Below are 114,775 nucleotides of genomic sequence, written 5' to 3'. Positions count from 1 at the left end.
ATCGGCGTCGGCGACGTGGTCGGCTTGCTCGCGCCCAACAGCTCCGCGTTCGCCGTCGCCTTCCACGGCATCCTCCGGGCCGGCGCGACGGCGACGACGGTCAACGCGCTCTTCACGGCCAAGGACATCGCCAAGCAGCTGACCGACTCGAAAGCGACGATGCTCATCACGGTCACCGCGCTGCTCGCGCAGGCCAAGGAAGGCGCGGCGGCGGCCGGCCTGTCCGACGAGAACCTGGTCGTGCTCGACGGGGCCGGCCGTGACGGCACCGGCGATGGCGCGGGCCACCCCAACGCAGCGGATCTGCTGGCCGCGGGAACCCCTGCGCCACAAGCCGATTTCGCGCCCTCGTCGCACCTCGCGGTGCTGCCCTACAGCTCCGGGACAACCGGAAACCCCAAGGGCGTGATGCTCACGCATCGCAACCTGGTGGCCAACGTCGCTCAGATCCGGCCGCTGCACGGCATGGTCCGTGACGACGTCGTGCTTGCGGTGCTGCCGTTCTTCCACATCTACGGGATGACCGTGCTGCTGAATGCGGCGCTGCACGCACGCGCCCGGCTCGTCATCATGCCGAGCTTCGACCTCGGCGAGTTTCTCGGCAACATCGCCGAGCACAAGTGCACCATCGCGTTCATCGCACCGCCGGTGGCGGTCGCGCTCGCCAAGCATCCGCTCGTCGACGATCACGATCTGTCCTCGTTGCAGGTCGTCATGTCCGGCGCCGCCCCGCTGGACGCCGACCTCGGCCACGCCGTGGCGAAACGGCTCGGCTGCAAGGTGGTGCAGGGCTACGGAATGAGCGAGCTCAGCCCGGTCAGCCACATCACCCCGTTCGACGGCGGCCGGGTGAACATGCACGACGATGCACCGTTGAGCTCCGTCGGCTGGACGGTGTCCAACGCCGCCTCCAAATTGGTGGACCCGGAGACCGGAGAGGAAATCTCCGTTCCCACAGAGGGTTTGAGCAAGACCGGCGAGTTGTGGTTCAAGGGCCCCAATGTCATGGCCGGCTACCTCAACAACGACGACGCCACCCGCGAGACCATCGACGACGACGGCTGGCTGCACACCGGCGACCTCGCACAGGTCGACGCCAGAGGCCTGGTGTACATCGTCGATCGGCTCAAGGAGCTGATCAAGTACAAGGGCTACCAGGTGCCACCCGCCGAACTCGAGGCGGTGCTGCTGTCGCATCCCGAGATCGCCGATGCCGCGGTGATCGGGGTGCGCGACGACGAGGGCGAAGAGGTGCCCAAGGCGTTCGTGGTGAAGCAGGGCGACTCGGGTCTGACCGACACCGACGTCATCGACTTCGTCGCCGGCCAGGTGGCCCCGTACAAAAAGGTCCGCCAGGTCGAGTTCATCGACGCGATACCCAAATCCGCGTCGGGCAAGATCCTGCGCAAGGATCTGCGCACTCACACCTGAGCCGCCCAGCGGGGCACGGTCAGAGCCGCGCCAGCTGGTTCCGTCCGCGATTCTTGGCCAGATAGACCGCCTTGTCGGCGCGGATCACGGTGTCCTCCAACGCATCCCCGGACAGATGCGTGGTGTGGCCGATGGAGCACGTCTGCCCGAACGGCACGCAGTTACGAATCCGGCCGAGGATCTTCTCGGCATGCTCGGGTGCGGTGTCGGGTAGCGCGACGATGAACTCTTCGCCTCCCCAACGCGCGAGCACGTCCCCGGCGCGGACCGAGGCGGCAGCGGCGGTGGCGAAGTTCTGCAGCAAAGCGTCACCGGCGGGGTGTCCGAACCTGTCGTTGTAGCTCTTGAAGTTGTCCAGGTCGATGACGGCGATCGTCATCGGGGTACCGCGCGCCATGTCGGAGATCACCATCGACACCTGCGCATCCCACGCGCGCCGGTTGAGCAGGCCCGTCAACGGATCCGTCGAGGCGGAATGCTTCAGCGCCGCATGGGCCGCTGCCAGCGCAGAGACATCCCGGACTTCCAACTGCACACTCAGCTCGCCGGAATGGTCCACCGTCGTCGCATTGAACTCCACCGCGATCTCGGCGCCGTCCAGGCGCCGCAGGACGCCACGCTGGGCCCGCACCATGCGTGTTCCCGACAGGGTCACGTCCAGCATCGCCTGCGACTCCCGCCGGAGCCGGTCCGGGACGAAGTTCAGCGCCGGCGCCAGGGTGAGCTGGTCGAAGGTCGTCGCTCCGAGCAGCGCGATCCCCTCCGGGTTGGCGTACGCGAGCTTGCCGGCGGCGTCGACCACCAGCACCGCTGCCGGTGACTGCTCGACCAGTGCCCGCCATCGCGCCTCGGCCGCCGCGTGCGCCGCCCGTGCTTCGGTGAGTTCGGTGACGTCGGTGGACACCCCGCCGACGCCGATCACCTCGCCGCCGTCGTCGACCAAGGGGAACTTCGTCGACCGGTAGGTGTGCACCGACCCGTCGGGGTGAATCACGTCCTCGCTGAACACCTGCCATTCCCGCGTCGCCATGATGTGCCTGTCGTTGCGGCCGTAGGCATCGGCGATCTCGGGCTCGAAGAAGTCGTAGTCCGTCCCGCCGATCAGCCCTCGCTCGGTCTGGGTGACGTGCTCGAGCGCGCGATTGGCCATGACGAAACGGCCGTTGACGTCCTTGGCGAACACCAGAACGTCGGTGTGCTCGAGGACGCCCGTGAGCATCCGCTGCTGCTGGCGCACCGCGAGGTCGGCGGCGCGCCGCGATGCGTTCTCGGTGGCGAACTCGTGGGCCCGGCGCCGCAACAGCAGGAGGTGACGCGCCTGCCCGGCGAGCCTGTGCAGGTGGCTGCGTTGCGCCGCGGTCAGGATCCGCGGTTCGCGGTCCATGACACAGAGAGTGCCGACCGTCTGTCCCTCGTCCACGACAAGGGGGACGCCGGCATAGAAACGCAGATGCGGGTCGCCGGTCACCATCGGGTGTGTCGCAAAGCTCGGGTCTCGGTGGGTGTCCGCGATCTCGATTTGCTCCGACCCGGCCACCACGTGCACACAGAACGAACGATTGTGTGGCAGCTCCGAGATATCAAGTCCGTGAGTGGATTTCAGCCACACCCGGTCGGCGTCGACGAAGGTCACCGCAGCCATCGCAACGCCGCAGACATCCGCGGCGAGCGCCACAAGGTCATCGAACATCTCTTCGGGCGGCGAGTCCAGGATGGCCAGGGAGTCGAGTGCGAGGAGGCGGGTGATCTCACTCGCGTGACGTCTGGAACCTCGCCCCCGCACCGGCATCATCCCCGACACACGCATCGCTTCCCGTGACAGATCGCGCTCACCCCACCGCCGGCCAGGCCGGCTCCCGCACATGAGACTAGACGAGGAAGCGACGCGGATCGAGCATCAAATCTCCTCCGGGTCTTCGGCGAGCCGGTCGGCGGCCTGCTGCGCCAACTCGATCGCCGCCCGCGCCCAGGCCGGCGTCGCCCCGGCGAGTCCGCACGCCGGGGTGACCCCGACCCGGTCCCGCAGCACTCCCCTGGCGAACCCGAGCCGGTCGGTCACGTCCGCCACCGTGGCGGCGATCTCCGTGGCGGATGGTCCCGGTCCCGAGACCGCGGTGGGCACCACACCGAGGAGTACGGTCCGGCCCGAGTCCACGAACTCGCCGATGCCGTCCAGATCAGCCGGGGTGAGCGTGTTGACGTCAAGGGCGATGGCGCTGATAAGGCTGCGCTGCAACAGTTTCCACGGAAGATCGGCAGCACAGCTGTGTAGCGACACCTCCCCGCCCACCACCTCGACGCACTCGTCGAGGAGGGTGGTGACCAACGACTCATCCACGGGATGAACGGGATTCAGGCTCGTCACACCGGTGAGCCGGCCGGCCAGCGCGGCCGGCAACAACGGTTCGTCGAACTGCACCACCACCGGGCTGCCCAGCCGCAGCGCGAGCCGCGCCCGATGCTGGGCCACCCCCTCTGCCAGCGACGCCGCCAGGTCGCGCACCGCGCCGTAGTCGGTCAGCGCACGGTGCCCACCGCCGAGCTCCAGTTGCGCGGCCAGGGTCACCGGGCCGGGTGCCTGAACCTTGACCACGCGCTCACTGCCCCGCAGTCCGGCCTTCTCCCAGGCCTCTTCCAGCGCATCGAGATCCTCGTCGAGCAGGCTGACCGCGCGGCGGGTGACAGCCCTGCGCCCCGGTGCGATGCGATAGCCGCGCGGCACGGTGTCGATCGAGATGTCGACAAGAAGCGCGCCGGCGCGGCCGATCAGATCGGCGCCCACTCCGCGGCCGGGCAGCTCGACGAGATGCGGCATGTGGTGCAGCTCCCCGACGACCACCTCGGCAGCCTCTCTGGCCGATGTACCCGGCCAGGATCCGACGCCCGTGGCAGTCGCGTAAACACTCACTCGCCCGACGATATTCGACGGACTACCGTCGGGGTATGACGGGCCGCGTCTTCGCGTCGCTGGTAGGTGCCGCGGCGATCCTGGCCGCGGGGTGCAGCCAGACGGTCACCGGCGCGGCCGTCCGGCCGGTCCCGGCCGTCGACGAGGACTCGCGCTCCCCCGTGGACGTCGACGCCGTGCTGCTGGACCGCGCCCAGATGCAGGCGGTCACCGGTGCGGGCGAGGACCTGACCGCCATTCCGGGGACCGAGAGCAAGGTGCCGGTGGACCTGGGCGATGTGCCTGGGTTGGCACCGGTTGCCCTTCCCCCGCAATGTGAATGGGTTTATGCCGAGACCCAGGTCTTCGGGTCGGAGGTCGAGGAGTTCCGCAAGTCGACCTATCAGAACCCGCCGGCAGGCGGCCTCATCTCGCAGGCAGCCGCGGGATACCGGGACACCGCCACCTCCCGCCGCGCACTCGAGGCCATCAGCGAACGGATCCGGGGGTGCGCGGCCACCAGCTCCGGCCGGGCCATGGTGGGTGAGGTGGCGACGACGCCGGATTCGGTGCAGACCCGTCCCGGCAACTGCGGCCGCGACTACCGGGTGAAGTCCGTGGTGCTGGTCGAGGTCACGTTCTGCGCATTCCCCGACTCGGTGCCAGGCATCGTGATGACCAACATCCTGGCCAAGGTGCCGGGCTGACGGTTACTGAGCCGCGCGGATGGTCGCGCTGGCCAGCACCTCGTCGCCGTCGGGATCCGGCCGGTACAGCACCAGGGTCTGACCGGGGGCCACGCCACGCAGTGGGCTGCGCAGGTCGACCGCCAGGTCGCCGTCACGCACTTCGGCGACGGCGTCAGCGATGCCCCCGTGGGCGCGGACCTGGACCACGCATTCCACCGGACCACCGGGTGCGACGCCGGAGGTGAACACCGGCGCTTCGCCGAGCAGGCTGGTGACCTCGAGATCGGCGCGATCGCCGACGTGCACGGTGCCCGTCTCGGCATCGATGCCCGTCACGTACCGGGGCCGGCCGTCGGGACCCGGACCGGGGATGCCCAGCCCCTTGCGCTGACCGATCGTGAAACCGTGCACCCCGTCGTGCTCGGCGAGCACCGTGCCGGCGGCGTCGACCACAGAGCCCCGGCGCACGCCGATGCGCGCACCCAGGAAGGCCCGGGTGTCTCCGGACGGGATGAAGCAGATGTCATGGCTGTCGGCCTTGTCGGCCACCGACAACCCGCGACGGGCCGCCTCCTCGCGGATCTGCGACTTCGGGGTGTCCCCGATGGGGAACACCGCGTGCCGCAGTTGCTCGGCGGTCAGCACGGCCAGCACATAGGACTGGTCCTTGTCGTGGTCGACGGCGCGCCGCAGCCGGCCGTCCGAGAGCCGCGCGTAGTGGCCGGTGGCCAGCGCGTCGAAGCCCAGCGCCAGCGCACGGGAGGCCAGGGCCGAGAACTTGATGCGCTCGTTGCACCGCACGCAGGGGTTGGGTGTCTCACCCCGCGCATAGGATTCCACGAAGTCGTCGATCACGTCCTCTTTGAACCGATCGGCGAAATCCCAGACGTAGAACGGGATCTCGAGCACATCGGCGACACGGCGGGCGTCACCGGCGTCTTCCTTGGAGCAGCACCCGCGCGATCCGGTGCGCAGCGTTCCCGGCGCGGAGGACAACGCCAGGTGTACCCCGACGACGTCGTGTCCCGCGTCGACCATCCTGGCCGCAGCCACCGAGGAATCCACGCCACCGCTCATGGCGACCAACACACGCATGCTAATTCCGTCCCGAACTGGCCAGGGCCGCCTGACGCGCCCGCTCCACGGCGGCGGGCAGCACCGCGAGCACGGCGTCGATGTCGGCGTCGGTGCTGGTGTGCCCCAGCGACAACCGCAGCGACCCCCGTGCCCTCGCCGGGTCGGCGCCCATCGCGGTCAACACATGTGACGGCTGGGCCACCCCCGCGGTGCAGGCGGACCCGGTGGAGCATTCAATTCCCTTGGCATCCAACAGCATCAGCAGTGAATCGCCTTCGCAGCCGCGGAACGTGAAGTGCGCGTTGCCGGGCAACCGACCGTCCCCGGGCGCACCGTTGACGTCGACGTCCTCGATCGCGGCGACCACGCCGTCGATCAGGCGGTCACGCAGCTCCCGGACCCGGGCGGTGGCGGACTCCATGGTGTCCACGGCGAGGTGAGCTGCCGCTGCCATCGCCACCGCTCCCGCGACATCCTGTGTGCCAGAACGGACGTCGCGTTCCTGGCCACCGCCGTGCAACTGAGGGACGCAGGCGGTGTCCCGGCGCAGGAGCAGCGCCCCCACACCGGTCGGGCCGCCGAACTTGTGCGCGGCGACGCTCATGGCCGACAGGCCGCTGGCGGCGAAGTCCACCGGGATCTGCCCGATCGCCTGGATTGCATCGCTGTGCATGGGGATGTCGAACTCGGCGGCGGTGGCGGCGAGTTCCGTGATCGGCATGATGGTGCCGACCTCGTTGTTCGCCCACATCACCGTGACGAGCGCGACGTCGGAGGGATCGCACAGCGCGGCGCGAAGATCGGCGGCGCTGACCGCACCGTGTTCATCCACGGGCAGCCACGTCACCTCGGCGTCCTCGTGATCGACCAGCCACTGCACGGCGTCGAGGACGGCGTGGTGCTCGACGGGGCTGGTGACAATCCGACGACGTTCCGGTGCCGCATCGCGGCGTGCCCAGAAGATGCCCTTGACGGCCAGGTTGTCACTCTCGGTGCCGCCCGCGGTGAAGATCACTTCGGACGGCCGGGCGCCGAGTAGCTTGGCCAGCGTCTCGCGCGACTCCTCGAGCCTGCGGCGGGCCAGACGGCCGGATCCGTGCAGCGAGGCGGCGTTGCCGACGGTGGCCAGCGCGGCTGTCATCGCCTCGAGCGCGGCGGGGCGCATCGGGGTGGTGGCAGCGTGGTCGAGGTAGACCGGCTGGGGGGAGGGCACCGGCGCAGACATAGCCGTTCCAGAATAGCTGTCGCGAGCGGGACCTCTGTACCGCGCTCAGGCGACGAGCGCGTGACCCTGGCCGCACCCGGGAGTCGTCGATGCTGTCGACGACGCCGCGGCGCCGCGTACCGCAGCCTCGCAGCGGGCCGCCAGCTCACGCCGGTCCTCCCCCGGCAACTGCAGGGACTCGACGGCGATGTGGCACACGGTGCGGCGGGCGGTGATGACCCGCCGGATGGAGGTCAGCAGCGAGTCGTCGCCCACGAACGCAGGCACCGTGGAGGGGCGCCCATCCCGGTGGCGATAGCTCAACCGCAGCGGTTGTACCGGCCGGCCTGCGTCGATCGCCGCCTGGAACATCGCCGGGCGGAACCGTCCGTACCCGAGGCCGCACCACGTCGTGCCCTCCGGGAATGCGACGACGGTGTGCCCGTCGCGCAACCGGTCGGCGACGGCAGCCACCACCGACGGGAGCCTGCGAAGCCGGGCGCGGTCGATGGGGATGACCCTCATGATCCGCACGATCGGGCCGAGCGCCGGCCAGTCGACCAGGTCCGCGCGCGCCACGAACGACCCCGGCAGCACCGTGCCGATCGTGAAGATGTCCAGCCACGACACATGTCCGCTGACCACCAGCACGCCGCGCAGGTTGCGGATCGGCCCGCCCGACACCGACATCCGTACGCCGAGGCTGCGCAGCATCAGCCGGCAGTACCCGCGCTGAAGGTGCGACCGACCCGGCATCGGAACGGCCAGGATCCACACTCCGCAGAAGAGCGCCGCGGCCGCGATCACGCGCGCCGCGGTGCGGACGGCGACCAGCCAGCGCCGCCCCGACACGTCGGCACCGGCGTGCACGCAACCGGCGTCACAGGTGGCTCGCTGCAACCAGGCATGTTCTGCTGCGATGGTCATGAGGCATCCCCGTTCGCGATCGCCGTCGCCGCCCCGGCCGACCGGAGTCGCTTCAGGTACCGGGTGTCCGCGCGGCGCTTGTCCAGCAGTGCCGGGAAGTCGCCCACCCCGAAGTCGGGGTCGTGGGCGGGTTCGCCGCACACCTGCGCGCCCAGACGGAGGTAGCCGCGCATCAGGGCGGGCACGCTGACCCGGGCGGGCGGCTCGATGTCGTCGAGTCGACGACCGCCGACGACCACCGGCCGGTACGGGTGGACGGTGTGTTCGGCCGGCGCGGCATGCCGGCGCAGGACGAAGTCGCGGACCCCGCGCAGCTGGCTGCCGGCCGGGTGCTGCCCGTGCGGGTCCGTGACGGGCACCGACACGCAGCCCGTCACATAGTCGTAGCCGCTGCGGTCGAGGTAGGCGAGGATCCCGCCCCACATCAAGAGCACCACGGCGCCGTTGCGGTGGTCTTCCCGCACGACGGCCCGGCCCATCTCCACCAGAGACGGCCGCAGCGCGTCGAGCGCGGCAATGTCGAACTCGGTTGCCGTGTACAGGCCGCCTGCGGCGATCGCACCGGGCGGCGGCAGCATGCGGTAACAGCCGACGAGTTCGCCGGTGTCGTCGTCACGCACCAGCAGGTGGTCGCAGTATTCGTCGAAGCGGTCCGCGTCCAGACCGCCCGAGCGGCCGTCCCTGCCGTCGTCAGTGAGGGTGAATCCCGGCTCAGAGGTGAACACGTCGTGGCGCAGACGTTGCGCCGCCTCGATCGAGTCGGCGTCGGTGCACAGCAGCATCGAGTACCGGGGTACTCCCGACGCGCGGGTGCCTGGGTTGTCGCTAGGGATGAGTACGGAAACAGCGCTCATGCCTGCACGGTCGCGGAGCCGTCGGGCGCGTCGGCAATCGAGACGTGACGTGTTCATGAGCGCTAGGTGACGGTTGGGAGTGGCTTGGAGTGGCCCGGAGCGGGCCGCCCCACGCAAAAGCCCCCACCTCGGGTGAGGTGGGGGCCTTCGGGTGGTGCGTGAGCTGCGGATCTAACCCTTGCGGGCCTTCACAGCCTCGGTCAGCTGCGGGGTGACCTTGAACAGGTCGCCGACGATGCCGAGATCGGCGATCTCGAAGATCGGCGCCTCTTCGTCCTTGTTGACCGCGATGATCGTCTTCGACGTCTGCATACCGGCGCGGTGCTGGATGGCACCCGAAATGCCCAGGGCGATGTACAGCTGCGGGGACACGGTCTTACCGGTCTGGCCGACCTGGAACTGGCCCGGGTAGTAGCCGGAGTCGACCGCGGCACGCGAGGCTCCGACGGCGCCGCCGAGGGAATCCGCCAGCTCTTCGACGACGGTGAAGTTGTCGGCGCTGCCGACACCGCGGCCGCCGGACACGACGACGGTCGCCTCGGTGAGCTCCGGACGGTCGCCCGCCACGGCAGGTTCCCGCGAGGTGATCTTGGTGGCGTTCTCGGCGGGTGCGGGCACCTCGACGGACACGACCTCACCGGCGCCATCGGCCGGTTCCGCCTCGATCGAACCGGGACGCAGCGTGATCACCGGGGTGTCGCCGACAGCCTCGGCCTCGACGGTGTAGGCGCCACCGAAGATCGAGTGGATGGCCTTGCCACCCTCCTTGACCTCGACGACGTCGGTCAGCACACCCGAGCCGATGCGTGCGGCGAGCCGCCCTGCGATCTCCTTGCCGTCGGCGCTGGCCGCCAGCAACACCCCGGCCGGGGAGGCGGATTCGGCGAGCGCGGCGAGCACGTCGACGTAGGGGGTGATCAGGTAGTTCTCCGCGTCGTCGGACTCGGCGACGTAGATCTTGGCGGCGCCTGCAGCCTTGAGTCCTTCGGTGAGGGGCTCGGCGGTGCCGGGCTTGCCCACCACGACCGCGACGGGCTCACCCAGGACACGGGCGGCGGTGATCAGTTCGGCGGTGACTTTCTTCAGCGCACCTTCGGCGTGCTCGACGAGCACGAGTACTTCAGCCATGGGTTTCGTTTGCCTCTATGTCTGTCAGTGATTGTCAGGGGTTGTCTTAGATGACTTTTTGCGCGACCAGGTACTCGGCGACCTTCTTGCCGCCTTCACCTTCGTCGGTGACCTTCTCGCCCGCGGTCTTGGGCGGCTTCGGCGTCGACGAGAGCACCTTGGAGCCGGCGTTGGCAACGCCCACCTCGTCGGCCTCGACACCGATCTCCGCCAGCGTGAGCGTGGTCACTTCCTTCTTCTTGGCGGCCATGATGCCCTTGAAGGACGGGAAGCGGGGCTCGTTGATCTTCTCGTTGACACTGACAACCGCGGGCAGGCTCGCCTCGAGCGTGAACAGGCCGTCGTCGGTCTCGCGCTCGGCGGTGACCTTGCCGCCCTCGACGGTCAGCTTGCGCACGTGGGTCAGCTGGGGCAGGCCCAGGTACTCGGCGATGATGGCCGGGACCGCGCCGCCGGTGCCGTCGGTGGCCTCGTTACCTGCGATGACCAGCTCGGTTCCCTCGATGGTGCCCAGCGCGCGGGCCAGGGCCCAGCCCGTCTGCACCATGTCGGAACCGTGCATGCCCTCGTCGACCAGGTGGACGGCTTTGTCGGCGCCCATCGACAGCGCCTTGCGGATCGCCTCGGTGGCGCGCTCGGGGCCGGCGGTGAGCACGGTGACGGTGCTGTCGCCGCCGTCCCGCTCCTTGATCAGGAGCGCTTCTTCGACGGCGCGCTCGTTGATCTCGTCGAGCACGGCGTCGGCGGCCTCCCGGTCCAGGGTCCAATCACCCTCGGACAGCTTGCGCTCAGACCATGTGTCTGGGACCTGTTTGATCAGGACCACGATGTTCGTCATGACTCTGGTTCGTCCTCCTCGCAGGGGCCGGTAGCCGACCCGCCATACCACGTTTGATGCAGGTACCCCCATGTTACCCGCAAGTAACTTAGAGTGCTCCGCAGAAACACCATAGCTGGTCGAAGTTTGCGATCCACCAGCCCCGCGATCAGGTCAAGATCAGGAAGTGTTCGTCGCCGGTCGGTTAGGGGTTAGCCTGCCTTGCAATGAGCGCACATGTTGCCGGGTCGGCGGGCGATCCGGGCCTGCCCCTCACCGGCGAGCGGACGATCCCCGGCCTGGCGGAGGAGAACTACTGGTTTCGCCGCCACGAGGTGGTGTACCGCCGGCTGCTCGAGCGCTGCCGTGACCGCGACGTCCTCGAGGCGGGCGCAGGCGAGGGATACGGCGCCGACCTCATCGCCGATGTGGCCCGCCGGGTCATCGGTCTCGATTACGACGAGTCCGCGGTCACCCACATCCGCAGGCGGTATCCCCGCGTCGACATGCGCCACGGGAATCTTGCCGAGCTGCCGCTCCCGGACGGTGCCGTCGACGTGGTGGTGAACTTCCAGGTGATCGAACACCTGTGGGATCAGGGCCAGTTCGTCGCCGAGTGCGCCCGGGTCCTGCGTCCCGGCGGGGTGCTGCTGATGTCGACCCCCAACCGGATCACCTTCTCCCCCGGGCTCGACACCCCCGTCAACCCGTTCCACACCCGTGAACTCAACGCGGCCGAACTCACCGAACTCCTCGAGTCGGCGGGCTTCGCCCTGGAGTCCATGCTCGGGGTCTTTCACGGCCCGCAGCTCGCCGAGATCGACGCCCGTCACGGCGGCTCGATCATCGACGCGCAGATCGCACGTGCGCTGGCCGATGCCCCATGGCCGGCCGCGCTGCTCGCCGATGTCGAATCCGTCACCGTCGACGACTTCGAGCTGCGCACCGCCGAGCGGGACATCGACGACAGCCTCGATCTGGTGGCGATCGCGGTGCGTCCGTGAGCGGAGCGAACAAGTCGCCGGAGTGCGGAGCGAACAAGTCGCCGGAGTGCGGAGCGAACACATCGCCGGAGCCGGTCCCCGGGCTCTTCACGCTGGTCCTGCACACCCACCTGCCGTGGCTCGCCCATCACGGACGGTGGCCGGTCGGCGAGGAATGGCTGTACCAGTCCTGGTCGGCCGCATATCTGCCGCTGGTACGCGTGCTGCGCACGCTGGCTGCCGAGAACCGCAGGCATCTGGTGACTCTCGGCATCACGCCGGTGGTGGCCGCCCAGCTGGACGACCCCTACTGCCTGCAGGGCATGAACCACTGGCTGGCCAACTGGCAACTGCGCGCCCTGGAAGCCGCATCCGTGCGCACCTCCTCGGGAGGATCACCGGCCTCTGAGCCGAAAGCATTGCGGCAGTTCGGTTCCCGCGAACACGCCGAGGCCGAGCGCGAGCTCGGTGAGTTCGACACGCTGTGGCGTCACGGCGCCGGCCCCGTGGTGCGGGAACTGCTCGACGGCGAGGTTATCGAGTTGCTCGGCGGGCCGCTGGCGCACCCGTTCCAGCCGTTGCTGAATCCGCGCCTGCGGGAGTTTGCGCTGCGCGAGGGGCGGGCCGACGCCGGCGCGCGATTCGGCCACGCCCCGTCGGGAATCTGGGCGCCCGAATGTGCCTACGCACCAGGCATGGAAGCCGGCTACGCCGCGGCAGGGGTCAGCCATTTCATGGTCGACGGGCCGTCGCTGCGCGGCGACACCGCGCTGGGCCGACCTGTCGACGGCTCCGGCGTCGTCGCGTTCGGCCGCGATCTGCAGGTCAGCTACCGCGTCTGGTCGCCGAGGTCCGGCTACCCCGGCCACGGGGCCTACCGTGACTTCCACACCTACGATCACACCACCGGGCTCAAGCCCGCCAGGGTGACCGGCCGCAACGTCGCGTCGGAGGACAAGGCACCGTATGACCCCGCCCGCGCGGACGCCGCGGTGGACGTTCACGTGGCCGACTTCGTCGAGACGGTGCGGCAGCGGCTCACCGCCGAGAGTGAGCGCATCGGCAGGCCCGCGCACGTCGTCGCCGCATTCGACACCGAATTGTTCGGCCACTGGTGGTACGAGGGCCCGGTCTGGCTGGAGCGGGTGTTGCGCGCCCTGCCGGCCGCCGGTGTCCGCGTCGGCACCCTCTCGGACGCGATCGCCGACGGCTACGTGGGTGCGCCGGTCGAATTGCCGCCCAGCTCATGGGGTTCGGGCAAGGACTGGCAGGTGTGGAACGGCGAGAAAGTTGCCGACCTGGTCCAGCTCAACAGCGAGGTCGTCGACACGGCGCTGAATACGGTCGACAAGGCGCTGGCCCACGCCGTGTCATCGGGATCGCCCGCGCCGCGCCATTTCGTCGCCGATCAGATCCTGCGCGAGACGTTGTTGACGGTGTCGAGTGACTGGCCGTTCATGGTCAGCAAGGACTCCGCCGCCGACTATGCCCGCTACCGGGCGCACCTCCACGCGCACGCCGCCCGGGAGATCGCCGCGGCGCTGGCGGCGGGCCGCGACGACCACGCGCAACGGCTGGCCTCGGGCTGGAATCGCGCCGACGGCCTGTTCGGCGCGCTCGATGCGAGAAGGCTCCCCGGCGCATGAGGCTGAAGATCCTGCTGGTCTCGTGGGAGTACCCGCCCGTGGTGATCGGCGGCCTCGGCCGCCATGTGCACCATCTGGCCACCGAACTGGCGCGTGCGGGCCACGACGTCGTCGTACTCAGTCGCCGGCCCACCGGCACCGATCCGCAGACGCATCCGACCACCGACGAGGTGCACGAGGGCGTCCGGGTGATCGCGGCCGCGGAGGACCCGCACGAGTTCACCTTCGCGACCGACATGATGGCCTGGATCCTTGCCATGGGCCACGCCATGGTCCGCGCCGGACTCGTCCTTGCCGACTGGCGGCCCGATATCGTGCACGCCCACGACTGGCTGGTCGCCAACCCCGCCGTCGCGCTGGCGCAATTCTTCGACGTGCCTTTGGTTTCCACGATCCACGCCACCGAGGCGGGGAGACACTCCGGGTGGGTTTCGGGCGCGGTGAGCCGGCAGGTGCACTCGCTGGAGTCGTGGCTGGTGCACGACTCGGATTCGTTGATCGCCTGCTCGGCGTCGATGCGTGACGAGATCACCGCGCTGTTCGGACCGGACCTCGCAGACATCGCGGTCATTCCCAACGGAATCGACACCGACGGTTGGCCGTTCGCCGCTCGTCTCCCGCACCCGGGTCCGGCGGAGCTGCTCTATTTCGGCCGCCTGGAGTACGAGAAGGGCGTGCACGACGCCATCGCCGCGCTGCCCAGGATCCGGCGCACCCACCCGGGCACCACCCTCACGATCGCAGGCGACGGAACCCAGCTGGACTTCCTGACGGAGCAGGCCCGCAAGCACAAAGTGCTCAAGGCGACGAAATTCGTTGGTCGCGTCGATCATTCACAGCTACTGGCGCTCCTGCACCGCGCGGATGCGGCCGTTCTGCCCTCCCACTACGAGCCGTTCGGCATCGTCGCACTGGAAGCCGCCGCGGCGGGCACGCCGCTGGTGACCTCCACCGCGGGCGGGCTCGGCGAAGCCGTCATCGACGGTGTGACCGGGCTGTCCTACCCACCGGGCGACGTGGCGGCACTCGCCGACGCCGTGCGCGCGCTGCTCGACTCGCCCGCGGCGGCGCAGCAGCGGGCCACGGCCGCGCGGGAGCGGCTCACGTCCGACTTCGCGTGGCACACGGTGACCGCCGAGACCTGCCAGGTGTACCTGGCCGCCAAACGGGGCGAGCGCCGGGCTCAGCCGCGCCGGCCGATCGTGGAACGCCCGCTGCCGGGGCGGTGACGCCAGACCTCAGCGGGCCTTCTTCTCGCGCCACGCCCGCTCGAACGGCAGCCGCCACGCGTTGGGCGCGATCAACTGGTGGATGGAGTTGGGGCCCCACGTCCCGGGCTGATACTGCTTCACCGGCGGCGGGTCCTCGATCAGTTCCACCGAACGCTCCCACAGGGATTCGATGCCCTCGGCGGTGGTGAACAGCGTGTGGTCGCCGCGCATGGCGTCGAGGATCAGGCGCTCGTAGGCCTCCAGGACGTCGCCGACCTGTTCGGTCTCCTGGGTGGAGAACTGCATCGACAGCTTCTCCAGCTTCATGCCTGGTCCAGGCTTCTTCCCGTAGAACGACAGCGAGACCTTCGACGCGTCGGCCAGGTCGAACGTCAGATGGTCGGGCCCCTGGGAGCCCACCCCCGATCCGGCCGGGAACATCGTGCGCGGGGCTTCCTTGAAGGCGATCGAGATGATGCGCATCCCTTCGGCCAACTGCTTGCCCGTACGCAGGTACACCGGCACACCCGCCCACCGCCAGTTGTCGATGCCAACCTTGAGCGCGATGAACGTCTCGGTATCGGAATCCCTTGCCACACCGTCAAGTTCGCGATAACCGGCGAACTGGCCGCGAACCACGTCGGCACACTTGATCGGGAGCATGGACCGGAAGACCTTGTTCTTCTCCTCGCTGATCGCGCGGGGCTCCAGCGCGGTGGGCGGCTCCATCACCACGAACGCCATCACCTGGAACAGGTGGGTGACGACCATGTCCTTGTAGGCACCGGTGCTCTCGTAGAAATTGGCCCGCTCGTCGAGGCCGAGGGTTTCGGGGATGTCGATCTGGATGTGATCGATGAAGTTGCGGTTCCAGATGGGCTCGAACAAGCCGTTGGCGAACCGGAACGCCAGGATGTTCTGCGCCGCCTCCTTGCCGAGGAAGTGGTCGATGCGGAAGATCTGCCGTTCCTTGAAGGTCTCGTGCACGAAGTGGTTCAGCGCGACCGCGCTGGCCAGATCCGTGCCGAACGGCTTCTCCATCACCACCCGCGATCGCTCGACGAGGTTCGCCTCCCGGAGCATCGTGATGACCGCCCGCGCAGCCTTCGGCGGCACCGAAAGATAGTGCAGGCGCTGCACGTTGCCATTTCCGCCGAGCTGCTTCTCGGCCTCCGCGACGGCGGTGGCCAGGGCCTGCGGACCGGCCCCCTGCGGCACGTAGGTGAGGATCTTGGCGAAGTTGTCCCACTGCTCGTCGGTGAGCTTGTGGGTGCCGTACTTCTCGACGGCCTCCTTGGCCACCGCACGGAACTCGTCGTCGGTGAGGTCCTCCAGCGAGGTCCCGATGACCTGGATGTGCGGCGCAAGCTCGGACTGGTCCAGGTAGGCCATGCCGGGTATCAGCTTGCGCTTGGCCAGGTCGCCGGTTGCGCCGAACAACACGATGACGAACGGATCCAGCGGTGCCTCGTCCCGCCGATAGGGGTGCGCGTCCGGCGCGGGGTAGGCGATGGTCTGCGGTGTCCCTGTGGTCACCAGGGAAATGCTGTCACCTACCCGGCACGCGTGCAGAGCTTGTGGGGATCAGCGGGCAGCTTTCTTGCGTTCGATGTCGGCCAGCGCGGCTGCGAGCTCGGCACGCTGTGCCGCCGACGTCTCCCAGGACAGCTTGCGGTTCTTCACGACCTTGGCGGGCGCTCCCACGGCGATCGAGAAATCCGGGATCTCACCGCGGACGACGGCGTGCGATCCCAGCACGCAGCCCCGGCCGACGACGGTGTTGCGCAGTACCGAGACCTTCACACCCACCCAGGTGTCGGGCCCGATCCGCACCGGGCCTTTGACGATGCCCTGGTCCTTGATCGGCAGCTCGATGCTGTCCATTCTGTGGTCGAAGTCGCAGATGTAGCACCAGTCGGCCATCAGGACCGAGTCGCCCAGCTCGATGTCCAGATAGGTGTTGATCACGTTGTCGCGCCCGAGCACCACCTTGTCGCCGATCCGCAGGGATCCCTCGTGGCATCGGATGGTGTTCTTGTCGCCGATGTGGACCCACCGTCCGATCTCCATCTGGGACAACTCCGGCGTCGCCTGGATCTCGACTCCCTTGCCGAGGAACACCATGCCGCGGGTGATGATGTGCGGGTTGGCGAGCTTGAACTTCAGCAGACGCCAGTAACGCACGAGGTACCACGGTGTGTAGGCGCGATGGGTGATGACCCACCGCAACGAGGCCAGGGTGAGGAAGTTGGCTTGACGCGGATCCCGCAAGCGCGAGCCTCGCCAGCGTTTGTGCAGCGGCGCGCCCCACATCGTCGTCATGGCCGGAAAGCCTAACGGTTACCCTCACGTGGGTTCGAAAGAAGTCGGCCCCAGGACGCTGACGAGAAATCGGAAGGGACCGCGTGCTCCGGCGAATCATCGCGTTGGCCACAACGGCCCTGGTCGCTGGTGCGCTGGCCGGCTGCAGCGACACCGACGCCTGGGTCGACGCGCACCCGGCGACGGGCTGGGCCGCCCAGTACGCCGATGCGGCGAACAGCAGCCACTCACCGGTGAGCGGGTCGCAGACGCTTCGGCTGGAGTGGGGACGGTCGGTCAAGGGCCGTCTCGCGGCCCAGGTGGCGCTCGGGTCCGGGAACTACCTCGCCGTCAACGCCCAGACCGACGGGGGCTGCTCGCTCATGGTCTGGGAGAGCGACAACCGCGGACGGCAGCGCTGGTGCACCAGGCTGTTCCCGGGCGGCGGTTTCGCGAGCCCGCTGTTCGACGGCTTCGACAACCTCTACATCGGTCAGCCCGGCCTGGTGATGTCGTATCCGTCCACCCAGTGGGTCCGGTGGCGCCGGCCGGTGATCGGTATGCCGATGACGGCACGGCTGCTGGCTCCCGGTCACCTGCTCGTCGTCACCCACCTCGGTCAGGTTCTCGTGTTCGACGCCCACCGCGGGACGGTGACCGGCACGTCGCTGGACCTGGTCGCGGGACTCGACCCGACCGACTCCGAGCGCGGGCTCGGCGACTGTCAGCGCGGCGGCCCGGAGTGCCCGGTGGCCGCGGCGCCGGCCTACTCCGGCGCGACCGGCATGGTGGTCCTCACGCTGTGGGAACCGGGCGCGGACAAACCGGTGCTGGTCGGTCTTCGCTACCGGCAGGGCCAGACCCCGCAGTTCACTCGGGAATGGACCAGCGACGCCGTCGGCGGCGGGCCGCTGGCCAGCCCGGTGCTGTCGGCCGACGGATCGACGGTGTACGTCAGCGGTCGTGACGAGAACCTGTGGGCGATCAACAGCGACGACGGCACCGCGCGGTGGTCGGTTCCGCTGAACTACCTGGCCCAGACCCCGCCGTCGGTCACCCCCGACGGACTGGTCATCGCAGGCGGCGGGCCGGGAGCGCGGCTGACCGCGGTGCGCGACACCGCCGAGGAGGGCGACATCGTCTGGACGCGGGACGACACCTCGCCGCTGACCACGTCCAGCCTGGCCCGCCTCGGCTACACGGTCATCCGCGACGGCGCCGAGGACTCGCCCGGCATGGCGCTGGCGGTGTTCACCCTCGGGGACGGCAACGTCGTCGGCACCTATCCTCTGCCGAACGCCTCCGGATGGCCGGTCGGGGTCTCGATCGGCCATGACGGACGCGTCGTCACCGCAACCAGCGAGGGTCAGGTCTACGGATTCGCACCCGATTAACAGGCCGCTACCAGCGGCTCAGCAGCAGGCTTACAGCGGGTTCACAGGAGTGCAACACATTCCTTTCCTGATGCTGGAAGTATCCCTGCGGAACGGTATCGACCTGCCCGCCCAGTGAGGGGACGCGATCTTGTCGGAATTCCTGAGCACCGTCAACGGCTACATCTGGAGCAATGCGCTGGTCTACCTGTGCCTGGCCGCAGGGGTCTACTTCTCCATCCGGTCCCGTTTCGTCCAGGTGCGGCAAGTGCCCGAGATGATCCGGCTGATGCTCAAGGGCGAGACCTCGCCGTCGGGCATCTCGAGTTTCCAGGCGCTCACCATGTCGCTCGCCGGCCGGGTCGGGACGGGCAACATCGCCGGTGTCGCCACCGCCATCGCGTTCGGCGGACCCGGCGCACTGTTCTGGATGTGGATGGTCGCCTTCCTCGGTGCGTCCACCTCGTTCGTCGAGTGCACGCTCGGCCAGATCTACAAGACCAAGGATCCACTCACCGGTGAGTACCGCGGCGGGCCGGCCTACTACCTCAGCAGGGCCTTCGCGAACACCGCCGCGGCGCCCGCGATGAAGGTGTACGGCTACGTCTTCGCGGCGGTCACCATCCTGGCGATGGGCCTGCTGCTACCCAGCGTGCAGTCCAACTCGATGGCCTCGGCGATGAACTCCGCCTGGGGGTGGTCCAAGTGGTGGGTGGCCGTCGGCATCGTGATCGTGTTGGCCTTCGTGATCATCGGCGGGGTCAAGCGCATCGCGACGTTCGCCTCGATCGTCGTGCCGTTCATGGCCGTCGTCTACATCGTGCTCGCACTCATCATCGTGCTGATGAACGCCGGGGAGATCCCCGGCGTGCTCTCGCTGATCTTCTCCAGCGCGTTCGGCCTGGACTCGGCCTTCGGCGCGATCCTCGGGTCGGCGGTCATGTGGGGCGTCAAACGCGGCATCTATTCCAACGAGGCGGGCCAGGGCACCGGTCCGCACGCCGCGGCCGCCGCAGAGGTGTCGCATCCGGCCAAGCAGGGCCTGGTGCAGGCGTTCGCCGTCTACGTCGACACGCTGTTCATCTGCTCGGCGACCGGCTTCCTGATCCTGTCCACCGGGGCGTACCGGGTGTTCGAGGGTGAGAGCGCCGACGGCGCGATCATCTCCGAAGGCGGCTCGATCCTGCCGGCCGGCGCCGAGGTCGGTCCGACGTTCGCCCAGGCCGGTTTCGACACCCTGTGGAGCGGGGCCGGCTCCAGCTTCATCGCGATCTCGCTCGCATTCTTCTGCATCACCACGATCATCGCCTACTACTACATGGCGGAGACCAATCTGCGCTTCCTACTCGGCAAGGCCAACACCGTGGACGTCCCCGTCATCAGGGGCACCGTCGGGTCGAACACGACGATGCTGCTGCAGGCGCTGATCCTGGTGTCGGTCACCATGGGTGCCGTGTCGACCGCATCCGATGCGTGGACGCTGGGCGACATCGGCGTCGGTCTGATGGCCTGGCTCAACATCATCGGCATCATCATCCTGCAGCAGCCCGCGTACAAAGCCCTGTGGGACTACGAGAAGCAGAAGAAAGACGGACTGGACCCGACGTTCGACCCGTTGGCTCTCGGCATCAAGAACGCCACGTTCTGGGAGAATTACGACCCGGCCACCGGCAAGCAGCGACAGCCCAGCACCACGGCGTGAATGCCGTCGGCTGACTCAGGCGAGCATCGAAGCGATCGCCGCGCGCGGGACGGTGGCCTGCAGCGCTCCGCCGGCTTCGGCCATGATCTGACTCTGGCCGAAGAAGAAGATCACCGAATCGTCGGTGATCGCGAACTCCTGGTAGTTGGCCGGGTTCACGCCGTCGTCAAACGAGATCGGTGCCTCCACGCCGAGCTGGCGCGAGACCGCGGCCTGCACGATCGGAAAAATGACGTCGAGTGGTTTGGTGTCCTTCTTGAACAAGGTGTCGAACGTGATCGGAGCCTTCTTCGCGACGTCCCAGTTGAACCCTTTGAACCAGGTCAGAGGGTGCGCGCCACCGACGTTCTGGTACACCTCGAACACCACGCTCCGCGTACCGCCGTCATCGGGTCCGGACCGGTAGCCGGTACCGCGCGCATCCAGGATGTAGGGCAGATTCCACGAACCGGGCATGCCTGCGACGTTGACGAAGCCGTCACGGGTCTCGGTCAGGTAGGCGGTCAGCGCCGGCTGGTCCGGGTAGTCGGCCGGGAACGTGAAATCCAGTCGGTACGTGGGGTTCTCCGCGTGGACGAGACAGATCTGATCGGCATCGACCGTGCCGCCGAGTTCGGCACAGGCCGACGGGGCGGTGGCCGTCACCGGCTGTGCGGGGGCGGTAGGCGCCGCCATCAGGCCTGCCGCGACACCGGCAGCCGTTACAGCAGCGGCGAGAATGCGCATCGTCGGTGTCCTCAATGATCGGGGGCTCTTACAGAGATGTCGGCGCCGGTGTCGGCGCCGTTACGCCAAGACTACGTGAGCGTTCAGCGTGACGGCCGGCACAAGAAAGCCGTCGCCCGACCGGCCGTCCCGGTCCCAAGCCGGGCGATGACCACCGTCACGTGCGCCGGCCCACGCAGGCGCAACCGCGTGCGCAGGGCGTCGGGATCGACGTCGACGCCGCGAACCAAGATCTCCGCGGCGCCGACCGCGAGGGCCGAAAGCGCTTGGCGCAGGTGGCGTTCGCTGAACGGCAGCTGTTCGAACACCTCGAAACCGCGCACCCCGTCGGGCAGGCGGTCACCGGACAGATACGCGATGTCGGGGTCGAGCTGCCACAGACCGTGACGGACCGCATAGTGGCGCACCAGCCCGGACCGCACCACTGCGCCGTCGGGGTCCACGATCCACCTGCCCACCGGTGCCACCCCACAGTCGTCGGGCGCCGAGTCGGTCACCTCCTCGCCGGTGTCGAGCAACGTCGCCCGGCGCCGCACTCCGTCGCCGGACAGCCTCCGCGACCACAGGCACGCTTCACGAACGCTGCCCGCCAGCGACGTCACCTCGATCTCGCCGTCGAAACCCAGCTGCTCGAGAACTGCGAAATCGATTCCGGGAGAACACTTCACAACGTAGGAGCGGGGACGCAGCACATCGAGCAGCTCGTCGAGCGGCGGCACGTAGGCCCGCGGGTCGAACCGGCGCCTCGAGCCACTGCGGCGGGCCGGGTCGACGAGGACGACGGCATCGGTGGTGATGGACCGCAGCGCATCCGCCCGGCATAGCGCGACCGGTGGCCCGCTCAGCCCGAGATTGTGCTGCGCCATCGAAAGACGCACCGGGTCGATGTCGCTGCCCAACGTGAAGCCCGCCCAATAGCGAAGTGCAGCAAGCTCGGTACCGATCGAGCAGGTCGCGTCGTGCACGATGGCACCCGCCAGCCGGCGGGCCCGATGCTCGGCGACCGGCGCCGCCGTCGCCTGCTGCAGCGCCTCGTCGGTGAACAGCCAGTCGGCGGCGTCGGCGAACTTGCCCGCCGCTTTGCGGCGCAGCTTCACCGTCTCCACGAGCAGAGCCGAGCGATCGCCGAAATCCCTACGCACCGAGGCGATGTCCGCAATCAGCGTGGACTCGGTCAGCCGGTACCGGTCGACCTCGGCCAGCGCCTGCCGTCCCGCGTCGCCGCGCAGATAGCTCACATCGTCGAGACCGAACTCTAGGACGGCTTGACCCCGGTGATCATGACGTTGTAGAACCAGCCCTTCGGCACGACGTGGCGCCAGAGGTTCTCGTCCACCCAGCTCAGCGTCGTCCAGCCACCGAAGGCGAACTTCGCCCAGCCCCAGCCGAGTTTGCCCGGCGGCACCGTGGACTCGAACGTCCGGACCGGCCAGCCCAGCATCGCCGCGGTGAACTCGTCGGTGGCGGTCTCCACCTCGACCGCGCCAGCGTTGCGCGCCATCGTCTCCAGGTCGGCCGGATCGAACGTGTGCAGGTCGACGATCCACTCCAGTGCGGCGGCCCGGGAGTTCTCGTCGAGCTCGGCCTGTGGGCGGCGCCAGCTGCTCAGTCCGGGCAGCTTCATCGCCGCGACGGTCGTCTTCCAGGTGAGATCGGCGAGCCGACGTGCGTAGGCGTTGCCGACCGTGGTCGGTTCACCGGCGAAGACGAACCGCCCTCCGGGCTTGAGGACGCGCACCACTTCGCTCAGCGACAACTCGACGTCGGGGATGTGATGCAGCACGGCGTGCCCGACCACCAGGTCGAAGCTGTTGTCCTCGTAGGGGATGCCCTCGGCGTCGGCCACGCGGCCGTCGATGTCCAGCCCGAGCGACTGGCCGTTTCGGGTGGCCACCTTCACCATCCCCGGCGACAGATCGGTCACCGATCCACGCCGCGCAACGCCGGACTGGATGAGATTCAGGAGGAAGAACCCCGTACCGCAGCCCAGCTCCAGAGCCCTGTCGTAGGGCAGTTCGCGCTGCACCTGGTCGGGAACGATCGCGTCGAAGCGGCTGCGGGCGTACTCGACGCAGCGCTGGTCGTAGGAGATCGACCACTTGTCGTCGTAGCTCTCGGCTTCCCAGTCGTGGTAGAGGACCTGCGCCAGCTTGGTGTCGTGCCTGGCCGCCTCGACCTGTTCCTCGGTGGCGTGGGGCGTCGGAGCCGGGACGGCGACATCAGGGTAAGCGCCGGGTTCCTTCGTTTCCGTCATGCAGGGCAGCCTAACGTGCGCTCCGGCTATCCGAACGACGCCTTCGCCGCGCTCAACGCCTCCGGCGGGTACTCCAGAAACCGGCTGGCCCAGGTGAGCGCCGCGTCGTACACCCCGTCGGGAGCCACCATCTGGTCGATCAGCCCGAGCTCCAGGGCTTCGCGGGCGTCGACGAAACGCCCGCTGAACACCATGTCCCTGGCCTTGCTCTCGCCGACGGCGGCGGCCAGCCGGGTCGCGCCCCCGCCGGCCGGTGGCAGTCCCGCCAGGATCTCGGTCGCGCCGAACTTCGCGTTGTCGCCGCTGACGCGCCAGTCGGCGGCGAGGGCGAGGGTCAGGCCGGCACCCAGTGCGTACCCGGTGATCGCCGCGACGGTCGGCTTCGGCAGCGCGGCCAGTGCCGCGACGGCGTCGGCGCACACCCGGGCGGCGGTGGCGGCCTCGTCGGCGCTGAGGGTCTGCAACTCGGGCATGTCCTCGCCGGCAGAGAAGATCTCGTGGCCGCCGTACACGATCACGGCGACGACGTCGTCGCGCGTGCCGAGTTCCGCGGCGGCTTCGGTGATCTCCCGGCACGCCTGCCGGGTCAGCGTGTTCGTCGGCGGCCGCGACAGCAGCAGCGTCGCGACGCTGCGCCCGTTCTCGGGAAGGACGGCGGCGTCGGGAGTGAGGACGGCGACGAACTCCCTCACGCGAGAGGCGCCCCGTCGGTGTAGCCCTGGGGCGCGCGCCGGTTGCGTGCTTCGTTGTAACGGTCGCTGTTGAAGAATTCGATCTCCCAGTTTCCGCCCCGCTTCGCCTCGAGCGACGGTTCGATCGCCACGATCTTGCGCTCCACGGCGAGGACTTCGGCCACCGTCCGCCCGTTGAGGGCATCGAGCTGCGTCCAGGTCGGCGGCAGCAGAAAGCTCCGGCCGTCGGCGAAGTCGTCGAGGGCCGACTGCGGGGTGACCCAGCCGGCCTTGTCGGTTTCGGTGTTGTCGCCGTCGGCGCGCTGCCCCTGCGGCAGCGCGCCCACGAAGAAGAACGTGTCGTAGCGGCGGGTGCGCTCCTCCTTCGGGGTCACCCAGTTCGCCCACGGCCGCAACAGGTCGGCCCGCAGCACCAGCTTCTCCGAACGCAGGAACTCCCCGAACGACAGTGACTTGTCCTCCAGCGCGGCCCGCTGGTCGCGGTACACCGAGGCGTCGTCGACGAGGAGGTCGGGATCGTCGGCCGAACCGGCGAACAGCACCCCGCACTCTTCGAAGGTCTCCCGCGCCGCTGCGCACACCAAGGCCTCGGCCAGCTCGGCGTCCACGCCGAAGCGGCCGGCCCACCAGTTCCGGTCGGGACCGTGCCAGGCGACGTCGGCGTTGCGGTCCCGGTTGTCGACTCCCCCACCCGGAAAGACCATGACGCCGGCCACGAAGTCCATCGCCGAGTGCCTGCGCATCAGGAAGATCTCGATGCCCGCGCCCGCGCCGTCCCGGACCAGCATCACCGTCGCGGCCGGCCGGGGCACCAACGGGTCGGTCACCGTGGGTGATTCGCTCACTGTCGCCTCCTGTGTGCGGCGCGGCTGCGGCTGCGGCGCGCGAAGTACCGTCCGTCGATCACATCCAGCGCGATCGACTGCCCGAACGCCGCAGAGAGATTCTCGGCGGTCAACACGTCGGTCAGCAGGCCGGAATCGACCACCGTGCCCTCGGACAGGATCAGGCAGTGGGAGAACCCGGGCGGGATCTCCTCGACGTGGTGGGTCACCAGCACCAGCGCCGGGGCGTCCGGATCGGCGGCCAGATCGCTCATCCGGGCGACGAGTTCTTCGCGGCCGCCGAGATCGAGCCCGGCCGCCGGCTCGTCCAGCAGCAACAGTTCCGGGTCGGTCATCAGTGCACGGGCGATCAGCACGCGCTTGCGCTCGCCTTCGGACAGCGTGCCGAAGGTGCGGTCGGCGAGGTGTTCGGCACCGATGCTCTCCAGCATGTCGACTGCCTGGTGGTAGTCGACGTCGTCGTACTTCTCGCGCCACCGCCCCATGACGGCGTAGCCGGCGGACACCACGACGTCGCGGACCACCTCGTCGTCGGGCACGCGCTGCGACAGCGCGGCGCTGCTGAGGCCGATCCGGGAACGCAGTTCGGACATATCGACCCTGCCGAGCCGCTCCCCGAGCACGTAGGCCGTGCCCGAGGACGGATGCTCCATGGCGGCGGCCATCCGCAGCAGCGAGGTCTTGCCCGCGCCGTTGGGGCCGATGATCACCCAGCGCTCATCGAGTTCCACCGACCAGGTCACCGGACCCACCAGCAGCCGCCCGTTGCGGCGCAGACTGACTTTGGCGAAGTCGATCAGCAGGTCGGGGTCGGCCTCTTCTACTTCCTCGACTGGCACCCGCTCATCGTAGTGGGGCCGAATTCGTCCAGCCGCGCACCGTTGACCGCGACGCGATCCGTGGCCGCCCAACCGCTCACCGCGAGTACCCGGTCGGGCGTCAGCCGGATGAACAGCGCAACCAGCGGTCCGATGCCCAGGGCGTACACGACTGTGCCCACGCCGACAGTCCCGCCGAGCAGCCAACCGACCGTGAGCACCGAGACCTCGATGGAGGTGCGCACCAGCCGCACCGACCGGCCGGTCCGCCGCACCAGGCCGGTCATCAACCCGTCGCGCGGGCCGGGCCCGAGTCCAGCGCCGATGTAGGCCACCGTGCTGACCGCGTTGAGGACTACCGCGGCGATCATCAGTGCGGTCCGCACCGGCAGCGACGTCGGTGCCGGCAGGACCCACAGCGCCAGGTCGACGGTGATCGCGATGACGATGACGTTCGCGACGGTGCCGATACCGGGTCGATTGCGCAGGGGGATCCAGGCCAGCAGTACCGCGACGCCGACCACCGCCGAGGCGAGCCCGATGGTCATGCCGGCGCGCTCGGCGAGACCCTGGTGGAACACGTCCCAGGGATCGAGTCCCAGTCCGGCCCGCACCATCATGGCCATCGAGAGGCCATAGCCGCACAGCCCGAGGAGCAGCGCCGCACCGCGTCGTGGCGCCCCGGCGAGTCGGGCCATCAGGAATGGTCCGGGAAGTGCATCCGGATCGCGTCGAGTTCGCTGCGCATACGGCGGGCGTCGGCATCACGTTCGTCGATCGCGCTGCCCACGGACGGCATGTAGTAGAGGTCGGCCAGCCGCTGGCCCAGTCGAGATATCCAGTGAGTCATATGGCCATGATCTTGCTCAACTGGCTTGCCCTTCAATAGCCAGTTGGGCAATACTGGCCCCAATGACTGAGGCACTGGCTACCCGATCGCTCAATGTGGACCTTTTGGCCCGCGAACTCGGCAACTGGCGGACGTCCAGTCAGAGTGGACCGGCCTACCATGGCCTGGCCGACGCCGTCCGGCTGCTGATCGTCGACGGCCGCGTTCCGGTGGGTGCGCGCCTGCCCAGCGAGCGCGCGCTGGCCGAGGCACTGCGGGTGTCGCGCACGACCGTCACCGCCGCGTACACCCAGCTGCGCGACGACGGCTACCTCAATGCCCGCCGCGGCGCCCGCAGCACCACCGCTCTGCCGGTCACCCATCCCGCGCCCATCCGCAGCACCGCTGCCGCGGCCAACCTGGCGGCGGCCACGCTCGCCGCACCCGCGTCCGCGGCGGCCAGGGCGTTCGCCGACGCCGCCGAACAGGTCACGCCCTATCTCGCCGACATCGGCATCGAGTTGACCGGCGTCCCGCCGCTGCGCACCGCCATCGCGGAAAGATATTGCGCGCGTGGACTTCCCACCGAACCCGACGAGATCATGGTGACGACAGGCGCGCTGCACGCGATCGGCCTGATCCTGGCCACCTACACGCAGCCCGACGACCGGGTGCTCGTCGAACAACCGACATATCACGGGGCGCTGGCCGCGATGGCCAGCCGCGGTGTCCGGCCCGTCCCCGTGGGGATGACGCCTGACGGCTGGGAACTCGATGCGATCGAGGCGACCATTCGTCAACTGGCACCCAATCTGGCGTACCTGATCCCGGACAACCAGAATCCGACCGGTATGACGCTGCCGGCGGGCGACCGAAAACGTTTGGCGCAGATCATCAGTGACACCCGCACCCGCACCATCGTCGACGAGACGATCACCGACATGTGGCTCGACGAGCAGTGCCCACCGCCGTTCGCGGCGGCCATGACGGCGCGCCGGGATCTTGTCTTGACCGTCGGATCGATGTCGAAGTCGTTCTGGGGTGGCCTGCGGATCGGCTGGATACGCGCCGACCGCAGCTCGCTGGCCACCATCGGCGCCATGCGCCCGGCCATCGACATGGGAACGCCGATCGTCGAACAGCTTGCTGCGGCAAGTCTTCTGGCCGCCGAGTCCGAGGTGTTGCCGGAGCGACGCGACATCTTGAGATCGCGGCGCGCGCTGCTGCTCGCGCTGCTGGCCACCCACCTTCCCGACTGGCGGCCGGCGCCGGGAAAGGGCGGCATGTCACTGTGGGTGCGGTTACCTGTTCCGATGAGTTCGGCCCTGTCGGCGGCCGCGTCGCGGATGGGACTGGAGATCCCGCCCGGCCCGCGCTTCGGAGTGGACGGCACGCTGGAGCGCTTCATCCGGGTGCCCTACACGCTGCCCGACGACCAGCTGGTCGAGGCCGTCGAACTCCTGGCCCGCGCCTGGCGCAGCGTGACCGGGTTGACCGCACCGGAGCCCACCGCGGTGGTCGTCTAGTCGGGGATGTCCACCCGGCGCACCACGCCGTCGAGCGCGTCGGCGGCCTCGATCTCGCCGCGGGTCACCCCGAGGATGAACAGCACCGTGTCCAGGTAGGGATGGTTCAGCGACGCGTCGGCCACTTCGCGGAGTGCGGGCTTGGCGTTGAATGCCACGCCGAGCCCCGCCGCCGACAGCATGTCGATGTCGTTGGCCCCGTCGCCGACAGCCACGGTCTGCTCCATCGGCACCCCGACCTGCGCGGCGAAATCCCGCAGTGCCTTCGCCTTCGCCGGCCGGTCGATGACGGGTCCGATCACGCGCCCGGTGAGCTTGCCGTCCACGATTTCCAGGTGATTGGCCGCGACGTAGTCGAGCATCAGCTCGTCGGCCAGCGGCTGGATCACCTGGCGGAAACCGCCGGAGACGACGCCGCAGTGGTAGCCGAGCCGCCTCAGCGTCCGAATGGTGGTCCGGGCGCCCGGGGTGAGCTCAAGCTGATCGGCCACCTCGTCGACCACCTCCGCCGGCAGGCCCGCCAGCGTGGCCACGCGGCGGTGCAGCGATTCGGCGAAGTCGAGCTCGCCGCGCATCGCCGCCTCGGTGACCTCGGCGACGGCCGCCTCGGCGCCGGCGTGCGCGGCCAGCATCTCGATGACCTCGCCCTGGATCAACGTGGAGTCGACGTCGAACACGATCAGACGCTTGGCACGCCGCGACAGGCTGTAGTCCTCGACCGCGATGTCGACACCCTCGTCGACCGCGACCCGAGCGAGCATCGCCTGCAGCTGACCGTAGACGCCGGGGGGTACCGACACCCTCAGCTCCAGTCCGGTGACCGGATAGTCGGACACGCCCCGGATGAAGTCGATGTTCACCCGCAGCGCCGCCGCCTCGCGGGCCACCACGCCGAACGCCTCGGCGGAGATCGGCCGCCCCAGCACCACGATCGTGTGGGTCGACGGCACCTGCATCACGGGCAGACCGTCGCTGCCCTCGATGCTGACCTCGAGCCCGACACCGTGGATGGCGGCCTCCACCTCGGCATGGAGTTTGCCGCCCGCGACCACGTCGGCGGCCGCGGCCACCAGGACTCCCAGCGTCAACCGGCCGCGGATGACCACCTGTTCGACGTTGAGCAGATCGACAGAATGCCGTGACAGCACCTCGAACAGCGCGGAGGTGACGCCGGGTTGGTCGCGTCCGGTGACGGTGATCAGCAGCGACGAGTGCTCACGTGCGGAGCCCACAGCGAAGCCTTGCGATGCCCTCACCCCCGAGTGCTGCCCGTGCGCTGGGTCAGCTGCGGACTTCGACGTCGTCGATCCTGGTCACATCGCCGTCCTCGGGACCGTGGGCACGGCCCACGTGCGCCTCGCGGCGCATCCGGTCGACCATGTGCGGGTAGTGCAGCTCGAACGCCGGACGCTCCGAACGGATCCGGGGCAGCTCGGTGAAGTTGTGCCGCGGCGGCGGGCAGCTGGTGGCCCACTCCAGCGAGTTGCCGTACCCCCACGGATCATCGACGGTCACGACCTCGCCGTAGCGCCAGCTCTTGAAGATGTTCCACAGGAACGGCAGCGTCGACAGACCCAGGATGAACGCACCGATGGTGGAGATGACGTTGAGCGTGGTGAACCCGTCGCTGGGCAGGTAGTCGGCGTAGCGGCGCGGCATGCCTTCGTCGCCGAGCCAGTGCTGCACCAGGAAGGTGGTGTGGAAGCCGATGAACGTCAGCCAGAAGTGCAGCTTGCCCAACCGCTCGTCGAGGAGGCGGCCCGTCATCTTCGGGAACCAGAAGTAGATGCCCGCGTAGGTGGCGAACACGATGGTGCCGAACAGCACGTAGTGGAAGTGCGCGATGACGAAGTAGCTGTCGGTGACGTGGAAGTCCAGCGGCGGGCTGGCCAGCAGCACACCGGACAGGCCACCGAGCAGGAACGTCGCGATGAACCCGACCGAGAACAGCATGGGTGTCTCGAACGTCAACTGGCCCTTCCACATCGTGCCGATCCAGTTGAAGAACTTGATGCCCGTCGGGACGGCGATCAGGAACGTCATGAAGCTGAAGAACGGGAGCAGCACCGCCCCTGTCGCATACATGTGGTGCGCCCACACCGCGACCGACAGCGCGGCGATGCCCAGCGTCGCGTAGATCAGCGTGGTGTAGCCGAAGATCGGCTTGCGGCTGAACACCGGGAAGATCTCACTGACGATGCCGAAGAACGGCAGCGCGATGATGTACACCTCGGGGTGACCGAAGAACCAGAACAGGTGCTGCCACAGCAACACACCGCCGTTGGCCGGGTCGTAGACGTGCGCGCCCAGGTGTCGGTCGGCGGCCAGCCCGAACAGGGCGGCGGTCAGCAGCGGGAACGCCAGGAGCACCAGGATGGACGTCACCAGGATGTTCCAGGTGAAGATCGGCATCCGGAACATGGTCATACCGGGGGCGCGCATACACACCACGGTCGTGATCATGTTGACGCCGCCGAGGATGGTGCCCAGACCGCCGACGGCCAGGCCCATGATCCACAGATCGCCGCCCGCGCCGGGTGAGTGGATGGCGTCGGTCAGCGGCGAGTAGGCCGTCCAGCCGAAGTCCGCGGCGCCGCCGGGGGTGATGAAGCCGGCCGTCGCGATCAGTGCGCCGAACAGGAACAGCCAGAACGAGAAGGCGTTGAGCCGCGGGAACGCGACGTCAGGGGCGCCGATCTGCAGCGGCAGCACCAGGTTGGCGAAGCCGAACACGATGGGGGTGGCATAGAACAGCAGCATCACCGTGCCGTGCATGGTGAACAGCTGGTTGTACTGCTCGTTGGACAGGAACTGCAGGCCCGGGGCGGCCAGTTCCGTCCGGATGAACAACGCCATGAGTCCGCCGATGAGGAAGAAGGCGAAGCAGGCGACGCAGTACATGATGCCGATCAGCTTGTGATCGGTGGTCGTGATCAGCTTGTAGATCAGATTGCCCTTGGGCCCCAGCCGCGCCGGGAAAGGACGCCGGGCCTCAAGTTCTCCGATTGGGGGCGCTTCGGCTACCAACAGGTCCTCCAACCTTCCGTGTCACTGACCGGATTACCCGGATCGAACGGCCGGCAGACCGACGGTTCGCTATGAATCCTAACTCGCCGACCTGTCCGAAGGCGGGGTGGTCCTACAAACGGTCGTATTTCGCGCCGTGTCACACCGAGATCATTCCCGCGACGTGCCCTGACCTGGTGCTAAGCCCAGGATGTTACGGTCGGCGCGTGCTGATCACCGGAGCCCGGGCGGGCCGCAGGGCCTCCCGGTCAGCGGGCCTGGCCGCGCTGGGGACGGTCGTCGCCGTCGCACTCGGCGCATGCGGCTCGTCGGGCGAGCCATCCGGCACCGGAACCGGTGGCGAGGGCACCCTCGTGACCAGCACCACCCGCATCGCGAACGCCGGGGTTCTCGGCAACGACCGACGACCCGACGAGTCCTGTGCGCCGGAACCCGCGCGACTCGACGAGGGTCCACCCGACCGTGAGGTCCGCAACGCGGTGGGCCACGGCGTCTCGCCGCCGATCCCGGACATGACGCTGGTGCGCGCGGATCCGCAGCGCATCGCCGTGCTGTCGGTCGACCAACTCGACGCACTGTGCGCGCTGGGGCTGCAGTCCCGCATCGTGGTCGCGGCCACCACCGACGGGTCCGACACGCAGCCGTCCTACCTCGGCACCCTCATCCACGACCTGCCCGCGGCAGGCAGCCGCAGCGAGCCCGACCTCGAGGCGATCCGCGCCGCGACCCCCGACCTCATTCTCGGGTCGGTGGCTCTGACCCCCTCGGAGTTTCCTGCGCTGACCGACATCGCCCCCACCGTCCTCGGTGGTGCACCGGGGACGGCGTGGCAGGACAACCTACGCACCGTCGGGGCCGCGACCGGACGGCTGGCAGCCGCCGACGCGCTGATCGAGGAGTTCGACCGGGCCGCCGCCAAGACCGGCCAGGACAACGACGCGACGCACTTCCAGGCCTCTGTGGTGCAGTTCACCGACACCACGATGCGGGTCTTCGGGGTGGACAACTTCGCCGGCAGCGTGCTCGCCGACGTAGGGGTGGATCGTCCTGCGGCGCAACGGTTTTCCGACAAGCCCTACGTCGAGGTGGGCATCACCGACGAGGATCTGGGCAATTCACCCGATTTCTCGATCGCCGAGGGCGACGTCGTCTACGTGTCCTTCGCCACGGCCGAGGCGCGCGAACGCGCACCCAAGGTGATGGACGGCGACGCCTGGCGGCGGTTGTCGGCCAACCGCGACAACCGCGTGTTCGCGGTGAACAACGAGGTCTGGCACGGCGACGGCGAGCCGGGCAATATCGTCGCGGCGCGCGGGATACTGGCTGACCTGCGCTGGGTCAACTCCCCGATCAACTGACCTGCTGCCCTGCCCCGTGGATGGCCTGCTGGCCGAACTGCCCTGTCTGGAGCGCGCCGTCGGGCAATACCAGCTCCCCCGAGTCGACGCGGTCCCGCAGATACCGGAAGGTCTGCGCGGTTTGGGCGAACAGGTGCTCCCCCGCCCGAAGCGCAGGCCGCTCTGCGGCGCCGGCGGGCACGAATTGCGGCAGTGGTCTGACCTCGGTGTCGTAGTCGACATTGAAGAACAACGGGAACGAATAGCGCTCCTCGACCACCTTGCGCACCCGGTGGCTGGTCGCAACGAACGCACCATTGGTCCACAGCTCCAGCAGATCACCGATGTTGACCACATACGTCCCGGGCATCGGCGGCACGTCGATCCACTCACCGGCACCGTTGAGCACCTCCAGTCCCGGGCCCGTCGGCTTGAGCAACGTGAAGCACTCGTAGTCGGTATGGGCGCCGATCCCGAGAACATCCGCGGCGTCCGGGTTGTACGGGTAATGCACCAGCCGTAACTGGCTCGGTGTCTTGGTGGCGTGCCGGGAGAAGACGTCGGGATCTTCGCCGAGTGCCACCGCGAACGCCCGCAGGAGTCGATGGCCCACAGCGAGCACCGCGTCGTAGTAGGCCGTGACCGCCTCGGCGAAACCGTCGAGTTCCGGCCAGGTGTTGGGGCCGAGCATCGGGTTGCCCGCCAGGTAGTCGGGATCGTCGTCGGGCAGATCCAGCGCGGTGTCGAACGCCTCCTTCACGTCCGGGGTGCCGGTCTCCACGCCCTCTTCCCCGACCGGCACGTACCCGCGGTGACACCTCGACAGGCCGATGTAGCTGCGCATCTTCTCCTCCAGCGGCAGCGCGAAGAACTGTCTGGTCGCCGCCAGCATCCGCTCGAACAGCGCCTCGTCGATACCCGTCCCGCTGACGTAGAAGAACCCGACGTCGCGTGCTGCCGCACCCAGCTCGGCGGCAACCCGGTCACGGTCCCCGGCGACCGTCGACTGCAGACCGCCGATGTCGACGATCGGAATGGAGGTGAAAGATGTTGCGCCACTCATGTGTTCGTCATCCCTTCGCGTCGCTTGACCATCCAGAGCACGTCGTCGGCACGCACGGTGCCCTCCCCTGTCTCGATGTCGGCCCAGCGAGGGCTGCCGACCTCGCCGATGTCGACCCGTCCGGCACCGGCGAACCCGAACCGGGTGCCGACACGCAGCAGCAGGCCGGGGGCACCCTCGGGGCCGGACAGGAAGACGGCCCAGCAGGGTACGGGCGCGACGTCGTCGCGCACCCAGTGCTCGACGTAGTCTGCGCCGATCCCGGTCTCGACGAGAGTTCCCTCGTCCCAGCGCATCTCACCGATGTCAGGGGGACTCGGGGCCTGCAGATCGACAGCGCGCTGCCACTCGAACACGCCGCCGTCGTCGCGCAGTGCGCCCGCAAAGCCGCGTGAGTCGACGAACGCCGTGATCCCCTGCAGCCACGTCACCTCCGTTCCGGTGTCCCGGGAGCCGTCCGCCTCGACGAGCAGGGTGCGGCGCCAGAGTCCGACGCAGTCCGAGGCCCGTACCGCGCTCACGTGGACCGCTCCCACCGGTCCCGCAGCTGCCGGGCACCGTCTGCGGTCGGGGTGCCGATCGCCCGGATCCGGGCGATACCGCCGTCCGGGTAGGCCGCCACCCGCAACGCGGTGATGCCGGCAGCAGTCACCCGGAACACCTGCCGGGCGTCGGGAAGGAGCACCGTCTTGGGCAGCACCGGGATGTCGAAGGGAACCAGTGCCCACCCGTGTTTGCCGTCGGGGAGGCAGCGGCTACCCAGGACGGACGCGGCGACCGAGGAGTTGAACACGAAGTAGGAGGTGTCGATCTCGAGGCGCAGCAGGTCGGCAGCCGCGGCGAACGAGATGATCACCGCGTCGTGCGTGTCCGGCCCGATGTCACGGCGCCTGCGAGTCTCCCAGCCGTCGCCCATGTTGCGCGGCCGGTCCGGCGAGATCACCGCGCAGGCGTCCGAATAGAAGCTGTCGCTGCACCATTCGACCCGGCCGCCCTGCTCGACACCGGACATCTCCACGGTCAGGTCGGCCCAGTCCGCGGGGTCCGGGATCACCTGGCCGTACACCCGCAGCCGTGCGACGCCACCGTCGGACGCCAGCCGGAGGCGCAGGTGGGTCCAGCGGCGTGGGTCGGCGACCGCCACGACGTTGTGGGCGTCGGCCTTGAGCACGGTGTGCTCCACCAGGGAGGTCCAGCCGACCGTCGGCGCCGTCGGGTCGGCGGCGCGGTCCAGGACGCAGGCCGCCACGCTGCAGGCGCTCGGATGGTTCCCGGAGAAGAACCGGGTGTCGACGTCGACGGCGTCGATCCGTCCCGGCGCACCCAGCCGCACGATCACCCAGTCGCCGTCCGGCCCGGCGTGCCTGCGGGTCTCCCAACCGTCGACGACTTCCCCGCGCAGGTCGAAGGTTCCCGGGACGAATGCGGGTTCGGTCGGGTCGAGGAGGCGCTCCTTGACCCCGAACGATTCGTCGCTGGCCGCGACGACGCTTCCGCCGAGGACACGGGATGCGAGATCGACTCCTGCAGGGTGCATCACGACCCCAACCCCAAAGCCCGCGAGAGCGGCCAATGACTGCGCGGGTTGGCGGGCCCCGGCGCATACACGCCGGCCTTGCTGGTCTGCAGCCCGAGGTCGACGACGGCCTGCGCCAGGGCGACAGCCGCGGCGACGCCGTCAACCGCGGGCACGCCGACCTTCGCCGAGATGGCCGCCGTGACGCCGGCCATTCCGGCACACCCGAGGCAGATCACGTCGGCGCCGTCGTCGGTGACCGCGCGAGCAGCCTCGGCGACGATCGCGGCGACCGCCCCGCCCGGATCGGCGTCGACGTCCGCGGTTGCGAGCCCGCACGCCCGCACCGACGCGCAGCGGGCATCGAGACCGGCCAGCCGCAGCCGGTCCTCGATCGGGGCGATGGACCGCTCCAGCGTCGTCACCACCGAGAACCTCCTGCCCAGCAGACAGGCCACATGCCCCGCGCATTCGGCGATGTCGAGCACCGGCACCGTCACCATCTCGGCCAGCGCATCCCTGCCGTGCTCACCGAATCCGGCGAGTACCACGGCGTCGAAGGCGAAGGTGCCTGCGTCGAGCAACGTGGCCACGATGTCCATCACTCCGACAGCGGAGAGGTAGCTCTCCGCCGCCGAGTCGATCGCCTCGGCGCCGAACCGCGGATGCAGACAGGTGATCTCGGTACCGGGCCGCGCGGCCGCCCGCGCCGCCGCGGCCACCTCGGCGGTCATCGTCGCCGACGTGTTCGGGTTCAGTACGAGAATCTTCACACCGTGACCTCCGCTCGGTGGTAGACCGACCGGCCGGCCACCCAGGTCCGCAGGACGCCACCACGCAGCGTGGTCCCGTCGTACGGCGTGAGCCCGTGCCGGTGCAGCAGGTCGGCGCCGCGCACCACATCGGAGACGTCAGGGTCGAAGACACACAGATCGGCGCGCCGGCCCACGGCGATACTGCCCCGGTCGTCGAGTCCCGCCATGGCGGCAGGATTGGCCGACATCCACCGGCTCAGATCGGACAGCCCGAAGCCGCGGCCCCGCGACTGCGTCCACACCGCTCGCGGACCGAGCTGCAGGGAACTGATTCCACCGAAGGCGACACCGAAGTCGCTGCCGCCCTTGAGTTCCGGCGCGCACGGGGAATGATCGGACACCACCATGTCGATCGTTGCGTTCGCGAGCCCGGCCCACAGTTGTTCCCGGTTGGCCGACGAGCGAATGGGCGGACAGGCCGCGAACTCGGTGGCACCTTCGGGCACGGTCTCGGCGGTGAACGTCAGATAGTGCGGGCAGGTCTCTGCCGTGACGGCCAGCCCGGACCGCTTGGCCTCGGCGATGATCCCCAGCGTCTGCGCGCTGGACACGTGCACGATGTGCACGCGTGCCCCGGTCGAGCGCGCAGCGTCCACCGCGAGCGTGACGGCGTCCACCTCGGCCTCGTCGGGGCGCGACTGCAGGAAGGTGTCGTAGCGCCCGCCTGCAGGACCCGGCGTGGTGGCGAGCACAGCGTGACTTTCGGCGTGTACCAACAGGATCGAGTCGAGGTCGGCGACCCGCTGCGCGGCCTCGACGAACTGCGCGGGCGACAGATGGGCAAAGTTGGGGTTGCCGGATTCGGAGAGAAAGCACTTGAAGCCGAGCACCCCGGCCTCGGCCAGCGAGGCGAGTTCACCGCCGTTTCCCGGCACGACGCCGGCCCAGTAGCGGACGTCGACGTGGCAGTGCCCCGCAGCGGCGGCTTCTTTGACGCGCAGCGCCTCCACGCTGGTGGTCACCGGGTCGGAATCCAGCGGCATGTCCACCACCGTCGTGATTCCCGCCGCCGCCGCCGCGGCGGTGGCGGTGGCGAACCCCTCCCAGCTCGTGCCGGGGTCGTTGACGTGTACATGGGTGTCGACGAAGCCGGGTAGCAGCGCCGCGGGCGCCGGGATGTCCACCACGTCGACGCCGCCGTAATCGGCCTCGCGCGATCCGACCGCGACGATCATTCCGCCGTCGACCGCAACGGATCCCGGCCTGACCTCGCCGTCGATCAGCACACGGTCGCCGCGCAGAACCAGATCCATCAGCCGCTGACCGTGAACCGGTCGTGGAAGTGCTGCGTCATCTCCGGCCACACATGCGGGTCGTGCCCAGGGATCAGCGGGTAGCCCTTGTCGGCGGCGAGTTGCTTGAGCCTGCGGATCGGCTCGATCGTCTCCTCGGGCTCGACATTGACGAAACCTCCGATGGCTCGCTCGTGCTCGATGTTCTCCGTCAGATCCGCGGCGTCGAAGGCGAACACGTAGCCGCCGGCCTCCCCGTCACCGACCACCGACTCGTCGAGTTCGACGACGAAACTCTGATGCCCCGGCGTGTGGCCGTATGTGGGCACGGCCGAGATTCCCGGCGCGATATCGGCTTCCCCGTCGGCCAGCTGCCAGTCGATACGGGGGTCGTCGAAATCCACTCGAAAGATGGCGTGCCGCTCCGGTTCCGGATACTGGGACAGGCCGAATTCGAGCTCACGCCGCTGGGCGTGCACGGGCACCTTGCCTGCGAACAGCTTCAGCCCGCCGGCATGGTCGACGTGCAGGTGCGACAACCCGACGAGCCGGATGTCGTCGACGTCGACCCCGATGGCCGACAGCGATTCCTCCAGCGGTTCACCCGGCCCCGGCAACACCGGCTGGTACTCGACGGTCGGGAAGTACCGCCGGTGGAGGTAGGGGTCGCGGATCAGGGCGGTGTTGAACCCGGTGTCCAGAAGCACCCACCCACCGTCGGTTTGCAGCAGGACACCGGGCACGGGGCACCGGAACCGTTCCTCCGGCGGCGACCCGTACACCGACACGGCCTTCGGCAGGTCCTCCCAGCCCAGCGTCAGCAGGACGATGCGCCGGACCCCGCTCCTACGGCTCAGGGTGGCCATCAGCCGACCGACAGCGCCGCCAGCCGCAGCGAGTTCGGGTTGGTCACCGTGTGCGCCTCCTCCACGCCCTTGAGCCATGGCTGGGCGACCACGAAATCGTTGACGTTGGCCACGTTCAGCCAGCATCCGGTATCGGCGGCGGCCGCTGCGGCCTCCGAGAAGGCCTGAGCGTCACCGGTTTCCAGGCCACGCGTCAGCGCGGCGGTGATCGGCGGTGCCGAGCACCCCAGGTAGTTCAGTCCTCCGTCGGGATCCCAGGAAATGTGGCCCCAGGTATAGGGCGACGGGGCGTCCGGCCACGCGAGCAGCGTCAACACCTCAGGTGCCGCCATCCCGTCGCCGCCGATCCACTCGTAGATCTGCGAGGTCGGGTAGCTCTGCACCTGCGCGGTCAACCCCGCCGCGGCCAGCTGTGTCTGAATCAGATTGCTGATCAACTGGTTGTCGGGATTGCTGGAGTCGTAGCCGATGGTGACCGCCTTCTGGTCTGCGGGCAACCCGCCGGCGATGCCGGACAGCACCGAGGGGTCGTGCGTCAGGCTCTGCGTGGCGAGGTCGTCGGCGATCATGTTCGCCGGATACAGCTGTCCGGCGATCTCGCCGCGACCGAAGTACGTCTGCTTGACCAACTCGTCGACGTTGACCGCCTGCAGCAGCGCTTTCCGGTTGTTCACGTCGGTCAGCATGCCTTTGTGCGGGTTGACGTAGAGGTAGTTCGACATCATGGTCGGCAGCGAGTAATGGGCGTACGCATCGTTGTCGAGGTAGGACTGCACCGCCGACGAGGGCAGGTCGTGCAGGATCGCTGCCAGTTGCCCGTTGTCGAACTGCAACTGCTGGGCCGAGACATCGGTGATGACCGGGATCTCGACCTTCTCGAAATACGGCTTGGTGCCCCAGTACTCGGGATAGGCCTCCAGCGAGTAGCGTGAGCCCACCTCAGCCGCGGTCAGGACGTACGGTCCCGTGCCCAGGTCGTGATTGGTGAGATAGGACTGGGCGTTGTCGGAGCCCGCGTTCTTCGTCAGGCCTTCCGGGCTGAGCATGCGGGGACCGTACGGGCACGCGAGGTAGTCGAGGAACGCCGAGTTGGGCGCCTTCAGCGTGATGGTCACATCGTAATCACCCTGGGTGGTCACCGATTCCACGTCTTTGACCATGTAGGCCGGGCCCTGGTCGACGGCGAGTCTGCGGTCGAACGACGCCTTCACCGCGGCAGAGGTGAACGGTGTGCCGTCGTGGAAGGTGACGCCCTCGCGGAGCTTGAACGTGAACACCCTGTTGTCGGGCGAGGCTGTCCACTCGGTCGCCAGCAGCGGCTCCAGTTCCGGCTTGTCGGTGCCCGCCTTGTACTGCAGCAGACCTTCGTAGGTGTTGGTGGTCAGCAGCAGGCCCTGTCCCGCATAGAAGATGTCCGGGTCCGGCGGCTGCCCGGGATCCTGCAGAAACGACAGGTGCAGCACTCTGTCGGTCGGTGCGGCGTTCGGCGTGCTGTTCCCCGAATCGGAGCCACCACAGGCGCTGAGCGTCAGCGCCGCAACGGCGGCGACCGCGGCCAGGACTCGGAATTTGATCATCGGGTGGCTCCTTCGAGGATGCGGGTCGCGCCGAGTTCGGCGAAAGCGGCGAGGATCTCATCGGTGGTGCGCAGGGCGCCGGTCTGCAGGTACTCCATGGCATCGAGCGCGGCGTCGTGGCGGTACTGCGACGAGCCGCCCACGCAGTCGCTGACCACCCGGACGTAGAAGTCGCGCTGGTGCGCGTCGGCGAAGGTGTAGTGCACACAGACGTCGGTCAGACCGCCGATCAGGATCAGGGTCGACGCCTTGAGTCCCGACAGCACGATCTCGAAATCCGTTCCGATGAAACCGGAGTAGCGGCGCTTGACGATGTGGAACTCGTGGTTGGGACCGTCCAGGTTCGGCCTCAACGTGGGCTCGAGGTCGGTGCCGGGACCTCCGTCCACACAGTGCACACCCTCGGTGCCGTCGAGTTCGCGTCCGAAATCGATCCCGCTGGGGCGGTGCACCTCCTGGAAGAACACCACGGGTATGCGGGCCTCCCTGGCTGCCGCGACCAGCCGCTGCGCGCGGCCGACGCGCTCGACGTGGCCGGGCATCACCGGGATGCCGGCGTCGTCGGCGGACATCCCGCCGCCTTCCTGGATGTCGACGACGACGAGCACGGGATTGCCCACGATGAGCGGTTGTTTCGGCACCTAGCCTCCTGTGAGTGCGATACGCGGATCTGCGGCGACCTGGAGCAGGTCGACAGCTGTATTGATGACGACGTAGAGGGCGCCGAGCATCAGCGTGACACCGGCGATGGCCGGGAAATCGGCCACCGGGATGCTCTGCGCGATGTACTGGCCGATGCCGGGCCATCCGAACACCTGCTCGACCACCAGCACGCCGGAGAACATCAACCCGATCTGCAGACCGGTCATCGACAGCGCCGCGCCCACCGAGTTGCGCAGCACATGCCGCCTCATGATCTGGGATTCGGACAAGCCCTTGGCGCGAGCGGTTCTCGCGTAGTCGCTGTCGATGTCGCCGAGCAGGCTGCTGCGCAGCACCCTACCGATTCCGACGGCAGGACCGAGCGCGATGACAAGTGCGGGCAGGATCAGGTGGTGCAGCGCGTCGGCCACGACGTCGAACCGGCCGTGGATCAGCCCGTCGACGGTCAGCAACCCGGTGGGCCCGTCCGGCGGGTTGGGCAGTGCGATGCGGCCGTTGGCCGGCACCCAGCCCATCATCTTGTAGAACACCAGCAACCCGAGGATCCCGAGCAGGAACATCGGCGCCGACGAACCGGTGAACAGCACGGCGCGCAGCACGCCCGAGCCGCGCCATTTGAGCGTGGTACTGAACGCCAGCAGGACAGCGAGCAGCAGCGCGATCGCGATCCCGTACAGGGCGAGCTCCATTGTGGCGGGCAGAAAGTCGCCGAGATCGGACAGCACCGGGTGCCGGGTCCGGTAGGAGGTGCCCAGATCCCCGGTGACGGCGCCGGTGAGGTAGTTCCAGAACTGCACCAGGACGGGCTCGTTGAGTCCGAGCGCCTCGCGCCGCGCCGCGACGGCCTCCTGGGAGGCCTGCGCACCCAGCTGCGACTTGACCGGGTCCAGCGGAGAGATGTTCTGCAGCAGGAACATCACACCGGTCAGCGCGATCAGGATGAGCACCATCGCGCCGACCCGGGACGCCACGAACGTCTTCATGTCTAACTCGTCTTCATCAGGTTGCGCAGACAATCGCCTGCAATGTTGGCGATCAGTGCCAGCACCAGCACGCCGAGGCCGGGCATGACCGGAATCCACCACTGCTGCAGGAAGTAACTGAGATTGCGGGCCGAGTCGGCGCCGAGCTCCGCGGCGGGGGCGGCCTGACCGAGACCGAGGAACGACAGCGAGGCGAGCGTGAGGATCAACGTGCCGATGTCCAGGCTGGCCGCCACCAGGGTGTTGGGCACCGCACCGGGCAGCAGGTGTCGGCGCGCGAGCCGCAACGGGCTCACACCCGACACTTTGGCCGCCTCGACGTGCGGCCGGGCCGCCAGCCGGGCGATCTCTCCGCGCACCAGCCGCGCATAGAACGGCCACCACACGATGGACACCGCGATCAGCGTGTGGACGAATCCCGGCCCCAACGCCGCCACCACGGCGATCGCCAGCACCGGGGCGGGCAGTGACAAGAACGCGTCGGTGATGCGCATCAGCACCGCGTCGACCCAGCCGCCCGTGGCTCCGGCGACGAGGCCGACGATGCCGCCGATCAGCAGGCCGATCGCCACGACAGCCAGGGCCGCAAACCAGCTCGACCGCGCGCCGTAGAGCACGCGGGACAGGATGTCGCGGCCGATGCTGTCCGTGCCGAGCAGGAATCCGTTCGCGCCCGGCGGCTGCAAGGGCAGGCCCGCGGGCGTCAGCGGGTCGTAGGGCGCAAGGATCGGAACCGCGACGACCACGAGTGTCACCACGATCACCGACGAGAAGCCGATCCAGTTGATGAGCGCCGACCGAGACTGCGGCAGCGAGAGCAGCCGGCGTTCACGGCCACCCACGAGCGGCACAGCGGGAAGTGCAACAGCCATCAGACCGCCTTCCGTTCGATGCACGCCACCTGGTGCGGATTTCCGGGGTAGCTCTCAAGTCGCACGTCGAGGTCGGCGTCGCTGCACGCATCGACGGAGATCGGGCACCGGGGATGGAACGCGCACCCGGCCGGCGGGGACAGCGGGCTCGCCGGTTCACCTGGCAGGATGCGGGATTCGCGACCCAGGTCGGGGATCGAGCCGACGAGAGCGCGGGTGTAGGGGTGCGCGGGCGCGCCGATCACCTGTTCGGCAGGCCCGAGTTCGACGATGCGCCCCAGATACATCACCGCGATGCGGTCGGCGATCACACGCGCCACCGAGAGGTCGTGGGTGACGAAGACGACCGACATGTCCAGGCTCCGGCGCAGATCGCCGATCAGGTTGAGCACCGCGGCGGCCAGGGAGACATCGAGGGCGCTTGTGGGCTCATCGCACAGCAGCACCGACGGCGGCACCACGGTGGCACGCGCGAGCGCGACACGCTGGCGCTGCCCGCCCGACAACTGGGCGGCCCGCGACTTCGCCATATCCGCGGACAATCCCACCCTCTCCAGCACCGCGGCGACGGCAGCGCCGCGGTCGGCCCGCGACATGCCCACGGCTCGCAGGCGTTCGCCGATCAACTCACCCACCGACAACCACGGAGTCAGCGACGCGCCCGCATCCTGGAACACCATCTGCGGCCGGTTGCCGTCGCGCAGGCGCACTTCCCCCGTCGTCGCCTTCTCCAAGCCGGCGATGATGCGCAGTAAGGTCGATTTCCCTGAGCCGCTCTCCCCCACCAGCGCCACCGATTCACCGTGCTCGACCCGCAGCGAAACACCCCGCAGCGCATGCAATTTGCCGCCGCTGTCCGACCGATCCAGCCAGCGTCGGGCCACCGAGAACGTCTTCGACACGTCGTGCATCTCCACCGCGGGCGGATGCTCCGGTCGTTCGTCGCCGGGCCGTGCCGGGAAGGGCTCGTCGGTCGTGGTGGACGCAGCTCCCAACTCCGCGGCGACCCGGGCCATGGGCAGGATGCAGGCGCTGACGCGGTCGGTACCCACCGCGATGGGATCGGGTGGCTTCTTGCCACAGTCCTCGGTGGACAGCGCGCATCTCGGCTCGAATGCGCAGCCAGGCAACGGGGTGACCGGGCTGGGCACCGACCCGGGCAGTGCCGCCAACCGCCGATCGCGCGCCGTGTCCAGCGTCAACCGCGACCGAAGCAGGCCATGGGTGTAGGGGTGGGCGGGGTTGCCGAGGAGCTCTGCAGTCGGGCCGATCTCGGCGATCCGGCCGGCGTAGAGAACCGCGATCCGGTCGGCGATCTGCGCCGCCACCCCGAGGTCGTGCGTGATCAGCACAATGCTGCAACCGATCTCGTCACGCAGCCGCTGAAGCAGACGCAACACCTGCGCCTGCACCGTGACATCGAGTGCGGTCGTCGGTTCGTCGGCGATGATGAGCTCGGGGTCCCCGGCGATCGCGATGGCGATCATCACGCGCTGCCGCAGACCGCCGGACAGTTCGTGAGGATAGGACCGCAGCCGCCGCGCGGGCTCGGGAATACCGACCGCGGTGAGCAACCGCAGCGCCTCCTCCTCGCTCCCTGCCGCCTCCATCACCTGTCTGCCGATCCTCATCGTCGGGTTCAACGACGTCATCGGGTCCTGGAACACCGCCCCCAGGTCCAGCCGCCGCACCTTTCGCAAGGCATCGGCCTTGAATCCGGCCATTCCCTTGACCATGTCGTATCCGGCAACCCGGACAGCACCCCGGGATCGCGCCTGTTCGGTGAGCAGACCCAGCAGGCTGAACCCCAGAACGCTCTTGCCTGAACCAGATTCACCGACCAGACCGAGGATCTCGCCGGGGGCGATGGCCAGGGAGACACCGCGGAGCGCGTGGATGTCACGCCCGTTGCGTGAGAACGTCACGTGCAGGTCGGCCACGGTGGCAACGGGATCGCGATCCGTGCGCGCCCCAGCGCTCACAGCGGATGCGTCGACCGCGGATGCCGTGGTGCCCATCTGAGCGCTCCCGGAGATGAAGAGTCACACCGTCACGGCACGCCACTGCGCCGTTTGCCTGTCGATCGACAGTTTTCCCCGGCGATTCCCATGGTGGGTGTCGCTGGCGTAACCAATTGTCGCCGGGGGTAACTGGTGGGTATCCGACGTTTCTATCGTGTGACAGATATTTGCGCGTATACCGCCGACGACGCGTTGTAGGCAACGATGGAGCCATGCCGCTCACCCGCGCCGGCCGGCCCCGTCTGCACGCACAGCGCCGCCCCGGGACCACCGCGCGAGACGAAATCCTCGATGCGGCAGGCGAATTGTTCACCACACTCGGCTACGCCGCCACATCCACCCGCACCATCGCCGAGTCCGTCGGCATCCGCCAGGCGTCGCTCTATCACTACTTCAGCACCAAAGACGACATCCTGTGCGCTCTGCTCAGCCAGACCGTGGCCCCCACGCTGGCGTTCATCCCGCGCCTGCAGACCGCGTACCCCGGCATGACAGAGCCGCAGCAGCTGCACGCGCTGGCCGCGTTCGACGGCGCACAACTGCTCGGTGGCAGGTGGAACCTCGGTGCGCTGTACCTGCTGCCCGAACTGCGCGACGCCAGACTCGAACCGTTCTTCTCCGACCGGGAACGACTCCGTCTGCACTATTTGCAGCTCAGTCTCGACATCGTCGGCCACACCGGGGTCGACGACGCAGCGGCCGACCTTCCGTTCCGCCTGGTCGAATCTTTGGTCAACATGTGGTCGACGCCACAGGGGCCGCAGCGGGAGCAGCTGCCGATCCACGTCGCCGACGCCTGCCTCCGGGTACTCGGGGTCCCGGATCGTGATGCGCGCGCGTCACGCACAGGTACCCGAGCTTTGCTGGAAACGTGACGACGATAACGTGACTGACACCGGCGAGCGGAACTAACCTCCTCCGCGGACGCGTTGAGAACAGGTGTCGCCGTCGCCACGGCCTTTTGGCGCGCCCCGTGACGGGGTAGGTGACGACCACTGAATACGACTATCACCAACTACGACCGAAAGCTTGACCAATGAGCACTGTTTCCGCTTACGCAGCAACGTCCGCGACCGAGCCGCTGACCCCGACCACCATCACGCGCCGCGACGTCGGCCCGCATGATGTGGCCTTCGACATCCATTTCGCCGGGATCTGCCACTCGGACATCCACACCGTGCGCGCCGAGTGGGGCGAGGTCGGATATCCGCTGGTGCCGGGCCACGAGATCGCAGGTGTGGTCACCGAGGTCGGCGCCGAGGTGACGAAGTTCAAGGTTGGCGACCGTGTCGGCGTCGGCTGCTTCGTCGACTCCTGCCGCGAGTGCGAGTCCTGTCTGGCGGGTGAGGAGCAGTACTGCACCGGCGGCGGCATGGTCGGCACCTACAACGGCGTCGGCCGTGACGGTCAGTCCACCCAGGGCGGATACAGCGGAGCGATCGTCGTGGACGAGAACTACGTGCTGAACATCCCGGACGCCATCTCGCTGGACAAGGCGGCGCCCCTGCTGTGCGCCGGCATCACCACGTATTCGCCGTTGCATCACTGGAACGCAGGCCCGGGTAAGAAGGTCGCGGTGATCGGCCTCGGCGGACTCGGACATCTCGCGGTCAAGATCGCCGTGGCGATGGGTGCCGAGGTCACCGTGCTGAGCCAGTCGCTGAAGAAGATGGAAGACGGCCTGCGCCTTGGCGCCACGGCGTACCACGCCACCAGCGACCGTGACACGTTCAAGCAGCTCGCGGGCCACTTCGACCTGATCATCAACACCGTGTCGGCGAACCTCGACCTGCAGGACTACCTCAAGCTGCTCAAGCTCGATGGCACCCTCGTCGAGCTGGGCATGCCGGAGCACCCGATGGAGGTTCCGGCGGGTGCACTGATCTTCGGTCGGCGCAGCATTGCCGGATCGCTGATCGGCGGCATCGCCGAAACCCAGGAGATGCTGGACTTCTGCGCCGAGCATGACGTGGCGCCGGAGATCGAGGTCATCGAGCCCGACTACATCAACGAGGCGTACGAGCGGGTGCTGGCCAGCGACGTGCGCTACCGCTTCGTCATCGATACCGCGTCCCTGCGGTAGCTCTACTCGGTGGCTGCTGTGCCGAACTCCACCCCGGCCAGCGGCCACCCGGCGGCGGCCAGGCGCGCCGCCACTCGCTGGACATTCTCCGGACCGGCGTCGTGGTGGGTGACGTCGGCGATGAAGGCGGCGATCTCGTCGACGGCGATCACGCCGTCGGCGGTGTCGGCCGACCGGTCCGCGGTGAGATTGGCGATCACCTCCTTGACCTGCTCTTCGGTCAAGGGCGTGGCCCGCAACAGCGCGAGCAGCGGCACCCGGTCGGGGCCGGGGACGCCGTCGGGGTAGCCGGCGCGCAGCCAGTTCAGGATGGAACCCAGCAACGACGTTGTAGTCACCCCCTCAGTGTGGTCTTCATCTCGATCGGATGCCATGCGGCGTCGCAGTGTTTGCGCCGGAGTCGCCTGCCGTTCACCCCGCGACATCCCAAACCTGGAAGTTTGCTGGGAATCGTGTTAATAGCCTATTTCCCCGGTTGTCGAGTGGTCTATACCGTGTCACGCTCCCGCGATGACCACTGAATCAGAAGCCGTGGACTCCGCCGCGCCGGCGGGACTGAAGAAGGGTGCCATCGGCATCGTCGCAGTCATCTTCATGGCTGTCGCGAACGCTGCGCCCATCACGGCGATGACCGGCAACACACCCATCGCTGTGGGTTACGGCAACGGACTCGGCGCACCTGCCGGGTTCCTCTTCGCCACCATCATCCTGACGTTGTTCGCCCTCGGCTACGTGGCGATGGCCAAGCACATCACGACGACGGGCGCGTTCTACGGGTTCATCTCCCACGGACTCGGCCAGGTGTGGGGAATGGCCAGCGGCATGCTGGCGACCTTCGCCTACGTGGTGTTCGAGGGCTCGCTGATCGGTGGCTGCGCGTACTTCGCCAACGACGCGGTCAACACGATCGTCGGAGTCGACATTCCGTGGCTCGTGTTCGCCGTCGGCGCGATCGTCATCATCGCTGCGCTGTGCTATTTCCACATCAGTTTCACCGCAGCGATTCTGGGTGTGACGCTGGTGGCCGAGGTGCTGATCCTGTTCGCACTGGCGTTCTCGGTGATCTTCTCCGGAGGCGGACCGGACGGCTTCATGCTCGATCAGACCGTGCTGCTGAACAAGGCGTTCGAGGGTCTGCCCGCGGGCGCGTTCGGCACCGCGGCGGCGGCCGGTTCGATGGCCATCGGCCTGTTCTTCGCGTTCTGGTCGTGGGTCGGCTTCGAGACCACCGCCGTCTACGGCGAGGAATCGCGCAACCCGAAGAAGATCATCCCCCGGGCCACGCTGATCGCCGTGATCGGACTCGGTCTCTTCTACACCTTCATCTCGGCGATGGTGTTGGCGGGCAACGGCGCCAAGGCCTCGGTGGAGGCATCGATCAGTGCCTCTCCACTCGACCTGTACTTCGGCCTGGTGGAGAGCAACCTGGGCGGATTCCTGCTCGATGTCTACAAGATCCTGCTGGTGATCGGATCATTCGCCTGCGCGCTGGCCTTCCACAACGCGGCGTCCCGCTACCTGTTCGCATTGGCCCGCGAGATCCCCTCGGCCGCAGCGCAGAAGTCGATCGGCGCCGCGCACCCCAAGCACGGCTCGCCCTACATCGCCTCCACGGTGCAGAGTCTGATCACCCTCGCCATCGTGCTGGCATTCGCGTTCTTCACCGCCGTGCAGGTCCCGGACGCCGACGGGGTGCCGGTGGACACCCCCGCCCTGGTCCCCTACGTGAACATCTACGGACTGCTCGCGTTGATCGGCACCGCCGCGATCCTGCTGGTGCAGGCCATCTGCTCGGCGGCGGTGATCTCCTACTTCTGGGCCCGAAAGACGCACCGCGGCAACATCGTCACCACGCTCATCTGTCCGGCGATCGGCGGTGTGGCGATGCTCTACGTGGTGTGGCTGCTGTGGGACAACCGCGCGTTCGCCGCGGGGCTTGCCGCCAACTCGGACGTGTTCAAGGTCGGCCCGTACATGATCCTCGCGGTGTTCCTTATCGGCCTGGCCTACGCCCTGTGGCTGCGCTACGCCAAGCCCGAGGTCTACGCCGAGATCGGCCGCACCGTGATTGAGGATGCCCACGAGCGCAGCTAGTCACGACCGCGCAGCAGCGACGGTCAGCGCACGCACCACGCTGTTCCTGGCGAGCGTGACCTTGAAGCCGTTCTGGCTCAGGGGCACCGCCCCCTGAATCAGCGCTGCCGCCGCGGCGCGGAAGGCGTCGCGCCTGGGCGGTCTGCCCACCAGCTCCGCGTCCGCGGCGTCCACTCGCCACGGCCGGGCGGCCACGGCACCGACCGCAACCGCGGCGGAGCCGATGACGCCGTCGCGGACCTCCAGGCAGGCGGCGACCGACACCATCGCGAATGCATAGCTGTGCCTGTCTCGCACCTTCAGATACCAGCTGTGGGCTCCGTACGGTGACGGCGGCACCTCCACACCGGTGATCAGTTCCGCTGCGCCGACAGTGTTGTCACGCTGGGGCTGAGTTCCCGGCAGCGTGAAGAACTCGGCCATCGGGATCGTCCTGCTGCCGGTGGGTCCGGTCACGTGGACGATCGCGTCGAGGGCTGCCAGCGCCACCGCCATGTCCGATGGATGCACCGCGACGCAGTCCGGGCTGGCGCCCAGGATCGCGTGCTCGCGATTGAACCCGTCCCGCGCAGCGCAGCCGGAACCCGGCGTCCTCTTGTTGCAGCGGTCGAACGCGGGGTCCATGAAGTACGGACACCGGGTGCGTTGCATCAGGTTCCCGCCGACGGTGGCCATGTTGCGGATCTGGGTCGTGGCCCCCGACAGGATGGCCTGCGACAACACCGGATACCGGGTACGGACCAATGGGTGGTTCGCGGCCGCGGTGTTGGTCACACCCGAGCCGATCATGACCCCGCCGGCCGGCGTTGTGGTCACCGCGTCAAGGGCGAGCCCGGTGATGTCGACCAGCGCGGTGGGCGCCTCGACGCCCGTCTTCATCAGGTCGAGCAGATTGGTGCCACCGGCGTAGTAGCGTGCGCCGTTGACCACCGCACGCTGGAGCGCGTCGTCGACGGTGGTCACCCGCATGTAGTCGAAGGTTCTCATGACGCCTCGTGCACGGCGCTGATAGCGGCGACGATGTTGGCGTAGGCGCCACACCGGCAGATATTGCCTGCCATCCGCTCGCGGATCTCGTTCTGCGACAGAGTCTTCGGCCCATCCGCAATATCGGTGGCCGGACCGTCGAACGACGCCGCGGACAGGTCGCCGCGTCCGTGCTCGCGCAGCAGCGCACGCGCGGAGCACAGCTGCCCGGGGGTGCAGTAGCCACACTGGAATCCGTCGTGGTCGACGAATGCCTGCTGTAGGGGGTCGAGGTCATCACCGTCGGCGAGCCCCTCGACGGTGCGGACGTCGGCGCCGTCGATCGACACCGCCAACGTCAGGCAGCTCAGCTTCCGCTCGTCGTCGATCTCGACCGTGCACGCTCCGCACAGTCCGTGATCACAGCCCTTCTTGGTGCCGGTGAGCGCGAGGCGTTCACGCAGCAGGTCCAGCAGGGTCGAGCGGATGTCGATGTCGACGTCGCGCCGGACGCCGTTCACCGTCAGCCGGACGGGGTGGGTCGGTGTCGTCATGGTCGCTCAGCTCTCCTGGTCGGTGTCGTCGGGTTCCATCAGCGTTTCCAGCGTTATCGGCAAGTCACGCAGTCGCTTTCCGGTGGCGTGGTAGATGGCGTTGGCGATCGCGGCGGGTACGCCGCAGGTGCCGACCTCTCCGATACCGCGCACGCCGATCGGGTCGAGCCCGAAGTCCTCGCCGTCGATGAAGGAGATGTCGAAGTCCGGCCGGTCGGCGTGCGTGGGCACGTAGTACTCGCCGATCAGCTGCGCAGTGGTGGGGTCTCGCGGAACCTGTTCCAGCAGAGCCATTCCCAGACCGAAGGTGATTCCACCCATGATCTGGTTGGTGGCCAGCTTCGGGTTGAGCACCCGGCCGCAGTCCATCACCGCGACCCACCGGGTGACCGCGACCCGGCCGATCTGCTCGTCGACCTCGACCTCACAAAAGTGCGCTCCGAACGATTGCGAGACCGCCCCGGTGTCCGGCGCCCCGTCGCTGGACACGGTGAAACTCAAGGTGGCTGCCAGCCGTCCGGCGTCCTGTGGATCCGCCGTGCCCAGGCGACGCCTCCACTCGTGCGCGGCGGCGAACACCGCCGACCCCACGGTCGCGGTGGTCTGCGAGGCGCCGCTGTACGGTGCGTCCGCGAACGACGAGTCGCCGGAGTCGAAGCCGACCGCGGACAGCGGCAGGCCAGTGATGTCGGCGGCCAGCTGCGTCATCACGGTGCGCACCCCGGTACCGATCTCATGGGTGGCCGCGCTGAACCGGACCCGGCCTTCGGCGTCGGTCACCACGCCGCAGCTGGCCGGCATCCTGCGACCCGGGTAGGTCGCGGTGGCCATTCCCCAGCCGAGGTGAACACCGTTGCGCTGCATGCTGCGTGGCGCTGCGGGACGGCGTTCCCAGCCGAACCTGCGCGCGCCGTCGGTGTAGCAGCGGGCCAGGTGTGCGGCCGACCACGGGCGCCCGTTGGTCTGATCCCGGTCGGGCACGTTCGCCAGCCGCAACGCCACCGGGTCCTGCCCTGTCGCGCAGGCGAGTTCGTCCATCGCCACCTCAAGCGCGAACAGGCCGGGCGCCTCCCCCGGTCCGCGCATGAAGCACGGTGTCGGCGCGTTGATCCGGGCGACGGTGTGGGTCACGTCGAGCCTCGGCGACCGGTACAGCATGCGCGCCGACAAGCCGGCCGGTTCGCAGAAGTGCGCCACCGTCGACGTCTCGGTGAGGGTGTGCTGTTCGATGCTGACCAGAGTCCCGTCGGGGTCCGCGATCAACGCCACCTGTTGTTCGGTGCGCGGCCGGTGACCGGTGGAGGTGAACATCTGGTTACGGGTCAGGACCAGTTTGACCGGGCGGGCCACGGCGCGGGCAGCGACCGCGCACAGCACCACGTGCATCCACAGAAAGCTCTTGGAGCCGAAGGCCCCTCCCACCAACGGGGAGACGATGCGGACGTGGTCCTCGGGCAGATCCAGATACGCTGCCAGCGCGCGACGCTCGCCGGTGATCCACCGGGTGGTGTCGTGCACGACGAGGTGGTCGCCGTCCCACTGCGCGATGGTCGCCGACAGCTCGATCGGATAGTGCGTATTCACGGGCGTGCGGTAGGTCGCGGCCACCTTGACCCCCGCCGGCTCGGCGAGCGGGCCCCGGTGATCCTGCAGCTTCTCCTCCGTCAGCTTGACGAAATGGTCTGGGCGGTAGGCGCCGTGGCGGATCAGAGCATCCGGATCGTCGTCGTCGGCCGGATGATCCAGCACGTCGGCTGCACACAGCTGTGGAGGCGACGCGATGTAGTCGAACTCCATCAGTGAAGCGGCCTGGGTTGCGTTCTCCGGCGAATCGGCCACCACCACCGCCATGTGCTGACCGACATGCTGGACGGTCAGATCGGACAGTGGTGGTCGACGCTCCAGAGGCAGATCCCAGGTGAGGTCCTTCGGAAGCACCTGCAGCGGTGGGCCGTTCAACGGCGTCACCACGTGCACTACGCCCGGAGCCGCCGACGCGCGGGCCGACGCCGCGGCGACGGAATCGGCGGTGACTCGTCCATGCGGGATCTGCGCCTGCACCATCGCCGCGTAGAGAACACCCTCGACGGGAGTGTCGGCGGTATAGCGCGCCCGCCCCGTGACCTTGTCGACTCCTTCGACCCGATTGACGGGCCGCCCCACCGAAGATGCCATGCCTCCAGTGTCGGCGACATCACCCGGCGCCGTCGACGATGCTGCCGGGGGTGCGGTGTTACCGCTAGCCGCCAATCGGCGTCGTCCCGGTGGCCGATCGTCCTGTCAATGCGACAATGTGACGCTATGTGTGCCCTGAGGGTGGTCGTCGCCGATGACGATGTGTTGTTGCGCGAAGGGCTTGCCAGCCTGCTGGAACGCTCGGGGTTCGAAGTGGCCGGGCAGGCCGGTGACGGCGACGCGCTGCTGGAGCTCGTCCGCGCTGAGCGCCCGGACCTGGTTCTCGTCGACATCCGCATGCCACCCACCCACACCAGCGAGGGGCTCGACGCGGCGCGGGTGATCCGCGAGGAATCCCCCGACATCGGCATCGTGGTGCTTTCGGCCCACATCGACGTCGACCACGCGATGGAGCTGCTGGCCGGCGGCCACGCCATCGGCTACCTGCTGAAGACCCGCGTCACCGACGTCACGGACTTCGTCGAGACGCTGCAACGCATCGCCAACGGCGCATCCGTCGTGGATCCCGCCTTGGTGGCCGAGCTGGTCTCGGCGCGCAAGCGGGACGACCCGCTGGGCGCGCTCAGCACCCGCGAGCACGAAGTGCTCACGCTGATGGCCGAAGGGCTGTCCAACGCCGGCATCGGACGCCGGCTGTGGGTCACGGAGGGCACCGTCGAGAAACACGTGCGCAGCATCCTGACCAAACTCAACCTGCCCGAGACCGGCGACAACCACCGCCGGGTCCGCGCGGTGATCATGTATCTGGAAACGCGCTAGGGAACTCGGTTCAGCAGCTGCCGCACCGCAAGCGGCGTCAGCGCCAGCTTGGGCAGGAATCCCAGCGCCGGGCTCGCGGCGATCAGGTCGGCGAAGTCCTGCTCGTCGTGCGTGGACGTCAAGATGACGGGGACACCGGTCATCTGCTCGGCCACGTCGAAACCGCTGTCGGAACCGAGGTCGACGTCGACGAGCGCCACGTCGGGGCGGAGTTCCTCGGCGCAGCGCATCGCTTCGGCGGCGTCGCAGGCGGTACCGACCACCTCGATGCCGCCGCGCTCCAGCATGGCGCGAGCGGCGTCACGGAAGGCAGCACTGTCGTCGACGATGAGGCAGCGCGGACCGTTCATGACTCCAGCTTGTCAGGTACGCGGACCGAGGTCATTCCTGTTAACCGGAACATCTGCGATTACCATCGGCCGGTGACCTGGCAATCAATGCCGACCCGCTTCCTGGAGCAGGTGGTGCGGTCCCCCGCCCGCCCGCTGGGCCTGGGCATCGTCGTGGCCGTCGGGTTCCTCGTCGCCGAGGTGCTCGCCGTGCTGGCGCTCAAGCGGATCGCCCCGGAGAACGCCTTCGGCGCGATTCTCCTGCTGGGCGTGTTGGTGGTTTCGGCCGGGTGGGGTTTCGGACTGGCGATCGCCACGTCACTCGCCAGTGCCACGGTCTACGCCTACTTCCATCTCGAGGGACAGGACAGCCTGGCTCCCGCGCTGGCCATCTTCCTCACACTCGCTCTTCTCACCAACGCCCTTGTCGGACAAGCCCGATTACGTGCCGCCGAAGCGGAGCAGCGTCGCCGCGAGGCGGATCTGGCGGCTGAGCTCGCTCGGTTGATGCTGCGGGCACCCGCCTTGAGCCCGGCACTGGAGGACGCGGGCCGGCGCTTCGCCGACGTGCTCGGACTACCGTTCACGACGCTGTCCGTCGGCGCCGCCGAGGCCGGTCCCGATCAGTTGGCCATCGCCCTCCTCGACGGCGGCGCACACACCGGGACGCTGCTCGTCCCCAAGGACATCACCGCCGCCTCCGTGCGGCGGGTGCACCGGATGGTGCCGTCGCTGCAGGCGCTGCTGGCGGCGGCCTGCGACCGCGAGGGCATCACCGCCGAACTCGAAGCCAGCCGCCGCGAGCTGGAACGGTTCTTCGCGGTGGCCTCCGATCTGCTGTTCATCGGTGACGCCGAACGCCTGAACCGGGTGAATCCCGCGTTCGAGCGTGCGCTGGGCTACTCCTCAGCGGAGCTGACCGAACGACCGCTGGTCGACTTCATCCACCCCGATGACCGGCACATCACCGCGGCCGCACTGGCGGCGGTACCGCAGACCGACGGCGCCACCCAGTTCGAGAACCGGTGTCTGCGCCGCGACGGCGCCGTGCGGTGGCTGGAGTGGAACGTCGTCTTCGATCACGGGGTGCTGCTCGGCGGCGCCCGCGACGTCACCGAACGCAAGCAGGAACAGGACCGGTTGAGGGTGGCGCGTATCCAGCAGGCGGCACTGCGACGGGTGGCGACCCTGGTCGCGCGGGGCGCAGCGCTGTCCGACGTCTACGACGTCGCCGTCGCCGAGCTGGCGCACAGCCTCGAGGTCAACCACGTCACCCTGCTGACCTTCGACACCGGCGAGCACGCCGTCGTGCAGGCCACCCTGAATCACGGCGAGCAGCCGGGATGGCCTGTCGGAGAACGGTTCCTGCTCGACGGCGACAGCATCAGCGCGCGGGTCAGGCGCACCGGAAGCCCCGCGCGCATCGATGACTACAGCAGCGTTCCCGGCCAGATCGCGACACGGTTGCGGGCCCTCGGGGTACGGTCCGGCGCAGGCGCCCCGGTGATCATCGACGGCCGCACCCGGGGCGTACTGGTGGTGGGATCGCATTCCGCGCAGAGCATTCCGGACACCGCCGAAGCGCACATCGGTGATTTCGCCGACCTCATCTCCACGGCGATCGCCAACGCAGAGACGCGAGCCGAGCTCACGGCATCGCGAGCCCGCATCGTCGCGGCCGCCGACGAAGCCCGCCGCGGCTTCGAACGCGACCTGCACGACGGGGCGCAACAGCGCATCGTCTCGTTGAGCCTGCAGCTGCGGGCGGCCGAGGCGGCAGTCGAGGGGGATCAGGAGTTGCGCACCCAGCTGTCGAACGTCGTCGACGGCCTGGCCGGATTGCACTCGGATCTGCAGGAGCTGTCGCGAGGTCTGCATCCGGCCGTGCTGTCGCGAGGTGGACTGAGGCCGGCGATGCGCAATCTGGCCCGGCGTTCGACGGTGCCGGTCGAGGTGGTCGTCGACGTCGAGCGGCGCCTTCCGGAGCCGGTGGAGGTGGCGGCGTATTACGTTGTCGCCGAATCGTTGACGAACATCGCCAAGCACGCCGACGCCGACTCGGTGACGGTCGAGGTCGGGCTGTCCGAGACCGGCACGGCCCTCAACCTGTCGGTGACCGACGACGGAGTGGGCGGCGCGTCGACCGACGGAGGCTCCGGACTGGTGGGGCTGCGCGACCGAGTGGAGGCGCTCTCGGGTGAACTGACGGTGACCAGCCGCCCCGGTGAGGGCACCCGGATCAGCGCGACCATCCCGGTGCCCCAGTAGCGGGCGAGTCTAGTTCTCGCGCTGGCTCCGCGCGTACTCCTCGGGTCGGTTCTTCTTCATCCAGGCCCGCATCGGCCACAACAACACCCAGAGCACCGGGTAGACCGTGATGTAGAACAGCCCGTACACCGCCAGGCAACCCAGAATCCCGAGCACCCATCCCGGGTAGACGATGATCAGGCAGAACTGGACGAACTGCTTGAGTACCACCGGTTGACCGTCGGCCATGGCCCACACGGTCTTCGGGCTCAGGGCGGCGAGGAGCACGCGCCACGTCGAAGGCTTCGGTGCCTCCGCCGGTTCCGTGTCGCCGAGATCGGCGTTGCTCACAGGCTCCGTCATTGCCGGACCTACTCATCCTCGACCGCGACGCGCGCTGCGCCGATCGCGCTAGAAGTCCCAGTCCTCGTCCGTGGTGTTGACGGCCTTACCGATCACGTAGCTCGATCCCGAGCCGGAGAAGAAGTCGTGGTTCTCGTCGGCGTTCGGCGAAAGTGCCGACAGGATGGCCGGATTCACGTCGGTCTCGTCCCGGGGGAAGAGCGCCTCATAGCCGAGGTTCATCAGCGCCTTGTTGGCGTTGTAGCGCAGGAACTTCTTGACGTCCTCGGTGAGCCCCACCTCGTCGTACAGGTCCTGGGTGTACTCCACCTCGTTGTCGTAGAGCTCGAAGAGAAGCTCGTAGGTGTAGTCCTTCAGCTCAGCTCGGCGCACGTCGTCCGCGAGCGCAAGGCCCTTCTGGAACTTGTAGCCGATGTAGTAGCCGTGCACTGCCTCGTCGCGGATGATCAACCGGATCATGTCCGCGGTGTTGGTCAGCTTGGCCCGGCTGCTCCAGTACATCGGCAGGTAGAAGCCCGAGTAGAACAGGAAGCTCTCCAGCAGTGTGGAGGCCACCTTGCGCTTGAGCGGATCGTCGCCCTTGTAGAAGTTCATCACGATCTCGGCCTTGCGCTGCAGGTTCGGATTCTCCTCCGACCAGCGGAACGCCTCGTCGATCTCCACCGTCGAGCACAGCGTCGAGAAGATGTTGCTGTAGCTCTTGGCGTGCACCGACTCCATGAACGCGATGTTGGTGTAGACCGCTTCCTCGTGCGGGGTCAGCGCATCGGGGATCAGGCTGACCGCGCCGACGGTGCCCTGGATCGTGTCCAGCAGCGTCAGGCCGGTGAACACCCGCATCGTCAGTTGCTTCTCGTGGGCGTTGAGCGTGCCCCACGACGGGATGTCGTTGGACACCGGTACTTTCTCGGGCAGCCAGAAGTTGCCCGTCAGGCGCTCCCAGACCTCGGCGTCCTTGTCGTCCTGCAGACGGTTCCAGTTGATGGCCGAGACACGGTCGATCAGTTTCATGCCATCACTCACGAGAACCCCATTTCACCTGGCTTTTTACGCTGTCGCCGCGAGATCTCCCGCGGCGACCTCAACACTACAACTGGTGTGCGACATCGCTGCGCTGTACGAGATGTTGTGTTTCTGGCGTGTCGCTGAACTGTCGCGCGGCGCTCAGCGAAAGCTGTACTCCGACGCCTTGAACCGTCGTGTCGCAAGCCAGTACTGCCACGTCATGCCGCTCCACAGCGTCCGGTTGACACCGTGCTCGTCGTTGTACCAGCTGCTGCACCCGCCGGTGCTCCACACCGTGCCGGCCAGATCGTGCTGCAGTTCGTCGTTGTAGCGATCCTGCGCGGTCCGGGTAGGGGCCAGCGCCTGGACGCCGGCGCGGTCCACCGCGGCGATGGCCTTCGCCGCATAGCGGATCTGCGACTCGATCATGAACACCACCGAGTTGTGGCCCAGCGCGGTGTTGGGGCCCAGCAGGAAGAACAGATTCGGCATGTCCGCGACGGCGATACCGCGCAGCGCGGCGATGCCTTCGCTCTTCCACCGATCGACCAGGTCCTCCCCGCCCGGACCCTTGATGTCGACGTAGGTGAAGGAGTCGGTGACGTGGAAGCCGGTCGCGAACACCACGACGTCGGTGTCCCGCTCGGTCTCGCGCCCCTGCGCGTCCGCGGTCACGATGCCGCGCGGGGTGAACCGTACGATGCGGTCGGTCACCACCTCGGTCTTCGGGTCGGCGATGCCGCGGTAGTAGGTGTCGGAGTTCAGGATCCGCTTGCAGCCGGCGGTGTAGTCCGGGGTCAGCTTGCGGCGCAGCTCCTTGTCCTTGATCGAGCGTCGGATGTTCCACTTGCCGAGCAGCTCGCCGATCTTGAGCAACCGTGGCTGCTTCGTCATCGCGAATCCGACGGTCTCGTGCACCCAGTAGATGCCCGCACGCATCGCCGCCCGCGTTCCCGGCACGTTGGCGAAGGCGCGCTGCATCGCCTCCGGGATCGGATTGTTCGGCCGCGGCATCACCCAGGCGGGTGTGCGCTGGTAGAGCTGCAGCCCGGCGACGTCCTTGACGATCTCCGGGACGATCTGGATGGCGCTGGCGCCGGTGCCGACCACCGCGACACGCTTACCGGTGATGTCGACGCTGTGGTCCCACTGCGCGGAGTGAAAGGCCGCGTGGCCGGCGGCGAGGTAGTCGTCCAGACCGTCGAATTCGGGGATGAGCGGAATGTGCAGACCGCCCGCGCCCGAGATCAGGAACTGCGCGATGAACTCGCGGCCGTCTTTGGTGAAGACGTGCCAGCGCAGTTCGTCGTCGTCCCACAGCGCGCGATCGACGTGCGCACCGAACTGGATGTAGCGCCGTAGGCCGTACTTGGCGGTCAACCCGAGCAGGTACTCCTGGATCTCCGGCTGGAAGGACCACATATGGGTCCAGTCCGCCTTCGGCTCGAAGGAGAACGAATACATGTGCGAGGGGATGTCGCACGCGCAGCCCGGATAGGTGTTGTCGCGCCAGGTGCCGCCGATCTCGTCGGCCTTCTCCAGGATCAGGAAATCGACACCCTGCTGCTGCAGCTCGATGCCCATCCCGAGCCCCGAGAACCCGGTGCCGATGATCAGGGCACGGGTCCGCACCGGCGCCTGGTCGTCGGTCGTCGTGTCGTCCTGCTGCGCCAGCGTCATGCCTCAGACTGTACCTGGGAACGCCGGTACCGGATAAGAGGCCAACGGCCTCTGATGGCGCGTCAGGCGACCTGTTCGCGACGCTTCACGCCCTCGTGCAGCGGCAGATCCGGGTCCACGCGGACACCGAGCACCTCGCACGTGCCGTTGATGGAGCCCATCATGATGGTGGTCAGGTAGTCGACGAACTTCTCCGGTGGCAGCCGGCGCGGGCTGTCCTGATCGGAGCCCAGCCACCAGTCGGTGGCCGAGGCGGCCGCCCCGAACGTCGCGAACCCGGCCAGCTCGAACGCCGCGTGGTCCAGTTCCATGTCGCGCAGTTCGTTGTTGAACATCTCGGCCATCGCCAACGTGATGTCGCGGCCTTCGTTGAGCGCCCGCATGGCCGACTCACTCTGCTCGGCGAACCGCCCCTGCATCAGGAAGCGGATCACGTTCGGATGCTCGTCGACCAGCCGGACGTACTGCTCGACGGCGCGGAAGATCACGGTGCGCGCCGGATCGGTGGAGATGTCGATGGACGGAAAGATGGCCGCCCACAGCATGTCGCGCATGCGCTGCCCGATCGCCTGGAACAGGTCCGACTTGTCGGTGAAGTGCCGATAGATCTTGGGCTTGGCCGTGCCCGCCTCCTCGGCGATCTCGCGCAGCGACACCTCGGGGCCGAGCTGGTCTATGGCGCGGAATGCGGCGTCGACGATTTCCGAGCGCACCTTCTTGCGGTGTTCGCGCCAGCGCTCACTGCGGGCGTCCACCTTGACGCCCGCTTCTTCGCCCGCGCGTGCCCTCGACCCTCGTCGCACCCGATCACTGTACCTGCTCAGATACCGCTGACCTGCCCAGACCGCGCGGGGCGGGCGCATCTCACAGCTCTGTGACGGCGAGGTCGCTCGCCGCGATGCCCTCCGCGAGTTTGGGTACTATCTCCCCGACAGCCGCTCAACGAGAGAGAGCTATGACTCAGCGATACGACGTGGTCATCGCAGGTGGTGGGCCCTCCGGGTCTGCCGCCGCATGGCAGGCGGCACAAACCGGCGCCAAGGTGGTGGTGCTGGACAAGGCACAGTTCCCGCGCGCCAAGCCCTGCGGTGACGGCTTGACCGCGCGTGCGGTGAGCTACCTGCAGAAGATGGGGCTGGCCGACGAGGTCGCCACCTATCACCGGGTCAATCGCGTGACGGTGTTCAGCCCGAGCCGCTGGGAGCTGTCGTTCCCCAAGCGTCCCGGCATGCCCGACCACGGCCACACCGTCAGCCGCGAGCACCTCGACACCGTGCTGCTCAAGCACGCCGAGTCCGTCGGCGCCGAGATCCGCCAGGGCGCCGAGGTGACCGGGCCCGAGTTGGACGCCACCGGCCGCGTGATCGGCGTCGTCCTCAAGGGTGGAGAGAAGGTGTACGGCGACGCGGTGATCGCCGCGGACGGCGCCTACTCCCCCATCAAGCGCGCACTCAAGATCGACTCCCAGTACAACGGCTATCAGGCCATCGCGATCCGCTCCGAGATGCACGCCAACCGCGCGGATTCCGACTCGCTGGACATCTATCTGAAGCTGATGTTCGAGGGTGACCAGCTGCCGGGCTACGGCTGGGTGTTCCCGATGGGCAACGGCGTGTTCAACATCGGCCTCGGCTACGTCAACAGCTACAAGAACTGGCAGTCCATTAATGCCACCCAGTTCCTGGGCGATTTCCTGCGCACACTGCCGCGCGACTGGGAACTTCCGCCCATCGAGGAGCTGAAGAAGAACAAGAGCGTGCGGGCCTGGCGACTGCCCATGGGCTTCACCGCGTGGCCACCCTGGCGCCCCGGCGTCCTGTTCACCGGTGACTCGCTGGGCGCAGGCAAACCGGCCTCGGGTGCGGGCATCTCCAAGGCCCTCGAATCCGGTCTCGCCGCAGGCGAATGCGCGGTCGCGGCGCTGACCAACGGCGGCCCCGACGACTTCACCAACTACGCGCAGCGCATGGAAGCGGCGTGGGGCCGGGAGTACAAGCGCGGTCGCTACATGCACAAGCTGATCGGACAGCCCAAGCTGGCGGGAGCCGGCGTGAAGCTGATCGACAACGCCGCGTTCCGCGACCGCATGCTCAAGGCGCTGTACAAAAAGGCCCAGGGGCCGCAGCACAGCTTCTGACCGGCGGGCCTCAGTGGTGATGGTGCGGACGGGTGCCGCCCTCACCGCGCCGTCGGGCTTCTTCGCCTTCGGCGATCAGTCGTAACTGCTCGTCGACCTCACGCCCTGCCAGCAGCGGCTGGCTGGGATCCCACGTGGTGCCCTGCGCTGCGTCCTTGCGCCGCCGCGCAATCGCCGAGACGACCTCGAGCACCACACGATTGCCCAGCAGTGCCGTGATGTCCGCGTGGTCGTAGGGCGGTGCGACCTCGACGATGTCGACGCCCAGCACCGGAAGCTCGTAGCAGATTCGCCGCACGGCATCCAGCAGTTGCCGGGCCGAGAAGCCGCCGGGCTCCGGCGTTCCCGTGCCCGGGGCATGGCCGGGGTCGCACACGTCGATGTCGACCGACAGGAACACGCCCTCACAGTCATCGGTCGCGATCTCGAAAGCCTCGGTCAGACATGTCTCAAGACCGCGCGCCACGATCTCGGTCATCTCGTAGGACCGCAACCCCTGGGCCGCCATCCACTGCAGTATCGGCTCGTCGGGCCAGTATCCGCGCAGGCCCAGCTGCAGGAACCTGTCGCCGCGCAGGGCGCCGGACTCGATGAGCCGCCGCATCGGCGTCCCGTGCCCCACCAGCGACCCGGAGTGGATGTCACCGGTGTCGGCGTGGGCGTCGAAGTGGATCATCGACACCTTCCCGAAGCCGTGCTGGCGTGCGACCCCGGTGTGGTCGGGCCAGGCGATCGTGTGATCGCCACCCAGCACGATGGGAATCGCGCCGGCGGCGCAGATCTTGTACACCTCCTCCTCGATCAATCGCACCGCCTCGTCGATGTTGCCGTTGTAGAGCGCGACGTCGCCGGCGTCGAACACCCGCAGGTCTTTGAGGCCGTCGACGCGCAGGGCGAGGCTGGGCCGAGAGCCGTCCTGCGGCAGATAGCAGGCCTGTCGCAGCGCCGAGGGACCGAACCGTGTCCCGGATCGGTACGTCGTGCCGCCGTCGAGAGGTGCTCCGAGGATGACGATGTCGGCGTCGGCATAGGTCGACACGTCGGCAAGGTCACACCGCGGGACGCCGAGGAATGTGATGTCCGGTCCGAAAACACTGGCCATGAAGGTAGATACCGCCTTCTGTCTGGAGCTGTGTCACATGTGGTGGTGCAACGCGGTCAATGCCCGGAACGTGTGGCGGATGGTCGCGCGGATCCGCCGCTTGTCCACCGGCCCCAGGGGCCGGTAGAGGTTGTCGATCTCCAGACCCGCGGTCACGGCCATCACCGTGCGCGAATCCAGTTCTGGCTGATGGGAACCCAGCTCCCGGAACAGCCGGCTCAGCGCCGGCACCATCGCCGCGTACCAGGCCTCGAACATCGGGCGCAGCCGCTCGTCGCGACTGGCCTCGGTCACCAGTTCGTAGCGCGTGACGATCGCGCCCCGCGGCGAGGTGAACCCGTCGATGATCATGTCCGCCACGGCATCGGCCAGCTCCTCGGCCGACATCGACGGCTGCAGCTGGTTCGCGGTGTGCACGACACGTTCGATCTCGCGGTCGGACAGCTGGCGAAAAGCCTGGGCCACCAGATCCGATTTGTCGTCGAAGTAGTAGCTCAACGCCCCCACCGGTATTCCCGCCTGGCTGGCGACCACCCGCATCGACAGTCCGGCCAGTCCGACGCGGGCCATGACTTCGATTGCGGCGTCGATGATCTCGGTGCGGCGCTGCACACCTCGAGCGGTGTTACCAGTGTTGGTGGGCACCTATGTCAGCCCTGATACTTCAGCGCTGCAAAATCGGTGTCCCACATCCAGGCCGGCTGACTGCTCCAATCCGTATAGCCCTTGCGCGCGGCGATGGTGTTGTGGAGATCTCCGAGGTTCACCCAGCACAGCGAGTCGCGGTACGCCTTGGCAGCCTCGACGTACAGCGCCTGCGACTTCACCGGGTCGGGTTCGGCACTGCCGGCATCCAGCAGCTGGTCGGCCGCGGGAACCGAGCAGCCCTGGAGGTTGACCGGCGCGTTCGTGTACTGATAGATCCGCGACCAGGTATCCGGATGTGCGGCATCGGGATTGAACGAGGCGAGCAGCAGGTCCGGGCGCTGCTCCGGGTGTTCGACCAGAGCGAAGAACTGGGCGGACGGAAAGTCGCGGATGGTCGCGCTGAGACCGGCCTGGGCCAGGATCACCTGGATCTGGTTCGCCAGTTCCTGCAGGCTGCTGTCGCCCGTCGGGTATCCGATCGCCACGTCGCCGCCTGCTGCGCCGAGGGCCGCCAGTTTCGCGGGGTCGTGCGCGTGCACGTCGGGGACGGCGCCGTCGGGCAACATCCCGACGGGATAGAACTGCGTCGACGGCGACCCCTGGTCACCGAACACCGTCGCGGTCAAGGCGGCCTGGTCGAGTCCGGCGCTCAAGGCCTCCCGGGCCGGGGCCGGGCCGAATACCGGGGAGTCGGGATTCACCATGACGAGCGCCTTGACAAGTGCATTCTCCTGTCGCACTTCGGTGTTCGCGCCGGTGGCCAGCCCCTCGTAGTCACCCTTGGACAGGCCGTGCAGGATCATGTCGAGCTGGCCGTTCTCCAGCTGGAGACGTTGCACGGCGGTGGCGTTGATCACCGGCATCTCGACCTTGGAGATCTGCGGCTTGTCTCCCCAGTAGTTCTCGTTGGCAGTCATCGTGTAGCGGCTTGCCGGAACCGCCTCGGTCAGCTCGTAGGGGCCGGTGCCCGCGGTCCGCGTCGCCAGCCAGGCTGCGGCTCGGTCACCGCCGACGGCATGCTCGGCCACCGCGGTCGGGCTGGTCATCAACGGGCCGTACGGAGACGCCAGATAGTCGAGGAACGGAGCCACCGGCTTGGTGAGCGTCACCACGAAGGTCTGCGGGTCAGGGGTCTGCATGTCCGCGACGTCGGCCAGCATGTACGACGGACCTGCCGCCATGTCGATCCGGCGCTGAAAGCTCGACTTCGCCGCCGCCGAGTCGAAGGGCGTCCCGTCGGAGAACCGGACGCCGTCGCGCAGGGTGAACGTGTACGTCAAACCATCTTCGGACACAGCCCATTTCGTCGCCAGCAGACCCTGCAGCGTGGTGGAGCCGGGCGCGTACTGCAGCAGTCCCTGGTAGGCCGAGGTCATGATCATCAGACCTTCGGGTTGATAGAACACGTCGGGGTCCAGCGGTGGCGGATCCGACAGCATGGGGGTGCGCACCGAGGACATCAACGCCGCCGCGTCGGTTGCCTGGTTGGTGCTTCCCGAGCAGGCGGTACCCGTCAGCATCACAACGGTCAGGGCGAGGGATCCTGCGGTCACCGACAAGCGATTCATGCTCACCCGACAGAGTCTCGGCCCGGCAGATTTCGCGGGCGTGACGCGGCAGTTACGAGTTTGTACGATCGTCCAAGTTTTGGTCGCACGACCTGGAAACGACGGCTTCGGCGCTCTAGTGTCCTCTACGCACGGCCCGCCATCACCATGAGAGCGTGCCGAAATAAGAAGGGATGCAACATCATGCCCACTACGGTGCCCAGCGCGTACGACTTGACCGGGCAGGTGGCGTTGGTCACCGGATCGAGCAGTGACCTCGGAATCGGGTTTGCCTCTGCCCGCCTCCTCGGCCAGTTCAACGCGGCGGTGATGGTCACCGGAACCACCGACCGCGCGGCCGAGCGGGCGGCCGAGCTCCGGGCCGAAGGGATCGTGGCGCATTCATTCGTCGCCGACCTGATGGACCCCGACGCGGCCGGCGACCTTGTCGCCGCAACCATCGCGGAGTTCGGCAAGCTCGACATCCTCGTCAACAATGCCGGTCTGGCGTCGGTCAACATCCCCGAGCGCCCGAACTCGCTCATGGTGATGACCGACGAAGAGTGGGCGCTGGCGTTGCGACGCAACGTCGACAGCGCCTTCTTCGTCACCCGGGCCGCGCTCCCCGGGATGGTCGAGCGCGGATACGGACGCATCATCAACGTGGCGTCGACCGCGGGGATCCTCACCGCCTACACCGGCGATGTCGGCTATCACACCGCCAAGGCGGCGATGCTCGGGATGACCCGTTCGGTGGCGGTCGACTACGCCAAGAACGGGGTGACGGCCAACGTCGTGATCCCGGGCTGGATAGCCACCGCGGCGCAGCTCCCGTCCGAGGTCGCCGCGGGCAACGCCACTCCGATCGGGCGGTCGGCATCCGCGGCCGAGGTGGCGGCCGGCATCGCCTTCTTCGCCACGCCCGGCGCCTCGTACGTCACCGGCACCACGTTGGCGATCGACGGCGGCAACTCGATCGCCGGTGCCACGGGACCGGAGTGACCACCAACCCCTAGCCTGTGGTGATGATCGACGCCGATGCGGCATCACTCGGAGCCACGGCTGCCGCCCGTGTGACCGAGGTGGCGGCGGTGACGGTCGAGCCAGGTCTGTCGGACGACGAGTTCGCGCGCGTGGAGGCGGAGTTCGGTTTCGCGTTCGCCGACGACCACCGCGCCTTCCTCGCGATCGGTGTTCCCGTCGGAGCGCAGTGGCCGAACTGGCGCAGCGAGGGCCGTCGAAGCCTGGCCAAACGGTTGCAGCTGCCCGTCGAGGGTGTCCTGTTCGCCGTCGAGTGGAGCGACTTCTGGGATGACAGCTGGGGCACGCGCCCGGCCCGCATGAAAGACGCGTTGCGCACCGCCAGATACCGGTTGGCGCGGGTGCCGGCGTTGGTCCCCGTCCACTCGCACCATTACCTGCCCGGCGGTCGCGGATCGTTCGGGCATCCCGTGCTCTCGGTGGTGCAGACCGCCGTGGTCGTCTGTGGCACCGACCTGGCCGACTACATCGACATCGGGGTCGGACCCGACGGACCCCGGGATCGGCCCGCCGTTCCCACCGTCGAGTTCTGGTCGGGGCTGGTGTCGCGAGGGTCCGTCGACTGAATGATCGGGCAGAAGGGAGACTGGTGACCATGGAGCAGCGCATCAGCCTGATCACGCTCGGCGTCGACGACCTCTCCCGCGCCCGCCGCTTCTACGAAGACGGGCTCGGGTGGACGCCGAAGGCCGCACCGGAAGGCGTGGTGTTCTACCAACTGCCGGGCATCGCGCTGGCGCTGTTCGGCCGCGCGGACCTGGCCGAGGACGCTCACCACCCGGTGGACGGGCGCTTCAGCGGCATCACCATCGCGATCAACCAGCGCACCGAGGCCGACGTCGACGTGGTGCTGGCCCAGGCCGAGGCGGCAGGCGCGACCATCCTCAAGCCAGCCGAAAGAGTGTTCTGGGGCGGCTATTCCGGTTACTTCGCCGACCCCGACGGCCACGTGTGGGAGGTCGCCCTGAACCCGGAGTGGACCATCAACGACGACGGCACGCTGACGATCTAGCCCGTCAGCGGCGGCCGCGCTTGGCCGGTCCCGGCGTGCGGGCGACCTTGCCTGCAGCGGCGCGGGCCGCCTGTTTCGCCAGGGTCTTCTCCCGCGCGGTGCGTTTCGGTACGGGCTCGGTCTTACCCCGTGACGACCCGGGTTGTCGGCCCCGCACGATTCCGATGAACTCTTCGATCGGTGCCGACTGCGGCCCCTCGGGGACGGCGAGCGCGACGGGGCAGGTGGGTGCGTCGACGATCGGGCGGTAGGTGAGGTCTTTACGGCGGTACAGCCTGGCCAGCGATTGCGGAACGACGAGCGCACCGATCCCGGCGGCGACGAGTTCTATTGCGTCCTGGGTGCTTTCGGGTCGGTGATCGAGCGGGGTACCGGGCGCGCCGGCCCAGTCGACGACGCGGTCGAGTGGGAGCACCACCGGCTCGCCGTCGAGGTCCGCGGCGCTGATCTCGTCGACGGCAGTGAGGAGGTGATCGATCGGCACCACCGCCACCGTGGTCTCCTCGTACACCGGGATGACCGCCAGTCCGGTCGTGTCGGCGGGCAACCGCAGCAATGCCGCCTCGACGGTGCCGGCCCGCACCGCGGAGGCCGCGTCCGCGGCGGCGACGGCGCGTAACACCAGCGGTACCTCGGGATGACGCTCCGCCCAGGTCCGGGCCCACTTCGCGGGTGTCACCCCGGGGACGTACCCGACGGTCAGCGAGGGCAGCGAGGACGGAGCCACCGCCTCAGGCTACCGATAAGCTCATGCCATGAGCAGGCCGAACTCGCAGTCCATGAAACCCGCCACGGCGGCCAAGAAGCTGGACGTCTACCTGCCCGCCACGCCGTCGGAGTTCCAGGAGAACGCGATCACCCGCGCCGAGCTCGAGGCGCTGCAGGCGGACCCGCCGCAGTGGCTGAAGGACCTTCGCAAGAACGGGCCGCACCCGAAGAATCTGGTGGCGGCCAAGCTGGGCATCTCGATCGCGGCTCTGGCACGCAACGACGTCGACAACGCGCTCACCACCGAGCAGATCGACGCGCTGCTCGACGAGAAGCCGGAGTGGCTGGTCGCGGAACGGGAGAGCTACCAGGCCGTCCTGCGCGAGGAGCGACGCCTGAAGGCGTTGCGCGCGGAGCAGTCTCGCGAGAGCTGACCGCCGCTCCTAGTCGCTGCCCTCGGGGCCTGCCGGGGCCATCCAGAAGATCTGCCAGGAGTGGCCATCCGGGTCGTTGTAGCTGCGGCCGTACATGAAGTCGTGATCTTCGGTATCCCCTACCGTGCCGCCCGCGGTGAGCGCGCGGTCCACCAGCGCGTCCACCTCGGCTCGACTGTCGACGGTCAGGCAGACGACGCACTCCTTGACAGCGAAGGCATCAGCGGTCGCAATCGGGTGCAGCGCGTCGAATGAGTCGCGCTGGATCAGCATCGCGAACAGGTGCTCACCCAGCACCACCGTCGCCGCGCTGTCGCTGCTGAAGTCTTCGTTGAACGTGTATCCGAGGTCGGCGAAGAACTTTCGTGATCGCTCGACGTCGGCGACGGGAAGGTTCACGAAGATCGTGCTGTGCATCGGGTTTCTCCCGTGGTCCGCGGCAAGCTCTGTCGGCCGCCGTCAGGTAGACAGACCAGCCGCCCCCCGAGAATTCATCGCATCAAACGGGAGCAGGCCAGGGGGCGGTGCCCCTGGCCTGCGACTCGCCTCAGCTCACAGCATGCAGCTGACGCAACCCTCGACTTCCGTGCCCTCCAACGCCATCTGGCGCAGGCGGATGTAGTACAGCGTCTTGATGCCTTTGCGCCAGGCGTAGATCTGCGCCTTGTTCACGTCGCGCGTGGTGGCGGTGTCCTTGAAGAACAGCGTCAGCGACAGACCCTGGTCCACATGCTGGGTGGCCGCGGCGTAGGTGTCGATGATCTTCTCGTAGCCGATCTCGTACGCGTCCTGGTAGTACTCCAGGTTGTCGTTGGTCAGGTACGGCGCCGGGTAGTAGACCCGTCCGATCTTGCCTTCCTTGCGGATCTCGATCTTGCTGGCGACCGGGTGGATGGAGCTGGTCGAGTGGTTGATGTAGGAGATCGACCCCGTCGGCGGCACGGCCTGCAGGTTCTGGTTGTAGATGCCGTGCGTCTGCACCGACTCCTTGAGCCGCAACCAATCGTCCTGCGTGGGAATGCGAATGCCCGCGTCGGCGAACAGCTCGCGCACCCGCGCGGTCGCCGGCTCCCACACCTGATCGGTGTACTTGTCGAAGAACTCCCCCGACTTGTACTTCGAGCGCTCGAACCCGCCGAATGCCTTACCCCGTTCGATCGCGATGCGGTTGCTCGCCCGCAAGGCGTGATACAGCACGGTGTAGAAGTACATGTTGGTGAAGTCGACGCCCTCGTCGGAGCCGTAGAGGATGCGTTCGCGGGCCAGGTACCCGTGCAGGTTCATCTGCCCGAGGCCGATGGCGTGAGAGTCGTTGTTGCCCTGCTCGATCGACGGCACGGACCAGATATGGGTCTGGTCGCTGACCGCGGTGAGCGCGCGGATCGACACCTCGATGGTCTGCGCGAAGTCCGGCGAGTCCATCGCCTTGGCGATGTTGAGCGAACCGAGGTTGCACGAGATGTCCTTGCCCACCTTGGCGTAGGTCAGGTCCTCGTTGAACAGCGACGGCGTGGACACCTGCAGGATCTCCGAGCACAGGTTGCTGTGGGTGATCTTGCCCTCGATCGGGTTGGACCGGTTCACCGTGTCCTCGTACATGATGTACGGGTAGCCCGACTCGAACTGCAGCTCGGCCAGCGTCTGGAAGAACTCGCGCGCCTTGATCTTGGTCTTACGGATCCGGGCGTCGTCGACCATCTCGTAGTACTTCTCGGTGATCGAGATGTCGGCGAACGGCACCCCGTAGACGCGCTCGACGTCGTACGGCGAGAACAGGTACATGTCCTCGTTCTTCTTCGCGAGCTCGAACGTGATGTCCGGGATCACGACACCCAGCGAGAGCGTCTTGATGCGGATCTTCTCGTCGGCGTTCTCGCGCTTGGTGTCCAGGAAGCGATAGATGTCGGGATGGTGGGCCTGCAGGTACACCGCACCCGCACCCTGGCGGGCGCCGAGCTGGTTGGCGTAGGAGAACGAGTCCTCAAGCAGCTTCATGATCGGGATGACGCCGGAGCTCTGGTTCTCGATGTTCTTGATCGGCGCGCCGTGCTCGCGAATGTTGGACAGCAGCAACGCCACTCCGCCGCCGCGCTTGGACAGCTGCAGCGCCGAGTTGATGGAGCGCCCGATGGACTCCATGTTGTCCTCGATGCGCAGCAGGAAGCACGACACCGGCTCACCGCGCTGCTTCTTGCCCGAGTTCAGGAACGTCGGGGTGGCCGGCTGGAAGCGGCCGTCGATGATCTCGTCGACGAGCTTCTCGGCCAGCACCGTGTCACCGGAGGCCAGCGTCAGCGCCACCATCACGACCCGGTCCTCGAAGCGCTCCAGGTAGCGCTTTCCGTCGAAGGTCTTCAGCGTGTACGACGTGTAGTACTTAAATGCGCCGAGGAACGTCGGGAACCGGAACTTCTTGGCGTACGCGCGATCCAGCAGCGACTTGACGAAATTGCGCGAGTACTGGTCGAGCACCTCGCGCTCGTAGTAGTTCTTCTGAACCAGGTAGTCGAGCTTCTCGTCCTGGTTGTGGAAGAACACCGTGTTCTGGTTGACATGCTGAAGGAAGTACTGGTTGGCGGCTTCGCGGTCCTTGTCGAACTGGATCTTGCCGTCGGCGTCGTACAGGTTCAGCATCGCGTTCAGCGCGTGGTAATCCATTTCCCCCGGAAGCGCGTGTGCGCCGGTGGTTACAGGCTCTGCAGCTGTGACGGTTGGTGCCACGTCGGTTGTTCCTTCCAGAAGTCTTTCAGGCCCTCCTGGACGGCGATGACGTCGTCCGGGGTCCCCATCAGTTCGAAGCGGTAGAGATACGGCACGCCACACTTGCGGGAGACCACATTGCCTGCGTAGGCGAACTCTTCACCGAAGTTGTTGTTGCCCGCGGCGATGACGCCGCGGATCAACGACCGGTTGTGCTCATTGTTGAGAAACGCGATGACCTGCTTGGGGACGTAGCCCCCGTTGCTGATGTCCGGAGTGGCCTTGCCGCCACCGTAGGTCGGCAGAACCAGGACATACGGTTCGTCGACCTCGATGCGGCCGTGCAGCGGGATTCGGGTGACACGGTCGGCAGGCATCCCCAGCTTCTGCACGAAGCGGTGGGTGTTCTCGGACACGCTGGAGAAGTAGACGAGATTGCTCATGCCTGTCCTCTCCTGTGAGTGTCCGCCGACCGCCCGCTCAGGCCGATACCGTCACGCCGTGACGGCGGCGACGCCGGCGAGGGACTTGATCCGGTCGGGGCGGAAGCCCGACCAGTGGTCGTTGCCCGCCACCACGACGGGGGCCTGCAGGTAACCCAGCGCCATCACGTAGTCGCGAGCCTCGGTGTCGACGGAGATGTCGACGACGTCGTAGGCGATGCCCTGCTTGTCGAGAGCCTTGTAGGTGGCATTGCACTGGACGCAGGCGGGCTTGGTGTACACGGTGACAGTCATTTGCGGGCTCCCTCAGCGAAATTTTCTTCGACGACCGGTGATTCGTTTGTCACTCCACACCCCATCTGACGAACAGTTGACCGGACGACGTGAGCTCTTCTGTACTCAACGCCGAGCTGAGGCCAGAACTTCCTCTGGACTCCCCGCCGAGAGCGAATCGCTTCCCTCGCCGCTCACCACCCTAGGCACTAGATGTTGTGCTCCGCTAGTAGAGCACACACAAGATGGTCGTAATCACACGTTTGGAATTTTGCCTGGTGACTGCGGTGTGTCGCGCCGCATTCGGCGTGTCACAGGTCACAGCGACGTCGTCGCGACCGCCTGTGTCCGGTCTATCAGAAGCCACCGACAAGTCCCTCGGACCGCCGGCCTTCCCGCCCCCCGCCGCGCCCGACGGGTCACTCGATCTCGGCGGCCAGCTTGCCGACGATGTCGCGCAGCCGTTCCACGGTCTCGCCGTGCTCGCGCGGATGCTTGCCGTCCAGCTCCTTCGTCGGAATGGACAGATCCAGACCCTCGACGACGCGGGGTCCGGCGATGCCGAACGACTTCCGTGTCTCGTCGTGCGCCCAGACGCCCCCGTACTGGCCCAGCGCCGCACCGACGACCGCGAACGGCTTGCCCTTGAGCGCACCGTTGCCGTACGGCCGCGACAACCAGTCGATGGCGTTCTTGAGCACCGCGGGGATGCTGCCGTTGTACTCGGGGGTCACCACCAGCGCCGCTCCCGCGCGGGCAGCCGCCTCGCGCAGCGCGACCACGGGTTCGGGAGCGTCGTCGGTGTCGATCTCCTCGTTGTAGAACGGCAGCTCCGCCAGCCGGTCGAACACCTCCAGGGTGACGCCGGCGGGTGCTGTCTCGACAGCGACCTCGGCCAGCTGACGATTCACCGACGCTGCGCGCAGGCTGCCGACGAGAACCAGAATCGTGTTGTTGACGGTGTCCGACATCGTGCTCCTTCTGATTGGCTTGGCCCCGATCCTTCCACCACGCAACCGGACCGCAGTCCGTTGTATTCCGGCTGAGCTAAAGTTGCCAGGTGAGCGTCGCCGAGGACCGCAACGAGCTGCCGGTACTGCCGGTGAGCGTCGACGGACCACAGGAGCGTGGCGACGCGGCGCGTAACCGTGCCCTGCTGCTCGATGCGGCACGCCGGCTGGTCGACGAGCGCGGCGCGGAGGCCGTCACCACCGACGACATCGCCGCAGCCGCCGGAGTCGGCAAGGGCACGCTGTTCCGCAGGTTCGGCAGCCGCGCCGGGCTCATGATCGTCCTGCTCGACGAGGACGAGAAGACCCAGCAGCAGGCGTTCCTGTTCGGGCCGCCCCCCTTGGGCCCGGGTGCACCACCGCTGGAGCGCCTCATCGCCTACGGCTGGGAGCGGTTGAAATTCGTCGACTCTCATCACGCCCTGCTCTCCGACGTCGGCCGCGACCCGCAGATGCGCTTCAACGCCCCGATGATGCTGCATCACAGCCATGTTCGACTGTTGCTCGAAACTGCCGGCACGACAGGGGATCTCGATGCGCAGGCGACGGCGCTGACGGCGCTGCTCGACGCCGACTACATCCATCACCAACTCACCGAGCGCAACCTGACCCTGACAGATCTGGGCAACGCGTGGGAGACGGTGGCGCGCAAGCTCTGCGGATCATGACCGCGTCCGCGGCGCCGGCCGGGGATGAGTGGATCCTGCATGTCGACATGGACCAGTTCCTCGCCTCGGTCGAGCTCCAGCGTCATCCCGAACTCGTGGGCCTGCCGGTCATCGTCGGGGGCAGCGGGGATCCGGCCGAACCGCGCAAGGTCGTGACCTGCGCGTCCTATGAGGCCAGGGAATTCGGGGTGCGCGCCGGGATGCCGTTGCGCGCCGCGGCACGACGGTGCCCCGACGCCACGTTCCTGCCCTCGGACCCGCAGGCCTACGACGCCGCTTCCGAACGCGTGATGGGCCTGCTCCGCGATCTCGGGCACCCGGTGGAGGTATGGGGCTGGGACGAGGCCTACCTCGGGGCGCGCGTCGACGACCCGTACGAGCTCGCCCGCCGCATCCAGCACGTGGTCGCCGCCGAAACCGGCCTGTCGTGCTCGGTCGGGATCAGCGACAACAAGCAACGAGCCAAGGTCGCCACCGGTTTCGGCAAACCGGCGGGCATCCACGCGCTCACCGATGACAACTGGATGCTCACGATGGGCGACCGCCCCGTCGACGCACTGTGGGGCGTGGGCCCCAAGACCGCGAAAAAGCTTGCCGCCATGGGCATCACGACCGTCGCCGATCTGGCGGCCACCGACTCGGCGCTGCTGACGTCCACCTTCGGCCCGACGACGGGACTGTGGATCCTGTTACTCGCCAAAGGCGGTGGCGACTCGGTGGTCAGTGCGCAACCGTGGATCCCCCGGTCGCGCAGCCATGTGGTCACCTTCCCCGAGGACCTGACCGACCGTGCCGAGATGGAGTCGGCAGTGGTCGATCTCGCGACGCGGACGTTGGCCGAGGTGTCAGCGCAGCAGCGCGTCGTCGCCCGTGTCGCGGTGACGCTCCGCACCAGCACGTTCTACACCCGCACCAAGATCCGCACACTGGCAGCACCGACCACCGACCCAGGCCCCGTCGTCGACACGGCGCTGGATCTGCTCGGCCGGTTCGACGTGGATCGCCCCGTCCGGCTGCTGGGGGTCCGCCTCGAGCTGACGATGGACACGCCCAGCCCCGACGTGCCGGCCGGCGCTGTCGGCACCGGCGGCTAGCGTCTCCGGTCATGCTCGAGACCGTCGCGATCCGCGGTTACCGCTCACTGCGTGACCTCGTGCTGCCGCTGCGCAGGCTCACCGTCGTCACCGGCGCCAACGGCAGCGGCAAGTCATCCCTGTACCGGGCGCTGCGACTGCTCGCCGACTGTGGCCGCGGCGAGGTGATCGGGTCCTTCGCCCGCGAGGGCGGCGTCGCGTCGGCGATGTGGGCGGGCCCCGAGCACCTCGGCGGCGCGCGTCGCACCGGCACCGCGCAGGGCGGGCCGCGCACTCGCTCGGTATCCATCGAACTCGGTTACGCATCAGATGATTTCGGCTACCTGGTGGACCTCGGCCTCCCCCAGGCCAAAGAGACCGCGTTCGCGCGCGACCCCGAACTCAAACGCGAACTGGTCTTCGCGGGCCGGGTGGCTCGCCCGGCCACCACGATGGTCCGCCGGGTGCGGGGAATGGTCGAGGTCGCGGCCGACACCGGTCGCGGCTTCGACCAACTGGCCCGCAACCTGCCGGCGCACCGCAGCGTGCTGGCGGACTGGGCGGGTGCGGTACCCGAGCTCGTGATGGTGCGGGAACGGCTGCGGGACTGGCGGTTCTACGATGGCTTCCGCGCCGACGGGCACGCGCCGGCGCGGCTGCCGCAGGTGGGCACCAGAACTCCGGTGCTCGCCGACGACGGCGCCGACGTGGCCGCCGCTGTGCAGACCATCCTGGAAACCGGCACCGACGATCTTGCGCGCGCGGTGGCAGACGCATTCGACGGGGCGACGGTGTCGGTGTCGGTCACCGACGGGCTCTTCGACCTCCACCTGCAGCAGCGAGGCATGCTCCGGCCGCTGCGCAGCGCTGAGATCTCGGACGGGACATTGCGATTCCTGCTCTGGGCAGCCGCACTGCTGAGTCCGCAACCCCCCTCGCTGATGGTGCTCAACGAGCCGGAGACCTCGCTGCACCCCGATCTGGTGCGCCCACTCGCACAGCTGATCGCCGACGCTGCGCACCGCACCCAGGTGATCGTGGTGACGCACTCACCGACGCTGCGGGAATGCCTCGGCGCGCAGCCCATCGGTGCGGACAGCGACGCCTGGGAGATCGAGCTCTACAAGGACTGGGGCGAGACCAAGGTCGCAGGCCAGGAACTACTGACCACTCCCCCGTGGGACTGGGGTACCCGGTAAACCTCAACGCCGCTTGGGTTTCGGCCGCAGAGCCCGGGTGAACAGCACGTTCACCTGCTTCATCGCCACGCTGTAGGGCACCCACATCGTGCGCTTGAACAGATACAGCGCGCGGATGTCGTGCGAGGTGTACACCAGGTACCGGTTCCGCCTGACGCCCTGCAGGATCTTGTCCGCGGCGAGCTCCGGAGACACCGCATGGCCGGAGAACCGGCCCGTCCACTTGCGCACGTTGGGATCGTCGCGGTCGACGCCGGCGATGTGCACCGTGTCGACCAGCGGCGTGCGCACCGCGCCCGGCACCACCACCGACACCCCGATCCGGTGGCGGGCGAGGTCGAACCGGAGCACTTCCGAAAGCCCCCGCAGGCCGTATTTGCTCGCGCTGTAGGCCGCATGCCACGGCAGCGCCACGATGCCGGCCGCCGAGGACACATTGACTAGATGTCCGCCGCGCCGCGCGCTGATCATCGGCGGCACGAAGTTTTCGATGACGTGGATCGGCCCCATCAGATTGATGTCGATCAGCGACTTCCAGTCATGGTGGGTGAGCTTGTCCACGGTGCCCCACGCGGAGATCCCGGCGATGTTCATCACCACATCCATGGCCGGATGTGCCGCGTGGATGTCGGCGGCGAACGCGGCGACCGCGTCGTGGTCGGAGATGTCGAGCGCCCGATGCTCGGCGACGGTGCCGCCCAGCGCCGCGACGTCGGCAACCGTCTTCGCGAGTCCGTCGGCGTCCCGGTCGGTCAGATACAGCTCGGCACCCTGGGCGGCCAGCTTCAACGCTGTCGCGCGCCCGATACCGCTGGCGGCGCCGGTGAGGAAGCACCGGGTTCCGGTAAATCCGGACCGGTAGCCCGAGCGGGGGGCCGAGCCGTCCTCAGATCCGTTCCGCTGCGCCATGACACGTGACACTACCGGCGTGCAGGCGGCGGCCCGGCGAGCCGAGGCGCGTAGAGGGCACCGAAGCGCCCGCCGCGCCTAGTCCGGATTCATCCCGGCGTCATCGCCGCCACCCCACAGGGCGCTCAGCCAGAGTCGTTCGACGATTTCCACCGCACCGCCGGGGTCGTGTCCGCGGCCTACGAACGCGCTGTCGTGGGACAGCGTCATCGCTGTCGTCGCCGTCAGGATGCGCACCAAGGCGGGCAGGTCGTCCGACACCGGTCGCGCACCCGAATCCTGGGTGACCAGCCCGACGATCTTGTCGATCACCGTGTCCTGGAAGTCGTCCATGATCTCCCGGATCTGCGCGTCGGTGTTCCGGGCCAGGTTGCACGCGCCCATGATCGGGTCGTGTGACGAGTAGACGATCGCGGCGTAGCCGACCATCCGCTTGGCGAATTCGGCCGGCGTCTCGCCCCGCTCGCGCGGCGCGTAGTCGTGGGTGAGCTTGTCGAGCTCGGCCATGGCTTCGGCGACGATGACGGCCAGCACCGCGTACTTGGAGTCGAAGTAGAAGTAGAACCCCGAGCGGGCCACGCCGGCGCGCTCGCTGATGGTGCTGACGGACAGATCGGCGAACGACCGTTCCTGCAGGAGTTCGCGTACTGCGGCGATGATCGCATCCCGCTGCCGGTCGCCTCTGCTGCGGCGCAGGTCGGTGGGGCCCGGTTCTGCCGTCATGGCTGTAAACCTTGGCACCGCGACACGTCGGAGACAAACCTGCGCAAACTTGACAGCCGTCAAGTCCCTCCATCAGGATGGGTCCTGAGTGACATCGACCACAGCTCGTGACTTCAGGAGTGCTCAGATGCCGGCGATTTCAGCCACCGATTATTGGATCGATCAGGCGAAACGGCGCCTGAAGCCGACTCCGGTCACGATCCCCGGAATGGGCGCCATCGAGAAGCGCCTGCTCGATCGCCAGTGGGACGAGATCGTGCTGGCCGAACCGCCGGCCGGTAGCGGCCTCAAGGCGGTCAAGGGAGACAACGGTCTGCCGATCCTGGCTCACATGATCGAGATGTTCCGCGGCGGTCCCGAGTTCATCCTGCACCAGTACCGCAAGTACGGGCCCGTGTACTACTCCGGCTCCCAGGTCCTGCCTGCCGTCGGCGCGCTCGGCCCCGACGCCACCCAGGCGGTGTTCTCCAACCGCAACAAGGACTTCTCGCAGCGCGCGTGGGACCCGGTGATCGGTCCGTTCTTCGAGGGCGGGTTGATGCTGCGCGACTTCGAGGACCACATGTACCACCGCCGGATCATGCAGGAGGCGTTCACCCGCACCCGCCTGACCGGCTATGTCGAGCACATCGACTCGGTGGCCTCCGCGGTGATCGCCAACGACTGGGTGGCCAACGATCGACGCTTCCTGTTCCATCCCGCGGTCAAGGAACTGACGCTCGACATCGCCTCGGTCGTGTTCATGGGCCACAAGGCCGGTACCGACAAGGAATTGGTGACGACGGTCAACGAAGCGTTCACCACGACCACGCGGGCGGGCAACGCGATCGTGCGCAAGCCGGTACCGCCGCTGAGCTGGTGGCGGGGCATCAAGGCCCGCAAGACGCTCGAGGACTACTTCAACGCCGGGATCGCGGAGAAGCGCCGCTCGGAGAGCACCGACATGTTCAGCGTGCTGTGCCACGCCCAGGACGAGGACGGGCAGAGCTTCACCGACGAAGACGTCGTCAGCCACATGATCTTCCTGATGATGGCCGCGCATGACACGTCGACGTCGACGCTGACCACCATGGCCTACCACCTGGCGGCCAATCCGGAATGGCAGGAACGCTGCCGCGAGGAGTCCGAGCGGATCGGCGACGGCCCGCTCGACATCGAGGCGCTGGACAAGCTGGAGACCTACGACCTGGTGATCAACGAGGCGCTGCGGATGGTCACCCCGCTGCCGTTCAACTTCCGTGAGGCCGTGCGCGACACCGACCTGCTGGGCTACTTCATCCCGAAGGGCACCGCCATCATGACGTGGCCGGCGCTGAACCACCGGCTGCCGGAGCTGTGGACCGATCCCGAGAAGTTCGACCCTGCGCGGTTCGCCGAACCGCGCAACGAGCACAAGAGGCACCGCTACGCGTTCGCGCCGTTCGGTGGCGGCGCCCACAAGTGCATCGGCATGGTGTTCGGGCAGTTGGAGATCAAGACCGTCATGCACCGGCTGCTGCGCAAGTACCGGCTGGAGCTCATCGAGCCGAACTACACGCCGCACTACGACCACGGCGGCATGGCGGTACCGATCGACGGCATGCCGATCATGCTGCGGCCACTGCGCTGACGCCCGTGCCGCACTCCCCCGCACGTACCGCCAACGTCGGCCTGGTGTCCCTGGCGGCCATGCGCATCGGCATCGGCGCGCTCGCCTGGACCAGGCCGGACACCGCCGCGACGCTGTTCGGTTTTCCTGCCCCCGAGGGTCAGGCTCGGTACCTGTGGCGGCTGTTCGGCGTGCGGGATGTGCTCATCGGGCTGGGCACGGTCACCTCGACCGGGCCGCGCCGCCGCACCTGGGCCGGTGTCGGGCTGGCCTGCGACGTCGCCGACGGCGCGGCAGGTGCGCTGGGCCGCAACGATGTTCGCCGTGTCAGCGCCGCCGCGATGATGGGCGTCCCCGCCGCGGCGGTGGCGTTCGGTGCGTGGGCGTTGACGAAGCCGCCCCCGCCGCCCGGGACCCTCTAGGCGCCGGTGGCGCTGAGCCGGTTCGCGCAGGCGATGACTGCGCGCAGCGCCGACTCCGTCGGATCCTGCGACCACCCCATCGCCCACTCGTTGCGGCCACCGTCGCTGCCGCGGATGAACGTCGCGGTGTGGTGGCCTGCGGGAATCTGGTGGAATGCCGTCATCTCGATGGCGAACCCACGCTCGTAGAGCATTTCCGTCAACGCTGCCACCGGTCCGCACGCCGCGGCACGTGAGGTGCCGATCCGGTCGCCGACGGCCAGGGTGGCCTGGTAGTTGCGCGCCTGTGGACCCAGCCGTCCGGACGGGCGCTCGGCATCGGTGCAGGACCACTGGCCAAGCCGGACAGGGCCGTTCGCGGGCCCGTACTGGTCGAAGAAATCGTCGAAGGGCGTCATGTCGGCCTCCTCACGCAGGTCGCGCGGTATGGGACCGTCCACGTGTGCCGCGAAGCTCAACGGCGACGCGAGGTGTCCAGTGGCGAATCGAGAGGTCATGTGCCGGCCTTCTGATCTGACAGGAAGCGACCGACGGAGTAGCGACGACCCACAGCGAGGGGTCGGTCAGGATCAGACCCCGCTGCGGGTTGCTACTACGAGTCGCCTCGGCACGTCAGCGATGCTAGACCTCCCGCAACGCTTCGCGCAAACAGATATCGCCCTGGTCGGGCGCCCCGTCGACAGCGGGCACAATGTTGCGGTGTCCTGGTCGTACGCGGTGCTGCTGTTCGGCGCCGGCGTCCTCGGCGGACTGACCGGAAGCATCGCGGGCCTGGCGTCGGTGGCGACCTATCCGGCCCTGCTGTTGGCCGGATTGCCCCCGGTGACCGCCAACGTGACCAACACCGTCGCGCTGGTGTTCTCCAGCGTCGGTTCCGTGTGGGGATCGCGGCCCGAGCTGGCGGGCCAGCGCGAACTGCTCACCCGCATCCTGCCGTTCGCGGCCGTGGGCGGCGTGACCGGTGCCGCGCTGCTGCTGTCGACCCCCGCGGAGGGCTTCGAGAAACTGGTGCCGGTTCTGCTCGCGTTCGCCGCGGTGACGATCCTGATCCCGGTGCGGCCGACGCAGTCGGCGCGGGTGGCCACGCACCACCGGCACGTGGCCACGATGGTGCTGCAGGGCGCCGCGGTGTTCGCCGTGTGCATCTACGGCGGCTATTTCGGTGCCGCGGCCGGTGTGCTGCTGCTGGCCCTGTTTCTGCGCATCGGCGGCGCGAAGCTCCCCCGCGCCAACGCCAGCAAGAATGTCGTCCTCGGCGCGGCGAACGGTATCGCGGCGCTGATCTTCGCCGTGGTGGCGCCGGTGCAATGGCCCGCAGTGGCGGCACTGGGCGTCGGCTGTCTACTCGGTGGCCGCCTCGGTCCGCTCGTCGTTAGGCATGGGCCGGACAAGCCGATCAGGATCGCGATCGGTGTCGCGGGACTCGCGCTGGCGGTCAAGCTCGGCGTCGACGCCTACCGCTGATCACACGAACGGGTTGTCGCCCCGAGACACCCGGGTGCCCAGCTCGATCAGATTCTCCGCCGAGGCGTGCAGCCGCTCCCCGGCCTCCGCGCTGGCCTGCCCGGCCAGGTATCGCGACCAGGTGCCCTCGATGACGATCGCCAGCTTGAAGCAGGCCATCGCGACGTACCAGTCCAGCCGCGACGTGCGTCGGCCGTCGGCGGCCAGGTAGGCCTCGATCAGCTCGGCGCGCGACGCGAGGCCGCCGAGCGCGGCCAGCGCGGAGCCGGCATCGATGGGATTGGGGCCGTCCGGCCAGCAGACCAACATCCACCCGAGGTCGAGCAGCGGGTCGCCGACCGTACACATCTCCCAGTCGATGAACGCGGCCAGCTCGGGGGCGTCCCGCCGGAGCAGCACGTTGTTGAGATGGCAGTCGCCGTGCATGATGCCGGGCTCGGTGTCGGCAGGGCGCTGCGCCTCCAGCCAGTCGGCGAGCACGTGTACCGACGGAAAGGACTCGGGTGCGTAATGCTCATGCCGGTAGCTTTCGAGCAACCGCATGAATTGCGGAACCTGGCGCGCCAGAAAGGATCCCGGCCGTTTGATCGCGGCCAGCGGGCTACCCTCCCAGGCCACCCGCCCCAGCCGCGCCAGGCTGGCCGCATACGACAGACCCACCTGGTGGCGCATCGCGGCGTCACGCACGTAGTGCTCGTCGGTATCGGTGCCCGGGTTGAACCCGTCGACGGCCTCCATCAGGTAGAACACCACCCCGAGGACGTCGAGATCCTCGCACCCCGCGATCAACTCGGGGTGCGGCACGTCCGTGCCCTTGAGCGTGTGCAGCACCGCGATCTCACGCCGCATCGTGTTGTCGCTCGTGGGCCGCGGATGGGGCGGCGGACGACGCAGCACCATCGGACGACCATCCACGCTCAGGCGCACGACGATGTTCTGCGAGCCGCCGGTCAGGGGTTCGACGCCGGCGACCGCCGATCCGATTCCGGTCCGGCGCAGCCAATTCTGCAGCGCCTCGATGTCGGTCTCGGTCAGCGTCACGTCGACGGGCATGCCGCCATCGTGTCAGGTCAGACGCACGCCGGTCGCGGATTCGCCGGTGCCGTGCCCGCGCTCTCAGTCCAGGATGCGCCGGGCCACGTTGGTGCTGACGAGATCGAGCAGCTCGTCGCCACGTCCCGCGAGGATGGTTCTGATCGCATACAGCGAGAAGCCCTTGGCCTGTTCGGCGGTGATCGTCGGCGGAATCGAGAGTTCCTGCCGGGCGGTGACGACGTCGATCACGGCCGGCCCGTCGGTGGCGAACGCGTCGGCCAGTGCCGATTCCAGTTCGTCGGGCCGTTCGACGCGCCTACCGAAAACGCCCATCGCCCGTGCGACGGCGGCGAAGTCGGGGTTGGTCAGGTCGGTGCCGAAGTTGACGATTCCCGCGGCCTTCATCTCGAGCTCGACGAAATTCAGCGACGAGTTGTTGAAGACCACGACCTTGACCGGCAGCCGATTCTGGATCAGAGTGATCAGCTCGCCGAACAACATGGTCAGTCCACCGTCGCCGGCCAGCGCGACCACCTGCCGCTGCGGGAATGCGGTTTGCGCGCCGATGGCGTGCGGCAGCGCGTTGGCCATGGTGCCGTGGTTGAACGATCCGATGAGCCTGCGCCTGCCGTTCATCCTCAGGTAGCGGGCCGCCCACACCACGGGCGACCCCACGTCGGCGGTGAACACGGCATCGTCGGAGGCCAACTTATCGACAAGTCCCGCAACGTATTCCGGCCGGATCGGGGTCTTGTCACGGTCGTTGACGGCGAGGTCGTCGAGCGTCTTGCGGGTCTTGCGGTAATGCTTGAGGGCGCGGTCGAGATGGGCGCTGTCGGTTTTCTGCCGCAGCATCGGCTGCAGGGCGGCCAGGGTGTCGGCGACCGTGCCGACGAGCCCGAGGTCGACGGGCGTGCGGCGGCCCAGATGCCTGCCGCGGATATCGACCTGGATGACCTTTGCGTGCGCGGGATAGAACTGCTGATAGGGGAAATCGGTACCGAGCATCAGCAGTGTGTCGGCTTCCTTGATGGCCTTGTAGCCGGAAGCGAATCCGAGCAGCCCGGTCATGCCGACGTCGTAGGGGTTGTCGTATTCGATGAACTCCTTGCCGCGCAGCGCATGTACCACCGGGGAGTTCAGGGTCGCGGCGAGCTGGACGAGGGCGTCGTGGGCGCCTTCGACGCCGGCCCCGCCGAGGATCGTGACGGCGCTGGCCTCGTTGAGCAGCGCGGCGGCCTCGCGCAGCGACGCATCGTCGGGGCGCACCACCGACCGTGCGGCGACGACAGGCCGGGTCTGCCACCCTGTCCCGTCCGCCTTCGCCGAGAAGATCTCGCCCGGAACGACAACCACCGCGACGCCGCGCTCCTCGACCGCCGTCCGCATTGCCATGTGGAGGATGCGGGGCAACATCTCGGCGGTACTGACCATTTCGCAGTACACGCTGCACTCGCGGAAGAGTTCCTGCGGATGGGTCTCCTGGAAGTATTCGGAGCCGATCTCGCTGCGCGGGATGTGTGCGGCGATCGCCAGCACCGGGACCCGGCTGCGGTTCGCGTCGAACAGGCCGTTGATCAGATGGAGGTTGCCGGGTCCGCAGCTGCCTGCGCACACCGCCAGCTGCCCCGTCAGCGCCGCGTCGGCCGCCGCGGCGAACGCCGCTGTCTCCTCGTGGCGGACGTGCTCCCACGTCAGAGCGCCGTCACGGCGCAGTGCGTCGGTGAATCCGTTGAGGCTGTCCCCGGGCAGGCCGTAGACCCGCCGGATCCCACTCGTGCGAAGGGTCTCGATGACGTGATCAGCGACGGTGGCCATCTCGCCCACCCTACTGGCGATTTCGGTGTAGTTGGTCGCGCCCAGCGTGACCAACTACACCGAAATCACGGGTTTACTTGGGGGCGAATCGCTGCCCGGCGTCCAGGCGCACGCACTGCCCGTTGAGCATCGGGTTCTCGACGATCGCGACCGCGAGCTTGGCGTACTCCTCAGGCTTGCCGAGCCGCTTCGGGAACGCCGCGTCTTTGGTCAGTACCGAGGCGAATTCGTCCGGGATGCCTTCGGTGAGGCCGGTTGCGAACAGGCTCGGCGCGATCGCGAGCGCCCGGATACCCAAGCTGCCGAGATCCCGGGCCATCGTGAGGCACATGCCGGCGATGGCGGCCTTCGACGCGGTGTAGGCCAGCTGCCCGATCTGGCCTTCGAACGCCGCGATCGACGCGGTGTTGATGATGACGCCGCGCTCTTCGGCCTCGTCGTCGACTGGTTCGTTCTTCGACATGTGCCACGCGGCGAGCCGGCTGATGTTGAACGTGCCGATCAGGTTGAGGTCGATGCTCTTGCGGAACGAGTCGAGGCTGTGGGGGCCGTCCTTCTTGATGGTGCGCTCGGCGATGCCGCCGCCGGCGGTCGTCACCGCGATGTGCAGTCCCCCGAGGCCGTCGACGGCCGCGTTCAGCACAGCCTCGGTGCCATCGAAGTCGGTGATGTCGACTTCGTGGAATGTGCCGCCGATCTGGTCGGCGACCTCGCCGCCCTTGGACTGCGGACGGTCCAGTACCGCCACGCTGGCACCGCGCTTGGCCAGAGCTTCGGCGGTGGCCCGCCCGAAGCCCGATGCACCACCCACGATGATGGCCTTCTTGCCCTCGATCTCCATGTGCCTACCTTTCACGCCGTGTCACGGAACTTTCCAAGTAACGGTCAATCTGTAAAGCCCACAAGCAACCTAGCGGATGACATCTTTCGGTAAGGGTTTCGGGCTGTGCGCGACGGTAGCGTTGGCCGTATGACCACGCTGGGAGCCAAGGCCATGGGCGGCGTCGCCGCGGCGGCCGTCGCTGTCGGCGTCGCACAACTGGTCGCAGCCGCGTTCGGCCCGGAGGCCGACGTGCGGACCGCCGTCGGCTCCGCTGCCATCGCGCTGACGCCGGGCCCCGTCAAGGAATGGGCCATCGACACGTTCGGCACCGCCGACAAGTTGTTCCTGACGGTGGCGGTGCTGCTGGCGATCGCGGTGATCGCCGCGGTGGCAGGCATGGCCGAGACCAAGCGGAGGCCGATCGGCAGCACGGCGATCGTGATCGCAGGCGGGGTGGGGTGCGCGGCGGTGCTGTCCCGGGCCGGTGCGACGGCCGTCGACCTGATTCCCACGATCGTGGGGGCCGTCTGCGGTGTCGCGGTGCTACGCCTGCTGGTGTCCGACCGCTTCCGCGACACCGAGGACGATTCTTCGGACACGGACACGGGCAGGCGCCTTTCGCTGGTGACCCTCGGCCTGCTCGGCGCCGGCGTGGCCAGCGGCGTCGTCGGTGTGGTGGTCACCCGGTTGACCTCGTCGGTGTCGGGTGACCGTCAGGCGTTCGCGTTGCCACGGGCGAAGCAGGCGGCACCGCCGATCCCTGCATCGGTGCAGCCCGCCGGGGTTGAGCTGCCGCCCTTCGTCACCGACAACGCCGACTTCTACCGCATCGACACGGCACTGACCGTCCCACAGGTCAGCCGGACCGACTGGCAGTTGCGCATCCACGGCATGGTCGACCGTGAGGTCACCTACCGGTTCGAGGACCTGGAGCGCTTCGAGGTGGTCGAGAGGGTGGTCACGTTGACGTGTGTCTCCAACCCCGTTGGCGGCGAGCTCATCTCGAATGCCGTGTGGACCGGCTACCGCGTGAGTGACCTGCTCGCCGAGGCCGGTGTCCAACCGGATGCGGACATGGTGTTGTCGATGTCGGTGGACGGCTGGACCGCGGGCACGCCGGTGGAGGCACTCACAGATGACGGCGCAATGCTCGCGATCGGCATGAACGGTCAACCGTTGCCGGTCGAACACGGGTATCCGGCACGGCTCGTGGTGCCTGGCCTGTACGGCTATGTGTCGGCCACCAAATGGGTGACCGCACTGGAGCTGACCCGGTTCGACCGCGCCGAGGCGTACTGGACGCGGCTGGGCTGGGGCGTGCGCGGACCGATCAAGACCGAGTCGCGCATCGACGTCCCGCGCAGCGGCCAGGACGTCGCCCTGGGTCCCGTGACCTTCGGCGGTGTGGCCTGGGCGCAGGACCGCGGCGTGCGCGCTGTCGAGGTGCAGATCGACGACGGCGAATGGCAGCAGGCCGAGTTGGGCGACGCGTACTCCGGCGACACCTGGCGGCTGTGGAGTTTCCCCTGGGAGGCCACCGACACCGGGTTCCACAAGATCACCGTCCGCGCCACCGACAACACCGGCTACACGCAGACCCCCGATCGTGCCGACCCGGTGCCCGACGGCGCCACGGGATGGCACTCCATCACGTTCGCCGTCCGGTAGTGACCCGTCGGCATCGGTGGTGTCGGTGCCGGATGTCAGGGTGGTGACGTGCTGCTCGTAGACGTTGCCCAGACTTCGGCCGATGTCGCGGCATCGTCGGCCAGGCTGGCCAAGATCGCCCGCATCGCCGACCTGCTCCGGACCGCCGGCACCCTCGACGACCCGCGGCTTCCCGGCATCGTGGTGTCCTGGCTCTCCGGTGAACTGCCGCAACGGCAGATCGGTGTCGGTTGGGCGTCGCTGCGGTCCGCTCCCCCTGCGGCTGCGGAGCCGTCCCTCACCGTCGCCGAGGTCGACCTCCGGTTCAGCGAGATCGGAAGCACGTCGGGTAAGGGTTCGCAGGCGCGTCGCGCCCATCTGCTCGCGACACTGTTCGCCGCAGCCACCGACGTCGAGCAGACGTTTCTGCGACGGCTGCTCACCGGCGAACTACGACAGGGCGCGTTGGTCGGGGTGATGGCCGACGCCGTCGCCAAGGCCGCCGACGTCCCCGCCGCGGCGGTGCGGCGCGCCGCGATGCTCGGCGGTGATCTGCCTGCGGTGGCCGCCGCGGTGCTCAGCGGTGGCGCAGAGTCGCTGCAGCAGTTCACGTTGCGGGTCGGCAAGCCGGTGGGGCCGATGCTCGCCCAGACGGCGGCCGGCGTCGCCGACGCCCTCGACCGCCTGGGCGGCCCCGTCATGTTCGAGGCGAAGCTCGACGGCGCGCGGGTTCAAATCCACCGGGCAGGGGACGTGGTGTCGATCTACACGCGCAGCCTCGACGACGTCACGGCACGTCTGCCGGAGGTGGTCGAGGCGACGCTGGCGCTCCCCGTCACCGATCTGATCGCCGATGCCGAGGCGATCGCATTGAGACCGGACGGACGTCCGCACCGCTTCCAGATCACCGCGTCCCGCTTCGGCCGTCGCGGCGGCGAACCGGGCGCCGACACCCAGAAGCTCTCGGTGTTCTTCTTCGATCTGCTCCACGTCGACGGTGTCGACCTGCTCGACCTGCCGGCCGCCGAGCGCATCGCCAGCCTCGACGCGATCGTGCCGCAGGCCCAGCGGGTGGACCGCCTCGTGAGCTCCGATGCCGCCGCCGCGCAGGCATTCCTGGACACGACGCTGGCCGCGGGCCACGAGGGTGTGATGGCCAAGTCGCCAACCGCGCCGTACGAGGCGGGGCGCCGCGGCGCGGGCTGGCTGAAGGTCAAACCCGTGCACACCCTCGACCTCGTGGTGCTCGCCGTGGAGTGGGGTTCGGGTCGGCGCACCGGCAAGTTGTCCAACATCCACCTCGGCGCCCGCGATCCCGACACCGGCGGGTTCGTCATGCTCGGCAAGACGTTCAAGGGAATGACCGACGAGATGCTGGCGTGGCAGACGGAGCGGTTCCTCGAGCTCGCGGACGGAGCGGCCCCGGCCACGACATCAGACGACGGGAAGACCGACGGGTACGTCGTCACGGTCCGGCCGGAGCAGGTGGTCGAGATCGCGTTCGACGGATTGCAGACCTCGACGCGCTATCCGGGTGGGATGGCGCTGCGGTTCGCGCGGGTGGTTCGCTACCGCGACGACAAGAGTGCGGCCGAGGCGGACACCATCGCCACAGTGCGGGCACTATACGAACGCGCCGACTGAGCGCGATACGGGGGTTCTCCCACATCCCCGGTTTGTCCGATGCAAGGATCGGGGAACGCCTGTGATCCGGGACACAAGAAACAGTCGAGCCGAATGAGAAGAGGCCGGGCAGACATCATGGCCACACCCACCGCCCCGTCGTCAGAACGCATCGAAGAGACCGACGGCGACATCACCTATATCCGCACGGACAAAGACCAACCGCCGGTGGCGATCATCGACAGATCGCCGATCACCACCAAGCACAAGATCATCTTCGCGGTGGTGGCCGTCCTCGGCGCCGTCGCCTGGGCGATGATCGCGTTCTTCCGCGGGGAAACCGTCAACGCGGTGTGGTTCGTCATCGCCGCGGTCTGCACCTACGTGATCGGGTACCGGTTCTACGCTCGCCTCATCGAGATGAAGGTGGTGCGTCCCCGCGACGACAACGCCACCCCGGCAGAGGTTTTCGAGAACGGCACCGACTACATGCCCACCGACCGGCGGGTGCTCTACGGCCACCACTTCGCCGCGATCGCGGGCGCGGGACCGCTTGTCGGGCCGGTGCTGGCCACCCAGATGGGCTATCTGCCCGGCGCGATCTGGATCATCGTCGGCGCCGTGGTGGCCGGGTGCGTGCAGGACTACCTGGTGCTGTCGATCTCGGTCCGCCGTCGGGGCCGGTCACTGGGACAGATGGCCCGGGATGAGCTGGGGGTCGTCGGCGGAGTCGCGGCGATCGTCGGCGTGCTGGTCATCATGGTCATCCTGCTCGCGGTGCTGGCACTGGTCGTGGTCGGCGCGCTCGCGGAAAGCCCGTGGGGCGTGTTCTCGATCGCGATGACGATTCCGATCGCCATCTTCATGGGCCTGTACCTGCGCTACCTGCGACCTGGGCGAGTGTCGGAGGTCTCGCTGATCGGCGTCATCCTGTTGCTGCTGGCGGTCGTCTCGGGCGGCTGGGTCGCCGACACCTCTTGGGGCGCAGACTGGTTCACGCTGTCGAAGGTGGCGCTCTCGTGGTGCATCATCCTCTACGGGCTGGCCGCCTCGGTGCTGCCGGTGTGGCTGCTGCTGGCCCCGCGGGACTACCTGTCGACGTTCATGAAAGTCGGCACCATCGCGCTGCTGGCTGTGGGCATCCTGCTGGCCAGGCCCGTCATGGAGGCGCCGGCGATCTCCACATTCGCCACCAGCGGCACCGGGCCGGTGTTCGCGGGTTCGCTGTTCCCGTTCCTGTTCATCACCATCGCGTGCGGCGCTCTCTCGGGCTTTCACTCCTTGATCGCCTCGGGAACCACCCCGAAGCTGCTGGAAAAAGAAAGCCAGATGCGGCTGATCGGCTACGGCGGCATGCTCACCGAGTCGTTCGTCGCGATCATGGCGCTCATCACCGCTGCGATACTCAACCAGCATCTGTACTTCACGATGAACGCGCCCGCCGCATCGACGGGCACGACGGCGGCATCCGCGGCCGACTATGTCAACGGCCTCGGTCTGTCCGGCGCGCCGATCACCGCTCAGGAGATCGACGACGCCGCCCGCAGTGTCGGCGAGGAATCGATCGTGTCCCGCACCGGCGGTGCGCCGACACTCGCCTTCGGCATGTCCGAGGTGTTGCACCAGGTATTCGGCGGCGCGAGCCTCAAAGCGTTCTGGTACCACTTCGCGATCATGTTCGAGGCGTTGTTCATCCTCACCACCGTGGACGCCGGGACTCGGGTGGCACGGTTCATGCTCTCCGACGGGCTGGGAAACCTCGGCGGCCCGTTCGCCAAGCTGCGCGATCCGAGCTGGCGGGTCGGCGCATGGATCTGCAGCATCATCGTCGTCGCGGCGTGGGGCTCCATCCTGTTGATGGGTGTCACCGACCCGCTGGGCGGCATCAACACCCTCTTCCCGCTGTTCGGTATCGCAAACCAGTTGCTCGCCGCCATCGCACTCACGGTGGTGACCGTGGTGATCATCAAACGCGGACTGCTGAAATGGGCGTGGATACCCGGCATCCCGCTGGCCTGGGACCTGGTGGTCACCATGACGGCGTCGTGGCAGAAGATCTTCTCCGGCGACCCGAAGGTCGGTTACTGGACTCAGCACTTCCAGTACCGCAACGCCAAGGACGCCGGTCAGACCAGCTTCGGTGCCGCGAAGGACGCCGGTGCGCTCGACGCCGTCATCCGCAACACGTTCATCCAGGGCACGCTGTCGATCATCTTCGCCGTACTCGTGATCATCGTCTTCGCCGCGGGTGTGATCATGGCGCTGAAGGCGATTCGCGGTAACGGCGCGCCGCTGTCCGAGGACGCCCCGGTGCCCTCGCGCATGTTCGCGCCGTCGAGCCTGATGATGACGAAGGCGGAGAAGGAGGTGCAGAAACAATGGGACGCACGACCCAAGGCGCACGCCGGACCCTCGACCAGATCGTCTGGTACTGCCAGTCATTGATGGGCGACAACCACTACCAGCGCTACCTGGAGCATCACGCACGACGTCACCGGGACGCCGCACCGATGTCCGAGCGGGAGTATTGGCGGCACCGTCACGCGGCCGCGGATGCCAATCCTGGAGCGCGCTGCTGCTGATCCCGGCAGGCTAAACTGTCGTCCATACGGTAAGCGACCACAGAAACGGGACGGCGATGCACAAAGACGACATGATTTTGATCAGCGTTGATGATCACATCGTGGAGCCGCCGGACATGTTCAAGAATCATCTGCCGAGGAAGTATCTGGATGAGGCGCCGCGGTTGGTGCATAACCCGGATGGGTCGGATACCTGGCAGTTCCGGGATGTGGTGATTCCGAATGTGGCGTTGAATGCGGTGGCGGGCCGGCCGAAGGAGGAGTACGGGCTGGAGCCGCAGGGTCTTGATGAGATCCGCCCTGGGTGTTGGAAGGTCGATGAGCGGGTCAAGGACATGAATGCCGGTGGCATTTTGGGCTCGATGTGTTTTCCGTCGTTTCCCGGTTTCGCGGGGCGGTTGTTCGCGACTGAGGATGCCGAGTTCTCGCTGGCGTTGGTGCAGGCCTACAACGACTGGCATGTCGAGCAGTGGTGTGGGGCGTATCCGGCGCGGTTCATTCCGATGACGTTGCCGGTGATCTGGGATCCCGTGGCGTGTGCTGCTGAGATCCGCCGTAACGCCGCCCGCGGGGTGCATTCGTTGACGTTTTCGGAGAATCCCTCGGCGATGGGTTATCCGAGTTTTCATGATTTCGAGTATTGGAAGCCGATGTGGGATGCGCTGGTGGACACCGACACGGTGCTCAATGTGCATATCGGGTCCTCGGGCCGGTTGGCGATCACCGCCCCGGATGCGCCGATGGATGTGATGATCACGTTGCAGCCGATGAACATCGTGCAGGCGGCGGCGGATCTGTTGTGGTCGCGGCCGATCAAGGAGTATCCCGGCCTCAAGATCGCGCTGTCTGAGGGTGGGACGGGCTGGATTCCGTATTTCCTGGAGCGGGTTGATCGCACCTATGAGATGCATTCGACGTGGACCGGGCAGGACTTCGGGGGCAAGCTGCCCTCGGAGGTGTTTCGTGAGCACTTCCTGACCTGCTTCATCGCCGATCCGGTAGGGGTGGCCACGCGGCATCAGATCGGGGTGGACAACATCTGCTGGGAGGCTGACTACCCGCACAGTGATTCGATGTGGCCGGGTGCTCCCGAGCAGCTCGAGGAGGTCTTCACCAGCAACGCCGTTCCCGACGCCGAGATCAACAAGATGACGTTCGAGAACGCCATGCGCTGGTACAACTGGGACCCGTTCACCCACATCCCCAAAGAGCAGGCCACCGTCGGGGCGTTACGCAAAGCCGCCGAAGGACACGACGTCTCGATCCAGGCACTGTCGCATCACCCGAAATCCGGTGACTCGGCGAAGAACTGGCAGGAACAGATGGGCGCCGCCACCGCCGCGCAGAAGTAACGGCGCTATCAGCCCAGTGAGTACTTGATGGGCAGGTGCTTGAGCCCACCGACGAAGATCGTCGCGGTGTGCTCAGCTCTGCCCGCCAACTCGACCGACTTCAGGCGGGGCAGCAGCGCGGAATAGAAGCTGTTGATCTCCATCCGTGCCAACGCGGCGCCCAGACAGAAGTGCACGCCGTAGCCGAACGCAACGTGCCTGTTCGGGTCGCGGCCGACGTCGAAGCGGAACGGGTCGGCAAAGATGTCCTCGTCGCGGTTGCCGGACGGGTAGGACAGGAGCACCGACTCCCCCGCCGCGATCGGCACACCGCGAATCTCGGTGTCCTGCGTGGCGGTTCGCATGAACTCCTTGACCGGGGTGACCCAGCGGATCATCTCTTCGACCGCCAGTGGCAACAATTCCGGAGTGTTCTGCAGTCGCTGCAGCTGATCGGCATTCTCGGCCAGCGCCTGCAGGCCGCCAGAGATCGTGGCGCTCGTCGTGTCGTGCCCCGCGGTGGCCACGATGAGGTAGTACGAGACGGATTCGATGTCGGACAGCGGTTCGCCGTCAATCCGGGCGTTGGCGATCGCTGACGCGAGATCCTCGGTGGGGTGGGCGCGCCGCGCCGCGGTGATGTCGTTGAAGTAGGTGAACATCTCGAACAGCGCCATCCCGCGCTCTTCCATCGTGATGCCGCGCTGCAGCTCGGCATCATCGCTGCCGAACAATTCCTGGGTGTAGGTCAACATGCGCGGGAAGTCGGACTCGGGGATGCCGAGCAGCGACATGATGACATAGAGCGGGAAGTTCACGGCGACTTCCTGCACGAAGTCGCATTCCCCACCCCGGTCGGCCATCTTGTCGACGAACGAGTTCGCCAGCTCGTCCACCCTAACCTTCAAGGCGCGCATGGCTTTCGGCCGGAACCAGTCCGCCCCGATCGCCCTGACCTTGCGGTGCTGCGGATCGTCCAGGTGGATCAGCGTGCGGATGCCCATGGCCTCCTGCTGGGCGTCACCCTCCGCGGTGGTGAGCACAGGCCGCGGCGAATTCGTGAACAGGGTGTTGTCCCGTTCGATGGCCATGATGTCGGCGTGCTTGGTGATCGCCCAGAACGGGCGGTAGTCCGGGACCTCCACCCAGGCGACCGGGGCATGGGCCCGCAGGTGGGTCATCGCCGCATGTAACCGCGCCTCGTCGGCGTAGGCCGCCGGATCGGCGAACACGTTGGCGGCCTCATCGGCTACTCGAACGCTCATCTCTGTCTCCTCTTATGTGCCGCTGCGCAATTCAGACACCAGATCGACAACCGTCGCCTCGTCGATGGATGACGGAAACCCCAGCAGGACGCGGTCGATGAGGCCGTCACACCGAGATCTGATGGAATCGACCAGATGGTCGACCGTCGCGACGACGGCGAACTCCCCGAGGATGGTGTCGTCGATCAGCGACCCCATCGTGTCCCAGTCCCCCTCGCGCGAGAGCCGGTGTAGTTCGGTCTGCAGATCGCCCCAGCCGTGCAACTCCAACACGGCGCGATAGGCCGGAGTGGACGCGTAGAAGGCGATCTGCTTGCGGGTGGCAACGGTGGCGGCAGCCAGTTCCTGCTCGTCGTGACCGGTGACGACGAAAAGCGGGCTGGCCACCTCCACGTCGCCGCGCTCTCGCCGGGAGCGCTCGATACCCCGCGTCAGCGTGGGGATCGTCACCTCCCGCATGTACCGCTGAGTCGAGAACGCATGCGCCAGTAGGCCGTCGGCCACCTCACCGCACATCTCGGTCATCCTGTCGCCTACTGCGGCGACGAACACCTTGGGGTCAGCGTGTGGGTGCGGGGGCGGGACGAACATCGGGGTCATCAGCGTGTGCGTGTAGAAGTCGCCCTCGAAGTCGAGCCGGGAGCCGTCGCGCCAGCATCCCCAGATCTCGTGCAGCGCCACCACGAATTCGCGCATCCTCGCGACAGGCTTGCTCCACGGCATGCTGAACCGCTTCTCGATGTGCGGCTTGATCTGCGAGCCGAGTCCCAGGATGAGGCGGCCCTGCGAGTAGTCCTGCAGGTCCCACCCGACCTGGGCAACGGTCATCGGATTGCGGGCGAACGCCACGGCGATGCTGGTGCCCAACTCGATGCGGTGGGTGTGCTCGGCGGCAAGCGTCAGCGGCAGGAATGGATCGTGATTGATCTCGGCCGTCCAGCACCCGTCATAGCCCCGGCGTTCCAGTGTTCTGGCGCCCTCCGGAACGTGGGACAGTTGACTGACGACGGCAGCGTCCACCTTGAGGCCGCCTTCAGCACCCATGCCGAACGACGCTACAGTAAGCAATTCAGTATGGTCAACGTTGCGACGTGTGGCGAGCCGAGAACAGGAGTCTGCGCATGGCCGGAGCCGAGGATTGGGCGGACACGCTCGACGAGCTGACGCGCAGGCGGGACCACTCCAGGGCGATGGGCGGCGACGACCGCCTCACCAGGCATCGCGACAAAGGCAAACTCGACGCCCGCAGCCGGATCGACCACCTGGTGGACAAGGGCTCTTTCCGCGAATTCGGCACGCTCGTCGGCGGTGACATCGCCGCTGACGGCATCGTCGCCGGCTCGGGTTTGGTCGACGGCAGGCCGGTGATGATCGGCGCGGAGGACTTCACCACGCTGGCGGGCAGCATCGGCCCCGGGGGCAACGCGAAGCGGTACCGCCTCGCCGAGCTCGCGCTGCGTGACCGGGTACCGCTGGTCATGCTGCTGGAGGGCGCGGGGTTCCGGCCCAGTGGCGAACACTACGGGCGCACGCCCACCGATCTTCTGGCGCAGGCGCAGTGCTCGGGCAAGGTGCCCACCATCGGCGGCCTGTTCGGCCCGTCCGCGGGACACGGTGCCCTCGTCGCGCCGGTGTGCGACTGGACGATCATGACCAGCCAGGGCGCGATCTTCACGGCCGGCCCGCCGGTCGTCAAAGAGTCCACCGGCGAGGAGATTTCGAAGGAAGACCTGGGTGGGCCGTCGGTCGCGCTGGCCAGCGGGGTCATCCACAACCTCGGCCAGGACGACGTCGCGGTGCTCGACGACATCCGGCGCTACCTGTCCTTCTTCCCCTCCAGCGCCTGGTCGTATCCGACGTCGCTGCCCGCGGGCGAGTCGACGGCGCGTCGGTCGACCCCGGAGCTGCTGGACATCGTGCCCCGCGGCAATCGCCAGGTGTACGACATGCGCGCGGTGCTCGATGTGGTGTTCGACGACACGGGCTGGTTCGAGGTGCAGCCGAAGTTCGGAAAGGCGATGCTCTGCGCGCTGGCCCACCTCGGCGGCCATCCCGTCGCGGTGGTCGCCAACCAGCCCAACGTGCTCGCCGGGTCCATCGATGCCGACGCCGCCGACAAGGCAGCGCATTTCATCACCGTCGCCGATGCGTTCCACGTGCCCCTCGTGTTCCTCGCCGACAACCCGGGCATGCTGCCGGGCAGCCGGTCGGAGAAGACCGGCGTGCTGCGCAGCGGGGCGCGGATGTTCGCCGCACAGACCGCTGCGACCACGCTGAAACTCCATGTGACGCTGCGCAAGGCCTATGGATTCGGTTCGATGGTCATGTCGCTGCTCGGGTTCGACAACCAGAGTGCGACGTTCGCCTACCCCGGTGCGACGATGGGGGCCATGAGTGCCGCGGCGCTGAGCCGGGCCTCACACGCCACCGAGGACATCGAGGCCAAGCTGCGCCAGGCCGAGGTGGACGCGTCGTTCCGGTCCGCGGGCCATCTCGGGTTCGACGACCTCATCCACCCCGCCGAGACCAGAGATGTCCTGATCGATGCACTGGAGCGGGGCCTCTACAGCAGGCAGGCGGCGGCGGAACCCGTATCCCGAACCGTCATCACCCCCTGAACTCAAGCGATTTCGGTGCAGTGGGTCGCCCTCAGCGTGACCAACTACCCCGACTTCACTCGCTGGCGCGGTAGGCGGCGATGATCGGTTCCAGTTCGTCGGGTGTGGCGCCGTGCATGATCACCGCGTCGGCGCCGTAGTCGAATTCCTTGCGCACCCGGTCGACGCACTGCTGCGCCGAGCCGGTGGCCGAGGGCTCCAGCCACTCTTCGGGGATCAGCGTGGCGATGTGCTCGATCTGCTCGGCGCTGGCCTTGTGGTCGATGCCGCCGGGAATCGACTGCACCACCGAATCGTCCCGGAACCTTTGCAGCACAGCGGTGTCCCAGCCGTTGGTGTTGACCAGCAGATCGCCGTAGCCCTGCAGGTAGGTGGCCAGCCGGGCGACGGTTTTCTTCAGTCGTAACTCTTCGGGCAGATGATCCCCGACGGTGGCGAAACACGACCACACCCGCACCGCGGCGGGGTCACGACCCGCCTGCTCGGCGGCGTCCTTCACGGTCTTGACGGCCCGCTGCACTGTCTCGGGCGTGAAGTACGTGTGCAGGATGACGTCGTCGAACTCGCGGCCACCGAGTGCCAGCGTCTGCGGACCGAACGCGACGATGGCCAGCCGGATGTCCTCCCGGAAGTCGGGATCGAGGAACAGCACCGGGTACTTGCCGATGGGCCCGTCGTGGTTGAAGATCAACTCCCCGTGCCAGAGCTTGCGCATCACCTGCGCGAAGTCCTCCATCTGCGCGGTCGTCACCGCAGGCACCCCGAACGCGTTGTACATCGCGGCGATCCCCCGGCCCAGCCCCAGTGTGAACCGCCCTCCCGACAGCCGGTGCATCGTGGTGGCCCACGACCCGGTGATGAGCGGGTGACGGGTGTTGTGATTGGTTGCCGCGGTAGCAATCTGCATACGGCTGGTCACGGCCAGCGCCGCGCCGGTCAGCGAGGACGCCTCTTTGACGTTCCACCGTTCGGAGATGAATCCGGTGCCGAAGCCCAGCTCCTCGCCACGGCGCGCCTCGTCCATCAGCGCGGCCGGCCCCTCGCCTCCTGCCCCGGCCAGTAGGTAGAAACCGAGTTCATCCAAGACTCTGTTGCTCCGTGTCGCTTCGCTCCTGCCCACCGGCTCCGTCACGCCCAAACTCCTTCTTTGTGGCCACAATTCCACACTTCGGTGATCCTGCCGTCGACCACGCGGAAGATCTCCATGCTGCCGATGGTGGTCTCGGTGCCGTCCTTGAGTGTCATCGGCGACTGGTACACGACCGTCACGTGTTCGCCGTCATCGCCGGCCACCACCAGATGGAGGTCGAACCGGATCGTCTCGAACATCGCCCAGTAGTCGACGACGCGAGCGACAGCCTGCTCGTGGGTCAGGGTGGTCACCTCCCCCACGCCGTGGCGGATAACGCTGTCACCGAGGAGCTGGTCGGCCAGGGCGAAATCGCGCTCGTTCCAGACGATGAGGTTGTACTGCTCAACCACCTCGCGGGCGGATCGTGTCACGCGAGCACCTCGGCAGGGCACGCACGCTGGGTCGGGCCACCCGAAGTCACCGTTGACCTCCCAAAGATATTTGACGCGGTGCAACTAAGTTAGTTGTCGAGCGTCTAACATGCAAGGGTGCCTTCCCCGGCCAGAGGTCTGACACAGCCCCAACGCCTCGAGATCTCCGGGCGCAGGCTGCTCGAGGCGGCCGTGGCGTTGATCGGCGAAAAAGGCTGGGAAGCAACCACTGCAGCCGATATCGGCCGCCGCGCCGGATACAGCCGGGCGATGGTGCACGCACGGTTCGGCAGCAAGGACGCGATCCTGGAGACGCTGTTCGCCACCGAGTACGAGAAGAAGCTGAACCCCGCCCCCGACCCGGAATCGAACGGTCTCGGGCAGGCCCTCGCGCACCTCGACCGGATCTCATCGCTCTACGCCGAGGACCGCGAGTTGCTGCGGGCGATCTTCGTGCTGACCTTCGAGGCGGCCAAGGCGACCTCCCAGGCGAACCCGTACATCCAGATGTGGCTGCGGCGGGCTGCGCACATGGTCGAGGCCGGTCTGCGGTCCGGCATCGACGACGGCTCGGTGCGCCCGGACATCGACATCGAGCACGCCGTCAACGATTTCGGGGCAGCCCTGCTGGGCATCGCATACCAGTGGGTCATGCAGGCGTTCCCGTTCGACATGGCGGGCGCGCTGAGGTATGTGCGTGCACGGCTCATTCGGGATTACGGCTCGGTGGCTCGCTGACCGCGCGCAGAAAGCGATCCGACGCCGCCCGTACGCCGCCGGCAAAGAGGTGTCCCACGTGACTGCCGGGATGCCAGAACAGCTCGCCGCCCCAGCGCTCGTGCAGCGCGAGCGCGGGCTCCCGCATGGCCATCCGGTCATGCCATGCGCCGACGATGAGACGTCTGTCCGGTGGCGCCGACGGTGCGACGGACTGGTAGTCGACCGCGGACATCACCTGTCGGACAGGTTCGGAGCGCAGCAGTGCGACCGTGTCGCGCACCGCGGGTCCCCATCGCCCGAGGTGGGTGGCGATCATCGCGTTCAGGCCGAAGATCGGCGTGTACACCGCTGCGGCGTCCACCGGCTCGAGGTGCGAAACCAGCCCGGCGACAGGACTTCCCATCGATACGCCTGCGACCGCGACGGCGCCGGCCTGCGGCCGCACCCATCGCAGTACCGCACGGACCTCGGAGACCGCACGCATCATGCCCGCGACGTTGGCCAACGGATCCATCGTCGGATACGGCGGCCACACGTTGCCGCGCATTCCGCAACCCGGCTGGACCGGAAGCGCGATGTTGAACCCCAGGTCCTCCTGGATCCGCCGCGCACGCGAGAACAGCAGGTCGATCGGGTGTCCCTGGCCCGCACCGTGCACCCATACCAGCCATGGCCGTCGATCGTCGCCCTGCCTGCACAGATGGACCACGGCGGTGGCAGACCCGCCGAAACCCTCCCGCGCCAGGACCGCCGGCAGCGCCGGGTCGTGGTCGAACGTCAGCCGCTCATAGTTCTGCCGACCCAGCCGGCGTCGCGTGACCGACGTGACCTGAAGCGGAGGCGGATCGGTGTTCGCACCCGACACTCCGAGTACGGCGAGCTCGGCCGCGGCGTCCACACATGACTGCACCGATCGCGGCAGCGTCGGCGGCGGCGCCGTCAGAGTCATGCCGCTCAGGGCCAGTTCGTCGAGCACGACCTCGCCGAGTTGGCGGGCACCCCCGACCGACAGCGGATGCCAGTCGCGCGATCCGGCCACCGCCGCGTGGGCCCGCGGCAGGACGCCCGCGACGTCACTGCCCAGGCGCCAGAGGCGTTCGGGCGTTTTCACGCGAGCGTGAACCCGGTGTAGCCCGCGTCGGCGATCTCGTCGCAGCGACGCCGGTATTCGGGGATACCAGCCGTGTAGCCCATGTACATCCGCTTCTTCCCGGGCACGTTGCCGCCGTTGTACCAGGAGCTGCACGACGGGTGGACGAGCACCGTGGGAGCCACCAGCGCCGTGGCCTGGTCGATCCAATCCTGCTGCGCCCCCGGCAGCGCCTCGATGGTCCGGTAGCCATGCCTGCGTAGATGCGCAACGCACTCGCCGATCCATTCCACGTTCTGTTCCAGCGCGGCAACGAAATTGGATGCCGCAGAGGGACTTCCAGGTCCCTGGATGGTGAACAGATTCGGGAACCCGGCGACCGCCATTCCCAGGTAGCTGAGCGGGCCCTCGTCAGCCCAGAACGCCCCCAGCGACATCCCACCGCGGCCACGGATGTCGATACGGCTCAGCGCCCCCGTCATCGCGTCGAATCCGGTCGCGTACACGATCACGTCGAGATCGTGCGTGGCGCGCTCGGTCTGGATACCGCCGGGGCGCACGGCGACGATCGGGTCGCTGCGCAGGTCTATCAGCGTGACGTTGTCGCGGTTGTAGGTCTGGTAGTACCCCTGGTCGATGATCGGCCGCTTGCACGCGAACGGGTGGCTGGGTGTCAGGGCCCTGGCCGTCTCGGGGTTCTCGACGATGCGGGCGACGGCCTCGCCGTAGAGTGCCGCCGCCATCTCGTTGGCCTCGATGTCGAAGAACAGGTCGCCCCAGTTGAGCGCGCCCATGATGCCGCCCTCGTCGACCGCGCGCCGTCGCTCCTCCTCCGAGGCGGACTTCAGCGGTGGCTTGGTCAACATCTCCAAGAGCACCGAGAAGGCGCTGAGCCGGGCCGCACCGACCGGGTGCTCACGCTGGGCGGCCCGGATCTCCGGGTAGCGGGACTTGAGCTCGTCGAGCTCGCCCGGCTGGAACACCCGCACCTCCCACGGCAGAGTGTAGGCGGGCGAGCGCTGAAACACGCTCAGATGAGCCGCTTCCCGCGCCACCACCGGAATCAGCTGGACACCGGTCGACCCGGTGCCGATCACGCCGACACGTTGCCCCGTCAGGTCGACTCCGCCGTCGGGCCAGCGGCTGGTGTACAACGACATGCCGTCGAAGTCGGCCATCCCGGGGATGGTCGGCTCCACCGGAACCGACAGGATGCCGGTGGCCGCGACGACGAACTGGGCGACGTAGGACTCCCCCGCGCCCGTCTGCACGGTCCACTCGGCGGCATCCTCGTCGAAGGTCATGGCGACGACGGTCGTGTCGAATCGGATGTCGCCGCGCAGGTCGAGCCGGTCGGCGACGAAGTTGAGGTACGCCTCGATCTCGGGCTGGGCGGGCATCGTCTCCGTCCACACCCACTCCTGCTGGATCTCCTCGGAGAAACTGTAGGAGTACTCGATGCTCTCGATGTCGCACCGGGCGCCCGGGTAGCGGTTGAACAGCCATGTGCCGCCGACGTTGTGGGCCCGCTCCAGCACTGCAACCCGCAGTCCCAGTTCACGGAGCCGGTGCAGGGCGTAGAGGCCGGAGAACCCCGCACCCACGACGATCGCGTCGAAAGACCGCGGTTCAGGTGTCGACGGCACTGTCATAGTCCTCGCGAAGTCGGCGTTCGGGCTGTCAGGGGAAGGCTACTGTAACTATTACAGTAGTTGCGCCGGAACCGTGCCTGATCGATGGAGTCGCCATGAAAGTGCCGTTTACCTGGAAAGTCACCGGCTGGTTCATGATCGGATGGTCGGCCGAGTTCGAGATCGGTGACGTCAAGGCGCTGAAGTACTTCGGCGAAGACCTGGCCGTGTACCGCGACGACGCGGGCGCCCTGCACGTCCTGGAAGCCCACTGCAAGCACCTGGGCGCCCACATCGGTCACGGCGGCACCGTGGTGGGTGACTGTGTCGAGTGCCCGTTCCACGGCTGGCGCTGGGGACCCGACGGCACCAACACCTACATCCCCTATCAGCCGGACCGCCCCAACCGGGGCCTGACGCTGCGGTCGTACCCGGTCCAGGAGCAGTACGGCTGCATCTTCATATGGCACCAGCCCCACGGCAAGGAACCGCAGTGGGAGCTGCCCGACATCTTCGACAAGTTCCCCCAGTTCGAGACGGACGCGAACGCCTACTACCGGCCGTATCCCGAGTTCTCCCGCCGCGCCGACGCCGTCCCCGTGCATCCGCAGATCGTCGCCGAGAACGGACCCGACAGCTCACACTTTCGCTACGTGCACGGCGCCTCCGTGACGCCGGTGTGCCTGCACTGGGAGCACGTCGACGAAGAGTGGCGCTTCCTCACCGGCTGGCCGGATGCCCGCAGCGACGACCCCGACAAGATGGCGCTGCGCATCCACAGCCACTTCTCCGGCCTCGGCTTCGCGATGAGCGCATTCGAGGGCTCGTCGAACCACCGGCTGATTTTCGCGTGCACGCCCGTCGATGACGAGGTGTCGAACATGTTCTATTCGATCTGGTGGCCGAAGCTGCCCGGTGAGACCTCGGACATCCCTCCTGCACCGGTGCGCGAGAAGGTGGAACGACAGTTCCTCAAGACGGTCTGGGAGGACGTCGACATCTGGCGCTACCAGAAGTACATCGAACGACCGGCGCTGGCCAAGATCGACGCGAAACCGTATATGGCCATGCGCAAATGGGCCACCAGGTTTTATGACATTCCCCCCGCCGGACAACCCGCGGGCACCTCATGAGGATCCCGCTGTCCGACCTCGTCGCACCACGCCACACCGCGATCGTCACCCAGGAGTGCCAGGCCGCCGTCGTCGGACCCGACGCCGCGCTCGGCGCCCTTGCCGCCGAAGCCCGTCGCGAAGCACTGCCCGCCATCGCCCGTCTCCTGCCCGCCGCGCGGGCGGCCGGGGTGTCGGTGGTGCACTGCGTGGTGCAACGTCGCCCGGATGGCCGGGGGTCCAACCACAACGCGACACTCTTTTCCGTCGGCGCCGGGGTAGACCTCGACCCGGATGGGCCGGGAACCCGCCTCGTCCCCGAACTCGACGCCCAACCAGGTGATCTCGTGCTGCGCCGGTGGCACGGCGTCGGACCGATGGGTGGCACCGACCTGGATCCGGTGCTGCGCAACCTCGGGATCACCACCATCGTCGCGGTCGGCGTATCGGTGAACGTCGCGATCCCCAACCTGGTGATGGACGCCGTGAACGCGGCCTACCGCGTCGTCGTCCCGCGCGACGGCGTCGCCGGGGTTCCGGCCGGCTACGCCGCGGCCGTCATCGACAACACCCTGTCCTTGCTGGCGACAGTCACCACCACCGACGAACTGGTCGACGCGTGGCGCCACCAGTGACGACCATACAAGTTGCGGCTATCTGTCCACTCGTCGCGGGCGGACGTCTAGAGTCCATCGCATGACCGAGTCGATCCAGTTCACCGTCCCGGCCGCCGCGGACGCCGTCGCCGCCGTCATCGGTGATCGCGAGTTCATCATCCAGGGCGAACGCCGCTTCACCTACGCGCAGATCGCCGAACGCTCGATCAGGCTCGCCGCGTACCTGCACTCGCAGGGCCTGGGTTGTCATACCGAGCGCTCCGAGCTCGCCGGCCACGAGGTCGGTCAGGACCTGCTGGGCATCTACGCCCACAACGGCCCCGAGTACGTCGAGGGCATGCTCGGTGCGTGGCGGGCACGGGTCGGACCGTTCAACGTCAACTACCGCTACGTCAAGAGCGAGCTGCAATACCTGCTGTCGGACTCGGGGGCCACCGCGCTGCTCTATCACGCGGCGTTCGCGCCGCGGCTGGCCGAAGTGCTCGCCGACCTGCCCAAGCTTCGGGTCCTGATCCAGATCGCCGACGACTCCGGCAACGAATTGCTTCCCGGCGCCGTCGATTACGAGTCGATCGTGGCCGAGGGTCCGGCGGCCGCGCCGCCGGTCGAACCGTCGCCCGACGACCTCTACGTGCTCTACACCGGCGGGACGACGGGCATGCCCAAGGGCGTGCTGTGGCGCCAGCACGACATCTTCATGACCTCGTTCGGCGGGCGCAGCCTCTATACCGGGGAACTGGCCACGTCCTACGACGACATCACCACGCGGTGCGCCGAGGCGCCGGGCACGAAGCTGATGGTGTTGCCGCCGCTGATGCACGGCGCCGCACAGTGGGCGGTATTCACCGCGATGAACACAGGTCAGTCCGTCGTGTTCTCACCGGTCACCAGCCATCTCGACGTCGACGACGTCGTGCGCACGATCGAGCGGGAGAAGATCCTGGCCGTCACCGTCGTCGGCGACGCGATGGCCCGCCCGCTGGCCGAGGCGTTCGAACGGACCAGCGCGGACCTGTCGTCACTGGCGGTGGTCGCCAACGGCGGGGCGCAGCTGACTCCGACGGCCAAGCAGCGGCTCATCGATGCCAAGGCCAACCTGATGGTCGTCGACGGCGTGGGCTCCTCGGAGACCGGCGCACAGATGACGCACATGTCCGCCCCCGGCGCGGTATCGACCGGGAAGTTCACTGCCGGACCCGACACCTACGTCGCCGCGGAAGATCTCGGCACCATCCTGGAGCCCGGGCACGACGGCATGGGCTGGTTGGCCCAGCGCGGCTATGTCCCACTGGGTTACAAAGGCGACGCCGCCAAGACCGCGGCCACCTTCCCGGTCATCGACGGTGTGCGGTACTCGGTGCCCGGCGACCGCGCCCGGCACCTCGCCGACGGTGCCGTCGAACTGCTCGGCCGCGATTCGGTCACCATCAACTCCGGCGGCGAGAAGATCTTCGCCGAGGAGGTGGAGTCGGCCATTGCGTCGCATCCCGCCGTCGCCGACGTCGTCGTCGCGGGCCGGCCCAGCGAGCGCTGGGGCCAGGAGGTCGTGGCCGTGGTCGCACTCGCCGGCGGCGCCACCGCCGCGGCGGACGAGTTGATCGAGCACGCCTCCGCCGTGATTGCCCGCTACAAGCTGCCGAAAGCGGTGGTGTTCCGGCCCGCCATCGAGCGCAGTCCGGCAGGCAAGGCCGACTACCGGTGGGCCCGCGAGCAGGCAATCGCGGGCGGCTAGGAGTTCTTCAGCCGCCGACGTGTTCGGCGGTGAGCCATCCGCAGCGCCAGCGCTGTGGTCAGCGTCGTCGACCGCGGAAACGGCGGCGCGGCACGGCCGGTGATGGTGAAGGGAAGATCGCTGCCGACGACGGTCCGATAGTGGCTGAATGCGTCGAACCCGGCCTTGCCGTGATAGGCGCCCGTGCCGCTGCGCCCGACTCCGCCGAACGGTGCAGCCGACGGGATCATCTGCGCACCAAAGTCATTGCGTGCCACCCCGCCGCTGCGGGTGTGCCTGACGAACGAGCGGAAGTCGCGGTCGTCCGGCCCGAACCAGTACGCCACCAACGGCGCCGGCCGGGCGTTGACGTAATCATCGACGTCGGCGAGTCGGCGGTAGGGCCGCACCGTCAGCACCGGCCCGAAGGTCTCCTCCTCGGCGATGCGCATGCTGTCGTCGACGTTCTGCACGATCGTGGGGGCGATCTTTCGGGTGGTGCGGTCCGGCAGCACTTCGCCCGGCGGTGCCACCGCCTCGACGGTGGCGCCCTTGGCGCGGGCGTCTTCGACGAGCGCGACCACGCGGTCGAAGTGCGCGTCGTTCACCGAGGAGCAGTAGTCGCCGTTGGCGACGATCGCCGGAAACATCGAGCGCAGGGTGTCGCGCACGACGCCGACGAATGCGTCGACCTGGGCCTCCGGCACGAAGACGTAGTCCGGGCACACGCACACCTGACCGCCGTTGACCATGCGGGCCCGGGCGATCCGTGCGGCGGACCGGGCCACATCGGCCCTCGGCGCCACCACCACCGGGTTCTTACCGCCGAGCTCAAGGGTGACAGGGACCAGGTTGGACGCCGCCGCCCGCTGGACCAGCATCCCCACCGACGGCGAACCGGTGAAGAAGAGGTGGTCGAACGGCAGCGCCGCGAACTCCGCGGCGACATCCGCCCCGCCGGTGACGACGGTGAGCTCGGTAGGGCTGAAATACCTGCCCGCCAAGGCCTTCATCAACTCCGCGGTGCGGGGCGTGACCTCGGACATCTTGATCATCACCCGGTTGCCTGCGGCGAACGCCGCCGACGCGGGCAGCACCACCAGGTTCAGCGGGAAGTTCCAGGGTCCGATGATGCCGACCACCCCAAGCGGCGACGGTTCGACTTCGGCCCGCAGCCCGAACGTACGCATCGGCCGCATCAGCTTCTGCGGCCGCATCCAGTGCCGCACATGGGATCTGGTGTGCTCGATCACCGACAGCATGCCCATGATCTCGGTGAACAACGACCCCGCTCGCGGACGGGTCCCGAAGTCACACGCCATCGCGTCGGTGAAGTCGTCGACATTGTCCAGGACCAGCGCCACCAGCCGGTCGATCCGGTTGCGTCGCACGGCCGCATCGGCTGGTCCGTCGGCCATGAAGGCGGCGCGCTGGCGTTCCAGGACCGCCGACATCGGTTCCTGCCGGCGCACTCCGACGACACCGTCGCCGCGAGATGCTGCCATCTGCGATCCTTCCCTGCGGACACCGGCCTGCGGTCATGGCCACCATAACAGTTCTGTACAGTCCATTACTGTAAGCATTACAGTTACTCACATGAACACTCCGGTAGAGGACGTCGCGATGGACGGGCCCATCGATCTGCGCGATCCCTATCCGATGTTCGCGAGGCGCCGCGCCGACGGCGGTGTCTTCCGCGGATCGGTGATGGACTGGTCGAAGACACCGGATTCGCTGAAGCCCGAGAACCTCTACGCAGCGGTGTCATTCGATGCCGTCAACCGGGTGTTCCGGGATGGGAAGGCATTCAATTCCACGATCTACGACGCGACCATAGGTATGTTCATCGGTCCGACGATCCTGGCGATGGAGGGAAAGCGGCACTGGGAGCACCGCAACCTTGTCTCCGCGGCGTTCAAGTCACGGTCGCTGGCCCGGTGGGAGCCCGAGATCGTCCGGCCCGTCGTCGACGGGCTGATCGACGAGTTCATCTCCGACGGCAGCGCCGACCTGGTGCGCGACTTCACCTTCGAGTTCCCTACCCGGGTCATCTCCCGACTCCTCGGGCTCCCCGAAGAAGACCTGCCGTGGTTCCGCAGACGCGCGGTCGAACTCATCAGCTACACCGTCAAATACAAGCGCGCATTCGAAGCCTCCGCCGCGCTCAAGGACTACTTTCTCACCCAGATCGAGAAGCGGCGGTCGGCGCCCACCGAGGACATCATCGGCGACCTGGTCTCGGCCGAGATCGATGGTGAGCGCCTCACCGACGAAGCGATCTTCTCGTTCCTGCGCCTGTTGTTGCCGGCCGGACTCGAGACGACCTACCGGTCGTCGGGGAATCTGCTCTATCTTCTCCTCACCCACCGCGACCAATTCGACGCCGTCGCCGCCGATCACGGACTGATCGGACCCGCCATCGAGGAAGCGCTGCGGTATGAGACGCCGTTGACCACGGTGCAGCGCTTCGCCAACGAGGACACCGAGGTGGACGGGGTGCCGATCCCGGCAGGCTCGGTGATCGACGTGTGCATCGGCTCGGCCAATCGCGACGAGCGACGCTGGGAACGCGCAGAAGAGTTCGACATCTTCCGGAAACGGGTGCCACACCTGTCCTTTGCCGCCGGCGAACACACCTGCATGGGGCTGCACCTGGCGCGGATGGAAACCCGGGTGGCGTGCGAGACCCTGCTGACCCGCCTGTCCGACATCCAGCTGCTCACCGACGGCGACCCGCACATCTACGGTCAGCCGTTCCGGTCTCCGACGTCGATCCCGGTGACGTTCAGCCGCCGCTGACGGCCGCCTGGCGCACTCAACTGCACGACACGGACACCACGACCTTGTCGCCGTCCCGACTGGCGGCCGAAGTGAACGCGGTGGCGGCGTCGGACAGTGGATAGCGTTGACTGACCAGCGAATCGAGCTCCATACTGCCGCCGGCAAGTTCGATCGCCCGTGGGTAGGTCCCGTTCATCCGCCGCACCATGGCGAAGGTGAGTCCCTTCCGGCGAGCCGGCGCGGCGGAGAACGCGGAAAGGTCCTGCGACGGGATACCGCCGAGGGCGATGCGTGCGCCCGGCCGGCTGGCGGCCACGGCCGTGGCGATCGCGGCGTCGGTTCCGGCCATCTCGATCGCAACATCGACACCGCGCCCCCCTGTCGCATCCATCACCGCCGCGGCTCCGTCCTCGGCGGGGAAGGCCGCGTCGGCCCCGCACTGCAGTGCGGTGCGTCTGCGGTGTTCGAGGGGCTCCACGACGAAGACGCGGCGGGCACCGGACCGGTGCGCGACCTGCGCGGTCAAGACTCCGATCGGTCCCGCACCCACCACCAGCACGTCGGCCCCGGGCCGCAGGTGGCTGACCGCGACGGCGTGCAGAGCGACGCCCAGCGGCTCGAGTAGTGCGCCGGCGTCGTCGCTGAGGTGATCGGGCAGCGGATGCAGCAGCTGATCCGGCCACCGCATCCGTTCCTGCAGCGCGCCGTCGAGACTGCCGTGGCCGGCGAATTCCACTGTCGGGCAGAGATTGTGGTATTCGGAGAGGCACATCTCACAGGTCTCGCACGGGATGGCCGGGTCCACGGCCACCCGGCGCCCGGCGTACGGGCCGCTGAGCGCGACGGCGGCGAATTCGTGCCCGGGCACGACAGGGCGCTCGATCCGGTTCTCGCCGATCCCGCCGTCGGTGAACCAGTGCAGATCGGAGCCGCAGATGCCCACCGACGTCACGGCGAGAAGCGACCAGCCGGGTGGGGCATCGTCCGGGTCCGGTTCGGTGGCCACACGCAGGTCACCGATGGCGTGCAGCCGCGCGGCGATCATCGGTCCGCAGCCTGTTCAGAGTCCCGCGGCGACATGGTGGTAGACGTCGTTCCACTTCAGTTCGTGCTGGAAGCCGCGCACCGTCGTCGCGGCGTCGATGATGAGAAGTTCGGTGTCGGTCATCACGGCCAAGTCGTCGATCGTCTCGGTCGTGATCGCTGTGGACATCACCGTGTGGTGCGGCGCACCCGCCATCAACCAGGCCTCCGCCGAGGTGGACCAGGACGGCAGAGGTTCCCACACAGCGCACGCTACCGGCAGCCTCGGCAATTCGGCATTCGGCTCGACGACGCGAACTTCGTTGGCCACCAGTCGAAATCGCGCACCCATGTCACAGATGCCGATGATCACCGCGTCGGCTGGTGCCGCCACGAAGCGCAGCCGGACGGGGTCTTCGCGACCACCGATCGCCAACGGATGCACTTCGAGCGTCGGGGTCCCTTCGGCGATGCTCGGGCAGACCTCCAGCATGTGCGCACCCAGAATGCGTTCCCGGCCCGGCGTGAGGTCGTAGGTGTAGTCCTCCATGAACGATGTGCCACCGGGAAGCCCCTCGGCCATCACCTTCACGGTGCGCAGCATCACGGCGGTCTTCCAGTCGCCCTCGCCGCCGAAACCGTAACCGTCGGCCATCAGCCGCTGCACCGCCAGACCGGGGAGCTGACGCAGGCCACCGAGGTCCTCGAAGTTGGTGGTGAAGGCATGGAATCCGCCATCCTGGAGGAACTTCCGCAGACCGAGTTCGATCTGGGCGCCATGCCGCAACGAGGTGTGCCGGTCCCCGCCGGGAAGCAGCTCGGCGGCCACGCGGTAGGTGTGCTCGTACTCGCGGACGAGCTTGTCGACCTCGGCCGGCCGGATCTGGTCCACGACGTCCACCAGATCGTTGACACCGTAGGTGTCCACCGATACCCCGAAGTGGGCTTCGGCCTCCACCTTGTCACCCTCGGTGACAGCGACGCCGCGCATGTTGTCGCCGAACCGGGCCACCTTGAGCGCCGATTGCTCGGCGCGTCCCAGCGCCGCCCGCACCCACGATCCGATCCGCCGACGGGTGTCGGGATCGCTGACGTGCCCGGCAATGGTCTTGCGCGGAAACGACAGCCGTGACTGGATGTAGCCGAACTCGCGGTCGCCGTGTGCGGCCTGGTTCAGGTTCATGAAGTCCATGTCGATGGTGCTCCAGGGCAACTCGACACCGAACTGCGTGTGCAGATGCAGCAGCGGCTTCTGGAGCACCTTGAGGCCGCGGATCCACATCTTGGCCGGCGAGAATGTGTGCATCCAGGCGATCACGCCGATGCATTCGGTCGAGGTGTTCGCATCGCTGAGCACCCGCGCGATCGAGTCGGCGTCGGTGACCACCGGCATCCATCGCACCTCCACCGGGATCTCCGTGCTGCCGTCCAGGCGTTCGGCGATCTGCCGCGACTGGTCGGCGACCTGGTCCAGGATGTCCTGCCCGTACATGGACTGGCTACCCGTGATCAGCCAGATCTGGCTGGTGACGAGTCGGGAAGCGATCATCGCGTGCTCTCCTCGGAGGGTGTCGTCGTGCCGACGGTCTGGCCGTACACGTTCTGATATCGCTCGAACAGCGCGGTGACATCGGCGGCGTCGATGGTCGATGCGGGACCGAGTTGCCGACTGATGTGCACGGTGCGCGCCACATCCTCGACCATGACGGCCGCCTTGACGGCGGCCCGCGCGGTGGGGCCGATGGTGAACGGTCCGTGGTTACGCATCAGCACAGCAGGAGATCGACTGTCCCGCAGCGTTTCTACGATCCCGCGGCCGATGGAGTCGTCGCCGATGAGCGCGAAGGGACCGACCGGGATCTCCCCGCCGAACTCGTCGGCCGCCATCGTGAGCACGCACGGTATCGGTTCTGCGCGAGCAGCCCACGCGGTGGCATAGGTGGAGTGGGTGTGCACCACTCCACCCACCTCGGGCATGTGGCGGTACACGTAGGCGTGGGCGGCGGTATCCGACGACGGCGAAAGCGCTCCGTCGACGAGGTTGCCGTACAGGTCGCACACCACCATGTCGTCAGCGGTCATCGAGTCGTAGTCGATCCCCGATGGTTTGATCACCAGCAGATCGCGATCGGGAACCCGGGCCGAGACGTTGCCTGCGGTCCAGATGACAAGCTCGTAACGGGTCAGATGCCGGTGCAGATCGCAGACCTGTCGGCGCAGCGCGGCGATCACGTGGTCGACATCGGAGGTGATGGTCATGACGTGGCTCCCACGGTTTCTCGTGCTCCGACGCGGCGGAGTCTGCGCATCATCTGGTTACCGCGGCCGAACCACTCGTAGGCCGCCACGTACTCGCGGTAAAGCCGGTCATAGGCCGCAACGTTGTCCGGAATCGGGGTGTAGGCGTTGCGCGTCCGCGTGCCCATCTGTGCTGCGGCGGCGCGGACGTCAGTGAATGCGCCTGCGGCCGCGGCGGCGTGAATGGCCGACCCCAGCGCCGGCGCCTGGGCAGAGGGCACGACCGACAGCGGCAGCCCGACCGCATCGGCGTAGATCTGCATCAGGAGGTGGTTCTTGAGCAGACCGCCGGCGACCACCAGTTCGGTGACGGGTACGCCACTGTCGGAGAAGGTCTCGACGATCATCCTGGTGCCGAACGCGGTGGCCTCCAGTAGTGCCCGGTACATGTCGACACAGGTGGTGGCCAGGGTCTGCCCGATCATGACACCGGAGAGTTCGTGATCGACCAGCACCGAACGGTTTCCACTGTGCCAGTCCAGGGCCACCAGTCCGTGTTCGCCGACGCGTTGGCGGCCGGCGAGCTCGGTGAGATGCTCGTGCAGCGACAGGCCGCGGCGGCGGGCTTCGATCTGATAGCTCTCGGGGACACAATTGTCCACGAACCAGCCGAAGATGTCCCCCACCCCGGACTGGCCGGCCTCGTAACCCCAGCTGCCTTCGCAGATCCCGCCGCGGACCACACCGCACATGCCGGGGACTTCGCGCAGGACATCGGAATTCATCACATGGCAGGTCGACGTTCCCATGATCGCCACGAGATGTCCCGGCTCCATCGCGTCGGCGGCGGCGACCGTGACATGCGCATCGACATTGCCCACCGCGACGGGAATTCCCTCCGGCAATCCGGTCCACTGCGCAGCCTGCGGGGTCAATGTCCCGGCCCGTTCACCGAGGCGGCCGATCCGGTGATCCAGCTTCTCGGCGACGAAGTCGGCGAATCCGGGGCGCACCTCGGCGAGGAACTCCGGTGACGGATACCGGTCGTCCTGCCGGATGCCCTTGTACCCGGCGGTGCACGCGTTGCGGACATAGGTGCCCGACAGCTGCCAGACGATCCAGTCGGCTGCCTCCACGAAGTGATCCATCGCCTGATACACCTGCGGGTCCTCGTCGAAGATCTCCAAGGCCTTCGCGAACTCCCACTCGCTGGAGATCAGGCCGCCGTAGCGCGGCAGCCAGAACTCGTTGCGTTGGGCGGCAACGGCATTGATGCGGTCCGCCTGCAGCTGCGGAGAATGGTGGCGCCACAGCTTGACATAGGCGTGTGGCCGGTCGCCGAATCCGTCGAGTTCGCACAGCGGCGTCCCGTCACTGCGGACGGGCACCATGGTGCAGGCGGTGAAGTCGGTGCCGATGCCGATCACATCGGACGGGTCGATGCCGGCGTCGGCGACTGCCTGCGGCACCGCGGTGCGCAGCACCTCGATGTAGTCGGCGGGCACCTGCAACGCCCACTGCGCGGGCAGCCGAACGGGGCTACCGGGCAGCGCATCGGTGATGACGCCGTGCTCGTAGACGTGTTCTGCGCTGGCGAGCTCATGGCCGTCACTGACCCGCACCACCAGTGCGCGCCCGGAAAGGGTGCCGAAATCGACTCCCACGGTGTACTTCTCGTTACTCATGGTGAATCCTTCAGTCTCGCCGTGCTGTCACGGACGATGAGTTCGGGGGGCAGCAGCGGCACGCTGGTGGTCGAGCCGTCCAACGTGGCCATCACGAGGTCCATGGCACGGCGACCGATGGCGTGGAAGTCCTGGCGGATGGTCGTCAGCGCGGGGTTGAGGTAGCCGGCTTCGGGGATGTCGTCGAACCCGACGACGCTGATGTCGCCGGGAACCGACAGGTCGGCCTCGGCGAGCGCGTGCAGAACCCCGATTGCCATCTGGTCGTTGGCCACGAACACCGCGGTCGTGTCGCCGCTGCGGGCCAGTTCGCGGCCGATCTCGTAGCCGCGGGCCGGTGTCCAGTCCCCTTCGCAGGGCGTGCGGGGCGTCAGTCCCGCGGCTCGCATCGCCTGCTCATAGCCCGTGCAGCGGCCTTTGGCCTCGGTCCAGGTCAGCGGGCCTGCGACGTGGGTGATGGCCCGGTGTCCGAGATCGATGAGGTGCTGGGTGGCTTGGCGGGCACCGTCGATCTGGTCGACGCCGACGCTGAGCCCGCGTCCTGACAGATCGCCCTCCACGACGATCAGCGGCAAGCCGGCATCCGCCGAATGCACGACAGCCAGCGCGTCCTCCTGGGCGGCGATCATCACGATGGCCTCCACCGATTGCCGGGTCAGGTGATCCAGCGCATCGTGCAGCGTCTCGAGTGTGACCTCGGCCAGTGGAACCAGGCTGGAGAAGTAGCCCGCAGCGCGGGCGGCCTCCTGTACGGACCGCTGAATGCTCGACGGGCCGTACAGGGCACTGTTGGTGCCGACGATCCCGATGATTCCCGAGCGCCGGGTCACCAGGGCGCGGGCCGCGGTGTTGGGCCGGTACCCGAGTTCGGCGATGGCCTGCTCCACCCGCGCCTTGGTTGCGGGGCGGATGCTGGTCGAGCCGTTGATCACGCGGGAGACGGTCTGATGGCTCACACCCGCCAGCCGCGCGACGTCGGCCATGACCGGTTTCGGTGCCATCGGTTGGTTCGGCTGGGTGCTCATCCTGGCTTCCTCACCACTAGTCGTTGAACCAGGACGAATACCAGGAGCAGCACCCCGGTCATGATCCGGGTCCAGTACGAGTCGAGGTTCGCTGCGGTGACGAACGTTCCGATGGTGCCGAGCACGAGCACGCCGATCACCGATCCGAGCACGAATCCCACGCCGCCGGAGAGAAGCACACCGCCAATCACTGCGGCCGCGATCGCGTCGAGTTCCAGACCGATGCCGTTGAGGCTGTAGCCGGACAGCTTCTGCACGGCGAGCAGCAATCCCGCCAGCGCCGCGCACAAGCCGCTGATCGCGTACACCGAGACCCGGGCTCTGGACGCGCTCAGCCCCATCAACTGTGCCGATTGCCGGTTACCCCCGACCGCATACACCGTTCGACCGAACCGGGTCTGGTGCAGCGTGTACGCGGCGATCGCCACGACCGCGATCGCGATCACCACCGTCCAGCGGATGAACTTGTCCTCGTACAGGTACACATAGTTCAGCCCGACCTCACGCAGTACCGGGTCGTTGATCGGCAGCGTGTCGACGCTGATGACGTAGCACAGCCCGCGCGCCAGGAACATGCCTGCAAGGGTGACGATGAACGGCTGGACGTCGAAGTACTCGATCACCAGTCCCATCAGCAGTCCGAGGAACGGCCCCACCACCAGCACGGTGCCGACGGCCAATGGCATCGGCCATCCGGCCTGGAGTGTGGTGGCGACGATCACGGTGGACAGCGCAACCACCGACCCGACGCTGAGGTCGATGCCGCCGGTCAGGATCACGAACGTCATGCCGACGGCCAGGACTACCAGATAGGCGTTGTCCACCAGCAGGTTCAGGAACACCTGAGCGGGGCTCGCGAAGTCGTAGCGGGCGATCACCGCGGTGAACATCGCCACGAACAACACCAGGGAGGCCAGCGGGGACAGGTAGCGACCCCTGGCACGCGCAAGCACCTCGGTGGCGACAGCGCGTGGGCGCGCCGCGGTCTGCGTACTCATGGGCGGCTCATTTCGTCGCCATCACGGCTGTGCCGGATGCGGGTTCGGGTATCGACAGAGGTTGCGCCGCAGCATCTTCAGCGGGCACCGGGGTGGTGCCTGCACCACGCGGGCGGCGCCGGGACACCGCTGCCCGGAACTTGGGCGCCTGCAGCAGACACACGGCGATCACCACCAGCGCCTTGAACACCAGGGTCGTCTCGGGGGTGATGCCCGCGGTGTACACCGTGGTGGTCAGGGTCTGGATGATCAAGGCGCCGAGGATCGTTCCGGTCAGGCTGAACCGCCCACCGAGTAACGAGGTACCCCCGATGACGACGGCCAGGATGGCGTCCATCTCGATCCACAGCCCGGCGTTGTTGGCGTCGGCCGCGGAGATGTTGGACGCGATCATCAGACCGGCGACACCGGCGCACAGTGCGCAGAAGACGTACACCGCGAACACGATCGAGCGGTAGCGCACCCCGGCGAGCCTGCTGGCCTCGGGGTTGATGCCCACCGACTCCAGCAGCATGCCCAGGGCGGTGCGCCGTGTCAGGAGTCCGACCAGGGCGAACACCGCCAGGCTGACCAGGATGGCCACCGGCAGCCCGAATGCGTAGCCGGCGCCCAGCACCTTGAACGGCGCGCTGGTGACCGTGACGATCTGCCCGTCGGTGATCAGCAGCGCGATACCCCGGCCGGCCGTCATCAGCACCAACGTCGCGATGATCGGCTGAACACCGAAGACCGACACCAGCATCCCGTTCCACAGGCCCAGTCCCACGGCGACACCGAGAGCGATACCCATGGCGGTGACGACGGTGCCCGCGCCGGCCGGGTCCGCCGCCGAGGCAATGTGGGCGCAGGCCAGCGCACCACTGACGGCGACGACCGCACCGACGGAGAGGTCGATGCCCCGGGAGGCGATCACCAGCGTCATGCCGAGGGCCACCAGCATGGTGGGTGCGCCGTTGCGCAGGATGTCGATGAGGCTGCCGAAGAGGTGGCCGTCCTGGACGCGGATACTCAGGAAGCTGGGAGTCAGAACGACATTGACGGCCAGCAGCGCGATCAGCGCCAGCGCGGGCCACAGCAGCGGCGACGCCATCAGTTTCTTGGTCATCGCTCACTCCCGCCGGCGATGAGCGCCGTCAGTTCCCTGACGGTGCACTCCGTTCCGACCTGGGCGATGCAGTGTCCCTCACGCATCACGGCGATGCGGTCACTGATGCGCGCCACCTCGTCGAGTTCGGCCGAGATGAACACCACGCCCATGCCGTCGGCAGCCAGATCGGCCACCAGCTTCTGAATCTGGGCCTTCGCGCCCACGTCGATGCCCCTGGTGGGCTCGTCGAGGATGAACAGCTGTGGCTCGGTGATGAGCCAGCGCGCCAGCAGTACCTTCTGTTGATTGCCGCCGCTGAGGTTCTTCACCAGCGCCCACGGGTTCCGGGGCCGGATGTCGAGCGCTTCCATGTACCGACCCACCAGGTCGTCTTTGGTCCTCCTGGACAGCGGGCGGGCGAATCCTCGCCGAGCCTGTAGGGCGAGCACCAGGTTGTCGCGGATGGTGAGGTCGCCGACGATGCCTTCGGCCTTGCGGTCTTCCGAGGAGAAGGCGATCCCCCGAGATATCGCGGCGCGCGGGGAACGCAACGTCGTGGCCGTTCCGTTGACCGTCACCCGGCCGCTCGTCGCGCGGTCGGCGCCGAAGAGCAGGCGCGCCAGTTCGGTTCGGCCGGAGCCCAGCAGCCCGGCCAGACCGACCACCTCGCCACGACGTACCTCGAAATCCACCGGGTGGACCGCCGGAGGACGGGCGAGGTCGGTCACGCTGATCACGGTGTCCTCGGTGTGGGAATCGCTTTCGGCGACGGTGTCCGCGATCTCGTCGAGCAGGTCGAGTTCGTGGCCGAGCATGGCGGCGATCAGCTTCACCCTGTCCAGCTCGGCCGTGGGGTATTCGCCGACCAGACCGCCGTTGCGCAGCACTGTCATTCGATCGGAGATCTCGTACACCTGATCGAGGAAGTGTGAGACGAACAGGATGGCCGTACCCGCGTCGCGTAGCCGCCGCATCACCCGGAAGAGCTCGGCGACCTCGTCGGCGTCCAGACTCGACGTGGGTTCATCGAGTATCAGTACCCGTGCGTTGACCGCCGTTGCGCGGGCGATCGCGACGAGTTGTTGCAGCGCGATGGGGTGGGTCCCCAGCGTGGAGCTCGGGTCGATGGCCAGATCCAGCTCCCCGAGCAACTCGGCGGCCCTGCGGTTCATTGCGCGGTAATCGATCCCGCCCCGGCGTCGCGGTTCCCGGCCCAGCAGAATGTTCTCCGCCACAGTCAAGTTGGTGCAGAGGTTGACTTCCTGATAGACGGTGCTGATACCGGCGTCCTGCGCCTGCCGTGGTCCGGTGAACCGCTGCTCGACCCCGTCGACGGTGATGCTGCCCGAGTCGATGTCGTAGACACCGGTGAGCGCCTTGATCAGCGTCGACTTGCCGGCGCCGTTCTCGCCCATCAGCGCGTGGATCTCGCCGGGCAGCAATCGGAAATCCACTCCGTCGAGAGCCTTCACACCCGGGAACTCGATGCTGACGTCCCGCATGAGAACCACCGGGGCGCCGGAGCGCCGTGCAGTCGGTGTGG

The 114,775-nt window shown here is 67.8% G+C and carries 106 protein-coding genes (2 of these 106 only partly in view); 36 read left to right on the top strand and 70 right to left on the bottom strand.

What is annotated here, in order from left to right; genetic code table 11:
• Nucleotides 1-1,431 carry the 3' portion of a 4-coumarate--CoA ligase family protein gene (locus EL337_RS09750; protein WP_048630633.1) on the top strand. It extends 210 nt beyond the left edge of the window, so the window shows 1,431 of its 1,641 coding nt (coding positions 211-1,641); its start codon lies beyond the left edge, outside the window; it ends in the stop codon at nt 1,429-1,431.
• A gap of 19 nt (nt 1,432-1,450) precedes the next feature.
• Here the strand turns inward: EL337_RS09750 and EL337_RS09745 are convergent, their stop codons facing one another.
• Together EL337_RS09745 and EL337_RS09740 are read right to left on the bottom strand one after the other, a co-directional pair.
• Nucleotides 1,451-3,220, bottom strand: a complete 1,770-nt coding sequence (locus EL337_RS09745; RefSeq protein ID WP_232786721.1) for a sensor domain-containing diguanylate cyclase — start codon at nt 3,218-3,220, stop codon at nt 1,451-1,453.
• A 108-nt stretch (nt 3,221-3,328) separates the two neighbouring features.
• A complete protein-coding gene (locus tag EL337_RS09740) occupies nt 3,329-4,339 on the bottom strand; it encodes a uroporphyrinogen decarboxylase/cobalamine-independent methonine synthase family protein (protein WP_048630635.1) in 1,011 nt (336 codons plus the stop codon).
• Between the two features lie 35 nt (nt 4,340-4,374).
• Here EL337_RS09740 and EL337_RS09735 point away from each other — a divergent pair, with 35 nt between their 5' ends.
• Nucleotides 4,375-5,025 carry a sensor domain-containing protein gene (locus tag EL337_RS09735; RefSeq protein WP_048630636.1) on the top strand — a complete coding sequence of 217 codons (651 nt, stop codon included), beginning with the start codon at nt 4,375-4,377 and terminating at the stop codon, nt 5,023-5,025.
• 3 nt (nt 5,026-5,028) lie between these two features.
• Here EL337_RS09735 and mnmA read toward each other — a convergent pair whose 3' ends face one another.
• The 6 genes from mnmA to EL337_RS09705 form a co-directional block, all read right to left on the bottom strand.
• On the bottom strand, nt 5,029-6,102 hold the full coding sequence (gene mnmA, locus EL337_RS09730) for a tRNA 2-thiouridine(34) synthase MnmA (RefSeq protein WP_048630637.1): 1,074 nt from the start codon (nt 6,100-6,102) through the stop codon (nt 5,029-5,031).
• A 1-nt stretch (nt 6,103) separates the two neighbouring features.
• Entirely contained in the window at nt 6,104-7,309 is a 1,206-nt protein-coding gene (locus EL337_RS09725; protein WP_048630638.1) for a cysteine desulfurase family protein, read from the bottom strand.
• Nucleotides 7,310-7,354: 45 nt separating this feature from the next.
• On the bottom strand, nt 7,355-8,215 hold the full coding sequence (locus EL337_RS09720; RefSeq protein WP_048630639.1) for a lysophospholipid acyltransferase family protein: 861 nt from the start codon (nt 8,213-8,215) through the stop codon (nt 7,355-7,357).
• On the bottom strand, nt 8,212-9,069 hold the full coding sequence (locus EL337_RS09715) for a GNAT family N-acetyltransferase (RefSeq protein ID WP_048630640.1): 858 nt from the start codon (nt 9,067-9,069) through the stop codon (nt 8,212-8,214). The genes EL337_RS09720 and EL337_RS09715 overlap by 4 nt, the downstream gene beginning before the upstream one ends.
• A 171-nt stretch (nt 9,070-9,240) precedes the next feature.
• A complete protein-coding gene (locus tag EL337_RS09710) occupies nt 9,241-10,197 on the bottom strand; it encodes an electron transfer flavoprotein subunit alpha/FixB family protein (protein WP_048630641.1) in 957 nt (318 codons plus the stop codon).
• Nucleotides 10,198-10,243: 46 nt separating this feature from the next.
• Entirely contained in the window at nt 10,244-11,035 is a 792-nt protein-coding gene (locus tag EL337_RS09705; RefSeq protein ID WP_048630642.1) for an electron transfer flavoprotein subunit beta/FixA family protein, read from the bottom strand.
• A 206-nt stretch (nt 11,036-11,241) separates the two neighbouring features.
• Here EL337_RS09705 and EL337_RS09700 point away from each other — a divergent pair, with 206 nt between their 5' ends.
• The 3 genes from EL337_RS09700 (at nt 11,242) to EL337_RS09690 (ending at nt 14,872) form a co-directional block, all read left to right on the top strand.
• Nucleotides 11,242-12,018, top strand: a complete 777-nt coding sequence (locus EL337_RS09700) for a class I SAM-dependent methyltransferase (RefSeq protein ID WP_048630643.1) — start codon at nt 11,242-11,244, stop codon at nt 12,016-12,018.
• A 92-nt stretch (nt 12,019-12,110) separates the two neighbouring features.
• Entirely contained in the window at nt 12,111-13,643 is a 1,533-nt protein-coding gene (locus EL337_RS09695; RefSeq protein WP_048630932.1) for a 1,4-alpha-glucan branching protein domain-containing protein, read from the top strand.
• Nucleotides 13,644-13,645: 2 nt separating this feature from the next.
• Entirely contained in the window at nt 13,646-14,872 is a 1,227-nt protein-coding gene (locus tag EL337_RS09690) for a glycosyltransferase family 4 protein (protein ID WP_109519786.1), read from the top strand.
• Between the two features lie 9 nt (nt 14,873-14,881).
• Here EL337_RS09690 and zwf read toward each other — a convergent pair whose 3' ends face one another.
• Together zwf and EL337_RS09680 are read right to left on the bottom strand one after the other, a co-directional pair.
• Nucleotides 14,882-16,390 carry a glucose-6-phosphate dehydrogenase gene (zwf, locus tag EL337_RS09685; RefSeq protein ID WP_048630645.1) on the bottom strand — a complete coding sequence of 503 codons (1,509 nt, stop codon included), beginning with the start codon at nt 16,388-16,390 and terminating at the stop codon, nt 14,882-14,884.
• A 48-nt stretch (nt 16,391-16,438) separates the two neighbouring features.
• Nucleotides 16,439-17,176: an acyltransferase gene (locus EL337_RS09680; protein ID WP_048630646.1), complete on the bottom strand. Its 738-nt coding sequence runs from the start codon at nt 17,174-17,176 to the stop codon at nt 16,439-16,441.
• A gap of 83 nt (nt 17,177-17,259) precedes the next feature.
• On the opposite strand from EL337_RS09680, the gene EL337_RS09675 reads away from it, so the two are divergent.
• A complete protein-coding gene (locus EL337_RS09675) occupies nt 17,260-18,549 on the top strand; it encodes a BamB-related PQQ repeat family beta-propellar protein (protein ID WP_048630647.1) in 1,290 nt (429 codons plus the stop codon).
• 130 nt (nt 18,550-18,679) lie between these two features.
• Complete coding sequence (locus tag EL337_RS09670; protein WP_048630648.1) at nt 18,680-20,230, top strand: alanine/glycine:cation symporter family protein; 1,551 nt, start codon at nt 18,680-18,682, stop codon at nt 20,228-20,230.
• A gap of 15 nt (nt 20,231-20,245) precedes the next feature.
• Here the strand turns inward: EL337_RS09670 and EL337_RS09665 are convergent, their stop codons facing one another.
• The 8 genes from EL337_RS09665 to EL337_RS28715 all read right to left on the bottom strand — a co-directional run bounded on the left by EL337_RS09665 (nt 20,246) and on the right by EL337_RS28715 (nt 26,415).
• Nucleotides 20,246-20,956: an esterase gene (locus EL337_RS09665; protein ID WP_048630649.1), complete on the bottom strand. Its 711-nt coding sequence runs from the start codon at nt 20,954-20,956 to the stop codon at nt 20,246-20,248.
• Between the two features lie 83 nt (nt 20,957-21,039).
• Nucleotides 21,040-22,254, bottom strand: a complete 1,215-nt coding sequence (locus tag EL337_RS09660; RefSeq protein WP_407662585.1) for a class I SAM-dependent methyltransferase — start codon at nt 22,252-22,254, stop codon at nt 21,040-21,042.
• On the bottom strand, nt 22,212-23,210 hold the full coding sequence (locus EL337_RS09655) for a class I SAM-dependent methyltransferase (protein ID WP_048630650.1): 999 nt from the start codon (nt 23,208-23,210) through the stop codon (nt 22,212-22,214). The genes EL337_RS09660 and EL337_RS09655 overlap by 43 nt, the downstream gene beginning before the upstream one ends.
• 26 nt (nt 23,211-23,236) lie before the next feature.
• Nucleotides 23,237-23,902 carry an enoyl-CoA hydratase gene (locus EL337_RS09650; protein ID WP_083442947.1) on the bottom strand — a complete coding sequence of 222 codons (666 nt, stop codon included), beginning with the start codon at nt 23,900-23,902 and terminating at the stop codon, nt 23,237-23,239.
• A complete protein-coding gene (locus EL337_RS09645) occupies nt 23,899-24,690 on the bottom strand; it encodes an NUDIX hydrolase (protein ID WP_232786722.1) in 792 nt (263 codons plus the stop codon). The genes EL337_RS09650 and EL337_RS09645 overlap by 4 nt, the downstream gene beginning before the upstream one ends.
• A 53-nt stretch (nt 24,691-24,743) precedes the next feature.
• Nucleotides 24,744-25,586 carry an ABC transporter ATP-binding protein gene (locus EL337_RS09640; protein ID WP_048630652.1) on the bottom strand — a complete coding sequence of 281 codons (843 nt, stop codon included), beginning with the start codon at nt 25,584-25,586 and terminating at the stop codon, nt 24,744-24,746.
• Nucleotides 25,568-26,263 carry a membrane protein YczE gene (gene yczE / locus EL337_RS09635; RefSeq protein WP_048630653.1) on the bottom strand — a complete coding sequence of 232 codons (696 nt, stop codon included), beginning with the start codon at nt 26,261-26,263 and terminating at the stop codon, nt 25,568-25,570. The genes EL337_RS09640 and yczE overlap by 19 nt, the downstream gene beginning before the upstream one ends.
• Nucleotides 26,263-26,415, bottom strand: coding sequence for a hypothetical protein (locus EL337_RS28715; protein WP_157866288.1), 153 nt, complete (start codon nt 26,413-26,415; stop codon nt 26,263-26,265). Before EL337_RS28715 ends, yczE begins: the two co-directional genes overlap by 1 nt.
• 62 nt (nt 26,416-26,477) lie before the next feature.
• On the opposite strand from EL337_RS28715, the gene yczR reads away from it, so the two are divergent.
• A complete protein-coding gene (yczR, locus tag EL337_RS09630; protein ID WP_048630654.1) occupies nt 26,478-27,920 on the top strand; it encodes a MocR-like transcription factor YczR in 1,443 nt (480 codons plus the stop codon).
• Here yczR and serB read toward each other — a convergent pair.
• Both serB and ctaD read right to left on the bottom strand, forming a co-directional pair.
• Entirely contained in the window at nt 27,917-29,152 is a 1,236-nt protein-coding gene (serB, locus tag EL337_RS09625) for a phosphoserine phosphatase SerB (protein ID WP_048630935.1), read from the bottom strand. The genes yczR and serB overlap by 4 nt on opposite strands.
• A 49-nt stretch (nt 29,153-29,201) precedes the next feature.
• Nucleotides 29,202-30,947 carry an aa3-type cytochrome oxidase subunit I gene (gene ctaD / locus EL337_RS09620; RefSeq protein WP_126316731.1) on the bottom strand — a complete coding sequence of 582 codons (1,746 nt, stop codon included), beginning with the start codon at nt 30,945-30,947 and terminating at the stop codon, nt 29,202-29,204.
• 206 nt (nt 30,948-31,153) lie between these two features.
• Between ctaD and EL337_RS09615 the strand changes: the two genes are divergently transcribed.
• Nucleotides 31,154-32,305, top strand: a complete 1,152-nt coding sequence (locus EL337_RS09615) for an iron-siderophore ABC transporter substrate-binding protein (RefSeq protein ID WP_232786772.1) — start codon at nt 31,154-31,156, stop codon at nt 32,303-32,305.
• Here EL337_RS09615 and EL337_RS09610 read toward each other — a convergent pair.
• The 11 genes from EL337_RS09610 to EL337_RS09560 are packed head-to-tail and all read right to left on the bottom strand — an operon-like array spanning nt 32,298 to nt 43,889.
• On the bottom strand, nt 32,298-33,347 hold the full coding sequence (locus tag EL337_RS09610) for an isopenicillin N synthase family dioxygenase (protein WP_048631893.1): 1,050 nt from the start codon (nt 33,345-33,347) through the stop codon (nt 32,298-32,300). The two genes, EL337_RS09615 and EL337_RS09610, sit on opposite strands and share 8 nt — an antisense overlap.
• Nucleotides 33,344-33,868: a hypothetical protein gene (locus EL337_RS09605; protein WP_048632126.1), complete on the bottom strand. Its 525-nt coding sequence runs from the start codon at nt 33,866-33,868 to the stop codon at nt 33,344-33,346. The genes EL337_RS09610 and EL337_RS09605 overlap by 4 nt, the downstream gene beginning before the upstream one ends.
• A complete protein-coding gene (alc, locus tag EL337_RS09600) occupies nt 33,865-34,884 on the bottom strand; it encodes an allantoicase (protein ID WP_048631894.1) in 1,020 nt (339 codons plus the stop codon). The genes EL337_RS09605 and alc overlap by 4 nt, the downstream gene beginning before the upstream one ends.
• Nucleotides 34,884-35,636: an aspartate/glutamate racemase family protein gene (locus tag EL337_RS09595; RefSeq protein ID WP_048631895.1), complete on the bottom strand. Its 753-nt coding sequence runs from the start codon at nt 35,634-35,636 to the stop codon at nt 34,884-34,886. Before EL337_RS09595 ends, alc begins: the two co-directional genes overlap by 1 nt.
• A complete protein-coding gene (allB, locus tag EL337_RS09590) occupies nt 35,633-36,931 on the bottom strand; it encodes an allantoinase AllB (RefSeq protein WP_048631896.1) in 1,299 nt (432 codons plus the stop codon). Before allB ends, EL337_RS09595 begins: the two co-directional genes overlap by 4 nt.
• Nucleotides 36,931-37,776: an N-acyl homoserine lactonase family protein gene (locus EL337_RS09585; protein WP_126316550.1), complete on the bottom strand. Its 846-nt coding sequence runs from the start codon at nt 37,774-37,776 to the stop codon at nt 36,931-36,933. Before EL337_RS09585 ends, allB begins: the two co-directional genes overlap by 1 nt.
• A complete protein-coding gene (locus tag EL337_RS09580; RefSeq protein ID WP_048631898.1) occupies nt 37,776-39,353 on the bottom strand; it encodes an ABC transporter substrate-binding protein in 1,578 nt (525 codons plus the stop codon). Before EL337_RS09580 ends, EL337_RS09585 begins: the two co-directional genes overlap by 1 nt.
• On the bottom strand, nt 39,350-39,994 hold the full coding sequence (locus EL337_RS09575) for a cysteine hydrolase family protein (RefSeq protein WP_048631899.1): 645 nt from the start codon (nt 39,992-39,994) through the stop codon (nt 39,350-39,352). The genes EL337_RS09580 and EL337_RS09575 overlap by 4 nt, the downstream gene beginning before the upstream one ends.
• Nucleotides 39,995-40,999 (bottom strand): ABC transporter permease, encoded by a 1,005-nt coding sequence (locus tag EL337_RS09570; RefSeq protein ID WP_048631900.1) that lies wholly within the window; start codon nt 40,997-40,999, stop codon nt 39,995-39,997.
• 2 nt (nt 41,000-41,001) lie between these two features.
• Nucleotides 41,002-41,871, bottom strand: coding sequence for an ABC transporter permease (locus EL337_RS09565; protein WP_048631901.1), 870 nt, complete (start codon nt 41,869-41,871; stop codon nt 41,002-41,004).
• Entirely contained in the window at nt 41,871-43,889 is a 2,019-nt protein-coding gene (locus EL337_RS09560) for an ABC transporter ATP-binding protein (protein ID WP_048631902.1), read from the bottom strand. Before EL337_RS09560 ends, EL337_RS09565 begins: the two co-directional genes overlap by 1 nt.
• Nucleotides 43,890-44,104: 215 nt before the next feature.
• Between EL337_RS09560 and EL337_RS09555 the strand changes: the two genes are divergently transcribed.
• Together EL337_RS09555 and EL337_RS09550 are read left to right on the top strand one after the other, a co-directional pair.
• On the top strand, nt 44,105-44,767 hold the full coding sequence (locus EL337_RS09555) for a TetR/AcrR family transcriptional regulator (protein WP_048631903.1): 663 nt from the start codon (nt 44,105-44,107) through the stop codon (nt 44,765-44,767).
• A gap of 161 nt (nt 44,768-44,928) precedes the next feature.
• Nucleotides 44,929-45,975, top strand: a complete 1,047-nt coding sequence (locus tag EL337_RS09550) for an NAD(P)-dependent alcohol dehydrogenase (protein WP_048631904.1) — start codon at nt 44,929-44,931, stop codon at nt 45,973-45,975.
• A 2-nt stretch (nt 45,976-45,977) separates the two neighbouring features.
• Here the strand turns inward: EL337_RS09550 and EL337_RS09545 are convergent, their stop codons facing one another.
• Nucleotides 45,978-46,286: a DUF3349 domain-containing protein gene (locus tag EL337_RS09545; protein ID WP_048632127.1), complete on the bottom strand. Its 309-nt coding sequence runs from the start codon at nt 46,284-46,286 to the stop codon at nt 45,978-45,980.
• A gap of 199 nt (nt 46,287-46,485) precedes the next feature.
• Between EL337_RS09545 and EL337_RS09540 the strand changes: the two genes are divergently transcribed.
• A complete protein-coding gene (locus tag EL337_RS09540) occupies nt 46,486-48,069 on the top strand; it encodes an APC family permease (protein ID WP_048631905.1) in 1,584 nt (527 codons plus the stop codon).
• Here the strand turns inward: EL337_RS09540 and EL337_RS09535 are convergent, their stop codons facing one another.
• Genes EL337_RS09535 through EL337_RS09525 form a run of 3 tightly spaced genes read right to left on the bottom strand, consistent with a single transcriptional unit; the run spans nt 48,070 to nt 51,764 of the window.
• On the bottom strand, nt 48,070-49,056 hold the full coding sequence (locus EL337_RS09535) for an FAD binding domain-containing protein (protein ID WP_048631906.1): 987 nt from the start codon (nt 49,054-49,056) through the stop codon (nt 48,070-48,072). It abuts the gene before it with no gap.
• Nucleotides 49,053-49,589 carry a (2Fe-2S)-binding protein gene (locus EL337_RS09530; RefSeq protein ID WP_048631907.1) on the bottom strand — a complete coding sequence of 179 codons (537 nt, stop codon included), beginning with the start codon at nt 49,587-49,589 and terminating at the stop codon, nt 49,053-49,055. Before EL337_RS09530 ends, EL337_RS09535 begins: the two co-directional genes overlap by 4 nt.
• Before the next feature lie 6 nt (nt 49,590-49,595).
• On the bottom strand, nt 49,596-51,764 hold the full coding sequence (locus EL337_RS09525) for a xanthine dehydrogenase family protein molybdopterin-binding subunit (protein ID WP_048631908.1): 2,169 nt from the start codon (nt 51,762-51,764) through the stop codon (nt 49,596-49,598).
• Nucleotides 51,765-51,890: 126 nt separating this feature from the next.
• On the opposite strand from EL337_RS09525, the gene EL337_RS09520 reads away from it, so the two are divergent.
• Entirely contained in the window at nt 51,891-52,544 is a 654-nt protein-coding gene (locus EL337_RS09520; RefSeq protein WP_048631909.1) for a response regulator, read from the top strand.
• Here EL337_RS09520 and EL337_RS09515 read toward each other — a convergent pair.
• Complete coding sequence (locus EL337_RS09515) at nt 52,541-52,894, bottom strand: response regulator (RefSeq protein ID WP_048631910.1); 354 nt, start codon at nt 52,892-52,894, stop codon at nt 52,541-52,543. The genes EL337_RS09520 and EL337_RS09515 overlap by 4 nt on opposite strands.
• Nucleotides 52,895-52,966: 72 nt before the next feature.
• On the opposite strand from EL337_RS09515, the gene EL337_RS09510 reads away from it, so the two are divergent.
• The gene (locus EL337_RS09510; protein ID WP_370737141.1) at nt 52,967-55,141 is read left to right on the top strand and encodes a PAS domain-containing protein; all 2,175 of its coding nucleotides are present in this window, start codon (nt 52,967-52,969) and stop codon (nt 55,139-55,141) included.
• Nucleotides 55,142-55,150: 9 nt separating this feature from the next.
• Here EL337_RS09510 and EL337_RS09505 read toward each other — a convergent pair whose 3' ends face one another.
• From EL337_RS09505 to EL337_RS09490, 4 genes are all read right to left on the bottom strand, one after another.
• Nucleotides 55,151-55,483: a hypothetical protein gene (locus EL337_RS09505; protein WP_048631912.1), complete on the bottom strand. Its 333-nt coding sequence runs from the start codon at nt 55,481-55,483 to the stop codon at nt 55,151-55,153.
• 48 nt (nt 55,484-55,531) lie between these two features.
• Nucleotides 55,532-56,494, bottom strand: coding sequence for a class 1b ribonucleoside-diphosphate reductase subunit beta (nrdF, locus tag EL337_RS09500; RefSeq protein WP_048631913.1), 963 nt, complete (start codon nt 56,492-56,494; stop codon nt 55,532-55,534).
• A gap of 153 nt (nt 56,495-56,647) precedes the next feature.
• The gene (locus tag EL337_RS09495) at nt 56,648-58,168 is read right to left on the bottom strand and encodes a flavin-containing monooxygenase (protein ID WP_048631914.1); all 1,521 of its coding nucleotides are present in this window, start codon (nt 58,166-58,168) and stop codon (nt 56,648-56,650) included.
• Nucleotides 58,169-58,230: 62 nt separating this feature from the next.
• Nucleotides 58,231-58,971, bottom strand: coding sequence for a TetR/AcrR family transcriptional regulator (locus EL337_RS09490; protein WP_048631915.1), 741 nt, complete (start codon nt 58,969-58,971; stop codon nt 58,231-58,233).
• A gap of 152 nt (nt 58,972-59,123) precedes the next feature.
• On the opposite strand from EL337_RS09490, the gene EL337_RS09485 reads away from it, so the two are divergent.
• A complete protein-coding gene (locus EL337_RS09485) occupies nt 59,124-60,305 on the top strand; it encodes an NAD(P)/FAD-dependent oxidoreductase (protein ID WP_048631916.1) in 1,182 nt (393 codons plus the stop codon).
• Nucleotides 60,306-60,315: 10 nt separating this feature from the next.
• Here EL337_RS09485 and speB read toward each other — a convergent pair whose 3' ends face one another.
• Genes speB through EL337_RS09470 form a run of 3 tightly spaced genes read right to left on the bottom strand, consistent with a single transcriptional unit; the run spans nt 60,316 to nt 63,623 of the window.
• Nucleotides 60,316-61,407, bottom strand: a complete 1,092-nt coding sequence (speB, locus tag EL337_RS09480) for an agmatinase (protein ID WP_048631917.1) — start codon at nt 61,405-61,407, stop codon at nt 60,316-60,318.
• Nucleotides 61,408-61,440: 33 nt separating this feature from the next.
• Nucleotides 61,441-62,052, bottom strand: a complete 612-nt coding sequence (locus EL337_RS09475; RefSeq protein WP_048631918.1) for a TetR/AcrR family transcriptional regulator — start codon at nt 62,050-62,052, stop codon at nt 61,441-61,443.
• 5 nt (nt 62,053-62,057) lie between these two features.
• Nucleotides 62,058-63,623 carry an ABC transporter substrate-binding protein gene (locus EL337_RS09470; protein WP_048631919.1) on the bottom strand — a complete coding sequence of 522 codons (1,566 nt, stop codon included), beginning with the start codon at nt 63,621-63,623 and terminating at the stop codon, nt 62,058-62,060.
• A gap of 183 nt (nt 63,624-63,806) precedes the next feature.
• Between EL337_RS09470 and EL337_RS09465 the strand changes: the two genes are divergently transcribed.
• Genes EL337_RS09465 through EL337_RS09455 form a run of 3 tightly spaced genes read left to right on the top strand, consistent with a single transcriptional unit; the run spans nt 63,807 to nt 65,655 of the window.
• The gene (locus EL337_RS09465; RefSeq protein WP_048631920.1) at nt 63,807-64,604 is read left to right on the top strand and encodes an SDR family NAD(P)-dependent oxidoreductase; all 798 of its coding nucleotides are present in this window, start codon (nt 63,807-63,809) and stop codon (nt 64,602-64,604) included.
• A gap of 23 nt (nt 64,605-64,627) precedes the next feature.
• Complete coding sequence (locus EL337_RS09460; protein WP_048632128.1) at nt 64,628-65,209, top strand: hypothetical protein; 582 nt, start codon at nt 64,628-64,630, stop codon at nt 65,207-65,209.
• Nucleotides 65,210-65,238: 29 nt separating this feature from the next.
• Nucleotides 65,239-65,655, top strand: a complete 417-nt coding sequence (locus EL337_RS09455) for a VOC family protein (protein ID WP_048632129.1) — start codon at nt 65,239-65,241, stop codon at nt 65,653-65,655.
• Between the two features lie 4 nt (nt 65,656-65,659).
• Here the strand turns inward: EL337_RS09455 and EL337_RS09450 are convergent, their stop codons facing one another.
• The gene (locus tag EL337_RS09450; protein ID WP_048631921.1) at nt 65,660-66,382 is read right to left on the bottom strand and encodes a LysR family substrate-binding domain-containing protein; all 723 of its coding nucleotides are present in this window, start codon (nt 66,380-66,382) and stop codon (nt 65,660-65,662) included.
• Between the two features lie 28 nt (nt 66,383-66,410).
• Between EL337_RS09450 and EL337_RS09445 the strand changes: the two genes are divergently transcribed.
• A complete protein-coding gene (locus EL337_RS09445; protein ID WP_048631922.1) occupies nt 66,411-66,797 on the top strand; it encodes a DUF5997 family protein in 387 nt (128 codons plus the stop codon).
• Between the two features lie 9 nt (nt 66,798-66,806).
• Here EL337_RS09445 and EL337_RS09440 read toward each other — a convergent pair whose 3' ends face one another.
• From EL337_RS09440 to EL337_RS09420, 5 genes are all read right to left on the bottom strand, one after another.
• Entirely contained in the window at nt 66,807-67,214 is a 408-nt protein-coding gene (locus EL337_RS09440; RefSeq protein ID WP_048631923.1) for a VOC family protein, read from the bottom strand.
• A 135-nt stretch (nt 67,215-67,349) separates the two neighbouring features.
• Nucleotides 67,350-69,518 carry a class 1b ribonucleoside-diphosphate reductase subunit alpha gene (gene nrdE, locus EL337_RS09435; protein ID WP_048631924.1) on the bottom strand — a complete coding sequence of 723 codons (2,169 nt, stop codon included), beginning with the start codon at nt 69,516-69,518 and terminating at the stop codon, nt 67,350-67,352.
• Nucleotides 69,485-69,940, bottom strand: coding sequence for a class Ib ribonucleoside-diphosphate reductase assembly flavoprotein NrdI (gene nrdI, locus EL337_RS09430; RefSeq protein ID WP_048631925.1), 456 nt, complete (start codon nt 69,938-69,940; stop codon nt 69,485-69,487). Before nrdI ends, nrdE begins: the two co-directional genes overlap by 34 nt.
• Before the next feature lie 51 nt (nt 69,941-69,991).
• Complete coding sequence (locus tag EL337_RS09425; protein WP_048631926.1) at nt 69,992-70,234, bottom strand: redoxin NrdH; 243 nt, start codon at nt 70,232-70,234, stop codon at nt 69,992-69,994.
• Between the two features lie 398 nt (nt 70,235-70,632).
• The gene (locus EL337_RS09420) at nt 70,633-71,184 is read right to left on the bottom strand and encodes an NADPH-dependent FMN reductase (protein WP_048631927.1); all 552 of its coding nucleotides are present in this window, start codon (nt 71,182-71,184) and stop codon (nt 70,633-70,635) included.
• 89 nt (nt 71,185-71,273) lie between these two features.
• On the opposite strand from EL337_RS09420, the gene EL337_RS09415 reads away from it, so the two are divergent.
• From EL337_RS09415 to EL337_RS09405, 3 genes are read left to right on the top strand one after another with little or no spacing between them, the layout of a single operon-like run.
• Nucleotides 71,274-71,891, top strand: coding sequence for a TetR/AcrR family transcriptional regulator (locus EL337_RS09415; protein ID WP_109860080.1), 618 nt, complete (start codon nt 71,274-71,276; stop codon nt 71,889-71,891).
• Complete coding sequence (locus EL337_RS09410; protein WP_048632131.1) at nt 71,888-72,985, top strand: DNA polymerase IV; 1,098 nt, start codon at nt 71,888-71,890, stop codon at nt 72,983-72,985. Before EL337_RS09415 ends, EL337_RS09410 begins: the two co-directional genes overlap by 4 nt.
• An 11-nt stretch (nt 72,986-72,996) precedes the next feature.
• Nucleotides 72,997-74,163 (top strand): AAA family ATPase, encoded by a 1,167-nt coding sequence (locus EL337_RS09405; protein WP_048631928.1) that lies wholly within the window; start codon nt 72,997-72,999, stop codon nt 74,161-74,163.
• A gap of 3 nt (nt 74,164-74,166) precedes the next feature.
• Here the strand turns inward: EL337_RS09405 and EL337_RS09400 are convergent, their stop codons facing one another.
• Nucleotides 74,167-75,072 (bottom strand): SDR family oxidoreductase, encoded by a 906-nt coding sequence (locus EL337_RS09400; protein ID WP_048631929.1) that lies wholly within the window; start codon nt 75,070-75,072, stop codon nt 74,167-74,169.
• A gap of 78 nt (nt 75,073-75,150) precedes the next feature.
• Entirely contained in the window at nt 75,151-75,795 is a 645-nt protein-coding gene (locus tag EL337_RS09395) for a TetR/AcrR family transcriptional regulator (RefSeq protein ID WP_048631930.1), read from the bottom strand.
• A gap of 127 nt (nt 75,796-75,922) precedes the next feature.
• On the opposite strand from EL337_RS09395, the gene EL337_RS09390 reads away from it, so the two are divergent.
• A complete protein-coding gene (locus EL337_RS09390) occupies nt 75,923-77,404 on the top strand; it encodes a cytochrome P450 (protein WP_048631931.1) in 1,482 nt (493 codons plus the stop codon).
• 5 nt (nt 77,405-77,409) lie between these two features.
• Nucleotides 77,410-77,805, top strand: a complete 396-nt coding sequence (locus EL337_RS09385) for a DUF4267 domain-containing protein (RefSeq protein ID WP_048631932.1) — start codon at nt 77,410-77,412, stop codon at nt 77,803-77,805.
• On the opposite strand, the gene EL337_RS09380 is transcribed toward EL337_RS09385, so the two are convergent.
• The gene (locus EL337_RS09380) at nt 77,802-78,302 is read right to left on the bottom strand and encodes a 2-isopropylmalate synthase (protein ID WP_197724214.1); all 501 of its coding nucleotides are present in this window, start codon (nt 78,300-78,302) and stop codon (nt 77,802-77,804) included. The two genes, EL337_RS09385 and EL337_RS09380, sit on opposite strands and share 4 nt — an antisense overlap.
• A gap of 223 nt (nt 78,303-78,525) precedes the next feature.
• Here EL337_RS09380 and EL337_RS09375 point away from each other — a divergent pair, with 223 nt between their 5' ends.
• Nucleotides 78,526-79,269 carry a sulfite exporter TauE/SafE family protein gene (locus tag EL337_RS09375; protein ID WP_048632133.1) on the top strand — a complete coding sequence of 248 codons (744 nt, stop codon included), beginning with the start codon at nt 78,526-78,528 and terminating at the stop codon, nt 79,267-79,269.
• On the opposite strand, the gene EL337_RS09370 is transcribed toward EL337_RS09375, so the two are convergent.
• The 3 genes from EL337_RS09370 to EL337_RS09360 form a co-directional block, all read right to left on the bottom strand.
• A complete protein-coding gene (locus EL337_RS09370; protein ID WP_048631933.1) occupies nt 79,270-80,322 on the bottom strand; it encodes a phosphotransferase family protein in 1,053 nt (350 codons plus the stop codon).
• Nucleotides 80,323-80,385: 63 nt separating this feature from the next.
• Nucleotides 80,386-82,122 carry a ubiquinone-dependent pyruvate dehydrogenase gene (gene poxB / locus EL337_RS09365; RefSeq protein ID WP_048632134.1) on the bottom strand — a complete coding sequence of 579 codons (1,737 nt, stop codon included), beginning with the start codon at nt 82,120-82,122 and terminating at the stop codon, nt 80,386-80,388.
• Nucleotides 82,123-82,195: 73 nt separating this feature from the next.
• Nucleotides 82,196-82,963 carry an SDR family NAD(P)-dependent oxidoreductase gene (locus EL337_RS09360; protein WP_048631934.1) on the bottom strand — a complete coding sequence of 256 codons (768 nt, stop codon included), beginning with the start codon at nt 82,961-82,963 and terminating at the stop codon, nt 82,196-82,198.
• 129 nt (nt 82,964-83,092) lie between these two features.
• On the opposite strand from EL337_RS09360, the gene EL337_RS09355 reads away from it, so the two are divergent.
• The 5 genes from EL337_RS09355 (at nt 83,093) to EL337_RS09335 (ending at nt 90,149) form a co-directional block, all read left to right on the top strand.
• Nucleotides 83,093-84,613 carry a molybdopterin-dependent oxidoreductase gene (locus tag EL337_RS09355; protein WP_048631935.1) on the top strand — a complete coding sequence of 507 codons (1,521 nt, stop codon included), beginning with the start codon at nt 83,093-83,095 and terminating at the stop codon, nt 84,611-84,613.
• Nucleotides 84,614-84,661: 48 nt separating this feature from the next.
• Nucleotides 84,662-86,236 carry an ATP-dependent DNA ligase gene (locus EL337_RS09350; RefSeq protein WP_048631936.1) on the top strand — a complete coding sequence of 525 codons (1,575 nt, stop codon included), beginning with the start codon at nt 84,662-84,664 and terminating at the stop codon, nt 86,234-86,236.
• Between the two features lie 117 nt (nt 86,237-86,353).
• A complete protein-coding gene (locus EL337_RS09345; protein WP_048631937.1) occupies nt 86,354-88,660 on the top strand; it encodes a carbon starvation CstA family protein in 2,307 nt (768 codons plus the stop codon).
• Nucleotides 88,594-88,797 carry a YbdD/YjiX family protein gene (locus EL337_RS09340; protein ID WP_083443046.1) on the top strand — a complete coding sequence of 68 codons (204 nt, stop codon included), beginning with the start codon at nt 88,594-88,596 and terminating at the stop codon, nt 88,795-88,797. The genes EL337_RS09345 and EL337_RS09340 overlap by 67 nt, the downstream gene beginning before the upstream one ends.
• Before the next feature lie 56 nt (nt 88,798-88,853).
• Nucleotides 88,854-90,149 carry an amidohydrolase family protein gene (locus EL337_RS09335; RefSeq protein ID WP_126316547.1) on the top strand — a complete coding sequence of 432 codons (1,296 nt, stop codon included), beginning with the start codon at nt 88,854-88,856 and terminating at the stop codon, nt 90,147-90,149.
• A gap of 8 nt (nt 90,150-90,157) precedes the next feature.
• On the opposite strand, the gene EL337_RS09330 is transcribed toward EL337_RS09335, so the two are convergent.
• Nucleotides 90,158-91,393, bottom strand: a complete 1,236-nt coding sequence (locus tag EL337_RS09330; protein ID WP_048634642.1) for a cytochrome P450 — start codon at nt 91,391-91,393, stop codon at nt 90,158-90,160.
• 12 nt (nt 91,394-91,405) lie between these two features.
• Entirely contained in the window at nt 91,406-92,437 is a 1,032-nt protein-coding gene (locus EL337_RS09325) for an LLM class F420-dependent oxidoreductase (protein WP_197724213.1), read from the bottom strand.
• Between the two features lie 77 nt (nt 92,438-92,514).
• Between EL337_RS09325 and EL337_RS09320 the strand changes: the two genes are divergently transcribed.
• Nucleotides 92,515-94,011: an acyl-CoA carboxylase subunit beta gene (locus EL337_RS09320; protein ID WP_048634641.1), complete on the top strand. Its 1,497-nt coding sequence runs from the start codon at nt 92,515-92,517 to the stop codon at nt 94,009-94,011.
• A gap of 55 nt (nt 94,012-94,066) precedes the next feature.
• Here the strand turns inward: EL337_RS09320 and EL337_RS09315 are convergent, their stop codons facing one another.
• Nucleotides 94,067-95,095 (bottom strand): TIGR03857 family LLM class F420-dependent oxidoreductase, encoded by a 1,029-nt coding sequence (locus tag EL337_RS09315; protein ID WP_048634640.1) that lies wholly within the window; start codon nt 95,093-95,095, stop codon nt 94,067-94,069.
• Between the two features lie 44 nt (nt 95,096-95,139).
• Complete coding sequence (locus tag EL337_RS09310; protein WP_048634639.1) at nt 95,140-95,514, bottom strand: nuclear transport factor 2 family protein; 375 nt, start codon at nt 95,512-95,514, stop codon at nt 95,140-95,142.
• Between the two features lie 117 nt (nt 95,515-95,631).
• On the opposite strand from EL337_RS09310, the gene EL337_RS09305 reads away from it, so the two are divergent.
• Nucleotides 95,632-96,252 carry a TetR/AcrR family transcriptional regulator gene (locus EL337_RS09305; RefSeq protein ID WP_048634638.1) on the top strand — a complete coding sequence of 207 codons (621 nt, stop codon included), beginning with the start codon at nt 95,632-95,634 and terminating at the stop codon, nt 96,250-96,252.
• Here EL337_RS09305 and EL337_RS09300 read toward each other — a convergent pair.
• Together EL337_RS09300 and EL337_RS09295 are read right to left on the bottom strand one after the other, a co-directional pair.
• On the bottom strand, nt 96,221-97,345 hold the full coding sequence (locus EL337_RS09300) for an alpha/beta fold hydrolase (protein ID WP_048634637.1): 1,125 nt from the start codon (nt 97,343-97,345) through the stop codon (nt 96,221-96,223). The two genes, EL337_RS09305 and EL337_RS09300, sit on opposite strands and share 32 nt — an antisense overlap.
• On the bottom strand, nt 97,342-98,976 hold the full coding sequence (locus EL337_RS09295; protein ID WP_048634636.1) for a flavin-containing monooxygenase: 1,635 nt from the start codon (nt 98,974-98,976) through the stop codon (nt 97,342-97,344). The genes EL337_RS09300 and EL337_RS09295 overlap by 4 nt, the downstream gene beginning before the upstream one ends.
• A 95-nt stretch (nt 98,977-99,071) precedes the next feature.
• Between EL337_RS09295 and EL337_RS09290 the strand changes: the two genes are divergently transcribed.
• The 3 genes from EL337_RS09290 to EL337_RS09280 all read left to right on the top strand — a co-directional run bounded on the left by EL337_RS09290 (nt 99,072) and on the right by EL337_RS09280 (nt 102,416).
• On the top strand, nt 99,072-100,088 hold the full coding sequence (locus tag EL337_RS09290; protein WP_048634635.1) for an aromatic ring-hydroxylating oxygenase subunit alpha: 1,017 nt from the start codon (nt 99,072-99,074) through the stop codon (nt 100,086-100,088).
• Complete coding sequence (locus EL337_RS09285) at nt 100,085-100,702, top strand: isochorismatase family protein (RefSeq protein ID WP_048634634.1); 618 nt, start codon at nt 100,085-100,087, stop codon at nt 100,700-100,702. The genes EL337_RS09290 and EL337_RS09285 overlap by 4 nt, the downstream gene beginning before the upstream one ends.
• A 61-nt stretch (nt 100,703-100,763) precedes the next feature.
• Nucleotides 100,764-102,416 (top strand): medium-chain acyl-CoA ligase Mig, encoded by a 1,653-nt coding sequence (locus tag EL337_RS09280; RefSeq protein WP_048634633.1) that lies wholly within the window; start codon nt 100,764-100,766, stop codon nt 102,414-102,416.
• On the opposite strand, the gene EL337_RS09275 is transcribed toward EL337_RS09280, so the two are convergent.
• Nucleotides 102,413-103,900, bottom strand: a complete 1,488-nt coding sequence (locus tag EL337_RS09275) for a coniferyl aldehyde dehydrogenase (protein ID WP_048634632.1) — start codon at nt 103,898-103,900, stop codon at nt 102,413-102,415. The two genes, EL337_RS09280 and EL337_RS09275, sit on opposite strands and share 4 nt — an antisense overlap.
• 91 nt (nt 103,901-103,991) lie before the next feature.
• Here EL337_RS09275 and EL337_RS09270 point away from each other — a divergent pair, with 91 nt between their 5' ends.
• A complete protein-coding gene (locus tag EL337_RS09270) occupies nt 103,992-105,194 on the top strand; it encodes a cytochrome P450 (protein WP_048634631.1) in 1,203 nt (400 codons plus the stop codon).
• Nucleotides 105,195-105,210: 16 nt separating this feature from the next.
• Here the strand turns inward: EL337_RS09270 and EL337_RS09265 are convergent, their stop codons facing one another.
• The 8 genes in view from EL337_RS09265 to EL337_RS09230 are tightly spaced (at most 15 nt apart) and all read right to left on the bottom strand, a layout consistent with a single transcriptional unit that may run on beyond the window.
• Nucleotides 105,211-106,221: a zinc-dependent alcohol dehydrogenase gene (locus EL337_RS09265; protein ID WP_048634630.1), complete on the bottom strand. Its 1,011-nt coding sequence runs from the start codon at nt 106,219-106,221 to the stop codon at nt 105,211-105,213.
• A gap of 15 nt (nt 106,222-106,236) precedes the next feature.
• Nucleotides 106,237-107,748, bottom strand: a complete 1,512-nt coding sequence (araA, locus tag EL337_RS09260; protein WP_048634629.1) for an L-arabinose isomerase — start codon at nt 107,746-107,748, stop codon at nt 106,237-106,239.
• Nucleotides 107,745-108,458, bottom strand: coding sequence for an L-ribulose-5-phosphate 4-epimerase (locus tag EL337_RS09255; protein ID WP_048634628.1), 714 nt, complete (start codon nt 108,456-108,458; stop codon nt 107,745-107,747). The genes araA and EL337_RS09255 overlap by 4 nt, the downstream gene beginning before the upstream one ends.
• A complete protein-coding gene (araB, locus tag EL337_RS09250; protein WP_048634627.1) occupies nt 108,455-110,122 on the bottom strand; it encodes a ribulokinase in 1,668 nt (555 codons plus the stop codon). Before araB ends, EL337_RS09255 begins: the two co-directional genes overlap by 4 nt.
• Nucleotides 110,119-111,147 carry a LacI family DNA-binding transcriptional regulator gene (locus EL337_RS09245; protein ID WP_235666616.1) on the bottom strand — a complete coding sequence of 343 codons (1,029 nt, stop codon included), beginning with the start codon at nt 111,145-111,147 and terminating at the stop codon, nt 110,119-110,121. Before EL337_RS09245 ends, araB begins: the two co-directional genes overlap by 4 nt.
• Nucleotides 111,144-112,145, bottom strand: coding sequence for an ABC transporter permease subunit (locus EL337_RS09240; RefSeq protein WP_048634626.1), 1,002 nt, complete (start codon nt 112,143-112,145; stop codon nt 111,144-111,146). Before EL337_RS09240 ends, EL337_RS09245 begins: the two co-directional genes overlap by 4 nt.
• 7 nt (nt 112,146-112,152) lie before the next feature.
• A complete protein-coding gene (locus tag EL337_RS09235) occupies nt 112,153-113,250 on the bottom strand; it encodes an ABC transporter permease (protein WP_048634625.1) in 1,098 nt (365 codons plus the stop codon).
• Nucleotides 113,247-114,775, bottom strand: the 3' portion of a protein-coding gene (locus EL337_RS09230; protein ID WP_048634624.1) for a sugar ABC transporter ATP-binding protein. The gene runs 4 nt beyond the window's last position; only the last 1,529 of its 1,533 coding nucleotides appear in the window; its start codon lies off the right edge, out of view; it ends in the stop codon at nt 113,247-113,249. Before EL337_RS09230 ends, EL337_RS09235 begins: the two co-directional genes overlap by 4 nt.

It is taken from the genome of Mycolicibacterium aurum, assembly GCF_900637195.1.
GTDB lineage: Bacteria > Actinomycetota > Actinomycetes > Mycobacteriales > Mycobacteriaceae > Mycobacterium > Mycobacterium aurum.
The sequence above is the reverse complement of the archived record's forward strand: the minus strand, read 5'-3'. Positions and strand labels throughout refer to the sequence as shown.

Bases quoted from the DNA above. Each gene is read 5' to 3' on its own strand.
- EL337_RS09745 (WP_232786721.1), bottom strand. From the start codon at position 3,220: ATGCCGGTGCGGGGGCGAGGTTCCAGACGTCACGCGAGTGAGATCACC.
- EL337_RS09735 (WP_048630636.1), top strand. From the start codon at position 4,375: ATGACGGGCCGCGTCTTCGCGTCGCTGGTAGGTGCCGCGGCGATCCTG.
- mnmA (WP_048630637.1), bottom strand. From the start codon at position 6,102: ATGCGTGTGTTGGTCGCCATGAGCGGTGGCGTGGATTCCTCGGTGGCT.
- EL337_RS09725 (WP_048630638.1), bottom strand. From the start codon at position 7,309: ATGTCTGCGCCGGTGCCCTCCCCCCAGCCGGTCTACCTCGACCACGCT.
- EL337_RS09720 (WP_048630639.1), bottom strand. From the start codon at position 8,215: ATGACCATCGCAGCAGAACATGCCTGGTTGCAGCGAGCCACCTGTGAC.
- EL337_RS09715 (WP_048630640.1), bottom strand. From the start codon at position 9,069: ATGAGCGCTGTTTCCGTACTCATCCCTAGCGACAACCCAGGCACCCGC.
- EL337_RS09710 (WP_048630641.1), bottom strand. From the start codon at position 10,197: ATGGCTGAAGTACTCGTGCTCGTCGAGCACGCCGAAGGTGCGCTGAAG.
- EL337_RS09705 (WP_048630642.1), bottom strand. From the start codon at position 11,035: ATGACGAACATCGTGGTCCTGATCAAACAGGTCCCAGACACATGGTCT.
- EL337_RS09700 (WP_048630643.1), top strand. From the start codon at position 11,242: ATGAGCGCACATGTTGCCGGGTCGGCGGGCGATCCGGGCCTGCCCCTC.
- EL337_RS09680 (WP_048630646.1), bottom strand. From the start codon at position 17,176: ATGACGACGATGTGGGGCGCGCCGCTGCACAAACGCTGGCGAGGCTCG.
- EL337_RS09665 (WP_048630649.1), bottom strand. From the start codon at position 20,956: ATGCGCATTCTCGCCGCTGCTGTAACGGCTGCCGGTGTCGCGGCAGGC.
- EL337_RS09655 (WP_048630650.1), bottom strand. From the start codon at position 23,210: ATGACGGAAACGAAGGAACCCGGCGCTTACCCTGATGTCGCCGTCCCG.
- EL337_RS09645 (WP_232786722.1), bottom strand. From the start codon at position 24,690: ATGCTGGTCCGGGACGGCGCGGGCGCGGGCATCGAGATCTTCCTGATG.
- yczE (WP_048630653.1), bottom strand. From the start codon at position 26,263: ATGGCCCGACTCGCCGGGGCGCCACGACGCGGTGCGGCGCTGCTCCTC.
- EL337_RS28715 (WP_157866288.1), bottom strand. From the start codon at position 26,415: ATGACTCACTGGATATCTCGACTGGGCCAGCGGCTGGCCGACCTCTAC.
- yczR (WP_048630654.1), top strand. From the start codon at position 26,478: ATGACTGAGGCACTGGCTACCCGATCGCTCAATGTGGACCTTTTGGCC.
- EL337_RS09610 (WP_048631893.1), bottom strand. From the start codon at position 33,347: ATGAGTGGCGCAACATCTTTCACCTCCATTCCGATCGTCGACATCGGC.
- alc (WP_048631894.1), bottom strand. From the start codon at position 34,884: ATGCACCCTGCAGGAGTCGATCTCGCATCCCGTGTCCTCGGCGGAAGC.
- allB (WP_048631896.1), bottom strand. From the start codon at position 36,931: ATGGATCTGGTTCTGCGCGGCGACCGTGTGCTGATCGACGGCGAGGTC.
- EL337_RS09585 (WP_126316550.1), bottom strand. From the start codon at position 37,776: ATGGCCACCCTGAGCCGTAGGAGCGGGGTCCGGCGCATCGTCCTGCTG.
- EL337_RS09580 (WP_048631898.1), bottom strand. From the start codon at position 39,353: ATGATCAAATTCCGAGTCCTGGCCGCGGTCGCCGCCGTTGCGGCGCTG.
- EL337_RS09570 (WP_048631900.1), bottom strand. From the start codon at position 40,999: ATGAAGACGTTCGTGGCGTCCCGGGTCGGCGCGATGGTGCTCATCCTG.
- EL337_RS09565 (WP_048631901.1), bottom strand. From the start codon at position 41,871: ATGGCTGTTGCACTTCCCGCTGTGCCGCTCGTGGGTGGCCGTGAACGC.
- EL337_RS09560 (WP_048631902.1), bottom strand. From the start codon at position 43,889: ATGGGCACCACGGCATCCGCGGTCGACGCATCCGCTGTGAGCGCTGGG.
- EL337_RS09555 (WP_048631903.1), top strand. From the start codon at position 44,105: ATGCCGCTCACCCGCGCCGGCCGGCCCCGTCTGCACGCACAGCGCCGC.
- EL337_RS09550 (WP_048631904.1), top strand. From the start codon at position 44,929: ATGAGCACTGTTTCCGCTTACGCAGCAACGTCCGCGACCGAGCCGCTG.
- EL337_RS09540 (WP_048631905.1), top strand. From the start codon at position 46,486: ATGACCACTGAATCAGAAGCCGTGGACTCCGCCGCGCCGGCGGGACTG.
- EL337_RS09535 (WP_048631906.1), bottom strand. From the start codon at position 49,056: ATGAGAACCTTCGACTACATGCGGGTGACCACCGTCGACGACGCGCTC.
- EL337_RS09530 (WP_048631907.1), bottom strand. From the start codon at position 49,589: ATGACGACACCGACCCACCCCGTCCGGCTGACGGTGAACGGCGTCCGG.
- EL337_RS09525 (WP_048631908.1), bottom strand. From the start codon at position 51,764: ATGGCATCTTCGGTGGGGCGGCCCGTCAATCGGGTCGAAGGAGTCGAC.
- EL337_RS09520 (WP_048631909.1), top strand. From the start codon at position 51,891: ATGTGTGCCCTGAGGGTGGTCGTCGCCGATGACGATGTGTTGTTGCGC.
- EL337_RS09515 (WP_048631910.1), bottom strand. From the start codon at position 52,894: ATGAACGGTCCGCGCTGCCTCATCGTCGACGACAGTGCTGCCTTCCGT.
- EL337_RS09505 (WP_048631912.1), bottom strand. From the start codon at position 55,483: ATGACGGAGCCTGTGAGCAACGCCGATCTCGGCGACACGGAACCGGCG.
- nrdF (WP_048631913.1), bottom strand. From the start codon at position 56,494: ATGAAACTGATCGACCGTGTCTCGGCCATCAACTGGAACCGTCTGCAG.
- EL337_RS09495 (WP_048631914.1), bottom strand. From the start codon at position 58,168: ATGACGCTGGCGCAGCAGGACGACACGACGACCGACGACCAGGCGCCG.
- EL337_RS09485 (WP_048631916.1), top strand. From the start codon at position 59,124: ATGACTCAGCGATACGACGTGGTCATCGCAGGTGGTGGGCCCTCCGGG.
- speB (WP_048631917.1), bottom strand. From the start codon at position 61,407: ATGGCCAGTGTTTTCGGACCGGACATCACATTCCTCGGCGTCCCGCGG.
- EL337_RS09470 (WP_048631919.1), bottom strand. From the start codon at position 63,623: ATGAATCGCTTGTCGGTGACCGCAGGATCCCTCGCCCTGACCGTTGTG.
- EL337_RS09465 (WP_048631920.1), top strand. From the start codon at position 63,807: ATGCCCACTACGGTGCCCAGCGCGTACGACTTGACCGGGCAGGTGGCG.
- EL337_RS09460 (WP_048632128.1), top strand. From the start codon at position 64,628: ATGATCGACGCCGATGCGGCATCACTCGGAGCCACGGCTGCCGCCCGT.
- EL337_RS09455 (WP_048632129.1), top strand. From the start codon at position 65,239: ATGGAGCAGCGCATCAGCCTGATCACGCTCGGCGTCGACGACCTCTCC.
- EL337_RS09445 (WP_048631922.1), top strand. From the start codon at position 66,411: ATGAGCAGGCCGAACTCGCAGTCCATGAAACCCGCCACGGCGGCCAAG.
- EL337_RS09440 (WP_048631923.1), bottom strand. From the start codon at position 67,214: ATGCACAGCACGATCTTCGTGAACCTTCCCGTCGCCGACGTCGAGCGA.
- nrdI (WP_048631925.1), bottom strand. From the start codon at position 69,940: ATGAGCAATCTCGTCTACTTCTCCAGCGTGTCCGAGAACACCCACCGC.
- EL337_RS09425 (WP_048631926.1), bottom strand. From the start codon at position 70,234: ATGACTGTCACCGTGTACACCAAGCCCGCCTGCGTCCAGTGCAATGCC.
- EL337_RS09420 (WP_048631927.1), bottom strand. From the start codon at position 71,184: ATGTCGGACACCGTCAACAACACGATTCTGGTTCTCGTCGGCAGCCTG.
- EL337_RS09410 (WP_048632131.1), top strand. From the start codon at position 71,888: ATGACCGCGTCCGCGGCGCCGGCCGGGGATGAGTGGATCCTGCATGTC.
- EL337_RS09405 (WP_048631928.1), top strand. From the start codon at position 72,997: ATGCTCGAGACCGTCGCGATCCGCGGTTACCGCTCACTGCGTGACCTC.
- EL337_RS09400 (WP_048631929.1), bottom strand. From the start codon at position 75,072: ATGGCGCAGCGGAACGGATCTGAGGACGGCTCGGCCCCCCGCTCGGGC.
- EL337_RS09395 (WP_048631930.1), bottom strand. From the start codon at position 75,795: ATGACGGCAGAACCGGGCCCCACCGACCTGCGCCGCAGCAGAGGCGAC.
- EL337_RS09390 (WP_048631931.1), top strand. From the start codon at position 75,923: ATGCCGGCGATTTCAGCCACCGATTATTGGATCGATCAGGCGAAACGG.
- EL337_RS09380 (WP_197724214.1), bottom strand. From the start codon at position 78,302: ATGACCTCTCGATTCGCCACTGGACACCTCGCGTCGCCGTTGAGCTTC.
- EL337_RS09370 (WP_048631933.1), bottom strand. From the start codon at position 80,322: ATGCCCGTCGACGTGACGCTGACCGAGACCGACATCGAGGCGCTGCAG.
- poxB (WP_048632134.1), bottom strand. From the start codon at position 82,122: ATGGCCACCGTCGCTGATCACGTCATCGAGACCCTTCGCACGAGTGGG.
- EL337_RS09360 (WP_048631934.1), bottom strand. From the start codon at position 82,963: ATGGAGATCGAGGGCAAGAAGGCCATCATCGTGGGTGGTGCATCGGGC.
- EL337_RS09355 (WP_048631935.1), top strand. From the start codon at position 83,093: ATGACCACGCTGGGAGCCAAGGCCATGGGCGGCGTCGCCGCGGCGGCC.
- EL337_RS09345 (WP_048631937.1), top strand. From the start codon at position 86,354: ATGGCCACACCCACCGCCCCGTCGTCAGAACGCATCGAAGAGACCGAC.
- EL337_RS09340 (WP_083443046.1), top strand. From the start codon at position 88,594: ATGGGACGCACGACCCAAGGCGCACGCCGGACCCTCGACCAGATCGTC.
- EL337_RS09335 (WP_126316547.1), top strand. From the start codon at position 88,854: ATGCACAAAGACGACATGATTTTGATCAGCGTTGATGATCACATCGTG.
- EL337_RS09330 (WP_048634642.1), bottom strand. From the start codon at position 91,393: ATGAGCGTTCGAGTAGCCGATGAGGCCGCCAACGTGTTCGCCGATCCG.
- EL337_RS09325 (WP_197724213.1), bottom strand. From the start codon at position 92,437: ATGGGTGCTGAAGGCGGCCTCAAGGTGGACGCTGCCGTCGTCAGTCAA.
- EL337_RS09320 (WP_048634641.1), top strand. From the start codon at position 92,515: ATGGCCGGAGCCGAGGATTGGGCGGACACGCTCGACGAGCTGACGCGC.
- EL337_RS09295 (WP_048634636.1), bottom strand. From the start codon at position 98,976: ATGACAGTGCCGTCGACACCTGAACCGCGGTCTTTCGACGCGATCGTC.
- EL337_RS09290 (WP_048634635.1), top strand. From the start codon at position 99,072: ATGAAAGTGCCGTTTACCTGGAAAGTCACCGGCTGGTTCATGATCGGA.
- EL337_RS09285 (WP_048634634.1), top strand. From the start codon at position 100,085: ATGAGGATCCCGCTGTCCGACCTCGTCGCACCACGCCACACCGCGATC.
- EL337_RS09280 (WP_048634633.1), top strand. From the start codon at position 100,764: ATGACCGAGTCGATCCAGTTCACCGTCCCGGCCGCCGCGGACGCCGTC.
- EL337_RS09275 (WP_048634632.1), bottom strand. From the start codon at position 103,900: ATGGCAGCATCTCGCGGCGACGGTGTCGTCGGAGTGCGCCGGCAGGAA.
- EL337_RS09270 (WP_048634631.1), top strand. From the start codon at position 103,992: ATGAACACTCCGGTAGAGGACGTCGCGATGGACGGGCCCATCGATCTG.
- EL337_RS09265 (WP_048634630.1), bottom strand. From the start codon at position 106,221: ATGATCGCCGCGCGGCTGCACGCCATCGGTGACCTGCGTGTGGCCACC.
- araA (WP_048634629.1), bottom strand. From the start codon at position 107,748: ATGATCGCTTCCCGACTCGTCACCAGCCAGATCTGGCTGATCACGGGT.
- EL337_RS09255 (WP_048634628.1), bottom strand. From the start codon at position 108,458: ATGACCATCACCTCCGATGTCGACCACGTGATCGCCGCGCTGCGCCGA.
- araB (WP_048634627.1), bottom strand. From the start codon at position 110,122: ATGAGTAACGAGAAGTACACCGTGGGAGTCGATTTCGGCACCCTTTCC.
- EL337_RS09245 (WP_235666616.1), bottom strand. From the start codon at position 111,147: ATGAGCACCCAGCCGAACCAACCGATGGCACCGAAACCGGTCATGGCC.
- EL337_RS09240 (WP_048634626.1), bottom strand. From the start codon at position 112,145: ATGAGTACGCAGACCGCGGCGCGCCCACGCGCTGTCGCCACCGAGGTG.
- EL337_RS09235 (WP_048634625.1), bottom strand. From the start codon at position 113,250: ATGACCAAGAAACTGATGGCGTCGCCGCTGCTGTGGCCCGCGCTGGCG.